Origin of the sequence: Enterobacter sp. BIDMC 27, from assembly GCF_000534415.1 — a bacterium.
Classification (GTDB): Bacteria; Pseudomonadota; Gammaproteobacteria; order Enterobacterales; family Enterobacteriaceae; genus Enterobacter; species Enterobacter hormaechei_C.
This window is the reverse complement of record NZ_KI973178.1, coordinates 2,371,798-2,487,140: the sequence shown is the minus strand read 5'-3', so window position 1 is coordinate 2,487,140 and position 115,343 is coordinate 2,371,798. Positions and strand designations below refer to the sequence as shown.

The window sequence follows — 115,343 nt, the reverse complement described above, 5'->3', positions numbered from 1 at the left end:
CCACCGGGCCATGCCAGCCCGGTGTCATACAGAATGGCCTTGCCGTGACGCTCAATGACCATCGCCAGCCCCTGCCCTACATCCAGCATATGCAGGGACCAGCTGTCTGTTTTAACCCTGTGCCAGAGGGGAAAGGCCAGCACCACGCTGCCTGCCAGACAGACTGCGGGTGCTGCGCTGAAGGCCCTGAATCGCCAGCCAATGACCAGCAGCCACGGCAGTAACGTCAGGTATTGCCAGCGTTCATCAACGTCCTGCCAGCCATTCGGTAAACGCATCAATAGCCAGAAAAGCCCTGCCAGAGATTTATCAGTAGCCAGCCAGACAATACTTTCCAGCGCAGCGACCGGAAACAGATGCAGAAACATGCCGAGCAGGATCAGCGGAACTGAGATAAACGTGACCAGAGGAACGGCAAACAGGTTCGCCACCAGCGAGGAGAGGCTGAAACCATGGAAAATCAGGACCTGAAGCGGCAACAGAAGCAGCAGCATTCCAACCTGCAAATACAACAGCGTAACCAGCGGCCGCAGGCACCGGCCACGTTGCCAGTGCGGGAGAGGCAACCACTGATACCAAAAAATAAGCGCGGCGACCGCAAACGCTGACAACGCCAGGCTTTGTGACAGTACCGCCAGTGGGTCGAAAATCAGGATCGCCGCCACGCAGGTAAGCCATACCTGCCAGGGCGACCACTGGTGACCGCTCATTTTTAATGCAGCCAGTACCACAAGCGCGATAACCGTGCGCAGCGCGGGCGGCTGCAAGCCCGTTAGCCATGCGTAAAACGCGGCAAAAATCAGCCCTGCCAGCAAGGGGATTTGCCAGATAATCCAGCGGCCCGGCAGGAAGAACTGGATGCCCCGCGCCAGAAACCAGATGACAGAAGCGGCCAGCGCAATATGTAATCCCGAGATTGCCATCAGATGCATCGTTCCGGTATCACGCATCAGGTTTTTTATCTCCCGCGAGACCGACAGCCGCTCCCCCATCCCCAGCCCCAGGATCACGGGTCCCCACTGATATGCTGAAAGAGTATTCTGTAGTGATGTCAGGTATTGCGCACGCAGACTACAGCCTTCGTCAACGAGCGCCGCATGGGTAAACCGTCCACTCAGCGTCTGGTGTCGGGCAAAGGCATTTTTCTGTGAATCATAGCCGCCATCGTTGAGTTCTCCGTGTACCGCCCTGAGCCGCAGGGTCATTGCCCAGCGTTGACCCACGCAGACGTTTTGCGGCAAATAGTTGCCATACAGCGCCACGCCCATGGCAGCCCACACGCGTTCTCCATTGAGGCTGACAATCCTTCCCTGATGCATCGTTGCGCCGTCCGTTGCGGTAATGACCACCTCGGTCTGCTGCGGTGCTTGCGTTAAATAGTTCATCTGCCACACGCTTTCCTGAGCGGCCAGGATCCCCCAGCACATAAAAAGCAATGCGAGGCCTGAAAACCTGAGCCATTTTCTCTGCTGTACGGATAACGCAATTCCTGCGGCAATCAGCAACCAGACAATATGCAAATCTGGCAAAACGGGTAACCAATAGAGCGGGATTATGGCCAGAATGGCGCACATACTGATAACGTGGATCCCCATCTTCACCTCCATGTTTCAGGTGATTATGCGGCGGGATTGATGCGTCGTCAGACAGAAAAAACGTGATTTACAGCGGGCGCTGCAACGTTTTTAAGCGTTTACAGCAAAGAGAAAATTTAAATGCGGCGCGTATTCAGAAATGCAGGGGCGGGATACAAAAAAAGCACCCTAAGGTGCTTTCTTTAAACTCAGTTTAACCCTGATGATTAAACTCAGTTACCGTAAATATTGGCGCGATCGCGCAGTTCTTTACCCGGCTTAAAGTGCGGAACATACTTTCCTTCCAGCTCCACTTTATCACCAGTCTTCGGGTTACGCCCGGTACGTGGTGCACGATAGTGCAGAGAAAAACTACCGAAACCGCGGATTTCAATGCGCTCGCCCTGGGCAAGAGTGGTAGCCATATGCTCCAGCATCTCTTTAACGGCATCTTCCACAGCCTTGGCAGGGATATGCGGTTGCTGACTGGCAAGTCTTTCAATCAATTCTGACTTGGTCATGATTCCTCCGGTTCCTTTCAAACCCATTAGCTGAACAGCTTATTAAACAAGGGCGGCCGTAGCCGCCCTTTGTTATTGATTACAGGACGAATCCTGCAATCTGTCAAGTCTGCTCTCCATCCTTCGCGCTGTAAATGCGTTACAGCTCAAATGATGGTGCGAACCTGAACTTACTCGCCTTTAGCTGCTTTGAAAGCTTCAGCCATTGCGTTGTTAGAGAAGTTTGCATCTTCCTGTTTGTTCACAGTTGCGATTGCATCTTTCTCATCAGCTTCGTCTTTAGCACGAACAGACAGGCTGATTGCACGGTTCTTACGGTCAACACCGGTGAACTTAGCTTCAACGTCGTCACCAACGCTCAGAACCAGAGTTGCATCTTCAACGCGGTCACGTGAAGCTTCGGAAGCGCGCAGGTAACCTTCAACGCCGTCAGCCAGTTCTACGGTTGCGCCTTTAGCGTCAACAGCAGTCACTTTACCGTTTACGATTGCGCCTTTCTTGTTCAGTGCAACCCAGTTGTTGAACGGATCTTCTGCGAGCTGTTTAACACCCAGGGAGATACGCTCACGCTCTGCGTCAACTTGCAGAACAACTGCTGCGATTTCGTCGCCTTTTTTGTATTCACGAACTGCTTCTTCGCCTGCAACGTTCCAGGAGATGTCAGACAGGTGAACCAGGCCATCGATGCCGCCGTCCAGGCCGATGAAGATACCGAAGTCAGTGATAGACTTGATTTTACCTTCAACACGGTCGCCCTTGTTGTGGGTTTCCGCGAACTGCTGCCATGGGTTGTTTTTGCATTGCTTCAGGCCCAGGGAGATACGACGACGTTCTTCGTCGATATCCAGAACCATCACTTCCACTACATCACCAACGTTAACAACTTTGGATGGGTGGATGTTTTTGTTGGTCCAGTCCATTTCGGAAACGTGCACCAGACCTTCAACGCCTTCTTCGATTTCAACGAAGCAGCCGTAGTCAGTCAGGTTGGTAACGCGACCAGTCAGTTTAGTACCTTCTGGGTAACGCTTAGCGATAGCTACCCATGGATCTTCGCCCAGCTGTTTCAGGCCGAGGGATACACGAGTACGCTCGCGGTCGAACTTCAGCACTTTAACAGTGATTTCGTCGCCCACGTTCACGATTTCGCTTGGGTGCTTAACGCGTTTCCACGCCATGTCGGTGATGTGCAGCAGGCCATCAACGCCGCCCAGGTCAACGAATGCGCCGTAGTCAGTGAGGTTCTTAACGATACCTTTGACTTCCATGCCTTCCTGCAGGTTTTCCAGCAGCTGATCGCGTTCTGCGCTGTTTTCGGATTCGATAACGGCACGACGGGAAACAACAACGTTGTTACGCTTCTGGTCCAGCTTGATTACTTTGAACTCAAGCTCTTTGCCTTCGAGGTGCAGGGTGTCACGGACTGGACGAACGTCTACCAGAGAACCTGGCAGGAACGCACGAATACCATTCAGCTCAACAGTGAAGCCACCTTTAACTTTGCCGTTGATAACACCGACCACAGTTTCAGCTTCTTCGTAAGCTTTTTCCAGCGTGATCCATGCTTCGTGACGTTTAGCTTTCTCACGAGACAGCAGGGTTTCGCCGAAGCCGTCTTCTACTGCGTCCAGAGCAACGTCAACTTCGTCACCAACCTGGATTTCCAGCTCGCCCTGGGCGTTTTTGAACTGCTCAGCCGGGATGGCAGACTCAGATTTCAGACCGGCGTCAACCAGTACAACGTCTTTGTCGATAGCAACAACAACGCCACGAACGATGGAACCCGGACGGGTTTCGATTTCTTTTAAGGATTCTTCAAACAGTTGAGCAAAAGATTCAGTCATGTTTAATCTTCAGGTTAATATTAACGTCCACCTGGCTCCGTGCCGGATGGGGTTGTTTCACATACCCGCCGTCAATCCATTGCAGCGGGGGTACTGCTAAATCGGTCGCGATTACGCGAGTGCCAGTTTTTGGCGCGCATATTGTAGCGCTTTTTCAATCACTTGCTCAATAGTTAAACTGGTTGAATCCAGCACTAATGCGTCTTGCGCGGGAACAAGTGGTGCGACGGCGCGGTTACGATCGCGGTCATCGCGCTCTTTTATCTCGGATAAAAGGCGATCAAAGTTAACACTAAACCCCTTTTCCTGCAACTGAAGCATGCGGCGTTGAGCACGTTCTTCTGAAGAGGCGTCAAGGAAAATTTTCACTGGCGCATCGGGGAATACCACGGTTCCCATGTCGCGGCCGTCGGCGATCAGCCCCGGCGCTTCACGGAAACCGCGCTGGCGACGTAACAGCGCTTCACGAACGCGTGGGAAAGCCGCCACCTGAGAGGCCGCATTGGCCACTTCTTGCGTACGGATTTCACCGCTGACATCTTCCCCTTCAAGGATCACTTCAAGGTTGCCATCGGTCGAGCCAAAGCGCACATCCAGATGCGCAGCCAGCGGTACCAGAGCTTCTTCAGACGCAACATCCACATGATGATGCAGCGCAGCCAGCGCCAGCACGCGATAGATTGCTCCCGAATCTAAAAGATGCCATTGCAATGCTTCCGCCATCGCTTTGCACAGAGTACCTTTCCCTGCGCCACTTGGCCCATCAATGGTGATTACCGGGGCAATTGCCGTCATCTTTTTCTCCTTAATTAAGGCATACCGTTTACATGAACGCCGCGCATTATACGCGCCAACGTGCGCAACTGTTACCTTTGCGTGCAAATTACGGAATGATTGAAGCAGAGTGTAGAAGAAATGAAAGAGGATGAGTGTCAGAAAGCGTAAGGAAATGCCGCATCAGGTGATGCGGCATACGATAATCAGGCCAGGGTGCTAATGCGCGCCAGCTGTTCGAAGTAGTCCGGGAACGTTTTTGCCGTACACTTCGGATCAAGGATAGTGACTGGCGTATCTGACAACGCCACCAGCGAGAAACACATCGCCATGCGGTGATCGTTGTAGGTGCCAATTTCTGCAAATTGCAGTTTTGCCGGCGGCGTGACGCGAATGTAGTCTTCGCCCTCTTCTACCTCGGCCCCCACTTTACGCAGCTCGGTTGCCATCGCGAACAGGCGGTCCGTCTCTTTCACACGCCAGTTGTAAATGTTTCGCAGCGTGGTGGTGCCTTTCGCAAACAGCGCAGCGGTGGCAATGGTCATCGCCGCATCCGGAATATGGTTCATATCCATATCGATGGCGTTCAGCTCACCGTGGGTGCAGGAGATGAAGTCATCGCCCCAGGTCACCACCGCGCCCATTTTTTCCAGCACGTCAGCAAAACGGATATCGCCCTGCACGCTGTTGCGGCCAATGCCCGTCACTTTAACCGTACCGCCTTTAATCGCGCCTGCGGCAAGGAAATAGGAGGCGGATGAAGCATCGCCTTCAACCAGGTAGTGGCCCGGCGACTGGTACTGCTGCCCACCGCGAACCACGAAACGCTGATAAGACTGGTTTTCCACCTCAACACCAAAGGTGTTCATTAGGTGCAGGGTGATATCAATGTACGGCTTAGAAACCAGGTCGCCTTTAATGCTGATGACGGTGTCCTGTGGTGCCAGCGGTGCGGTCATCAGCAGCGCGGTCAGGAACTGGCTGGAAACGCTACCGTCAACCTCAACATTGCCGCCAGTGAATCCCCCGCGCAGACGCAGGGGCGGGTAATTTTCCTGCTCAAGATAATCAATCTGCGCGCCGCCCTGACGCAGGGCATCCACCAGATGGCCGATCGGACGCTCTTTCATTCGCGGCTCACCGGTCAGCACAATATCGTTACTCCCCAGACACAGCGCTGCGGCCAGAGGACGCATCGCGGTACCGGCGTTACCCAGGAAAAGCTCCAGCGCTTCAGCAGAATGTAACGCGCCGCCGTTACCGGTGACTTCACAACGGGTACGATCGTCAGACAGCGCGTACTGAACGCCCAACGCTTTCAGTGCATTGAGCATATGGCGCACGTCATCGCTGTCCAGCAGATTAGTGAGGACGGTGGTGCCGTTTGCCAGAGCTGCCAGCAGCAGAGCGCGGTTCGAGACACTTTTTGAACCAGGCAGATTAATGGTGCCATCTACCCGCGCGATAGGTTGTAACGTCAGGGATTCCATGAAACTCAACTCTCAACTCAACATAATAAAAACCCCGCAGGAACGCTGCGGGGGTGAAAAACAGCCAATTAACCGTGACGACGTTCGAAGTCGATCATGAAATCAGTCAGGGCTTTAACGCCCTCCAGCGGCATGGCGTTATAGATAGAGGCGCGCATTCCGCCTACCACACGGTGGCCTTTCAGCGCATGCAGACCCGCCGCGAAGGACTCTTCCAGGAACACGTTATCCAGGTTGCTGTCCGCAAGCTGGAACGGCACGTTCATGCGCGAACGGTTAGTTTTGGCGACATCGTTACGGTAGAAATCGCTCTTGTCGATCACGCCGTACAGCAGTTCAGCCTTTTGCTGATTGATCTTATCCATCTGCGCCACACCGCCTTTTTGCTTCAGCCATTTGAAGACCAGGCCGGAGAGATACCAGGCAAACGTTGGTGGGGTGTTGAACATGGAATCGTTGTCGTTCAGGACGGTGTAATCCAGAATTGACGGGCAAGACTTATGGGCTTTCCCCAGCAGGTCTTCACGCACAATAACGATAGTCAGACCCGCAGGACCGATGTTTTTCTGGGCACCCGCGTAGATGACGCCGTAGCGGCTGACATCCAGCGGGGTGGACAGAATGGTTGAAGAGAGATCCGCCGTCACAATGACATTTTCGCCAAAGTCTGGCTCTTCGTGAATGGCAATACCGTCGATGGTTTCGTTTGGGCAGTAGTGAAGATACGCGGCGTTGTCAGAAAGCTGCCACTCACTCATCGGCTTCACGGCGCGCAGACCGTCAACGGTCACTTTGGCATCGATGACATTCGGCGTGCAATATTTGTGCGCTTCTTTTACCGCACTGGCCGCCCAGTAGCCGGCATCAACGTAATCAGCGGTGGTTTTGTCGCCCAGTAGATTGAGCGGGATACCCGCAAACTGGCCGCGTCCACCGCCGTGACAGAACAATACTTTGTAGTTCGAGGGAATGTTCAGCAGATCGCGAAAATCCTTTTCTGCTTCTTCCGCCACCTGAATAAACGCTTTACCCCGGTGGCTGACTTCCATCACCGACGTACCCAGACCGTTCCAGTCACACAGCTCCTGTTGAGCCTGTTTGAGCACGTCTGCCGGTAACATTGCCGGACCTGAACTGAAATTAAAGACTTGAGCCATTTCCCCTCACCACGCTAAAAGCCATAAGTTATAACTGTGGATATCGGTTTTATCATTCAGTGACACGCGCCGCAATGTCTAAAACTGATGGCCGAAGAAATGTGCCCCTCGTCACACAATACAATCTGCCGTACCGTTGTCACAAAACCGACAAAATCGCTGTCAGGTGATGCGTTTAGCCCGGCTAACCTTCGTCCATTCTGGATTCGTACAGCGGGGGCATAATTGATGTTCGCCCGCCTGCATAACCACGACATGACTACATTTTATGCAGGCGTACTCGCCCGCTTCAGGTACAGTTTTGTATCGCTCGATGAGCATATCCGGCAGGATGCACAGGCCGGGCTTCACCTCATCGTCGGAATAGTAATAGACGCTGATTTGACCATTCGTTTCCATAATCGCCAGACGCACCTGCCCCAGTTGCTCAACGCTGCTCAAACGGAGTTCCATAAAGAACTCAAACTCCGTCATATTGGCGCTTTGCACATTCTCCCAGGCCAGTTGACCATCTTCGACAATCACCACCGGCTTCCCTTCGAGCAGATCTTCCAGTTTCTCACTTTTCGACATCAGCCACATGACCAGCCGGTACAGCAGTGCAAGCGTCACGAAGACGATAAAGACCGGCACCATCGGCACATCGTCATAAAAGGCAACGTCCCCTGCCGCCGACCCCAGCGTCAGGATGATCAGCACTTCAAACAGCGACATCTGCCGCACGCCGCGACGTCCGGTGATTTTCAGAAACAGGAAAACGAGTACAAAGGTGTACAGGCTGCGCAGCGCTACTTCGCCTAAAAACTCAGGAGGGACTTTATCAAACGCCATCCGCTGGAGATCGAAAGCTTTCATTTTTCTATGCCTTAACAGTAGGTTACTGCTTATAAGCATAGTCCAGCCATTTATTTTCGCCGGAGATAGCACCCGTCACGCAAAACCCGTATCATTGCGCGCTTTACGTACGATAAAAGTGAACGCCATGACTCAAACGTTTATCCCCGGCAAAGACGCCGCTCTGGAAGATTCCATCGCTCGCTTCCAGCAGAAACTGACCGACCTGGGCTTTAATATCGAAGAAGCCTCCTGGCTGAATCCGGTGCCTCACGTCTGGTCCGTGCATATTCGCGACAAAGACTGTGCGCTGTGCTTTACCAACGGTAAAGGCGCGACCAAAAAAGCGGCGCTGGCCTCTGCACTGGGTGAGTATTTTGAGCGTCTGTCCACCAACTACTTCTTCGCCGACTTCTGGCTGGGCGAAACTATTGCCAACGGTCCGTTCGTTCACTATCCGAACGAAAAATGGTTCCCGCTGACCGAAAACGATGAACTGCCGGAAGGCATTCTCGATGCCCGCCTGCGCGCGTTCTACGATCCGGAAAACGAACTGACCGGCAGCATGTTGATCGACCTGCAATCCGGCAATGAGGATCGTGGGATCTGCGCCCTGCCGTTCACCCGTCAGTCTGACGAGCAGACCGTTTATATCCCGATGAACATCGTCGGCAACCTGTATGTGTCTAACGGCATGTCTGCCGGTAATACCCGCAACGAAGCGCGCGTGCAGGGATTGTCTGAAGTTTTCGAGCGTCATATCAAAAACCGCATTATTGCTGAATCCATCAGCCTGCCGGAGATCCCGGCTGACGTGCTGGCGCGCTACCCGGGCGTGGTGGAATCCATCGCCAAACTGGAAGCAGAAGGTTTCCCAATCTTTGCTTATGACGGCTCTCTGGGCGGCAAATATCCGGTTATCTGCGTGGTACTGTTCAACCCGGCAAATGGCACCTGCTTCGCCTCCTTCGGCGCGCACCCGGACTTCGGCGTGGCGCTGGAGCGTACCGTAACCGAACTGCTGCAAGGTCGTAGCCTGAAAGATCTCGATGTCTTTAGTCCGCCAACCTTTGATGACGAAGAAGTCGCCGAGCACACCAACCTCGAAACACACTTCATCGACTCCAGCGGTTTGATCTCCTGGGATATGTTCAAACAGGACGCGGACTATCCGTTCGTGGACTGGAGCTTTGCCGGTACGACGGAAGAAGAATTCGCCACCCTGATGGCGATCTTCAACGCGGAAGATCAGGAAGTTTACATTGCCGACTATGAACACCTCGGTGTTTACGCGTGCCGTATTATTGTGCCAGGTATGTCGGACATTTATCCGGCAGAAGATCTGTGGCTGGCGAACAACAGCATGGGCGCGCATCTGCGTGAAACCCTGCTGGCCCTGCCAGGCAGCGAGTGGGATAAAGAAGATTATCTGAACCTGATCGCCCAGCTGGACGAAGAAGGACACGATGATTTCACCCGCGTGCGCGAACTGCTGGGTCTGGCGACCGGAAAAGATAACGGCTGGTACACCCTGCGCATCGGCGAGCTGAAAGCGATGCTGGCGCTGGCGGGCGGCGATCTGGATCAGGCTTTGGCCTGGACCGAGTGGACGATGGAGTTTAACCAGTCCGTCTTCTCCGCCGAGCGCACAAACTATTACCGTTGCCTGCAAACGCTGCTCCTGCTTTCTCAGGAAGACGACCGCGAGCCATTGCAGTATCTGAACGCATTTGTACGTATGTACGGTGCGGATGCCGTTGAAGCTGCCAGCGCGGCGCTGAGCGGTGAAGAACCATTCTACGGCCTGCAAGCGGTTGACAGCGATCTGAAAGCCTTCCCGGCGCATCAGTCACTGCTGAATGCGTATGAAAAATTGCAGAAGGCAAAAGCCGCTTACTGGTCAAAATAAGCGCATATAACATTAATGGCTGTAGGCGTATTCAATCGCCTGAGCTATATTACGGGGCAATTTCATTGCCCCTTTTTTTTATTTTTCCGCAATGACGTTTAATTGTAATAATTAAGTTAACCACGGGTAAATATAAAAACGCTTACCTGAGCTTTACTGTTACTAATTATAATAAATACTCCATTTTAATTAACTGTTCCACGGGAGGCTGAAGGAAAAAATTCAACTCTTTTCATAACTTTTAAAATTTATTTTTACACGGATAATCAAATACTTACTCCGCTTTTGCTGTAAAACCATACACACTGCGGGCCTATAAGCCAGGCGAGATATGATCTATATCAATTTCTCTTCTATAATGCTTTGTTAGTATCTCGTCGCCGACTTAATAAAGAGAGAGTTAGTGTGAAAGCTGACAACCCTTTTGATCTATTACTCCCCGCTGCGATGGCGAAAGTTGCCGAAGAAGCGGGTGTCTACAAAGCCACGAAACATCCGATGACGACGTTCTTTCTGGCCATTACGGCTGGGGTGTTCATCTCCATCGCTTTCGTCTTCTATATCACAGCCACCACCGGCACTGCCGGGATGCCTTTCGGCATAGCGAAACTGATTGGTGGTATTTGCTTCTCACTGGGCCTGATTCTCTGCGTCATCTGCGGCGCCGACCTCTTCACCTCAACGGTGCTGATTGTGGTGGCAAAAGCCAGCGGAAGAATTACCTGGGGTCAACTGGGGCGCAACTGGCTCAACGTTTACGTTGGCAACCTGATTGGCTGTCTGCTCTTTGTTCTGTTGATGTGGCTCTCTGGCGAGTATATGACCGCCAACGGCGGCTGGGGGCTTAACGTCCTGCAAACCGCCGACCACAAAATGCACCATACATTTATCGAAGCTGTTGCTCTCGGCATCCTCGCAAACCTGATGGTCTGCCTGGCGGTCTGGATGAGCTACTCTGGTCGTAGCCTGATGGATAAAGCCATGATTATGGTTCTGCCGGTTGCGATGTTTGTTGCCAGCGGCTTTGAGCACAGTATTGCGAATATGTTCATGATCCCGATGGGTATTGTTATCCGCAACTTTGCAAGCCCGGAGTTCTGGACTGCTGTAGGTTCAACCCCGGAAAGTTTTTCACACCTGACTATTATGAACTTCATTACTGATAACCTGATCCCCGTCACTATCGGGAACATTATCGGTGGGGGTCTGTTAGTTGGGTTGACATACTGGGTCATTTACCTGCGTGGCGGCGATCATCATTAATGGTTGTCTCAGGCAGTAAATAAAAAATCCACTTAAGAAGGTAGGTGTTACATGTCCGAGCTTAATGAAAAGTTAGCCACAGCCTGGGAAGGTTTTACGAAAGGTGACTGGCAGAATGAAGTCAACGTCCGTGACTTCATTCAGAAAAACTATACCCCGTATGAAGGTGACGAATCCTTCCTGGCTGGTGCGACTGACGCAACCACCAAGCTGTGGGACAGCGTGATGGAAGGCGTTAAACTGGAAAACCGCACTCACGCGCCAGTTGATTTTGACACCTCCGTTGCTTCTACCATCACTTCTCACGATGCTGGCTACATCAACAAAGCCCTTGAGAAAATCGTCGGTCTGCAAACTGAAGCACCACTGAAACGCGCAATCATCCCGTTCGGTGGTATCAAAATGGTTGAAGGTTCCTGCAAAGCGTATAACCGCGAGCTGGACCCAATGCTGAAAAAAATCTTCACCGAATACCGCAAAACCCATAACCAGGGCGTATTCGATGTTTACACCAAAGACATTCTGAACTGCCGTAAATCTGGCGTTCTGACCGGTCTGCCAGATGCCTATGGCCGTGGCCGTATCATCGGTGACTACCGTCGCGTTGCGCTGTACGGTATCGACTTCCTGATGAAAGACAAATACGCGCAGTTCGTCTCTCTCCAGTCTGACCTGGAAAACGGCGTAAACCTGGAAGCGACTATCCGTCTGCGTGAAGAGATCGCTGAACAGCACCGTGCGCTGGGTCAGATCAAAGAGATGGCGGCTAAATACGGCTGCGATATCTCTGGTCCTGCTACCAACGCTCAGGAAGCTATCCAGTGGACCTACTTCGGCTACCTGGCCGCTGTTAAGTCTCAGAACGGTGCAGCAATGTCCTTCGGCCGCGTATCCACCTTCCTGGATGCGTACATCGAACGTGACCTGAAAGCAGGCAAAATCACTGAACAAGACGCTCAGGAAATGATTGACCACCTGGTCATGAAACTGCGTATGGTTCGCTTCCTGCGTACCCCAGAATATGATGAGCTGTTCTCTGGTGACCCAATCTGGGCAACCGAATCTATCGGCGGTATGGGCGTAGATGGTCGTACTCTGGTAACCAAAAACAGCTTCCGCTTCCTGAACACCCTGTACACCATGGGTCCTTCTCCGGAGCCGAACATCACCGTTCTGTGGTCTGAAAAACTGCCTCTGAACTTCAAGAAATTCGCCGCTAAAGTGTCCATCGACACCTCTTCTCTGCAATATGAGAACGATGACCTGATGCGTCCTGACTTCAACAACGATGACTACGCTATCGCTTGCTGCGTAAGTCCAATGGTTGTTGGTAAGCAAATGCAGTTCTTCGGTGCGCGTGCAAACCTGGCGAAAACCATGCTGTACGCAATCAACGGCGGCGTTGATGAAAAACTGAAAATGCAGGTTGGTCCTAAGTCTGAACCGATCAAAGGCGACGTGCTGAACTATGACGAAGTCATGGACCGCATGGACCACTTCATGGACTGGCTGGCTAAACAGTACGTGACCGCGCTGAACGTTATCCACTACATGCACGACAAGTACAGCTACGAAGCCTCTCTGATGGCGCTGCACGACCGTGACGTCGTTCGCACCATGGCGTGTGGTATCGCAGGTCTGTCCGTTGCGGCTGACTCCCTGTCTGCAATCAAATATGCGAAAGTTAAACCAATTCGTGACGAAGATGGTCTGGCTATCGACTTCGAAATCGAAGGCGAATATCCGCAGTTTGGTAACAACGACGCTCGCGTTGATGACATGGCGGTTGACCTGGTAGAACGTTTCATGAAGAAAATTCAGAAACTCACTACCTATCGTAACGCTATCCCGACTCAGTCTGTTCTGACCATCACCTCTAACGTTGTGTATGGTAAGAAAACCGGTAACACCCCAGACGGTCGTCGTGCTGGCGCGCCATTCGGCCCAGGTGCTAACCCAATGCACGGTCGTGACCAGAAAGGTGCGGTTGCCTCTCTGACCTCCGTTGCTAAACTGCCGTTTGCTTACGCGAAAGATGGTATCTCTTACACCTTCTCTATCGTGCCAAACGCGCTGGGTAAAGACGACGAAGTGCGTAAAACTAACCTGGCGGGTCTGATGGATGGTTACTTCCACCACGAAGCGTCCATCGAAGGTGGTCAGCACCTGAACGTGAACGTGATGAACCGTGAAATGCTGCTCGACGCGATGGAACATCCTGAGAAATATCCTCAGCTGACCATCCGCGTATCTGGCTACGCAGTACGTTTTAACTCCCTGACGAAAGAACAGCAGCAGGACGTTATTACCCGTACTTTCACTCAGTCCATGTAAGTGGAATTGACTGAAATCACGCGTTAAAAAGCGTACAATAAAGGCTCCACGCAAGTGGGGCCTTTTTAACACCCTCGCTTCATCAGTCTCTTTTGTCCGCTATCTATACTTAATGGATAACAGCCAAAACAGACTCGACATAGCCTTTGAGCTGTGCATCTACATAGGCCCCCGGATGGGCCAAATTCGGAGATATCACCGCAATGTCAATTATTGGTCGCATTCACTCCTTTGAATCCTGTGGCACCGTCGATGGCCCGGGGATCCGCTTTATCACTTTCTTCCAGGGCTGCCTGATGCGCTGCCTGTACTGCCATAACCGTGACACCTGGGACACCCATGGCGGTAAAGAAGTCACCGTTGAAGATCTGATGAAAGAGGTGGTGACCTATCGCCACTTCATGAACGCGTCCGGCGGTGGCGTGACGGCATCCGGCGGTGAAGCCATTCTTCAGGCTGAGTTTGTGCGCGACTGGTTCCGCGCCTGCCACAAAGAAGGCATTCATACCTGCCTCGACACCAACGGCTTTGTGCGCCGTTACGATCCGGTTATTGATGAACTGCTTGAAGTGACCGATCTGGTCATGCTCGATCTCAAGCAGATGAACGATGAGATCCACCAGAATCTGGTTGGCGTTTCAAACCACCGTACCCTGGAATTTGCCAAATACATTGCCAACAAAGGCGTCAAGACCTGGATCCGCTACGTGGTGGTGCCGGGCTGGTCAGATGATGATGACTCTGCACATCGTCTGGGTGAATTTACCCGGGATATGGGTAACGTGGAGAAAATTGAACTCCTGCCCTATCACGAGCTGGGTAAACATAAATGGGTGGCGATGGGTGAAGAGTACAAACTCGATGGCGTGAAGCCGCCGAAAAAAGAGACGATGGAGCGCGTCAAAGGTATTCTTGAGCAGTATGGCCACAAGGTCATGTATTAACGAAAAGGCCCGGTGAAAACCGGGCCTTTTTATATTCTATTTAAAGACGCCATTAATAACGGAAGACACAATCGCCGTACTCAGCGCAATTAAGACCAGGTCGTCACCTACTACGCGCCATTCATAGCCCGGATAGGAAGGAAGCTGACCCAGCATATCGGCTGGCACGGTTTTCTTCGCAATGCCCGGAGGCAGTGGCTTACCGCGCGCCAGGTTTTTCGCAATTCCCGGAGGCAGAGAGTCGTAGCCCGTTAAGCCGTAATTCAGTGCCAGATGGCGGGCATGATCGAAGCTCACGCGAGCATCCACATCATTACCGACATCTTTGCTGTTTTTAAAGCTCTTATCCGATTTCCCAGGGTTATCCTGACCGTTATTGTGTTTATTACCATGGTTACCAGCGTTCCCGTTACCATGATTGCCGCTATTACCTTGTCCGCCACCGTTTCCGTGACCACCACCATTCCCGTTTCCAGGATTAGCCATGGCCGGAGCCGTTGCAAACGTTAAAGCCAACACTACGGCAAGTGCGGTAGTGGAAAAACGACGAGTAGACATGATTGCTGCCTTTTAGTGGTAAACTCATTTGAATTATCGCCAGGCAGTAAAAACTCACAATAAGTAAAAGTCTTATATGTGACAGGGACAAAAAAGCCTGTCATCGACAGGCTTTTAATAAGTCATGCATGGGCCACTGGCGTTGGATGTTCGCCCACTTTGCGCAGCAGCATTAACAGATAAATAAACGACACGCTGGCGATCATAATAAACAGCAGATTGTCAGAATAATTTTGCATGAGCATAGCGGTAAACGTCGGACCCAGTAAACTGCCGATGGTGTAACTCAGCAACAAAGCCTGGTTCATTGCAACCAGCTGGTGATGCTCAACTTTCTCACAGGCCCAGGCCATCGCGACCGGATAGAGCGTAAAGCCCGCAGCTCCCAGAATGAACAGCGCAGGCGCCATTGCGGCGTTGCTGAGCATGGCGAGACAGCCCATGATGACCACGAAAACCTGGACGCGCAGCACCAGCAGACGACCAAAGCGGTCCGCCAGGCGGCCAATCGGCCACTGGCCGACAATCCCCGCGCTGACCATCACCGCCATCCAGAAACCGATCCCGGAATCACTGACGCCCTGATGGTTAAGATAGAGCGGCATCAGGCCATAGAGCGAGCCCAGCACAATCCCGGAAATAATGCAGCCGTTAACCCCCAGACGCGCCTGGCGCAGTCTCAGCATCGGCCAGACGTGGGTAGCTTCCTGATGCTCGCTGTTTTGATTCACAATGCGGGTAAAGAGCAGCGGCAGGATCGCCGCCAGAACCATGCCCGTCACCCACGGCAGCACGCTCATCAGGTCTGTTGGCAGTTTGCTGACCATCAGCTGTCCCAGAACGGTACCGACGTAGTAAACCATCATATAGGCCGCCAGAAGACGCCCGCGATTACGGGACGTTCCGCTGCACATTAGCGCACTTTCAACCACCACCCAGATCATGGCGCAGCCGACGCCCGCAATAAAGCGCCAGACCATCCAGCTCCAGAAGCCGACCATGAGGCCTAAACCGGCGCAGCCGACGGCAAAGATCAGCGACGCCAGATAATAACTGCGGTTAAAACCAAAGCGCTTAATAAGGCTGCCCGTTAATAAGGTGCCCAGCAGATTGCCCGTAAAAAAGGACGAGCTAACCATACCCACCTGCCAGGTCGGTAAGTTTTCATGGGCGAGCCATAGCGGGACGAGTGTGTTTAACACCGCGATCGCCAGGGTCAGCAAAAGCAGGCCACAGAGCAACAAAAGCACCGGGCGGGTATAGGTGGTCATGGATTAAAAACCGTGAGGAAGTTCAGATTTCGTGCGCATCATGCCACTGGCAAAAACAAAGTCAATCCACCGGTTCAGGCGTCACGCACGTTATGCGCCTTGTCGATTTAAAAAACTCATCCTGCTAATGCAAAGCCTGCTACTGATATTAATTATCTATTTGTTTTTATTTATTTCCGGGAATTTTTACAACGAAACATCAGTCGAAAAATTTCATGAATGAAAAAAGAAAAGCCGGGCGCTATGTCCCGGCTTTTTATAACAAAATCTAAAAATTAGCTGGCGATAGCCATACCGACCGTCATATGCAGACCGTAAAATACGCCGCGACCAATTAACTCCCCTGCCAGCACCAGCACAAAGGCCAGGGACAGTAACGGCAGCGCAGGCGAGTAACCTTTAAGCTGAGGGGCAATCCAGCACACCAGCGCCGCCGTCAGCAGCACCACACGCCAGGCCATCAGCGAACCGTAATCCGGCACCAACGCCGAAGCCTGCTGGATAGAGCTGTGAATGGTCGCCAGCTCCGCTCCCTGCATGAGCGCGACAACGGTACTGATTACCAGCGCCAGCAGCGAGACCGCGGGCAGCAGGCGCATCGCCCAACCATTAATGCCAGCCACACGCAGCAGCAGATAACCCAGCAGCGGCCCGCCAATAAACATGGTCAGGAAGAAGCTCATCGGCGTCCAGACGCTGTACCAGGTCGGAACGGTATCGATGGTGTTGTACACCCGGACCATCATCCAGACGAAGACAACGCCCAGTACCATGGTGACGATGAGCCACAACGCGCGTAACCCTGACGGCAGCTTTTTCACCGCTGCCAGTAACCACCCCAGCCCGCCAACGGCAAAGAAGATTGCCCCGCTGGCAATCTCGTTACTCAGCGAAGAGGCACCTACGCGGTTCAGGGAGTTGAACGCGCGCATCGGTGAGCCCAGGTGCAGCGTAGAGGCGATAAACCCAATGCCCATCAACACCCACAGGCCAAACATGCTTAACACCAAACGCTGCTGCTGTTCAGCATTGAGGTTCCCTTTTAACAGCGCCAGCGCAAGGACGATAAACCCGCCCGCCACGCACTGCCCAAAGACCGTGAAGATCATTAGCGGCCATTCATGCCATCCACTTCCCATCTCACACCTCCTTCGGGTTTGCCAGGTAGCCGGTGGTGTCACCCGTCGGACGGCTGTTGGCGTTAGGTTTAATCACAATACTCGGCTTCGTGAAGTGCGCAGACGGCAGCGGCGCGACGGCAGCAAGCTGACCGTGTTTTTTGCGCAGCTCTTCAATCGGGCCAAAGTCCAGCGCGCGCAGCGGGCAGGATTCGACGCAGATGGGCTTTTTGCCGTCCGCCACGCGGCTATGGCAGCCGTCGCACTTGGTCATGTGGCCTTTGGCGGCATTGTACTGCGGCGCGCCGTACGGGCAGGCCATGTGGCAGTAGCGACAGCCGATGCAGACATCCTCGTCCACCACCACAAAACCGTCGTCGCGCTTGTGCATTGCCCCGCTCGGGCAGACCTTGGTGCAGGCCGGATCTTCGCAGTGGTTGCAGGCAATCGACAGGTAATAGGCGAAGACATCCTGATGCCAGACGCCGTTGTCCTCCTGCCAGTCGCCGCCCGCGTATTCATAAATACGACGGAAGCTAACGTCCGGGGTCAGATCTTTGTAATCCTTGCAGGCCAGCTCGCAGGTTTTGCACCCGGTGCAGCGGCTGGAATCAATAAAAAATCCATACTGGGTTGTCATCGGTTACTCCTTACGCCTTTTCAACCTGAACGAGGTTTGTGTGGGATGGGTTGCCCTTCGCCAGCGGCGACGGACGCTGCGTAGTGAGAACGTTGATGCAGCCCGCCTGATCGATACGGTTCGCATCCGGGTTATACCAGGCCCCTTCCCCCAGCGCGACAACGCCAGGCATCATACGCGGAGTCACTTTAGCTTCGATATGCACTTCGCCACGTCCGTTGAAGATACGTACGCGATCGCCATTACTGATGCCGCGCGCTTTCGCATCCATCGGGTTGATCCACATCTCCTGTCGGCAGGCCGCTTTCAGTACGTCAACGTTGCCGTAGGTGGAGTGAACACGCGCTTTGTAGTGGAAACCGGTCAACTGAAGCGGGAATTTCGCCGTCAGCGGATCGTTGTAGTTTTCGAAGCCTGGCGTATAAATCGGCAGCGGATCGATAACATCCCCTTCCGGCAATTCCCACGTTGCAGCAATTTTTGCCAGCTCTTCGGAGTAGATCTCGATTTTGCCCGACGGCGTGGTCAGCGGATTGGCCTGCGGATCGTCGCGGAAGGCTTTATATGCCACGTGATGCCCTTCGGGATCGCGCTGCTTGTACATGCCCTGCTTGCGGAAGGTATCGAAGTCCGGCAGGTCAGGAATGGCTTTGCGTGAGAGCTCGTGCAGATGGCGCATCCACCCTTCCTGAGTACGTCCTTCAGTGAACTGCTGCTCAACGCCAAGACGTTTCGCCAGCTCGGAAGTCATCTCATAAATGGTTTTGCACTCGAAGCGCGGTTTGATGGCCTGGTCAGTGAAGATCACATAGGACATGTTGCCGCAGGAGGCGTCCAGCGCGAAATCCATCTGCTCAGACGCGGTGCAGTCTGGAAGCAGAATATCGGCATACTTCGCCGATGAGGTCATGTGGCAGTCGATCACCACAATCATTTCGCACTTCTTGTCGTCCTGCAAAATTTCATGGGTGCGGTTGATTTCAGAGTGCTGGTTGATCAGGCAGTTACCGGCGTAGTTCCAGATCATTTTGATCGGCACGTCCAGCTTATCTTTGCCCCGAACACCGTCACGCAGCGCGGTCATTTCCGGGCCGCGCTCGATCGCGTCCGTCCACATAAACATGGAGATGCTGGTCTGAACCGGGTTATCCAGCGTTGGCATACGTTCAAACGGGACTTCATACGAGCCTTCACGCGCCCCGCTATTACCGCCGTGAATACCAACGTTGCCAGTCAGAATCGAGAGCATAGAAATAGCGCGGGTGGCAATTTCGCCGTTCGCGTGACGCTGTGGTCCCCATCCCTGGCTGATATAAGCCGGTTTTGCTGAACCAATTTCACGGGCCAGCTGAACAATACGCTCGACTGGAATGCCGGTAATGGTGGATGCCCACTCAGGGGTTTTCGCTACCCCGTCGCTGCCCTGACCAAGAATGTACGCTTTGTAATGCCCGTTAGCCGGTGCGCTGGCTGGCAGGGTCTTCTCGTCATAACCAACGCAGTATTTATCAAGGAACGGCTGATCGACGAGGTTTTCAGTGATCATCACATACGCCAGCGCATTGACCAGCGCCGCATCGGTACCAGGGCGAATAGGGATCCACTCGTCTTCACGTCCCGCGCCGGTATCGGTATAGCGCGGATCGACGATGATCATACGTGCGTTGGATTTGGCGCGCGCCTGCTCAAGATAATAGGTTACCCCACCGCCGCTCATCCGGGTTTCGCCTGGGTTGTTACCGAACAACACCACCAGTTTACTGTTTTCGATATCCGACGGGCTGTTACCGTCTGCCCAGCCGCCGTAGGTGTAGTTCAGACCCGCAGCAATCTGTGCGGAAGAGTAGTCGCCGTAATGATTGAGATAGCCGCCGCAGCAGTTCATCAGGCGCGCCACCAGCGTTTTACCCGGCGGCCAGGAGCGGGTCATGGTACCGCCCAGCGTCCCGGTGCCGTAGTTGAGGTAGATGGATTCGTTGCCATACTCTTTGATCAGGCGCTGCATGTTAGTCGCGATAATATCGTAGGCTTCGTCCCAGCTAATACGCTCGAACTTCCCTTCCCCACGCTTACCGACGCGCTTCATTGGGTATTTCAGACGATCCGGGTTATAAACGCGACGGCGCATTGAACGGCCACGCAGACAGGCACGAACCTGATGTAACCCTTCGTAGTTATCATCGCCGGTATTGTCTGTTTCGACATATTTGATTTCACCGTCCACAACATGCATACGCAGAGGACAACGGCTACCACAGTTAACGGTACAGGCACTCCACACCACTTTTTCCGGGGCTGAAGCGGGAGACAGAGCCTCCGCCGCCGACGCCAGACGGGTAAAAGGGAGCGTAAAGGCGCTGCTGGCAACCGCCAGACCGCCTATTGCCGTGGTTTTCATCAACCCACGGCGAGTGACCTCGGCAGCCATTAACGCTTCAGGCGCTTTGATTTTCATAAAGACTCACTTTGGTTGCTCACAAAGAAATAAAGGGCGGCATACACCGCTATATAGTTTTATGTATAACGATATTTTTGGTTATCAGTGTTTTATGCTGACTTTCGTTCGGAGGAGTATTACTACTTTAGAGGGAGGGGTTATTGCTTCGTATCAAATCAGAGGCATAAAAAAAGCGCCCTGAGGCGCTTTTTTGTCTTAGAGCAAATAATTAGCCGATGAACTGCTGGCCTTTCATGTAAGGGCGCAGCACTTCCGGGATCTCAATGCGTCCGTCAGCCTGCTGGTAGTTTTCCAGCACAGCAACCAGCGTACGGCCTACTGCCAGACCGGAACCGTTCAGGGTATGAACCAGACGGGTTTTCTTGTCAGATTTGCTGCGGCAACGCGCCTGCATACGACGCGCCTGGAAATCCCAGACGTTGGAGCAGGAGGAGATTTCACGGTAGGTGTTCTGCGCAGGCACCCAGACTTCAAGGTCGAAGGTTTTGCAGGCACCGAAGCCCATGTCGCCGGTGCACAGCGCCATACGGCGGTACGGCAGGCCCAGCAGCTCCAGCACTTTCTCAGCATGACCGGTCATCTCTTCCAGCGCGTCCATAGACTCTTCCGGACGAACGATCTGCACCATCTCAACTTTATCGAACTGGTGCATACGGATCAGACCGCGCGTATCGCGACCGTAAGAACCGGCTTCAGAACGGAAACATGGAGAGTGCGCGGTCAGTTTGATTGGCAGATCGTCTTCGTCGATGATCTCATCACGCACGAGGTTGGTCAGCGGCACTTCCGCGGTTGGGATCAGCGCGTAGTTGCTGCTGTCTGCTTCCTCGTCCAGCGGACGGGTGTGGAACAGATCGCCGGCAAATTTCGGCAGCTGGCCTGTACCGTACAGCGTATCGTGGTTAACCAGATACGGAACGTAGGTTTCGCTGTAGCCGTGCTGCTCGGTGTGCAGATCCAGCATGAACTGCGCCAGAGCGCGATGCAGATGGGCAATTTGACCTTTCATGACCACAAAGCGAGAACCCGTCAGCTTAACCGCAGCCGCAAAGTCCAGGCCCGCGTGCATTTCGCCCAGCGTGACGTGATCGCGCACCTCGAAGTCAAACTCGCGAGGCGTGCCCCAGCGTTTCACTTCAACGTTGTCGTTTTCGTCTTTGCCGACAGGCACGCTGTCGTCAGGAATGTTCGGGATCGCCAGAGCGATATCACGAATTTCAGCCTGAAGAACATCCAGTTCAGCTTTCGCCTGATCCAGCTCTTCACCCAGTTTGTTCACTTCCAGGCGTAATGGCTCAATATCTTCCCCGCGCGCTTTCGCCTGGCCAATGGATTTCGATCGAGAATTACGCTCTGCTTGCAGATTTTCAGTTTGTACCTGCAAAACTTTACGACGCTCTTCAAGAGCGCGCAGCTTATCTACATCCAGCTTAAAGCCCCGGCGTGCCAGTTTTTCAGCGACTGCGTCTGGCTCATTACGCAGCAGATTGGGATCGAGCATGCTTATCCTGTGCTTATCGAATTAAAAAAGGAAAAAGTGACCACAGCCTGCGGCCACAGAGATATATTGCCAACATTACCGCAACGATTGAACTAACGGTAGCGTTTTATAGGGCTATTTTGATCCTGTCCGGCAAGCCAGGCGAGCTTTTCGCCAATCTTACCCTCAAGACCTCTGTTTGTGGGATGATAATAGCGGGTTTGTGCCATCTCCTGCGGGAAATACTCTTCCCCGGCGGCGTAGGCATTGGGTTCATCATGGGCGTAGCGATACTCCTGCCCGTAACCCATCTCTTTCATCAATTTGGTTGGCGCATTGCGCAGATGAACCGGCACATCGTAGTCCGGACGTTCACGTGCATCTGACATCGCCGCTTTGAAGGCGGTATACACCGCGTTACTTTTCGGCGCGCAGGCCAGATAGACAATTGCCTGCGCAATGGCACGCTCACCTTCCGCGGGTCCGACGCGGGTAAAGCAGTCCCAGGCGGAAATAGCGACCTGCATGGCGCGTGGATCGGCATTACCGACATCTTCTGACGCGATGGCCAGGCAGCGACGCGCGACATATAACGGATCGCCACCGGCGGTAATGATACGCGCGTACCAGTAGAGCGCCGCATCCGGGGCGCTGCCGCGCACGGACTTATGTAATGCCGAGATCAGGTCGTAAAAACGATCGCCTTTATTATCGAAGCGTGCGCTGCGTTCACCGGCTATTTCGGTGAGCAATTCAGGTTTCAGTACGCGCTTGCCGGCATCATCCACTTCGGCCATATCGGCCATCATTTCCAGCGTATTCAGCGCCCGACGCGCATCGCCGTTGACCAGTTCAGCGATCGCACGACGCGTGTCGTCCGGCAGAACGATATCCTGTCCGCCGTAACCCCGCGCTTTGTCCTCCATCGCCTGGGTCAGAACCTTTTCGATATCCTCTGTAGTCAGGGATTTAAGCAGGTAAACGCGGGCGCGGGAAAGGAGCGCAGAGTTCAGCTCAAACGACGGGTTTTCCGTGGTTGCGCCGATGAAGAAAATCGTGCCGTCTTCAATGTGCGGCAGAAACGCATCCTGTTGGCTCTTGTTGAAGCGGTGGACTTCATCGACAAACAGAATGGTGCGGCGCCCGGCATTACGGTTTTGCCGCGCGCGCTCGATCGCCTCACGAATCTCCTTCACGCCGGAGGTAACCGCCGAGATGCGCTCAACGTCCGCGTTAGCATAGCGGGCGATCACTTCAGCGAGGGTTGTTTTGCCGGTGCCGGGTGGCCCCCAGAGGATCATGGAGTGCAGATGCCCCGCCTCTATGGCGCGCGGCAAGGGTTTCCCCGCAGCCAGCAGGTGTTGCTGGCCGATGTACTGCGCTAAATTTTCTGGCCGCATACGGGCGGCCAGAGGTTGAAACGCATTATCTGAAAAATCGAGCGACAGGTTGCTCACTCATGCCTCTTACTTATTACGTTGGTCGTCCACCGTTACGCCCTGCGGTGGGGTAAAGGTGAATTTCGAAGCATCTACGGCGCCGTTTTGCTGAGACTTGAGCTGATAGCTACTGCGCTGATCGTCCTGCTCAACCGCACCGAACTGATTAATGGTACCGTTGCTGCTCACGTTAATGGTGAACTGCTTCAGGTTACCGTTGCTGCCTTTTGGTGTCAGGACGAACTCATCACCGTTTTGTTTAATGTTGTACTGCTGCCAGTCGCTGGACTGGTTACGGGCAATGAGCATAAACGGCGTATTGCTGGTCGCGTCTTTCAACCAGGTGGCGGTCGCCTGCTCAACAAACGGGTTGTAGAACCATAAGGTTTTCCCGTCGGACACCAGCACGCTTTCATCCGGCTGGGTCATGTGCCAGTTGAAGAGATTCGGGCGTTTCACCCACAAATCCCCCTGACCTTCCTGCACCGCGTTGCCACTGCCGTCAGTCACTTTTTGCGTGAAGCTGGCGTGGAAGCTGCTCACTTTATCCAGTCGGCTTTTAAGGTCGCTGGCTGCATCAGCCCAGACGCTGCTGGCAACAAAACTGGAGAGTAATGCACAGACGATGGCGATTTTTTTCATTGTTATTCCTTAAAATACGTCTTCCCGATATGGGGTTCCGTTTCTATTCTGGACCTGCCCGAAGGCAGGCGACAGAAGAATATGCTTAATTTTTGCTGATTTACCCTTCTTTGCAATCGCTGAAGGTTAATCAAACGGCGGTGGCGCCAGCACCTCACGGTTACCGTTATGCCCCTGTTCGCTCACAATACCCTGGGCTTCCATCTGCTCGATAATACGCGCCGCGCGGTTGTAGCCAATACGGAACTGGCGCTGGACGCCGGAGATGGACGCCTTACGTTTTTCGGTAACGAAATTAACCGCCTGGTCAAATAACGGATCCAGCTCTTCGCCGCCGTCAAAACCACCGCCGCCACCTTCGCTTTCACTGTCGGAGGTGATGCCGTCAACGTATTGCGGCCGACCGCGCGCTTTCCAGTCCTGCACCACCGCGTGCACTTCCTGGTCGCGAACAAATGCACCGTGGACACGCACCGGCGAGGTGGAGTTCGGGCCGGAATAGAGCATATCACCCATCCCCAGCAGCGACTCTGCACCACCCTGGTCCAGGATAGTACGCGAGTCAATTTTACTCGACACGGTAAACGCGATACGGGTCGGGATGTTTGCCTTAATAAGTCCGGTGATAACGTCTACGGACGGACGCTGCGTTGCAAGCACCAGGTGGATGCCCGCCGCACGCGCTTTCTGTGCCAGACGCGCAATCAGCTCTTCCACTTTCTTGCCAACGGTCATCATCAGGTCGGCGAATTCATCCACCAGCACCACGATGTAAGGCAGTTTTTCCAGCACCGGATGCTGGGCATCCATGCTGTCACCCGGCTTCCAGTATGGGTCCGGAATCGGACGGCCCATACGTGCCGCCTCAGCGATTTTCTCGTTATAACCGGCCAGGTTACGCACGCCCAGCGCAGACATCAGCTTATAGCGACGCTCCATTTCATTGACGCTCCAGCGCAATGCGTTGGCGGCGTCCTTCATGTCGGTCACCACTTCCGTTAACAGGTGCGGAATGCCTTCGTAGACGGACAGTTCAAGCATTTTCGGGTCGATCATGATGAAACGCACATCTTCAGGCTGCGCTTTGTAGAGCATACTGAGGATCATGGCGTTCACCCCGACCGATTTACCGGAGCCGGTGGTACCCGCAACCAGCAGGTGCGGCATCTTCGCGAGATCGGCAACCACCGGATCGCCAGCGATATCTTTACCCAGCACCACGGTCAGCGGGGACGGGTTGTCGCGGAATTTGGTGTTATCCAGAACTTCACGCAGATAAACGGTCTGGCGTTTCTTGTTTGGCAGCTCAAGGCCAACGTAAGGCTTACCTGGGATCACTTCCACCACGCGAACCGCCACGGTCGACAGAGAACGCGCCAGGTCACGGGACAGGTTAGAAATACGCGCCGCTTTTACGCCTGGCGCCAGGTTCAGTTCGAAACGGGTGATCACCGGGCCAGGGGAGTAGTTCACCACGTCCGCTTTAATACGGAAGTCAGCCAGACGCGCTTCCACCAGACGGGCCATCTGCTCAAGAGCAAAAGTATCCACCGGTTCGACTTCCGCTGGCGGCGGCGTTAACAGATCCAGCGACGGCAACGGCGTACTTGGTCGTTGCAGCGGACGGCTGTCTCCGTTACGCATCAACAGCGGGTGAATCAGGCTTTCCTGCGGCTGTGGTGCTGGCTGCTGGAACTGCGGCTGCGGCGGTTGGGCCGGCGGTGTATGCGGCTGCGCATAAGCCTGCGGCACTGGCTGTTGTGGTTGCGCATTAACCTGCGGCGCTGGCGCCTGACGCACCGGTTCCGCTTCTGGCATCACGCTCGGCGTGAACAGCGGTTCGCTCGGACCGTCATCCACCAGATCTTTCATCGGTGAAAATTCAAAATCCGAGAGCGAGAACGGGTTTGCCCCCGAAGGCTGCTCACCGGAATAACGTTGCTGCTGCGTGGCCGCAAACTGACGCGCTAATTCCGCTTCGGCAGCATCATCTTCATCCTGCTGAGAATGAACATCGTGTTGGTACTCATTCCCGTAGCGTTGAGTCTGCTGGGCGGCAAACTGACGCGCCAGCTCATCCTGATGCAGTTCGTCGGCATCATCTTCGTAGTCGGACTCACGGGCTTTTTCTTCCGCCATACGCTGGGAAGGCAGTTTAATGCCATAAGAGGCCAGCTCCCGGCGCGTCGGTACGCGCACGCGATTAGGACGCGGCAATTGTGGACCAATGCCCTCTTTTACCTGAGGACGCGGCGCACCATCGGTTGCCGGGCTGAATAGCGGAGCGGACGCGGCAGCGGCTGCCGTTGCCTGCTTCACGGTTTCCGCTCCTGACGCAACGGCTGGCGCTGGATCTACAGGTGCAACGCTTGCAGAAGGCGCTTTTACAACAGGCTCCTGCACCGGCTCAGGCACGGGCTGATACCAGGCGGCAAGCTGCTCGCGCTCTCGGGCACGGCGCTCTTCCACCTCTTCAAAATAGTACAATGGCGGACGGGATGGCTTCGCTTCCTCCACCACTTCGGGTTCAGACACCGGCGCAACGTATGGCTGTTCAGGTTCAGCAGGTTCGGGCGTATAAGCCTGATACGGCTGTTGCGGCTCGCTGGCAGGCTCAGGCGGCTGATACGGTTGCTGCCACTGTTCCTGCTGCACAGGAATATAGCTTTCAGGCTCCGGCGCAATGGTCGGTTCAGGCGTATGGACACCTGGCGCAGTCTGCCAGTCCACCTGCGGTTGCTGGATCGCGGACTCCGGTGCCGGAACAGGCGAGGACGGCATCACGGCTTCAACAGGCGCAACATGGGCCTGCGCAGCCGTCGTTGCGGCAGCAGCAGCGGCTACCGGTTCAGTCACGGAATGACCATACAACAGCGGATCGTATTCATCATACTCACCCGGCGTAGCTCGATGACCAGAGAACAACACATCATCAGGATCGACGGCCGCGCCGCGATACTCAATCTGCTCCTCTTCATCCATACGTTTGCCGGAGAAAAGCGCGGCATCCGTTTTACGGCCTAACGGGTTAGCAAATTTTTCAGCAACGCGCTGGCGGCGTGCCAGAGCACCGCGCAGAATACGGGCACGGCGGGATTCACGACGCTGCACGGGTGCCTCGTCTTCCTCTTCGTACTCATCTTCATATTCGTCTTCATCGACCCACGTATCATCACGACGGGTGCGATTGCTGGCAAACGTCAGCAGAGTCAGAATAAAGCTGCCGATTTTTTCGGCAATGCTCACCCAGGACCAGCCGGTAAACAGCGTCAGGCCCGCTGCCCAGATACAAAGCAGCGCCAGCGTGCCGCCGCTGCTGTGAAGCATCGGTTGCAGCGCGGAGCTCAACAGGCTGCCAATCACCCCGCCGGAGGCGAAGTACCAGATGTCATCGGCGTTGATCGCCGCCAGTCCGCAGGAGGTGAGGATCAGCGCCAGGGCGCCAATCAGGCGCAGCGAAACGGCAAAATAATCGATGTAGTCGTCGTTCTGTCGATGACGCCAGGCAAACCAGCATCCGCCAATAATGATGACGGGAAGGGTATAGGCCATCACACCGAAAATGAAGAAGAGTGTGTCCGCAAGCCAGGCGCCGGGAACGCCACCTAAATTATGGATAGGCTCATGCCATGCGGTTTGCGACCAGCTGGGGTCTGAGGGGTTGAAACTGAGTAAGGCAGCCATCAGCCAGACGGCAAAAAGGGCAATAACAATCAGTAACGCCTCAAGGAGACGACGTCCGCTGCTTAGCTTAGATAATGTGACTTCTTTGTCTTCAGTGTATTCCTGGCTCAAGAAAGGCTCTCCAGGTATCAGGCATGTCCTGCCTGTGTGCTAAAACGGACAACAGCGCCGGGACTCCCCGGCACTGTTGCTGTATGGATTAACAGGAGTGTAATCAAACTACACTGATTTTGCACCTGTTCCGTGTTAGCGCGTCTTAATAACCAGACGATTGCTCTGTTTGACCTCTTCCATCACCACATAAGTACGGGTGTCGTTCACGCCTGGCAGACGCAGCAGGGTTTCACCCAGCAGCTTACGGTAGGCGGACATATCAGGCACACGGGTTTTCAACAGGTAGTCAAAATCACCGGAAACCAGATGACACTCTTGAATTTCTTCAAGTTTTTGCACAGCGGCGTTAAATTGCTCAAACACATCTGGTGCACCACGATTCAGAGTAATCTCAACAAATACCAGAAGTGAGGCATCCAGATAATGCGGGTTCAGCAGAGCCGTATAGCCCTGAATAAAACCCTGTCTTTCCAGTCGACGCACACGCTCAAGGCACGGCGTCGGGGAAAGTCCCACACGTTTTGAAAGCTCGACGTTGGAAATACGCCCATCCTTTTGCAATTCATTAAGAATGTTACGATCGATACGGTCGAGATCTTTGCCAGGGCGCTTCTTGCTATCTACCATTATTATTGTCTCTCTGTATTCCTTCCCTACTCCTGCCTGGACCCTGTGCACATCACTGTTCAGAGCCTGGACCCGTTATTCATCACATCGCCTGGTTATGTATTAGACGCGATGTAGATTCGGGTTCTGCGGTAAGAAGACCGTTGCCCGAAAGCAGTCACAGACATCACGTATGGCGTCTGTCCACACCATGCGTAGATTTCACTGACCCGGTAAAAATGGCATTTCCGTGCATGTCTATGCGGCATGCAGTTCGTGCGTCTTTTTTTCTTCCTTGAATGTTTTCGCAAAAGCGCAGGGGATTGTCAAAGCAAAACATCGATTTTTAGTACAACATGCCGGATATTCATTACGGAGGGGTATTAATCCTCATTTTATTGCCTTATAAACGCGCGGTTTTCAGTAGCAGAAGTGATGTGACCGCCTCTGACCCATAGGGCGCGTCTATTGCATATATCGGAAGCAAAACTCTCCTGCTCTTTTTTTACGGCAACAAATTCCCTACAATCCAGCCCATTGCCTGCCAACAACAATGGGGATCTCATGGGCACGACCAAACACAGTAAGCTGCTAATCCTTGGTTCTGGACCTGCGGGATATACCGCAGCGGTCTATGCTGCACGCGCTAACCTGCAACCGGTACTGATCACCGGGATGGAAAAAGGCGGTCAGCTGACCACCACCACGGAAGTGGAAAACTGGCCTGGCGACTCGAACGACCTGACCGGGCCGCTGCTGATGGAGCGCATGCACGAGCATGCCGCCAAATTCGAAACCGAAATCCTGTTCGACCACATCAATAAAGTGGATTTGCAGAACCGTCCGTTCCGCCTGACGGGTGACAGCGGCGAATACACCTGCGATGCGCTGATCATCGCCACCGGCGCCTCTGCCCGTTACCTTGGTCTGCCATCTGAAGAAGCGTTCAAAGGCCGAGGCGTATCTGCCTGCGCTACCTGCGACGGTTTCTTCTATCGCAATCAGAAAGTCGCCGTGATCGGCGGCGGTAACACCGCAGTGGAAGAAGCGCTCTACCTGGCAAACATCGCCTCTGAAGTACACCTGATTCACCGTCGCGACACCTTCCGCGCGGAGAAGATCCTGATTAAACGCCTGATGGACAAAGTGGCGAGCGGCAACATTGTGCTGCATACCAACCGTACGCTGGAAGAAGTGACTGGCGATCAGATGGGCGTGGCGGGACTGCGTATCCGTGATACCCAGAACACCGATAACGTCGAAACGCTGGAAGTGGCAGGCCTGTTTGTGGCAATCGGTCACAGCCCGAACACGGCTATCTTTGAAGGCCAGCTGGAGCTGGAGAACGGCTACATCAAAGTGCAGTCTGGCATTCACGGCAACGCCACCCAGACCAGCGTTCCGGGTGTCTTCGCAGCTGGCGACGTGATGGACCATATTTATCGTCAGGCGATCACTTCTGCGGGCACCGGTTGTATGGCCGCGCTGGACGCAGAACGCTACCTGGACGGGCTGGCTGAACAAGGCAAATAATCTTTACAAGTCAGTAACAAACGTAAATAAAGGCGGCCACTGGTCGCCTTTATTTTTGCTCGCGTGTAACATGCAGAGGTCTAATTTCTTATAACGTCACCTGCAAAGTACGCAATGGAAAAAACCCGTCAACAAGAGTTAACCCGCTGGCTGAAACAGCAAAGCGTTCTGTCCCGCCGCTGGCTTATGATTTCCCGCGTTCTGGGATTCATCAGCGGTCTGTTGATTGTTGCCCAGGCATGGCTGCTGGCCCGCATTCTCAATCATATGATCATGGAGAACATTCCGCGCGAAGCGCTGCTGTTGCCGTTTATCGTTCTGGTGCTGGTTTTCGTTCTGCGTGCGTGGGTGGTCTGGCTGCGCGAGCGGGTTGGGTTCCACGCCGGGCAGCACATCCGCTATGAGATTCGCCGCAAGGTACTCGATCGGCTTTCGGAAGCCGGACCTGCGTGGATCCAGGGTAAGCCAGCCGGCAGCTGGGCGACGCTGATCCTTGAGCAAATCGACGATATGCACGATTACTACGCGCGTTATCTTCCCCAGATGGCGCTGGCGGTGTTTGTGCCCCTGATGATTGTTATCGCCATCTTCCCTGTTAACTGGGTGGCGGCGTTGATCCTGCTAGGCACCGCCCCGCTCATCCCGCTGTTTATGGCGATGGTCGGCATGGGCGCGGCAGATGCTAACCGTCGTAACTTCCTGGCGCTGGGTCGGTTGAGCGGTCATTTCCTGGACCGTCTGCGCGGAATGGAAACCCTGCGGATCTTCGGTCGTGGTGAAGCGGAAACCGAAAACATTCGCCTGGCGTCGCAGGATTTCCGTCAGCGCACCATGGAAGTGTTGCGCATGGCCTTTCTCTCATCTGGTGTGCTCGAATTTTTCACCTCCCTGTCGATTGCGCTGGTGGCGGTTTACTTTGGCTTCTCCTACCTCGGCGCGCTGGACTTTGGCCACTACGGTACGGCGGTCACGCTTTCCGCCGGGTTCCTGGCGCTGATCCTGGCCCCGGAATTTTTCCAGCCGCTTCGCGATCTCGGCACCTTTTACCATGCCAAAGCGCAGGCGGTGGGTGCTGCCGACAGCCTGAAAACCTTCATGGAAACGCCGCTGGCGAATCCGGAGCGTGGTGAGGTAACGCTGAATACGAACGATCCGGTGACCATTGAAGCACAGGATTTTTCTGTTCTGTCGCCTGAAGGCAAAGTGCTGGCCGGTCCGCTGAACTTTACCCTGCCTGCCGGGCAACGTGTGGTGCTGGTGGGTACCAGCGGCTCAGGTAAAAGCTCATTGTTGAATGCGCTGTCAGGTTTTATGGCGTACACCGGATCGCTGCGTATCAATAAAACGGAGCTGCGCGAGCTCGATCCTGATGCCTGGCGTAAACAGCTGAGTTGGGTGGGGCAAAACCCTCAGCTGCCAGCTCCGACGCTACGCGAGAATGTGCTGCTGGCACGGCCGGATGCGCGTGAAGATGAGCTGCAATCGGTCCTCGACCGCGCCTGGGTCAGCGAGTTTCTGCCGCTGCTTGCGCAGGGTGTCGATACCGTCATTGGCGATCAGTCTGCCGGGCTGTCAGTAGGCCAGGCACAGCGCGTCGCGGTTGCCCGTGCGCTGCTGAATCCCTCTTCGCTAATGCTGCTGGACGAACCCGCCGCCAGCCTGGACGCTCACAGCGAGCAGCGCGTGATGGATGCGCTTAACGCAGCCTCACGCCAGCAAACCACCCTGATGGTGACCCACCAGCTGGAAGGTATTGCCGACTGGGATCAGATTTGGGTGATGGAAAACGGACACATTGTTGAGCAAGGCGATTACGCCGCGCTTGTTGCCGCGCAGGGGCCGTTTGCGACCCTGCTGGCGAACCGTCAGGAGGATATCTGATGCGCGCCCTGCTTCCGTATCTTGCACTGTATAAACGCCACAAATGGATGCTGACGCTCGGGATCGTGCTGGCGATCGTTACTCTGCTGGCCAGCATCGGTCTGCTTACGCTTTCCGGCTGGTTCCTCTCCGCGTCTGCGGCCGCAGGCTTTGCCGGACTGTACAGCTTTAACTACATGCTGCCTGCCGCCGGGGTGCGCGGCACGGCCATTACGCGAACTGCCGGGCGCTACTTTGAACGTCTGGTCAGCCACGACGCGACCTTCCGCGTGCTGCAACACCTGCGTATTTACACCTTCAGCAAACTGCTGCCCCTCTCCCCTGCCGGGCTGGCACGTTTTCGACAGGGCGAATTACTCAACCGCGTGGTCGCAGATGTGGATACGCTGGATCACCTCTATCTGCGCGTCATTTCACCTATGGTGGGCGCGTTTGTAGTGATTGTCGTGGTCACGCTGGGGTTGAGTTTCCTGGATGTTCCCATCGCACTGACGCTCGGCGGCATCATGCTGATGACGCTGATTATTCTGCCGCCCCTGTTTTATCGTGCAGGTAAAACCACCGGGGAAAACCTGACGCGCCTGCGTGGAGAATATCGCCAGCAGCTCACCGCCTGGTTGCAGGGACAGGCCGAGCTCACCCTTTTTGGTGCCAGCAAGCGCTACCGCGCCCGCATGGAAAATACGGAGCTGAACTGGCATGAAGCCCAGCGTCGCCAGTCTGAACTGACCGCGTTCTCCCAGGCGCTGATGATGTTAATTGGTGGGATTGCCGTTATCGCCATGCTCTGGATGGCCTCCGGTGGCGTGGGCGGTAACGCGCAGCCTGGCCCGCTGATTGCGCTGTTTGTTTTCTGTGCCCTGGCAGCCTTTGAAGCCTTAGCCCCGGTCACGGGCGCCTTTCAGCATCTCGGCCAGGTGATTGCCTCTGCGCTGCGCATTACGGATATTGCCGAGCAGGAGCCGGAAGTGAAGTTCAGCGCGGGTCAAACCGCTGTGCCAGAGCAGGTCGCGCTGACGCTCAGCAATGTCACTTTCGCCTACGACAAGCAGGCGCAAAACGCGCTGGAAGACATCACCCTTTCTGTTGATGCCGGGCAGCGCATTGCGATCCTTGGCCGTACGGGATGTGGGAAATCGACACTTCTGCAACTTCTCACGCGCGCGTGGGACCCACAGCAGGGCGAGATTCGGTTTAACGACGTTCCGCTGTCTGGTTTTAGCGAAGCGGCCTTGCGTAAAACGGTCAGCGTCGTGCCCCAGCGGGTGCATCTGTTCAGCGCTACGCTGCGCGATAATCTTCTTCTGGCGGCACCAGACGCCTCCGACGATACGCTGCGGGCAATGCTGGAGCAGGTTGGGCTGCACAAGCTGCTTGAAGACGACGGGTTGAACAGCTGGCTGGGTGAAGGGGGTCGACAGCTTTCCGGCGGCGAACTGCGTCGTCTGGCCATTGCGCGTGCGCTGCTGCACGATGCGCCGCTGATGCTGCTGGATGAACCGACAGAAGGACTGGATGCCACGACAGAGAGCCAAATCCTTGATTTACTGGCGAATGTGATGAAAGGTAAAACCGTGGTGATGGTCACGCACCGTCTGCGCGGGCTGGTGAATTTCGATCAGATAATTGTGATGGACAACGGACACATAATTGAGCAAGGTAGTCACGCAGAGCTGCTGGCAAAACAGGGTCGCTACTACCAGTTTAAACAGCGCCTGTAGACTATATTTGTAGCGTCCTCTCTCGCGTACTGGAGTTCTGTTGTCATGCGCCTGGTGCAGCTTTCTCGCCATAATATTGCGTTCCCTTCACCGGAGGGGGCGCTGCGTGAACCTAACGGCTTGCTGGCTCTGGGCGGCGATCTCAGCCCGGCACGGCTCTTAATGGCTTACCAGCGCGGCATCTTCCCGTGGTTTTCTCCCGGCGACCCGATCTTATGGTGGTCTCCCGACCCGCGAGCCGTGCTGTGGCCTGGACAGTTTCACCTGAGCCGCAGCATGAAGCGTTTTCATGCAAAATCCCCCTTTCGCGTCACGCTCAATCACGCCTTCGGCCAGGTTATCGAAGGCTGCGCTGAAGATCGTCATGAAGGCACCTGGATAACCCGCGATATCATTATCGCCTACCACCAGCTTCATGAGCTGGGCTACGCGCACTCTATTGAAGTATGGAAAGAGGATAACCTCGTCGGCGGAATGTACGGCGTGGCGCAGGGCACGCTGTTCTGCGGCGAGTCGATGTTCTCCCGCGCCACGAATGCGTCGAAAACCGCGCTGCTGGTGTTTAGCGAGGAATTTGCCCGACGCGGCGGACGGCTGATGGATTGCCAGGTGCTGAATGAGCACACCGCCTCGCTCGGCGCCGTTGAAATCTCCCGCCGACACTATATCGAACACCTGGAACAGTGCCGAAAGAAGACCCTACCACGCGATTTTTGGGTTCCCAGAACGCTCTTTATACCCAATGCCTAAATGTTTTCCGCATATTTTTTATGAGGGTGTTATAATTACGCCGCAGAGTAGCTTCTGCCTGTTGCCCCGCCGCCGTTTGGGACCCTCGCTTCAGATAACGTCCTTACGTTTATCCTGTCGTCTCCCCTTTACGAATGCGCTTTCCGTTCGGTTGTACCGTGACGCTTGGGCAATACGCTGAGACTGTTTTGCTGCGTTTTAAACGCGCAATTCTTTACTTAATTGAGGAATTTCGGCATTATCTTGCCGGTTCAAAACTTGGTAGTGATACCCCAGAGGATTAGATGGCCAAAGAAGACAATATTGAAATGCAGGGTACCGTACTTGATACGTTGCCTAATACCATGTTTCGCGTAGAACTGGAAAACGGTCACGTGGTAACTGCGCACATCTCCGGTAAAATGCGCAAAAACTATATCCGCATTTTGACGGGCGACAAAGTGACTGTTGAGCTGACCCCGTACGACCTGAGCAAAGGCCGCATTGTCTTCCGTAGTCGCTAATTGTTTTCGCCTGTAATGGCAGATGAATATTAAATAAGGCCGGGATATTCCCGGCCTTTTTTATTTATGGCTTTAGTGTGGCTGTTCAGGAAGAGGTATTTTAGTGCGGTCTGATGCCCTCACGCTGACCCTCTCCCACAGGGAGAGGGAGAAAAGCGGACACAAAAAAGCCGGGTTAAAAACCCGGCTTTTACACTAAAGAAAATCAGTGAGCCGCTTCCGGCTTGTGCTTCGCCGCACTCTGGAAATCGTACGTCAGTTCGTTCTTCGCCTGATCCAGCCCCACCGTTACCTGGCCGCCGTCCACCAGCGAGCCAAACAGCAGCTCGTTCGCCAGCGGTTTCTTCAGGTTGTCCTGAATCACGCGCGCCATCGGACGGGCGCCCATCGCACGATCGTAGCCTTTCTCAGCCAGCCAGTTGCGGGCCTCCTGGCTCACTTCCAGCGACACACCTTTCTGATCCAGCTGAACCTGCAACTCGACGATGAACTTGTCCACCACCTGATGAATCACCTCGGTAGACAGATGATCGAACCAGATAATGTTGTCCAGACGGTTACGGAACTCCGGCGTGAAGATCTTCTTGATCTCTTCCATCGCATCGGTGCTGTTATCCTGGTGGATCAGGCCGATGGATTTACGCTCGGTTTCCCGCACGCCCGCGTTGGTGGTCATCACCAGCACCACGTTGCGGAAATCGGCTTTGCGCCCGTTGTTATCGGTCAGCGTCCCGTTGTCCATCACCTGCAACAGGATGTTGAACACGTCCGGATGCGCTTTCTCGATTTCATCGAGCAGCAGTACCGCGTGCGGATGCTTGATAACCGCGTCCGTAAGCAGGCCGCCCTGGTCAAAGCCCACGTATCCCGGAGGCGCACCAATCAAACGGCTGACGGTATGACGCTCCATATACTCGGACATATCAAAGCGCAGCAGCTCAATGCCCAGCGCTTTGGAGAGCTGAACCGTCACCTCGGTTTTACCCACCCCGGTCGGGCCGGCGAACAGGAAGGAACCGACAGGCTTGTGGTCATGCCCAAGGCCAGCACGGGCCATCTTGATCGCTTCGGTTAAGGCCTCAATGGCTTTATCCTGACCAAAGACCAGCATTTTCAGGCGATTGCCGAGGGTGCGCAGCGTATCACGGTCGCTCTGAGAAACGCTCTTCTCAGGAATACGCGCGATGCGGGCCACCACGGACTCGATATCCGCCACGTTCACAGTTTTCTTACGCTTGCTGGCTGGCATCAGGCGCGCACGCGCACCCGCCTCATCAATCACGTCAATCGCTTTATCCGGCAGATGACGATCGTTGATGTATTTCACCGCCAGCTCCACCGCCGCACGTACCGCTTTCGCGGTGTAACGCACGTCGTGGTGTGCTTCGTACTTGGTTTTCAGGCCATTGATGATCTGCACCGTTTCGTCAACCGACGGCTCGGTCACGTCGATTTTCTGGAAACGACGCGCCAGCGCACGATCCTTCTCAAAGATGTTGCTGAACTCCTGGTACGTCGTGGAGCCCATCACGCGGATCTTGCCGCTGGAGAGCAGCGGTTTGATCAGGTTAGCGGCATCCACCTGGCCACCGGAGGCCGCACCTGCGCCGATGATGGTGTGGATCTCATCGATAAACAGAATGCTGTTGGTGTCCTGCTCCAGCTGTTTTAACAGCGCTTTGAAACGTTTTTCGAAATCACCGCGGTATTTGGTGCCCGCCAGCAGCGAGCCAATATCCAGCGAGTAGATGGTGCAGTCGGCAATCACTTCCGGCACGTCGCCCTGCACAATGCGCCAGGCCAGCCCTTCGGCAATCGCGGTTTTACCCACGCCAGATTCCCCCACCAGCAGCGGGTTGTTCTTACGGCGACGGCACAGCACCTGGATGGCACGCTCCAGCTCTTTATCGCGGCCAATCAGCGGGTCGATACCGCCAACGCGAGCAAGCTGGTTAAGGTTGGTGGTGAAGTTTTCCATACGATCCTCCCCGCCTGCTTGCTCTTCATTGCTGTTGATCTGTCCGCTGGGATCCGATGCCTGGTTAGGCTCGTCTTTTCGCGTTCCGTGAGAGATGAAGTTGACCACGTCGAGCCGGCTGACTTCGTGTTTACGCAGCAGGTAGGCCGCCTGGGACTCCTGCTCGCTGAAGATGGCGACCAGGACATTGGCGCCAGTCACTTCGCTACGTCCGGAAGACTGGACGTGGAAAACCGCGCGCTGCAACACGCGCTGGAAGCTGAGCGTCGGCTGCGTGTCGCGCTCTTCTTCACTGGCTGGCAGCACCGGTGTAGTTTGTTCGATGAAGGCTTCGAGTTCCTGACGTAGCGCCACCAGATCCACGGAGCAGGCTTCCAGCGCTTCGCGGGCAGATGGGTTGCTAAGCAGTGCGAGCAGCAGGTGCTCGACGGTCATAAACTCATGTCGGTGCTCACGCGCTCTGGCGAAAGCCATGTTTAAACTGAGTTCCAGTTCTTGATTGAGCATAGGCACCTCCCCCAATTTTATGCCTTATCAGGCCTTTTCCAGCGTACACAGCAACGGATGCTCGTTCTCCCTTGCATAGTCGTTCACCATCGCTACTTTGGTTTCCGCAACCTCGGCAGTAAAGATGCCGCAGATCGCTTTGCCACGATAATGAACGGTAAGCATCAGTTGCGTTGCACGTTCAACATCATAAGAAAAGAACTTTTGTAGCACGTCAATAACAAATTCCATCGGCGTGTAATCATCGTTCATTAACATAACTTTATACATAGATGGCGGTTTTAGCGCGTCGCGCACTTTATCTTCCGCCAGCTGGTCAAAATCCAGCCAATCGTTGGTCTTACCCATTATGCATAACCACTTTGAATCTACCTCAGATGTTAGATAACAATCATCTATTACTGTCATCCGCGATGTCTGTCACAAACTGTTGCAATAGCGTTAACTGCCTCAAATTTTGGTTGATTATTGTCCCAACTCCAGCGCCAAACGCTTGACGGCTTCTTCCGTTTCTCTAAATTGTACAAGCGTGAGTTGGCGAGGTTTTGAACAGCCCCCACTCCACCACCGGTTCATTCCATCTTAATTTATAAGATTTACGAAGGATGTCGAAGCATGGAAATGGGTACTGTTAAGTGGTTCAACAACGCCAAGGGGTTTGGCTTCATTTGCCCCGAAGGCGGCGGCGAGGATATCTTCGCTCACTATTCCACCATTCAGATGGATGGTTACAGGACGCTCAAAGCCGGGCAGTCCGTCCGGTTCGATGTACACCAGGGGCCAAAAGGCAATCACGCCAGTCTTATCGTGCCCGTTGAAGCAGAAACGGTTGCATAGCTCTCTGATTCATTGTGTACACCCCGCAGGCAAAATGCCAGCCCGATCGGCTGGCATTTTTATTTTCGGGTTATTCCCGCGCCAGCGCATCCACCGGATCCAGCCGCGCCGCGTTTCGTGCCGGCAGCCAGCCAAACAAAATGCCGGTAAAGGTGGAGCACAAAAACGCGGTGAGGATCGCCATCGGTGAGAAGCCAATCTCCCACCCCGGTAAAAAGAGCTGGAGCGCGAAGGCGATCATCATCGAGAGCGCAATTCCCATCGCGCCTCCCACCAGACACACCAGCACCGCTTCAATCAAAAATTGCTGGAGCACATCGCTGGCTCTGGCCCCGACCGCCATGCGAATGCCGATCTCGCGCGTACGTTCGGTCACCGACACCAGCATAATGTTCATCACCCCTATCCCGCCGACGACCAGCGAAATCACCGCCACCAGCGTCAGGAACAGCTGAAGAGTACGTGTGGTCTTTTCGGCCGTTTTCAAGAGGCCGTCCATGTTCCAGGTGAAGAAATCCTTTTTCCCGTGGCGCAACGTTAACAGCCGCTCGAGCTGCTGTTCCGCCAGCGCGCTGTCGTAGCCCTCTTTCACTCGCACGGTAATGGAGTTGAGCCAGGACTGTCCCATAATGCGCCCGGAAATGGTGCTGTACGGCAGCCAGACGCGCAGGATCTTGCTGCTGCCAAACATGGACTGTTTCTCTTCCGCCACACCAATCACCGTGGCGGGCATGTTACCCACCAGGATCACTTCCCCCACCACACGGGTTTTATTGGGGAAAAGCTGTCTGCGCGAGTTAGCGTCTAACACCACCACCTGCGCCCTGCCCGCCAGCTGTTCCGCGTTGAAGGTCGCCCCTTCGCTGAAGGTCATGCCGTAGACGTTGAAGTAATCTCCGCTGACGCCGTTAGCGCTGGCCGCCACGTCGATGTTGCCGTAGCGCAGACGCAGGTTTTGCGACACGGCAGGCGTGGCGGAGTTCACCCACGGCTGCTTCTGAATAGCCGCCAGATCGTCGTATTTCAGCGCCTGCTGATACTGCGGCTCGTCGTCGCCAAAATCTTTGCCGGGGTAAACGTCGATGGTGTTAGTCCCGATGGCGCGAATATCCGCCAGCACCAGCTGTTTCGCCGCATCGCCCACCACCACAATCGACACCACCGAGGCAATACCGATAATGATGCCGAGCATGGTCAGCAGAGTGCGCATTTTGTTGGCCGCCATCGCCAGCCAGGCCATGGTCAGCGCCTCGCGGAAACCGCTGGAAAACTGTCCCCAGCCGGTGGACGCAGGCAAGGCTTCTTTCGCTGCCGCCGCTCTGGACTGACGCGACGGCGGGTTGCTGACCAGCTCGCCGTCGTGGATCTCGATGATGCGTTCCGCCTGCGCTGCCACCTGCGGATCGTGGGTGACAATAATCACCGTATGCCCCTGATCGCGCAGCTGATGCAGGATCGCCATCACCTCTTCACCGGAATGGCTGTCGAGCGCACCGGTTGGCTCATCAGCGAGGATCACCTGTCCGCCGTTCATCAGCGCACGGGCAATACTCACGCGCTGCTGCTGACCGCCGGAAAGCTGCGAAGGCTGATAATCAACACGCTCCGCCAGCCCAAGACGCGTTAACAGCGCCTTCGCGCGTTCAAGGCGTTTTTTGCGCTCGACGCCCGCATACACCGCCGGCACCTCCACGTTCTGCGCCGCGCTCAGGTGTGAAAGCAGATGGTAACGCTGAAAAATAAAGCCAAAATGCTCGCGACGCAGCTTCGCCAGCGCGTCGCCGTCCAGGGTGGAAACATCCGTCCCGGCCACGCGATAGGTGCCGCTGGTGGGCTTATCCAGACAGCCGAGAATGTTCATCAGCGTTGATTTACCCGAGCCCGACGCCCCGACAATCGCCACCATTTCACCGGCTTCAACGCGCAGGGAGATGCCCTTCAGCACCTCCACCGGCCCGTCGCCGGACGGATAGCTGCGACGAATGTCATTCAGCTCAAGCAGCGCCGTCATTGCGCGGCTCCGGGCAGGGTTTCGCTGGTGACCACTTCCTCACCCTCTTCCAGCCCTTTTACCACCACCACATCGGTGTCGTTACGTGCGCCAATCACCACTTCCCGCTCGCGGGTTTCGCCGTTGCGCAGCACTTTCACCTTGTAGCGATTGTCCCCGGCGGATTCGCCCAGCGCGGAGAGCGGAACCGTCAGCACGTTTTTCACGCCGGTCAGCTGGATATGCACCTGGGCGGTCATGTCCAGACGCAGCACGCCCTGCGGGTTTGGCACCTCAAAACGCGCATAGTAGAAGATGGCGTCGTTGACCTTCTCCGGCGTCGGCAGGATATCTTTCAGCACCCCTTCATAGCGGGTTTGCGGATCGCCCAGCACCGTAAACCAGGCTTTCTGCCCCGGCTTAAGGTGAATGACGTCCGCTTCGGATACCTGGGCTTTCACCAGCATGGTGCTCATATCCGCCAGGGTCAGGATGTTCGGCGCCTGCTGCGCGGCGATGACCGTCTGGCCTTGCAGGGTGGTTATCTGCGTCACTTCCCCGGCCATTGGCGCAACGATTTGCGTGTAATCGAGGTTGGTTTTCGCCGTATCCAGCGAGGCCTGATTCCGTTTGATTTGCGCATCGATGGTGCCAATCTGCGCCTGCTTCACCGCCAGCTCCGTGGCGGCTGTGTCCAGATCCTGTTTCGAGATAGCCTGCGTTTTCGCCAGCGCCTGCTGGCGCGTCAGGGTGACCTGAGCGAGATTACGCTCCGCCTGAGCCTGCGCGCGCTGCGCGCGCAGCTCCATCAGCGTCGCTTCCACTTCGCGGATTTGGTTTTGCGCCTGCTCAGGATCGATCACGCCCAGCAGCTGGCCTTTTTTAACCTTATCGCCAATCTCAACTGACAGGGTTTTAAGCTGACCGCTGACCTGCGCGCCCACGTCAACCTTACGCAGGGCATCCAGTTTCCCCGTCGCCAGCACGTTTTGTTGCAGCTCGCCCGGACGAACAATCAGCGTTTGATACTGTGGTACCGGCGCGTTCAGTACCTTCCATAACCAGAATCCGCCCGCTAACACCACTACCGCCAGCAGCAGAAACAGCTTTCTGCGTTTTCCCTTCAGGTTCATAAATATTCCAAATAATTGTTCTGGCTATCATCACCGTTGATTTTATCTAAACCACTCCTCAACGAAACCCCCGATCCCCGTAATCGTCGGGAATTATTTACCCGATGTTGATAAAGCGCCTGCTGAAATAGCGATATTCCACCAGAAGCAGGATCTAACATGTCTTCCATCGTCGATACACCCTATTCAACGCTGCCCCAGCCTAAATCGGGCTGGCAACTGTTTAAAAGCCTGGCATCGGGTTCCCTCACGCCGGGGCTGGCGTGGCAAAATCCGGCCTATCGACGTAAGTTTATGTTGCGCTCGCTGGCAACGCCGTTCACCACTGCGCGCCTGCTCGAAAACCTTGTAAAACAGCCCCGTCTGATGCAGATCCTGCGCGTGCAGCCCGGCCTGCCGTGCCGCCTGCACCGGCCGTGGCTGACCGTCAATATGGACCGTCAGACTACGCTGGACGCATTGAACGATCACTATGAGATGATGAGCCGCCATCTTCCGGCGTCGCTGCTGAATGGCTACCTCTCCAGCCAGGGCATCACGCTGGTGACGTTAACGGGCAAAGAGGAGCAGCAGTTTAGCGTTCGCCTGAGCGCGGATGCGTTTCTGGACAAAGAAGGGGAAGCGACCCTCACTTTTTGCGACCACCAGAACACGGTGCTGGCCGAGCTGACCTTTACGCTGTGCACATACCAGGGCAAGCCAACACTCTTCATCGGCGGAATGCAGGGGGCGAAAGCGCATGTCCCGCACGAGCACATTCAGCTGGCGACCAAAGCCTGTCACGGACTGTTCCCAAAACGTCTGCTGGTTGAAGCGGTCATGACGCTGGCAGGCGCCTTCCCGGTCGAGCAGATCCTCGCGGTGAGTAACGCCACCCACATCTACCGCAGCTGGCGCTATCGCAAGAAAAAAGAGGGAAAATTGCTGGCTGACTATGACAGCTTCTGGCGCTCCCTTGGCGGACAGCAGCAGGATAACGGCAACTTTGCCCTGCCACTGACCATGCCACGCAAACCGATGGAAGAAATTGCGAGTAAAAAACGGTCCGAATACCGCCGCCGCTATGCCCTGCTTGATAGCCTGATCCAACAGGTTTCGCAGGCGACTGCCCGTTAATCGGCCCTCCCGCGAGCCAGCCAGAGGACGCGGGAGAACATTTTACGCAGCAGCGTGGGCACCGACTCCACGCCTCGCCTGCCCGCTTCCGTCGCAACTTCAATGGCCAAATCCGGTTTTGACGACCGATGGATAGCTTTGGCAATCACCCGGCGCATATTCATGGGCACATCTACTGGGATCATCGCCACGCGGTGAAAGACGTCGTCAAATCCCTGGCGGTACATAAAGTGCTCCATGTCCATCGCAGGCAGCGCGGTCAGATGTTCCCGCTCCTCTTCACGATCGTTATTGAGCAGGCTGCGCACGGTCGCCGCATATTTTTTACCCGCCTCATCGCCATCCACCAGTACGTGCCACTCTATCCCCATCCGGCGCGCAAATTTGATCAGCGGTTTTAAGCCAGACTGAGCAAATTCGATCACTTTGATCCCTTCGGCGTCAAAGTGGTGTCCGCACTGGCGAGCCAGCTCGTTTATCACCCAGGTTTCCGTTTCCCCTTCCACCAGCAACCAGCAGCGGGCAAACAGGGAAGAGGCACGGTTAAAACGGATATGAAACGCAATTCGTCGGCCATCTTCGGCATTTAACCCGCCGGGCCCGAGCCGGTAAGCGGTGACCCGCGAGGATTCACGCACCAGGCGGCAGACATACTCCACCGGCGTCAGAGAGAGCAGCTCTCCGGAATTCGTGGTGGTGACTCGCTGCAACGGCAGCAAATTAAGAAGATGCCACGCCACGGAAAGCATAATCGGGTGCAGCCGCGTTTCCGGATCTTCCACCAGCAGCAGCGGGCGCGCGTCCCGATCCAGGCGCACCGTCCCTTTCGCCTGTAAAAGCGTGGAGAATAATCCCAGCAGGATCACCCGATGCGTGCGCCCGCCGGGGCGGTCGATCATGCGGTTGATAATATCGAGATAGCGCCAGCTTCGTTGTTCATCGTGCGAGCGGCGACGCATCAGACGGTGGCGCGCCTGCCCCGTTCCCTGCTCGGAGAAATAGTGCTCCAGCAGTTGCACCATGGCAGACAGTCCCTGACGGATCTGGCCGTCGGTGAGGTTCTGCGGCCGTGAGACCAGTTCACGGGCGAGGAAATCCAGTTCGCGGGCGGTCACCTCCACCTCGGGCATATTCGGCACGGTGCCGTTACGGATCCGCCGCATAAAGCGCGCGTCTCGTAAGCGCAGCACGGGGGAGAGGCGGATAAGATGGCGGGCAAGCTCGTCAATATTATCGAGCGGGATCGGATTTCCCTTCTCATCAAGAAATTCACGCAGGGTTAACACCCCGTCGTTTTGCGCCATTTCGCCCTCAAGGCGATAGAAAATACGCTGGAAACCATCTTCACAGGGCACCCAGCAGGGCGACATAGGGCGAAAACGACGCACGCGATGGCGACCGGGCTCGGATTCGCGGAAGGTCAGAATGATATGCAGGTGTTTCTCGCGTCCGTTGACATCCCCTGGCGGAAACCAGAAGTCATCATGAACGAAGTGGTACAAGTTCTCTTCGGGCGAAAGCAGCAGCGTCAGGGCATCCAGCAGGCTGGATTTACCCCAGGCATTTTCGCCTATCAGGACGTTGTTCTGTTCCAGTTGCAGCGACAGGCGGTTAATCCCGCGAAACCCGACAATCTCCACACGTTCGAGTAGCATACATCCCCCGCAATTCGGCCACTTTTTCCTTCAAGTTATCAGCAGTATAGCGGCAGGCTGTGGGTCACGACAGCAGAATATACGCCCCTTAATTATTGGGCTATGCTCTTATTACCTCCGATCTGAACAAGGATTGACATCACATTGCCTTAAATCAAATTTAGTGAATTTATTTGAGTGGCGAAGGGATGTTGATGGTTTCAAAATACTGGCTCTTTGAGTCGTCATCCCTTTATGGCGATATAACCCGCGCGCAGGAATGGGCGCGGACGTTTATTATTGAGGTGGTTATGTTCAGAAAATTAGCGGCAGAATGCTTTGGTACATTCTGGCTGGTGTTTGGTGGCTGCGGTAGCGCAGTACTGGCAGCCGCATTTCCGGAATTAGGTATTGGCTTTGTCGGCGTCGCGCTGGCATTCGGTTTAACTGTATTAACCATGGCATTCGCCGTGGGGCATATTTCCGGCGGTCATTTCAACCCGGCCGTCACATTAGGATTATGGGCGGGCGGACGTTTCCCGGCGAAAGATATTATTGGCTATATTATTGCCCAGGTTATTGGCGGTATTATTGCCGCGGCGGTGCTGTACGTAATTGCCAGCGGAAAAGCCGGGTTTGACGCCGCGGCCAGCGGATTTGCGTCGAACGGCTTCGGCGAACACTCTCCAGGCGGCTACTCGATGCTGTCTGCCATCGTGATTGAAATTGTGCTCACCGCAGGCTTTCTGTTGGTGATCCACGGCGCAACGGACAAATACGCGCCTGCGGGCTTTGCCCCCATCGCTATTGGTCTGGCGTTGACGCTGATCCACCTCATCTCCATTCCGGTGACCAACACCTCCGTTAACCCGGCGCGCAGCACCGCGGTGGCTATTTTCCAGGGCGGCTGGGCGCTTGAACAGCTGTGGCTGTTCTGGGTGATGCCTATTATCGGCGGTATTCTGGGCGGCGTGCTGTATCGCACCCTGCTGGAAAAACACGATTAATGGTTTTCCCCCTCTCCCTGTGGGAGAGGGCCGGGGTGAGGGCATCAGGCCGCACCACCCCAAATAGACAAGCCGGGTAAGGCGTAGCCGCCACCCGGCTTTTTTTGTAGCTTTACCTCACAGCCTTTATTGGGTAGTGTCTCTGGCGCTTAACGAAAACTCAAAAGGACCGGCTGTTCATGTTCTCAGGACTCCTCATCATTCTTCTGCCCCTGATTATGGGCTACCTTATTCCGCTGCGTCATGAATCGGCCTTAAAGCTTATTAATCGTTTTCTCAGCTGGATTGTTTACGTCATTCTGTTCTTTATGGGGATCAGCCTGGCCTTCCTGGATAATCTGGCGACGAACTTGCTTTCCATCCTGCATTATTCTGCGGTTACGGTAGTGGTTATTCTGCTGTGCAATATTGCTGCGCTGTTCTGGCTGGAACGCACTATTCCCTGGAAAAATCACCACCATCAGGAAAAGCTTCCCTCCCGTATTGCGATGGCGCTGGAATCATTAAAACTGTGCGGCGTGGTGGTACTCGGTTTTTTACTGGGTCTGACCGGCTGGGCATTTTTACAGCACGCAACGGAAGCCAGCGAATATACGCTTATTTTCCTGCTCTTCCTGATTGGTATTCAGCTGCGAAATAATGGCATGACGCTGAAACAGATTGTCCTTAACCGCCGGGGCATGATGGTTGCCGTTATCGTTGTGGCCAGCTCACTGGCGGGGGGAGTGATTAACGCCTTTATTCTCGATCTGCCGCTGAAAACCAGCCTGGCGATGGCGTCCGGTTTCGGCTGGTATTCGCTCTCCGGTATTCTGCTGACCGAATCGTTTGGTCCGGTGATCGGCAGCGCCGCCTTCTTTAACGATCTGGCGCGCGAGCTGATAGCCATCATGCTGATCCCCGGCCTGGTACGCCGCAGCCGCTCTACCGCGCTGGGCCTGTGCGGGGCCACCTCAATGGACTTTACCCTGCCGGTGTTACAGCGCTCGGGAGGACTGGAGATGGTTCCTGCCGCCATCGTACACGGCTTTATTCTGAGCCTGCTGGTCCCCATTCTGATGGCGTTCTTCTCAGCCTGATACTGCTTTGGCGGTAGTGAACCTGCCGCCAAAATTGCGCTAAATCAATAACCCTCCACTTAGTATAAGAAAGCACTTTTCTCCGTTGTGGCACAGGCATAACCTTAAACATGTATATCAAATATAACTTTAACAGGTGTGATTATGTTTTGTGTGCAATGTGAACAAACCATCCGTACCCCAGCAGGCAACGGCTGCTCTTACGCGCAGGGTATGTGCGGCAAAACCGCAGAAACGTCCGATCTCCAGGATCTGCTGATTGCGGCGCTGCAAGGCTTGTCCGCCTGGGCCTTCAAAGCCCGTGAATATGGCATTGTTGATCACTATGTCGACAGCTTTGCGCCGCGCGCATTTTTCTCCACGCTGACCAACGTTAACTTCGATTCTCCACGCATTGTGGGCTATGCCCGCGAAGCGATTGCCCTGCGTGAAGCCCTGAAAGCGCAGTGCCTGAATGCCGACGCCAGCGCCCGCGTGGACAACCCGATGGCGGAGCTACAGCTGGTGAGCGACGACCTGGGCGAGCTACAGCGTCAGGCCGCAGAATTTACTCCCAATAAAGACAAAGCGGCGATTGGCGAAAACATCCTCGGCCTGCGCCTGCTGTGCCTGTACGGTCTGAAAGGTGCTGCGGCCTATATGGAACACGCGCACGTACTCGGCCAGTACGACAACGCTATTTACGCCCAGTACCACAAAATCATGGCCTGGCTGGGCACCTGGCCTTCCGATATGAACGCCCTGCTGGAATGCTCGATGGAAATCGGCCAGATGAACTTCAAAGTGATGAGCATTCTGGATGCCGGTGAAACCAGCACCTACGGCCACCCAACGCCAACGCAGGTCAACGTCAAAGCGACCGAAGGCAAATGCATCCTGATCTCCGGTCATGACCTGAAAGATCTCTACAACCTGCTGAAGCAGACCGAAGGCACCGGCGTTAACGTTTATACCCACGGCGAAATGCTGCCCGCGCACGGCTACCCGGAGCTGCGTAAATTTAAGCATCTGATCGGTAACTACGGCAGCGGCTGGCAGAACCAGCAGGTGGAGTTTGCCCGCTTCCCTGGCCCAATCGTCATGACCTCTAACTGCATCATCGACCCGACCGTCGGCGCGTATGACGACCGTATCTGGACCCGCAGCATCGTCGGCTGGCCGGGCGTGAGCCACCTTGAAGGCGACGATTTCGGTCCGGTTATCGCTCAGGCGCAGCAGATGGCAGGCTTCCCGTACAGCGAAATTCCGCACCTCATCACCGTCGGTTTTGGTCGTGAAACCCTGCTGGGTGCGGCGGATTCCCTGATTGACCTCGTCAGCCGTGAAAAACTGCGTCACATCTTCCTGATCGGCGGCTGTGACGGCGCGCGCGGGGAACGTAACTACTTCACCGATTTCGCCACCCGCGTACCGGAAGACTGTCTGATCCTGACCCTGGCCTGCGGTAAGTACCGTTTCAACAAGCTGGACTTCGGCAACATCGAAGGTCTGCCGCGCCTGGTGGATGCGGGTCAGTGTAACGATGCATATTCAGCCATCATTCTGGCGGTCACGTTGGCAGAGAAACTGGGCTGCGGCGTGAACGATCTGCCGCTGTCGCTGGTGCTCTCCTGGTTCGAGCAGAAAGCGATCGTTATCCTGTTGACCCTGCTCTCTCTCGGCGTGACCAACATCGTCACCGGGCCGACCGCGCCAGGCTTCCTGACGCCGGACCTGCTGGCCATCCTGAACGAGAAATTTGGTCTGCGTTCTGTGACCAACGTTGAAGATGATATGAAGCAACTGCTGAGCGCGTAAGGAGTAACTCATGACCATGCCAACCTCACAATGTCCGTGGCGGATGCAGGTTCATCACATCCATCAGGAGACGCCGGATGTGTGGACGCTGTCGCTGCTGTGCCATGACTATTATCCGTACCGCGCGGGCCAGTATGCGCTGGTGAGCGTGCGTAATTCGGCGGATACTCTGCGCGCCTACACGATCTCCTCCACGCCGGGCGTGAGCGAGTACATTACGCTCACCGTTCGTCGTATTGATGACGGCGCAGGATCCGAGTGGCTGACCCGGGACGTGAAGCGCGGGGATTACATCTGGCTGTCTGACGCGCAGGGCGAGTTTACCTGTGACGACAAGACGGAAGATAAATTCCTGCTGCTGGCGGCGGGTTGTGGCGTGACGCCGATTATGTCGATGCGTCGCTGGCTGGCGAAATACCGACCTCAGGCCGACGTGCAGGTGATTTTCAGCGTTCGTTCCCCGGAAGATGTGATTTTTGCCGAAGAATGGCGCAACTATCCGGTGACGCTGGTGGCCGAGCACAACGCGACGCACGGTTTTGTCGCGGGGCGCCTGAGCCGCGAGCTGCTGCAAAGCGTGCCGGATATTGCGAACCGCATCGTGATGACCTGCGGCCCGGCGACGTACATGGAGATCGTGGAGAAAGAAGTGAAAGCGCTCGGCGTGACCCGCTTCTTCAAAGAGCAGTTCTTCACGCCTGTAGCTGAAGCGGCGACCAGCGGGATGAAGTTCACGAAGCTGCAACCGGCGCAGACCTTCTTTGGCCGCGTGGGCACCACGCTGCTTGAAGCGCTGGAAAGCAACAACGTACCGGTGGCAGCGGCCTGTCGCGCCGGGGTGTGCGGTTGCTGTAAGACCAAAGTGGTTTCCGGTGAGTACACGGTCACCAGCACCATGACGCTGACCGACGCGGAAATCGCGGAGGGCTATGTGCTGGCATGTTCGTGCCATCCGCAGGGCGATCTTGTCCTCGCATAATCTGTCGTGGTTCACCTGTAGGCCCGGTAAGCATCAGCGCCACCGGGCTTTTTTGTCCGTGCAGGCCAGCTCATTTGCCTTTGTAACTCCTGTAGGCCCGGTAAGCGTCAGCGCCACCGGGCTTTTTGCCGGGCGGCACTACGTTTACCCGGCCTACATTGTGCCTACTGCCTGTACGGCAGCCCGTTATTTTTTTTGACTTTGCCAGGCGCGTCGCGCAGAAAAACCACCTGTACTTAAGGAATACTGAGCAGGCAATACAGCGACTTTCTTCTAAGCTTGTAAGCGATATCACATAAAGGAGACGGACAACCATGAAACAAACTGTGGCTGCATACATAGCGAAAACCCTTGAGCAGGCTGGCGTAAAGCGTATCTGGGGCGTCACTGGCGATTCTCTGAACGGACTCAGCGATAGCCTTAACAAGATGAAAACTATTGAGTGGATGCCCACCCGCCATGAAGAAGTCGCCGCCTTTGCCGCCGGTGCCGAAGCGCAGCTTACGGGTGAACTCGCCGTCTGTGCAGGTTCCTGCGGACCGGGAAACCTGCACCTCATCAACGGTCTGTTCGACTGTCACCGCAACCATGTTCCGGTGCTGGCGATTGCGGCTCACATTCCATCATCTGAAATCGGTAGCGGCTATTTTCAGGAGACGCATCCGCAGGAGCTGTTCCGTGAATGCAGCCACTATTGCGAGCTGGTCTCATCGCCGGAGCAGATCCCACAGGTGCTGGCGATAGCCATGCGTAAGGCGATCCTGAATCGCGGGGTTTCGGTGGTTGTGCTGCCGGGGGACGTGGCGCTGAAGGCCGCACCTGAAACCGCCACCACCCACTGGTACTCTGCGCCCCAGCCAACCATTACCCCTGCCGAAGAAGAGCTGAAAAAGCTGGCACAGCTGCTGCGATACTCCAGCAATATCGCCCTGATGTGCGGCAGCGGCTGCGCCGGCGCGCATAAAGAGCTGGTGGAATTTGCCGGCAAGCTGAAGGCGCCAGTTGTGCACGCCCTGCGCGGGAAAGAGCACGTTGAATACGATAACCCGTACGATGTCGGCATGACCGGGCTGATCGGTTTTTCCAGCGGCTTCCACACCATGATGAACGCCGACACGCTGATCCTGCTCGGCACCCAGTTCCCGTACCGCGCGTTCTACCCGACGGATGCCAAAATTATCCAGATCGACATTAATCCCGGCAGCATCGGCGCGCACAGCAAGGTGGATATGGCGCTTATCGGCGATATCAAATCCACTCTCGCCGCCCTGCTGCCGCTGCTGGAAGAAAAAACGGACCGCAAATTCCTCGATAAAGCCCTGAGCGATTATCGCGATGCGCGCAAGGGGCTGGACGATCTCGCCAAACCGAGCGAAAAAGCGATCCACCCGCAGTATCTGGCGCAGCAGATCAGCCACTTCGCCGACGACGATGCCATCTTCACCTGCGACGTAGGAACGCCCACCGTCTGGGCCGCGCGCTATCTGAAAATGAACGGCAAACGTCGCCTGCTTGGGTCGTTCAACCATGGCTCAATGGCCAACGCTATGCCGCAGGCGCTGGGCGCAAAGGCGACGGCACCGGAACGTCAGGTGGTGGCGATGTGCGGCGACGGCGGGTTCAGCATGCTGATGGGGGATTTCCTGTCGGTGGCGCAGATGAAGCTTCCGCTAAAAATCGTGGTCTTTAACAACAGCGTGCTGGGCTTCGTGGCGATGGAGATGAAGGCCGGAGGCTACCTCACGGACGGCACCGAACTGCACGACACCAACTTCGCCCGCATCGCCGAAGCCTGCGGTATCACCGGTATTCGGGTGGAGAAAGCCTCAGAGGTGGACGACGCCCTGCAACGCGCCTTCACCATCGACGGCCCGGTGCTGGTGGATGTGGTGGTCGCCAAAGAAGAGCTGGCGATCCCGCCTCAAATCAAGCTGGAACAGGCCAAAGGTTTTAGCCTCTACATGCTGCGCGCCATCATCAGCGGGCGCGGTGACGAAGTGATCGAACTGGCAAAAACCAACTGGCTCAGGTAAAACATTTCACAAGACCTCTTAAATTAAAGGGATGTGAAATGATTGATTTACGTAGTGATACCGTTACCCGTCCGGGCCGCGCCATGCTCGAAGAGATGATGGCTGCCCCGGTCGGGGACGACGTCTACGGCGATGACCCGACGGTCAACGAACTCCAGCGCTATGCGGCAGAGCTGAGCGGTAAAGAGGCTGCCCTGTTCCTGCCCACCGGCACGCAGGCTAACCTGGTGGCGCTGCTCAGCCACTGCGAGCGCGGCGAGGAGTATATCGTCGGCCAGGGGGCGCATAACTACCTGTACGAAGCCGGCGGTGCGGCGGTGCTTGGCAGCATCCAGCCGCAGCCGATCGATGCCGCACCGGACGGTACGCTGCCGCTGGACAAGGTCGCGGCGAAAATCAAAGCCGATGATATTCACTTCGCCCGCACTAAACTGCTGAGCCTTGAAAACACCCATAACGGTAAAGTCCTGCCGCGCGAATACCTGAAAGCGGCATGGGACTTTACCCGCGAGCGTAAGCTCGGCCTGCACGTTGACGGCGCACGTATCTTCAACGCCGTGGTGGAGTACGGCTGCGAGCTGAAAGCGATCACCCAATATTGCGACTCGTTCACCATTTGCCTCTCTAAAGGGCTGGGTACGCCGGTAGGTTCCCTGCTGGTTGGCAGCGCGGACTACATCAGGCGCGCCAACCGCTGGCGCAAAATGACCGGCGGCGGGATGCGTCAGGCGGGTATTCTGGCGGCTGCCGGACTGTACGCCCTGAAAAATAACGTGTCACGCCTGAAAGACGATCACGACAATGCGGCGTGGATGGCAGCGCAGCTGCGTGAAATCGGCGCTGATGTCATGCGTCACGACACTAACATGCTGTTTGTCCGCGTCGGCGATGAGCATGCTGCCGCGCTGGGCGACTTTATGAAAGCCCGAGGCGTGCTGATTAACGCCTCCCCGGTCGTACGGCTGGTGATGCACCTTGACGTTAACCGCGAGCAGCTGACCGAGGTGGTGAAACACTGGCAGGCTTTTTTACAGCGTTAAGGAGCATACCGTGCCGCAACGTATTCTGGTGCTCGGCGCCAGCGGGTATATCGGTCAGCATCTGACCACTGCGTTAAGCCAGCAGGGGCACCAGGTGCTGGCAGCGGCACGCAACACGGAACGCCTGCAAAAGCTAAATTTGCCTGGCGTGACGTGTCACAACGTTGACCTTAGCTGGCCGAAAGCGCTTCCTGCGCTACTGGAAGGGGTCGATACGCTTTACTACCTTGTCCACAGCATGGGCGAAGGCGGCGATTTTATCGCCCACGAGCGTCAGGTGGCGATGAACGTTCGTGATGCGCTGCTGCAAACGCCGGTGAAGCAGGTGATTTTTTTAAGCTCGCTCCAGGCGCCTGAGCACGAGCAGTCGGACCATCTACGCGCCCGACAGCTGACGGCAGAAACGCTGCGGAGCGCCCGTATCCCCGTTACCGAACTGCGGGCAGGGATCATCGTCGGCGCGGGTTCCGCCGCGTTCGAAGTGATGCGCGATATGGTCTACAACCTGCCCGTGCTGACGCCGCCGCGCTGGGTACGCTCGCGCACCACGCCCATTGCGCTGGAGAATTTACTCCATTATCTGGTGGCATTGCTGGATCACCCGGCGGAGCAGCATCGCGTGCTGGAGGCGGCAGGCCCGGAAGTGCTGAGCTATCAGGCGCAGTTCGAACATTTTATGCGGGTGAGTGGCCGCCACCGCTGGCTGATCCCCATCCCCTTCCCGACCCGCTGGATATCGGTGTGGTTTTTGAATGTGATCACCTCCGTGCCGCCGACGACCGCCAAAGCGCTTATCCAGGGGTTGAAGCACGATCTGCTGGCGGACGATCGCGCGCTGCGCGCCTTAATTCCCCAGGAACTCATCCGCTTTGACGACGCGGTGCGCAACACGCTGAAAGAGGAAGAGAAGCTGGTGAACTCCAGCGACTGGGGTTATGACGCGCAGGCGTTTGCCCGCTGGCGGCCCGAGTACGGCTATTATCCGAAACAGGCGGGCTGTACGGTAAAAACCACGGCCAGCCTGGCAGCGCTGTGGGAAGTTGTGAACCAGATCGGCGGCAAAGAGCGCTATTTCTTCGGCAATATTCTGTGGCAAACGCGCGGCGCGCTGGATCTGCTGGTCGGTCACCGGCTGGCAAAAGGCCGCCCTGCCCATCCCTGGCTGAAGGTGGGCGATACCGTCGACAGCTGGAAAGTGATTATTGTTGAGCCGGAAAAACAGCTGGCGCTGCTGTTTGGCATGAAGGCGCCGGGGCTGGGGCGGCTCTGCTTCACCCTCAAGGACAACGGCGACCATCGTGAACTGGACGTTCGGGCATGGTGGCATCCGCACGGAATGCCGGGTCTGTTTTACTGGTTGCTGATGATCCCGGCACACCTGTTTATCTTCCGCGGAATGGCGAAACGGATTGCGCAACTGGCAGAAGAAAAGCGGGAAAATAACTAAATAAAACTCTTAATCTTTCACCTTTCCCATTGCAACACATCGTAATTCACGAAAGAATGCGCACGAAATTCTTTTCAACACAGTGGATTGTTATGAAGGTACTGGTTACCGGGGCGACCAGCGGCTTAGGCCGAAATGCGGTCGAGTTTCTGCGCAACAAAGGCATCAGCGTGAGGGCCACCGGTCGCAATGAGGCGATGGGTAAGCTCCTGCAAAAAATGGGCGCTGAATTTGTCCATGCCGATCTGACGGAACTGGTCTCCTCTCAGGCCAAGGTGATGCTCGCCGGTATCGATACGCTGTGGCACTGCTCCAGTTTTACCTCTCCGTGGGGTACCCAGGAAGCCTTTGATCTCGCCAACGTGCGCGCCACGCGTCGTCTGGGCGAATGGGCCGTCGCCTGGGGCGTGCGTAACTTTATTCATATCTCCTCCCCGTCGCTCTATTTCGACTATCACCACCATCGTGATATTCAGGAAGATTTCCGCCCGGCGCGCTTCGCCTGCGAGTTTGCCCGCAGTAAAGCGGCGGGCGAAGAGGTGATCGACCTGCTGGCCCAGTCAAACCCGCACACCCGCTTTACCGTGCTGCGTCCGCAGAGCCTGTTTGGGCCGCACGACAAAGTCTTTATCCCGCGACTGGCCCAGATGATGCACCACTACGGCAGCGTGCTGTTACCGCGCGGCGGCGATGCGCTGGTGGACATGACCTATTACGAAAATGCCGTTCACGCCATGTGGCTGGCGAGCCAGCCGGAATGCGATAAGCTGGTGTCGGGCCGCGCGTACAACATCACCAACGGCGAACCCTGTACCCTGCGCAGCATTGTGCAAAGGCTGATTGACGAGTTAAAAATCGACTGCCGGATCCGTTCTGTTCCTTACCCGATGCTGGACATGATTGCCCGCAGCATGGAGCGCTTTGGCAGTAAATCGGCGAAAGAGCCTGCGCTGACGCATTACGGTGTATCGAAGCTCAACTTTGATTTTACGCTGGATATTTCGCGGGCGGAGAACGAGCTGGGATATAAACCGATTGTATCGCTGGATGAAGGGATAGTGCGTACGGCGGCGTGGTTACGGGATCACGGGAAGTTGCACCGGTAAGCGTTCCAGCCTCATGTAGGCCGGGTAAGCGCAGCGCCACCCGGCAAAAAACAGAGAGTGCGGACTGATGCCTTCACCCCGGCCCTCTCCCACAGGGAGAGGGTGCAGACACTAAAACGGCAACCCTGGGGGTTGCCGTTTGCTGTTTATAATGCCGTCCAGGCTTCAGCCCATGCCAGACCTGCGCCAGGTTCATAGTACGTCGGCGCATTGTTACACCAGCCGCTGTACGGGAACGGTTTGCACTGGAACAGTTTACCGTGGTTGTTCACGATATCACCGGCGTTGTACTTGCTGTTCGCGCTCCATGCCGGGTAAGACGTATCTTCTCCGGATGGCGTTGCCGCTTTCGCTTTCACGTTCAGCAGGTAAGACGTGGTGCTGCTCAGTTCGCCATCGCTGACGGTCAGGCTCACTTCATACTGCTGCGCCGTCGCAGACTCTGGCGCTGTAAAGGTCACAACCGCTTTGTCCTGACCGGTAACAGTCTGACCATCCTGGGAACGCCAGGTATACGTCAGCGTGTTACCATCTGGATCGGTAGAGCCTTCGGCGCTCAGAGAAACCTGCGCACCCGCTTCCACTGCACCGATCGGACCGGCAATCTGCGCAACCGGCGCGTGGTTCACCACAACCGGCGTTTCATCCGGCGCTGGGGTTGGTGCCGGCGTTTCATCGTCGGATGGCGTCGGTGTTGGCGTGACCGGCGTTTCGTCCGGGGTCTCGGAAGAACCCTCGTCGTTAACAATTTTCACGTTAAAGAAGTGCTGCACGCACTTGCTGTAGTCACCGTCTTTAAATGCGCTGAACGGGGTCTGGTAACCCACCAGCTGGCAAGAGTAGGTTTTGCCGTCCGGAGTATCCGCGCTCCATCCCCAGTCCTGTTCCCAGTAAATCTTCAGGGCGCCTGCGCCACCTTCGTCGAACTGCTTCATGTTAGCGCAACCCAACACTTCGTTCGCCGGAACAGGCACTTTCAGGTAGTTCGCGAACTCTTTGTAATACTTGATACGGTTTTGAGACTGCGCAATTTCAGTCGGGCCGCCGCACTCAACGCCGCCGTTGATGATTTGGGTGGTCACACCAAAGCCCGGAACCAGACCGTTGGCTTTATCGTGATCGTTCGGCTGCCATGTACCGTCGATCACCTGCAACATGCTTGGTTTTGGCGGCTGCGGATAGGCGAAGAAGAAGATCGCACTCGCCAGGTTCAGCCAGGTGTCCGCCACCAGCTCAGGTTTGTCGAGCAGCGTACGCACGTCGCCGTACATCGCTTCAGAGAATGGACCGTAGTTGTAATTGTAGGACAACTGTTTCGCACCACGACCGAAGTAGCTCAGGAAATCGCCGTCTTTATCTTTACCGCAAGGCCAGGTCTGCCCCTGCCAGACGTCCGGGTTACATTCGCCGTTATAACCGCCCTTCTGCCCTTCGCTCCAGCCCATTTCACGTACGTGGACCAGCGCCTGACGCCATTCGGCTTCCGGACGCCAGCTTTCGTGGCCGCCGGTCTCTTGGGCAAAGTGGGCAAACATGGTGGCCAGCTCTTTGCGGCAGATGGCGTCGCTGTCACGACCGTCATTGTAGGTCTTACACAGCGCCGGGAATTTACCCACGGCTTTCAGGAAGTTGCTGTAGGTATAGGCCTGCGCGCGCAGCGGGAAGAGATATTCCCAGTCGCTGGCTTTCACAATCCCTTCAACGCGTTTAACGTTGTCCGGGTTCGCCGCCCGGCCTGGCTCAATCAGTTCAACCTGCGCGTTATCCAGCGTCTGGATGGTCTCTTTAACCGAAGCCATCAGCGGGAAGTCCGTCAGTTCCTTCTCTTTCTTCGCCAGATCGCTGGCTTTGATGGTGTACGGCTCACTGCTGGTCTCCTTCAGGTTAGCAGCCTGAGCCATGAGTGGCGCCACGCAGGCTCCCGCAATGAGTACACTCAGTAACGTCCTTTTGTTCATTTCAGTTTTCCTGTTCGTTTAAAATTAAATGTTAAAATCCCGGCTTAGGTATTACTCCGTTAATACATAAACCACATTCAGCTGTTTTCACTTTTCGAAGAACACCTTCAGGAATTCTTCAAAAATAAAAAACGTTAATAACGTGCTGCTAATTTCAGTTGCTGATATTTGGCCCAGACCTTATGGGCATATTTCATCCTCTGCGGATAATTTTCTTTTTTCAGTCCGGCGTTATACGCGCCAACGGCTTCCCAGTTATAGCCATACACCCTGATCATCCCGGCAAGGATAGAAGCCCCGACCATGATCGAGGTACACGGCTCCGTGATTAACCGGTATTCGTCGATTCCTCTGCTTTCCAGCGCTGTAAAATGCGAACTGTTGATTTGCATCAGCCCGACATCCCGCGTGCCATCGCGGTTTTGCCCAACCGCATACGGGTTCATTCCGGATTCCACATTCGCTATCGCGTACAGTAAATAAGGGTCGACATGATAATAATGCGCCGCTTTATTCCAACAGTTTGCCAGAGCGCTTTGGCTTATTATCAATAACAACAAAATCAACTTTTTCATTTTTACCTGCTGACAGTTTCGGTTATTTCTCCTTACCAACATCCTGTAAAATGAATTTTGAATCACTCCCCCTCTAAAAGGGGGAGTCATTAATGGGTTAGATTATTTGCAGTCTGTTGATGCGCCTTCTTTTACCCATACGTCGCTGTTGGCTGGATTATCACCACGGGTCCACCATTTCGCACGGTAAACGTTTCCTTCATAGGTGGTGGTGTCGCCGCCGTTGTAGACCAGGTCAGAACGCCAGTTCATCTTCACGTTGCTTACCAGCTCCCATGCATCCACACCGAAGCCAGGCTGATTGCCCTGAGTCCAGTACTTCGCTTTCCACACCAGATGGTCGAAGCTTACGGTATCGCCACCGTTGTAGATTTTGCTGGATTCCCACGCCGCATATTTGCTGGCGTTAGCATCCACAGGTGCATCGCAGCTCCCTTTGTCAGACGGTGGAGTCACATCATCAGCCGGAGGGGTAACGTCATCCGCCGGGTTATCGTCTTCGTCAGCAGGTACCGGTGCAGGCGCCGCTTTCGGATTCACGGTAACCTGGACGTTAGACTGCACGCTGGTCTTACCGTCGCTCACCACCACGCTCAGGGTGTAGGTAGACGTCGAGCTCACTTCCGGCGCCGTGATGTTCACGTTCGCGGAGTCAGTCCCGGTAGCGTGCATATCTGCTGGTACACTCCAGGCGTAGGTCAGCGTATCACCGTCTGGATCCGCAGCCTGGGCATGCAGCGCATAGGTTTCACCTGATTCAAGCGTGATCGCTTCCATTGGGTTTAAAACCGGTGCCTGGTTAGCTTTCGGCGCCTTGTTCACCACCTGGACATCAATCGCGTTGCTCAGGCCTTTTGCATCGGTCACCGTCAGGCGGAACACCATGGTCTGGTCGGACGTCGCGGCGGCAACGTTAAAGGTCGCTTTCGCTTTGGTGCTGTTGGTGATGGTGACCGACGGACCAGAGACCTGAGTCCATTTGTAGGTAATCGCATCGCCATCAGGATCGCTGGATGCAGAGCCATCGAGCGTGACGGTTGCCGGGCCAGACACGTTCTGATCGGCAGAGGACGCAATTGGCGCGTGGTTGGTGACCACCGGATCAACCGGAGTCGAGTCGCCGCCCAGCAGGCTTTCGTTCATCGCATTCAGAATGTCGCCGGTATCAGAGTCGATAGACCACGCGAACAGACCGCCCAGTTTATTGGCCAGAACATACTTGCCTTTCGCCGTGGTTGAACGCGCATCTTCATACGTGATCAGGTCGCCGGTGGATTTGTTGAAGATGTAAGGGGCTTCAGCGGTCGTGTCGTAGCCGTATTCCCAGCCTGGTTTGCCTTTGTATTCGTTCACGATCTGACGATAGTCAACCACGCCCGGTTCCCAGGTGCCTTTCACCATGCCGGTTGCCGTACCGGTGAATGGATTGTTACCGGTGTAGCCATGCACGCCGGTCCAGCCGCGGCCATACATTCCCGCACCCACCACGATCTTGCCTGGCTGTACGCCCTGGGAAAGCAGCGCGTTAACGCCATTTTCAGTGGTGTAGTCAGTGTCCGGACGCCATGCTGGCGCGCGCAGCGCCGCCTGGTGGCCGAGAACGGTGTTGCTCCAGCCGCCGTAGAAGTCATAGCTCATCAGGAAGATGTGGTCGAGGTACTGCTGAGCGGCAGTGTAATCCACGTCTTCGATCTTATCGCGGCCTGCACCGATGGCGCTGGTCAGTTCATAGGTACGGCCCGTCTGTGCAGACAGCTCGTTCAGCATGGTGCGCAGGTCATGCATCAGCGCGGTATAGGTCGCTTTATCCTGCTGCGGATTGCCCAGGTTTTCGCTCACACCGCCGCCGCCAGGGAATTCCCAGTCGATATCCACGCCGTCAAAGAATTTCCAGGTCTGGAGGAACTCTTTCACAGAAGAGACAAAGCGTGCGCGGATAGCCGGGTCACCCATGTGGAAGAAGGGATCGGAGAGCGTCCAGCCGCCGATAGATGGCAGCACTTTCAGGTCCGGATGCGCTTTTTTCAGCGCCATCAGCTGGCCAAAGTTACCTTTATACGGGTCGTCCCAGCCGGAGACGCCAGCCTGTGGTTTTTGCAGCGCAGCCCATGGGTCGTGGATCGCCACGGTATAGTCAGGTCGGCCCTTACAGTCGTTCTGGAGCACGCGGAAGCTGTTGCCGCCTTCAATGGTTTTCAGGCCGTCGTTGATGCCGTCACCGCCACAGATTGGAATGAAGCCGTAAAGAATGTGGTTGAGGTTTGCCGCAGGGATCTTATCAACCGGGAAGTTACGGTCATAAACGCCCCACTCCGGGAAGTAGGCCGCAACCACTTTATCGGTATGCTTCGCAAACGCTTTGTTATTCTCTTTGAGAGACGTATTCAGCGGCAGCAGGTGGCTACCGTCGGTGTCTGCCACAATAATCAGCTTGCTGGCGCTTTTCGCACAGCCGCTGGCGTTACAGACTTCAACCTGTTCCTGATAACGCCCGCCTTTTTTCACTTTAAACGTTGCAGAGCCCGTCGCGCCGGCTGCGCCGGTCCATACGGTTTGTCCGTCCAGCAGAACTTTCGCTGAAGTTGGCGCATCACCACTCCAGACGTTCCACTCAACTTTTACATCCACGCCATCGTTATGCACTTTGACAAGATTGTTATAATCCTGGGCTGCCTGATCCACTTCCACCAGGGCAAATTTGTCATTGCCATAGCCGATCGTCGGTGCCCCTGGCGCTGCTGCAAATGCGGAGCTGGTTGCCGCCGCAATAAAGAGCGCCAGATATTTTGGCTTCATAAATTTCATTTTTATTTCCTGATAAATTTATTCGTAACGTAATAACCCATGTCTTCCGTGAGATCATGGATGCGTTTCGCGTAATGCGTATTTAACCAACGTGAGTGCCGTGAACAAAAAATTGTTGCTGCGTTGTATTCCTCCATTAAAAGATACAAGCTGAAATTCCGTGTAGCTTATATCTCTTACGATACACTGAGCGTAAAGGGTCGTCCTTCCCTTCCTCCATCAAAAAGATTTATAAAAAATCTTGACCTGTATATTTAAAATGTGAAAGCAAATTGCTGGCTCATAAACACCACTATTCCAGCAAAGGCGAGATAAGGACCAAAAGAAATAGTGAGGTTATTTTTATTTAAATTATTTACGGCGAAATAACCGACAATACCGCTTAACGCTGCCGCCAGTTCAATGGAGGGCAACACCTGCCAGCCGCACCAGGCGCCCAGCGCCGCCAGTAGCTTAAAATCCCCGTAACCCAGACCTTCTCGTCCCGTGATCAGACGAAAAGCCCAGTAGAGCAGCCAGAGCGACAGATAGCCCGCCACCGCGCCGAACAGCGCATCGCGTAGCGGCAACGTGTGGTCAAACGCATGGAGCACTAACCCCGCCCACAGCAGCGGCTGGGTCAGGCAGTCCGGAAGCAGCTGATGCTGCCAGTCGATCATGGCCAGCGGCAGTAAAAAAGCCGCCAGTAACCACAAAGAGAACAGCGCCTGAACGTCCGGCATGCACCAGGCCGTGATGCCAAAAAACAAGGCGGAGATCAGTTCGACCAGAAAGAGTCGCAGCGGGATCGCGCTGCCGCACTGGTGGCAGCGTCCCCGTAATAACAGCCAGCTGAGCAGCGGGATGTTTTCCCACGCGGCAAGTGCGTGCTGGCACACCGGACAGTTCGAGGCCGGAAAGAGCAGATTGCCACTCCCCTCCTCATCCATCACCATCCCCGGTACGCGTTCGGCGACAACGCCAAGAAAACTGCCCACAATGCCGCCCAGGATCGCACTCATTATCGGGAACCCTACCGGAAAGGCGTCCCGCATCAGCGAAAAGGTATTCATGCGTTTTTTGACCAGGTGAGCTGCACCTGCGCTTTCACGTCGCTGAGGTGGTCCACCGGCGTGAGGTTTATTTTTTGCAGTCTCACGCCGGAGGTCTGATTAATTTCACGCAGCCAGCTTCTTAATTCATACACATTCACCCGATTCAACACGAACGATAAAGTTTGCCCCTCCTGGCGCATATCCGTCAGTGAAAGGTTAATTTCATGGGCGCTGTTCTCGACCACCGTACGCGGATTATTCGTTTTGACTATCTGGACCTGAAGATGATTTTTATCAATTTCACTGCGCATCCAGTTAAGGGTTTCTTTTTGTCTTTTAAGCGTCGACTTACTATTTTGAATCATATTATCCAGGGGGATCACTCCCGTGTAATACACCACTGCCCCCACAATGGCAACGGCACATATTTTTAAAATAATTTTTTCCCGGGTGCTATAATTCTGATAGCGTGACTTCAGCTGCGCGATTCGCTCTTTCATTTATGTTTCCCTGCGATCATGGCGGTATACGGTTCGGTTGTTGAAACAGGCTGTAAGGTAAAATCAAAATTCTCACTGGTCTGGTTAACAAACGCCTGCAACGCGGGCTGGTTTTGCGCGCTGACGCTCAGCGTCAGGGTGTTTTGCTGCGCATCGTATTCCAGCAGCTCGATCTCCATCGCAGGGACTGACTGCCGGGCGTTCTCCAGCTCATCAAGCTGAAGAAAGAATCCCTTGCTCTGTTTTTTCAGGCTTTGACCAAAGTGATATTTGATATTGGTCTGCTGGCGCATGCTGGGGAAATGGTGCTGATAAACCTGGACGATCTCCTCCTGCACCCGATTTTCCTGCTGCACCAGCATCCAGGCCATTGCAATGCGTGGCCCCAGCAGCAGAGCAACAGACAGCACACCCGCCGCCACCATCGCGGCTTTCATACTTTTCGCCGCCCGCCCATTACCGGCCTTAAGGCTGAATTCACCGTGAAGCAGGTTAACGCGGCAGGTTTGCCACTGCGGCTGAATCAGTGCCAGCGGATGCTGCCAGGCATGCTGCACGTCAACGTGCACCTTCGCAGGCGCATCGCCGTAACACCACACTTCCCCGACCCCGGCTTTCTGCATTAACAGCGGCAGCAGGGTTGCCTCCATTTCACCCGCCACATGGGGCGATAAACGCAGCCAGTAGCTATCATCCTGTGCGACCAGCGTGCTGCCCCCTGTCGTCACGGGCAGCAGCCAGGCATCAGGCAGGGCCTGAATCACGTTTAATCCGGCCTCCTGACAGCGGGTTAATGCCGCGCGCAGGCGGTCGGCGTCAATGGCCACGGCGTCGACGTCGGCGCCTTTTTTGTGGAGTACCGTCCAGTGGAGGTTGTCCACGTCGCCAATCAGCGTCTCTTCCGCCATCCACGAGAAGGCCATCGCCTGAGAAGCCACCTTTTTCGGCAGCGTAAAATGGCGGAAAATCATGTCGCTGGCGGGCAACAGGAGACAAACGCGCGTAGCCAGGGGGTGTTCGGCCAGCATCTCCAGGCTGTCGACCACCTCAACGCGCTCGCTGCCGGACTCACACCACATTATTTTCCCGCCCTCGCGGCTGTCGGGACGAACAAAAAGTACCTGTTTCATAACGTTCTACTTTTCTTATTCAATCATTCGGTAACGACGCTGCCACGTCACGATCTCACCGGCTTCGTTATTCACCTGAAGCTGGCTGACCACGCGAAGCGTTAATTCATCGGTATTGCCGGTGTAATTCACGCGGAAGTACCGGCTGTTTATAGAAAATTGATCCGCCACCTGCGGGAGATCGTCTTTTAACTGCGGGAAGGCCTGCTCCAGCGCTTTGCTGAACGCTTCCATATTTTCCCAGCCCGATTCCGGACGCGCATCCAACAGGCGAACGGCGTCATCCCGCGTCAGTTTTCCCGGGAACATGGCCGCCAGCACGGCGGCCTGTTCCGGTTGCAGAGTGTTGACATCGACCTTGCTGACAGTGTCCGGCAGCGCGCATAGCAGCTTGCTCACCTTCGGATACGCCGTAACAGGGAACGCCGGCAGCAGTTTGATTTCTGCGATGCTGCGCATCATCTGATTTGCCGGTTGCCGCGCGGGCACGACGCCAGCCCACGCATCGCTTTCGGCCCCCTCCTTCGCCGTGGTGCTGTCACCATCGAGATAATCCACCAGCTGGAAATAGACCGCCTCCGCCGTGCCCGGGCTGAGGCCGCTTTCCGTCAGGAGTTGTTCAACAATCCGCTCTTTACGCGATTTTTCCGCCACCCCGGGAGCGCTTTGCCCCTGGGGTGCGATGTCGGCGGTCAACAGGTTATTGACGTTAAAGCAGTCCTGCGCATCTTCCACCTGGCTCACGACCGTATAGTCCTCACCCTGCGTCTCCAGCGGCTGATGCCAGTCGCCGTCCAGGGCCAGCGGCTTGCTCTCGCCGCTGGCGTCGGTCTGTAACCGGTCCTTCACCACTTTTTCCTGGGTTTGCATCGCCCAGCGCAGCTGCTGCTGGCTTACCTGATAATGCGTTTTCTGCAAATTACGGCAGAACTGCTGGCTGATTTTGGCGGCCAGCGCCGACATCATCACCAGCAAAATCAGCACCACCAGCAGGGCGACGCCCTGTTGTTGACGGATCCGTTTCATGGTCTGGTCTCCGGCGAAGGCGCTGGCGCTGCGGCAGCGGCCACCTCCGGCATATCACCCGGTGTAGTGAACACCCAGCGCCAGGTATCCCCGTTTTCCATCGTCAACGTAACCTCCACGCCGTCCGGCAGATGGGCGGCGTCGTGCCAGGCGGTCAGCCAGCCCTGACGATAAAACCGCCACTGCAATGATTTTACGCCGCTGACAATCGGCACCTCGTCAGGCTTAACGTCCGCCGGGCCGTCAATGACCGGCCAGACGTCGCGATGCAAACGCCCCTCTTCCAGCCGCCAGCGCACGCGCTCCAGCTGGACCGTTCCGCTCACGCCATTCAGGGTGGTCAGTTCAAGAGCATCGCCCTCCTGACGAAACAGCTCCGGCTCATTACGCGGGGCGCGCGCCTGAAGCTGGAAAAAATCACGCTCCATCAGACTCCAGGCGCGCTGAAGCTGGTTGAGCTTTGCGGCGCTGGCATCGGTGGCCGAGCTGGTACGCATCGCGCCGTCCAGAATTTGCCAGGCCAGGGTGCTGATCACCGCGAAGATAGTCAGCGCAATCATGATCTCCAGCAGGGTAAATCCGCGCTGGCGTCGCGTTTTCTTCACTTGCTCTCTCCCGGCGGAATGATGCGCAGGGAGATAACCGGCTGGCTCTCATCGCTTTCCGCATACACGCGTAGGGTATTCGCCCAGACGTTGTCGGCGGTTTTCACCCGCTGCTTACGCCAGTTCCAGCTGCGCCCGCCCATGATTTCCGTCCCCTGCTGTTCAGCATCCGGGAAGTCGGTTCGGGTGAGCTGTGCTTCCGCCAGCTGATTTTCCGCCACCCAACTGGCCTGCAAGGTATCGGCCAGGCCATGGGTAAAACGCACGTTCAGGGAGACCGAGTTCATCAGTGCCAGCGCGGCGGTGGAGAAAATCACCAGAGCGACCATCACCTCCAGCAGCGTCATCCCCTTTTGCTTTTTGTTGCCGTTAGCCATCGTTTTCTACCGATACCGGCGCCGCACCGTGCGACACCACGCGGAAATGGTGCTGTTTGTCGTAACTTTGCAGCGTCAGCGTAAAGCGGCTGATTTCACCGTCCGGTAAAAAGATCACCTGCGGCTCGGAGGTCACCGTCGCGTCCAGACGCTGCGGCGAAAGCGACACATGCATCTCTTCCGGAAAATCACCTTTGGTGTTAATGCGTCCGGCAGATAATGGCATCCAGTGCCGCTCGCCATTTTTATCGGCGATCGTCACCAGCTGATATTTATCGGTGGCGATCACCAGCCCGACAATATTTCCGTCCATCACCGCACGGTCTGAACCATAATCAACGAGCGCTTTTAATTGCTGGCCAAATATATCCGCGCCGCTGCGCGAAGGAATGGTGGACACCACCATCATGGCGCAGCTGGCAAATATCACCAGCGCCAGAATAATTTCCAGCAACGTAAAGCCGCGTTGATTTTTCATTATTTCTCTTTCTTATCCAGAGACCAGTTTGTAATGTCATCGGCGGTATTGGCTTCGCCGTCCGGACCGGCTGAGAAGACGTCCACCGCGCCGTGTTCACCCGGGCTCACCAGAAGATAATCATTGCCCCAGGGGTCCTGCGGCAGGCGACGGATATAGCCGTCCGTGCGGTAGCCGTTCGGGATTGGCGCGATTTCAGGTTTGGTCACCAGCGCCTGCAAACCCTGCTCTGTGGTCGGGTAGCGGTGGTTATCCAGCTTGTACATATCCAGCGAGCCTTCGAGCGCGACAATATCGCTGGTTGCTTTTTGCGTATCGGCTTTTTCCTTATTGCCCATTAAATTTGGCACCACCATACTCGCCAGTACGCCGAGAATAACAATGACCACCATTAATTCGAGCAATGTAAAGCCCGCCTGGCGAGCCAGGTTTTTACGTTTTAAAGCCATGATTTAACCTACCATATTATTAAGTTGCAGAAGCGGTTGTAATATTGACAGAACGATGAATAAAACAATCGTCGCCATGGATACCACCAGCGCCGGTTCAAAGACCGACAGCGTTAATGTAATTCGATGTTGTAAGGCCGATTCCTGATTTTCCGCCGCGCGATCCATTAAATTACCTAATTCCCCGCTCTCTTCACCGGAGGCAATCATATACAGCATGGTGGGCGGGAATAATTTCGCCTGTTCCAGCGCCGCATACAGCGACGCCCCCTGGCGCACGGTGTCGGCGGCCTGCTCCAGCACCTGCCGGGCATAGCGGTTTTCAATACCGTCCATCGCGATATACATTCCCTCCAGCAGCGGCACGCTACTGGCCTGCAAAATGCTCAGGGTACGGATATAGCGGGCACTGTTGATGGCGCAGACCAGCTTTTTAATCGGCGAGCCGTTCACCAGCCAGCTGTGCCAGCGAAAACGGTTTTTGGCATTCCTCAGCCAGGTTTTGAAGCCGATAAAGCCGCCCCCCAGAATGCCCACAATATAAATGCCCCAGGCTTGCAGGAAATCACTGACCGCAATCAGCGTCCGGGTGGTGATCGGCAGCTGCTGCTTCATGTGGGTAAACTGCTCGATCACCTGCGGCACCACCGCCACCAGCAGGATGCTGATGACCGCGATGGCGACCACGGTGAGGGTTATCGGGTAGACCATTGCCTGCGTCAGCTTGCTTTTCATCTTCTGGCGCTGCTCGTTGTACTCCGCCAGCTTTTCCAGCACGTCGCCCAGGTGACCGGTTTTCTCCCCGGCCATCACCAGCGTGCAGTAAAGCTTGTCGAAGGTGCGCGGAAACTGGCTGAAGGCATCGAACAGGGTGTGGCCTTCCACCACCTTCTCGCGGATCTCCACCACCATCGCCGCCAGCTTTTTGTCTTCCGTCTGCTTCGAGATCGCTTTCAGCGCGCTCTCCAGCGGCAGCGCGGCGTTGACCAGCGTCGAAAGCTGACGGGTAAACATCGACAGCACCGGAGTGGAGAGCTTCACCCCGGTTTTCGCTTTCCCGCCAGCCGCCGTTTCGCGGGTTTCGGTGATGCTGACGGGCATCAGCTTTTGCTCGCGAAGCCACTGGCGAACCTGCTTCTGCCCCTCGGCCTGTAACGTCCCGCGCTGTGTTTTCCCCGCGGCATCCGTTGCCGTCCAGGCGTAGAAAGCCATTACGCATCCCCTCCACGTTCGGCGGTGACGCGCATGACCTCTTCCAGAGACGTCACGCCGCCGATCACCTTCAGCAGCCCGTTTTCACGCAGGCTGTAGGCATGCTTAAAAAGCTGCGTTTCGAGGGACATTTCGTCCTTATCTTCATGGATGGCGCGGCGCATGGCGCTGTCCACCACCAGGAATTCATGGATACCGGCGCGGCCCTGATAGCCGCTCTGACGGCAGTGTTCGCACCCCACCGCGCGGTAAATCGCGTCTGGCGGCGCGGCCATAAAGCTGAACAGCGCTTTTTCATTGGCGTCCAGCGGACTGGTGGTCCGGCAGTGCGTACACAGCCGACGCACCAGACGCTGGGCAATGACACCGAGCAGCGATGAACCGATTAAGAAGGACTCCAGCCCCATATCCCGCAGACGGGTTATCGCCCCTGCGGCACTGTTGGTGTGTAGCGTCGACATCACCAGGTGACCGGTCAGCGACGCCTGCACCGCAATCTGGGCGGTCTCACCGTCGCGAATTTCCCCGATCATCACCACGTCCGGGTCCTGACGCAGAATGGCGCGCAGCCCGCGGGCAAAGGTCATGTCCACGCGCGGGTTAACCTGCGTCTGCCCCACCCCTTCCAGCTCGTACTCAATCGGATCTTCCACGGTCAGAATGTTGCGTTCGTGGCCGTTCAGCGCCGAAAGAATGGCGTACAGCGTGGTACTTTTACCGGAACCCGTCGGGCCGGTAACGAGGATGATCCCGTGCGGGCGGTCGATCAGCCCTTTCAGCTTCTCCAGCTCTTCATCAATCAGCCCCAGCTTGTTGATGTCGGGCTTGAGATTGCTTTTATCGAGCAGGCGCATCACCACGCGCTCGCCGTACTGGGACGGAATGGTCGAGACGCGCACGTCGATAGCCTTGCGACCGATGCGCAGGGAGATACGGCCATCCTGCGGGAGGCGTTTCTCGGCGATGTCGAGTTTCGACATCACCTTGATACGCGACACCAGCAGCGGGGCGAGCTTACGCGCCGGTTGCAGCACCGGGCGCAGCACGCCGTCAACGCGAAAGCGTATGTTCAGGGTGCGCTCGAAGGTTTCGATATGAATATCCGACGCGCCGTCCTTCACCGCCTCGCCGAGAATGGCGTTGATCAGGCGGATCACCGGCGAGTTTTCGTCGTTATCGAGCAGATCTTCGTTATCCGGGATCTCCTCGGTTAACGCCATCAGATCGATATCCGCGTCCATGTCGTCCACCAGCTGCTGCGACACGCCGCTGCTCTGCTGCCAGATTTTGGCCAGCATCTCGTCAAACGCTTCCGGCGCCAGGGTAACCGGGACAAACGCGCGTCCCAGCACCCGGCGCACCTCCAGCAGCGCTAACGCCGGGGTGTCCTCACGGATATAGACGTCATTGTTGTAAAGCAGAACGCCGTTTTCTTTTGCGTAGTTGCTGCTACACAGGGTTTTAGTCAGTTCGTCCACGTTTCCCCCCGCCTTACTCTTTAAACGGATTGCGTGCCGCGTGGGTTTTCACGGGTGCAGTGCTGGCGGCAGGAAACGCTGGCAGTACGGCGTTGTCGCTCGGCTCGACAATACCGAGCTTTTTCTCTTCCACGCGCTGCATCTGGCGCACCCGGATCTGATCATATTTCTCTTTCGAGGCTGCGCTGTAGTTGTCGTCGTCACGCAGGACGGTGGTATGAATAAACACCATCAGGTTGCGTTTGGAAGTATCCTGCGAGGTGTAGCGGAACAGCTGCCCGACCAGCGGGATATCGCCGAGCAGCGGCACTTTGGAGACCGACTGTTTGGTCACATTTTCCATCAGGCCGCCGAGCACCACCGTCTGGCCACTGTGGACCATCACTTCGTTATTGATCGTGCGCGTGTTGAAGGTTGGGCCGAGGCTGGAATCTTCCGTTGCGCTGTTGTCGACGCTGGATACTTCCTGCTCAATCTTCAGGTGGATCATGTCGCCATCGTTGATTTGCGGCACAATCTTCAGCTTGGTCCCCACGGTTTTACGCTCAACCGAGTTAAAGACGTTGTCGCCGCTGGTGGTTTGCGAACCGGAAAGCACCGGCACATCCTGACCGACGTTGAACGACGCTTCTTTATTATCCAGCGTGACCACGCTTGGCGTGGAGAGGATGTCGTTTTTACCGTCGGTGGAGAGCGCGGTCACCAGCGCACCGAAATCACCGTTAAAGAAGCCGGTCGCAAGGCCCGTGAAGCTCGCCCCTTTCATGGTGCCATTTTTAATCTGGCTGATTGGCAGGCCGGTAGCGCCAAACTGCACGCCGCCGTGCTTGCTGGTCCACTGCACGCCAAGATCCAGGCCGTTGCCGTCCTGCACTTCGGCAATGATCGCTTCCACCAGCACCTGCGGACGGCGAATATCCAGCTTGTCGATCACCTTCTCCAGGGAGTTCATCACGTTAGGCTGCGCGGTGATCACCAGGGAGTTGGTCGACTCGTCGGCGGTAATATTCAGGTCGGTTGAGGCGCTCGCGGTTTTCGCTTTGGCCGCGCCCGGCTTGTCTTTCAGCTGCTCGCCAATCCCCGTCAGCACCGGTACCACTTTGGTGGCGCTGGCATATTTGAGGTAGAAGACGCGGGTGTTCCCCTCGTTATTCTGCTCGCGATCCAGCTGATGGATAAGGGAACGGGTACGCGCGCGCGCATCTTCCGAGCCGCTGATCACCAGGCTATTGGTTTCGTCATCCGCCACCACCTTGGTCGCCAGCTGCGGCGCATTCTGCCCCTTCTGCTCTTCGTTGTTGAGGTTATTCAACATATCCGAAAGCTCTTTGGCAGAGGCAAAGCGCAGCGGGATGATTTCGCGGCGCTGAATACCGTCTTTATCGACGCGCTGAACCAGATCCACCAGGCGGTTCACCACCGAGGCTTTACCGGTTAACAGCAGGACGTTGGACGGCTCAAAGTGGACCACATTCCCGATGCCGGTGGCATCGTTGAGCTGACGCAGCAGCGGGGCCAGCTCGCGAACGGGTACGTTTTCCATACGCACCACGCGGGTGATAATCTCGTCACCTTTGCCCGGGTTCTTGCTGTCTGCCAGCGGCGCACCGGCGGTACGCGCTACGCTTGAGCGCACCACTTTGACCATGCCGTTGTCCATCGGGATCACCGACAGGCCGTAGAGATCCAGCACGCTCAGGAAGAACTGGTAATACTCATCCTCCGTCAGCACGTTGTAGGTTCTGACCGAGACGGTTCCCTGGACGGACGGATCGACCAGAATAGTTTTGTTGAGATTGCGACCTACCGTATCGATAAACTCGCGAATATCAGTATTTTTAAAACTTGCGCTAAAGTTAGCTGCAAGCAGCGAACTGGAATATAACGACAATGCGGTCAGCGCCACGCACGCCCAGGGAAATTTTTTCATGTCTGCACACTTATTAATTGTTTAGAACATTAACCCGAATATTTTCAAGGTGAGCGTGACGTCGTACGATGACCTCCGCTTCTTTCATTTTCGACCAGTTGGCAATAATGCTTTTCGCTTTTGCTTCATCGGTCATATCGACAGAGTTAACCTGAATCGCCACATCGCCTTTTTCCAGACCTGACTGACTGTAAAAGGCGGAGGCATTCCTTGGGTTTATCCTGTAGCCTTCCAGTCGGCCTTTTTCAATGATGGTTTTAACACCAGATAATCATCAAGATGCACACTCTCTGCGCCAGCATCTTTCGTCGATTTTGTAACCGGGCCGCTCTCCACGCCCCCCTTAAAATAGTCCGGTTTATTTAACGCCAGTACCTGCGTAGCACCTTCATAATTAACCACCACATTATCTTTGTTTATTTCCTGAATAAATGCGTCGTTAAACCCGGCGAGCGGTTCACCCTCGCGGTAGCTTCGCTGGCCGCCCGGGGTTTTGATGACAGCGAAGGAGAGCCAGGCGTCATCACTGCGCACAATGCCTTCAATCTCCGCCGCCAGCGGGGGTTTTGCCGCAGCCGATAAATTCTCCTGACGGACGGCAGCCGTAAAAAGCGTGAAGGGTTTGTCTTCGCGCGTTTTTTTCAGCGGCTGTAGGTCAGAATTAGCAAACTTATTCATAACTTTTTTATAATCTTTAAAGGTGAGATAGCCTTGCTGGCCACAAAAAATGAGCAGCAAAAACATAATACAAGGCGTTATCCACCGTGACAGAAATGAGAACCTCATTTTTTATCCGGCCTATAGCAAAGCAAAAATAAGCAGCGTCATACTGCGCCAATATGGAGGAAAATAGTAATAAGCTGTTGCAAACGCGACCACTGACTTCGCCACCAACTTTCATAAAGAAAAATATTGACCGTATAAATTCCAGATGTTAGGCGCAGCCGGCTGGATATTTTTACTCTGTCTGCAAATTGACCGCTCAGGGGCATTACCTTACTTTCTGCTGCTGTTGCTATTCCTAATCAGAGACGGTAAGTCGTTATGTATCAGAGCCACTTTAATTTTAAAAATCCGCCATTCAGGACAATCACCCGTTTATCCGGTGATTTTCTGGTGCCTTATCATCAGGACGTGTTCAACCTGCTGAAAGAGAAAACCCAGCTGGCGGGAATTATCGGGCTTTTTTGCGACGACGCTCCGCTTCTGGGTCTGTTCATCGACGCGCTGAAAGCCAGCAACCATACCGTTCTTGCCATCAACGCGTTTCCCAAACTGAGTGCCAGTAGCCTGCTGTACAAACTCAACCCGGGAACGAAAGCGATTAAAGATCGCATGCAGGCGGTGGATGCCGTCCTGCGCCAGTGGCAGGAGGGGAAAGCGAAATCCAGAGTAGTGACGATCGCCCATGCCGAAGCCATGAAGGAGAGCTGCCGTGAAGTCCTGGGAACGCTGCTCACGCGCGCCCAGGAGCTGAACTTCCGGCTCGCCGTGGTACTGACGGGCAATGCGGATCAGGAGATCCTGCTAAAGCAACCTGAACTGCGCGAATATACGCACACGCATCATGCCCTGCGCCCCCTGACCTGCCGCGAATACCTGAGCTATGTACAGGCCCAGTGCGAAGAACACGGCTGCGAAAACTCGCCGTTGCCGCCTGCCCGCGTGCGCAAAATGCACACGCTAACCAAAGGCAACATCAGCAAACTGAACGCGCTGGCGCACCTGTCAATGCTCGCCGCCTGGACGGAACGCGCGGCCCAGGTCAGCCCACGTCATTTACGTCTGGCGGCGGGAGAGATCCTGCCCGCCCAAAAACACGGTAAGCGCCTGGCGACCGTGGGGCTGTTTGCGTCCGTGCTGTTTGCCGCCTGCGGCTGGTATTTGACCTCATCGATCGGTGCACGCCTGCCGATCCAGCTGCCGGTGCCCGTCAGCTGGAAACAGCAATCGCTAAAAGTCGAAGCGCCCGTAGTGCCGGTTATCGACAACGAAATAGTTAATCAGCCGGATGCGATGCATCAGCTGTATCTCATGTGGGGGTATGACGCCTCGGCCGAAGATGCGCTGTGCCAGAACGCCGCCAAAGTGAACCTGATGTGTAAACAGGGGAACGCGTCGCCGGAGACGCTGGCGCAGGAAGGGTATCCGTGGGTCAGTGAACTGAAAACCAGCGGCCATCTTAACTATGCGGTGATCGCCAGGGTCGGGAACACGTCCATTGACCTGTTAATGAATAACCGGACCTGGCAGGTGAGCCGCAGCTGGTTTAACCGGCACGCGACCGGCAACTTCACCCAGCTGCACCGCCTGACACCGGAAGGTAAAGACGCGATCGGCGCGGCCAGCGACAGCAAAGATATGGCCTGGCTGGATCAGCAATTAAGCCTGGCGCTGAGCCAGCCCGAAACGCATGCCCGGATCTGGACCACAGAGATGATGAAACGCACCCGCGAGTTCCAGCAAAAAATGCATCTGCACGTGGATGGCATCCCCGGCGAAGATACGCTGATGCAGCTGATGCGCGTGACCAACAGCACGCCGGGCGTACTGATTCAGACCACCCGCACCACCCCGGACGCGAAAATGCAGGAGAAGAAAGCCTAATGTCGACCATCTGCCTTGCGGCCCAGCGCAGCTATACAACCGGGGAAGCGGTCTGGTTTTCGTACCGTCTCCCCAGCCTGAAAAACGTATTCGGCAAAACAGCGTTATGGCTGGTCGGGATTTGCGTCATGCTGGTTGTCGGCCTGTATATGCACGTCTACTGGAACCTGCACCACCCGGCGCCTGAACCGGTCAACGCCAGCGTTGCGAAACCGGAAACGCAGCTTTCGGATATGCATTACGTGTACGTGAGTAAACCGTTCCCGCATCCGCAACCTAAAGCTGCGCCAGTGCCAGTTGATGTTCCATCGATGCAGGATCTGCCGATCAACAGTGATGATGGCGACTGGCAGCAAGCGCCCGACGGCGCAGTGCCACACGACGCCTCGCGGGATACCTTACCCGGGACCGAAGCGCATGAGCACGATAACGCTCCCGCCAGCACGGGCAGTGAAGAGTCATCATTAACGGAATTATTTAAGCAGGCGCTAAAAGAGCAGGAGCAGGATTATTCTCAAGGAAAAATTCCCGCGCCGCCGGTTGACGAAACGCAGGATAATTCACAAGCCAGTGTAAAAAACAGTGGAAATAGCCGTTCTCCTTTCAGTGAAAAAGGAGACGGCGGGAGCAGGTATTAATATTTTTCAGGCAGTGCGGTAAGGTTAAGCAGTCGACCTTTTTCCACCACAATATATTGACCCTTTTTCAGATCGGAGAGGATTTTAATAATAGTGCTACGTGCCAGGTTAGTGTATTCCTGAATGTAATCATAAACGTTAATATCACGCTGTTGTTGAACAATCAGGTCGTTAATCTCATATAAAAATTCGCGGACAACGGAATACGCACTGCGGGCAACCAGAACATCATCACGTTTGCTCAGCATGCAGATGTACCAGGAAAGGACTTTGGTCAGTTCTGGCCACAGATTTTTTTCGGTCATCAGCTGGGCGAAGACCTCTTTCTTGATCGAGCGAACAACCGTATTCGTCCGAACAAGGCCGTACATATGGGTGGCGCTGTAATACATTGACGACAGGCCGAAAATGCATTGCCCGGTGACGGTGAACATGCACAGTTCGTCAGATTCACGTCGAAATTCGACTTCACCGCTGACGATAATATGAATATAGTCGGAATCAGAAGTGGAAATTTTCTGCCATTTTTTTAACGTTCTTTCTTCAACGCCTGAGGTTGCAGAAATGATCTTTTCCATTTCATGTTGCGGACGTAATTTTTTTCCATAGATGCTTAACATTGTTATACCCGATTTAAGATGTGATTTTTAAAAAGCATGGCCACGGTGTTGTTACCGAGCCATAAATATTTTTCCTGATGAAAACGTCAAGAATAAACAAAACAAGAGTGAAACTTTTTATTAATTCGCCAAATTACTTAGCGCGCTATGTGTCCATCTTAAATCGGGATAATTTTAAGTCAATTAACTAAAAATGAAATGAGTTTGTACTTAAGATTAATCTGATAGAAACTTGCTAAAATATACTCATTCGGGGGTAATCCGAAGGTTTACCCCTGTCCGTATTTCTCTAAAAGTGCTTCGGCAATCGCCATGGTTTCCACATCCGCTACGCCATTCCATAACTGCGGACGGAAATGCATCTGGAAAACCATGATGATGCGTTTTTGCTGTTCGGGCGTACTGTTTTCTGGCACCTCGTAACCGTAGCGCGCCAGCAAATCGAGCAGTGCTGCGGTATCAACCTGCTGATAATGTGGTCGCCCGTTGATATAAAAATTCACGCGCCCCGGATCGGGCCAGGCTCCGATACCCTGCTGCGCCAGTTCGCGCCAAGGAAACAGTGGCCCAGGATCGTCTTTACGCTGCGGGGCGATATCCGAGTGTGCCACCACGTTCTGCGGTTTAATGTCGTAGCGGGCGATGATGTCTCTGGCAAGCGGGATCAGCGCCGCAATTTGCCCCGGTTCGAAGGGGGTAAAGGTTTTCACGTCACCGGTTTTCCGCCAGCCGCGGTTTTCCAGCTCAATGCCGACGGAGGTATCATTTATGCGGTTGGTGCCACGCCAGAAGCTGATGCCCGCATGCCAGGCCAGTTCGCTCTCCGGGACCAGCTGCCAGATACGCGGTTTGCCCTGCGGAGCTGGCGGCTTTGCGGGGATGAGATAGTGAGAGCTGACGTTTTTATCGGTCAGGGTCGCAAGCGAGGTGTCGAAATCATCGGCGGTGTAGTGAATAACCAGCACCTTTATACGCGGGTAGGCCGCCTGCGCCTGATGGCGCGTATCCAGCTCGTACGCGCCTTTATCAACAATGCCCTCTTCCGAGGCGCATCCTGCCAGCAACATCGCCAGCAGGAGGGTTGAGAGCGAACGCTTCATCGACGGGTTTTCACCGCCGTACCGCTTACGCTCACCATCAGCATGCTGGCATCTTTCCCGACCGTTTCGTAGTCGATATCAATGCCCACCACCGCATCCGCGCCCAGCGCTTTGGCCTGCTCGCCCAGCTCCTTAAACGCAATCTCGCGCGCTTTACGCAGCTCTTTCTCGTACGCGCCGGAGCGTCCGCCGACGATATCCCGAATGCCGGCAAAAAAGTCGCGGAAAATGTTGGCGCCCAGAATCGCCTCACCGGTGACCACGCCGCAGTACTCGGTAATCGGTTGACCTTCCAGGGTTGGCGTTGTTGAAAATTGCATACTTTCTCTCCTTCTTTAGCGTTCAATGCGTTAGCGACAGCATTATCGGTTCGTTACGCTATGATTGAAAGGATAGTTAATAAATAAGGAAATCAACATGCGCTACTCTGCTTTAACGCTTTTAGTGCCATGCGCGCTGGTGCTCAGCGCCTGCACAACGCCGGTCACGCCAGCCTTTAAGGATATCGGAACCCGCAGCGGCCCTTGTATTGAGGGTGGCCCGGATGCCGTGGCGCAACAATTTTATGATTACCGTATTCAGCATCGCGGTAATGACCTGACCGCCCTGCGCCCGTACCTGAGCGATAATCTGGCGAAACTGCTCACCGACGCTTCGCGCGATCCGCAGCACAACGCCCTGCTGTCATCCGATCCGTTCTCCAGCCGCGCCACGCTGCCGGACAGCGCCGACGTCGCCAGCGCGTCCACCATACCGAATACCGACGCACGCAATATTCCCCTGCGCGTGAAGCTCACCCAGGGGACGCAAACCTGGCAGGATGAGGTGCTGATGATCCGTGAAGGCCAGTGCTGGGCAATAGACGATGTGCGCTACATTGGCGGCAGCGTTCATGCCCCGGCGGGCACCCTTCGCCAGTCGATCGAGAACCGCTAACGCCTCCGTTCAATAAACGTTAACCCCGTAAAATGTCCGGCATTTCCTGCGGAATGCCGACATTTATACTCGCCCCCCTTTCCCGTCGCTATTTTGTGCTATGTTTAAGAGGAAACACGGGTTATATTTAACTTTTAACGCAGAAATATTGCATAACTATTCTGTCAACGGTACTATCTGCGGCCTCAATTGCTATAGATTGCCTGGATGAGTAAAGACTGCCCCGATGAGTATTAAACTAAACGGCATTAACTGCTTCTACGGCGCACACCAGGCGCTGTTCGACATTACGCTGAGTTGCCCGGAGGGCGAAACGCTGGTTTTGCTCGGCCCAAGCGGCGCGGGAAAAAGCTCCCTTCTGCGTGTTCTTAATCTGCTTGAAATGCCCCGTTCGGGGACGCTGGCCATCGCCGGTAACCATTTTGACTTCGCGAAAACCCCGTCTGATAAAGCGATTCGTGAACTGCGTCAAAACGTGGGCATGGTTTTCCAGCAATACAATCTCTGGCCGCATCTGACGGTGGTGCAAAACCTGATTGAAGCCCCGTGCCGCGTGCTTGGCTTAAGCAAAGACCAGGCGATGGCGCGTGCGGAAAAGCTGCTGGAACGTCTGCGTCTGAAACCGTACAGCGACCGGTATCCTTTACACCTCTCTGGTGGTCAGCAACAGCGTGTGGCGATCGCCCGTGCGCTGATGATGGAGCCGGCAGTGCTGCTGTTTGACGAGCCAACCGCGGCGCTGGACCCGGAAATTACCGCCCAGATCGTGAGCATTATTCGTGAGCTGGCGGAAACCAACATTACCCAGGTCATCGTGACCCACGAGGTAGAAGTGGCGCGCAAAACCGCCAGCCGCGTGGTCTATATGGAAAACGGGTATATCGTTGAGCAGGGTGACGCGAGCTGCTTCACTAACCCGCAAACCGATGCCTTCAAAAACTATTTATCTCACTGATGTGTTAGGGAAATTATAATGAAAAAAGTATTGATTGCCGCGCTGCTTGCTAGCGTCAGCCTTTCCGCTACCGCAGCCCAGACCATCCGTTTCGCCACTGAAGCGTCCTACCCTCCGTTTGAATCCATTGATGCGAACAACAAGATTGTTGGCTTCGACGTGGACCTGGCAAACGCCCTGTGTAAAGAGATCGACGCGACCTGTACCTTCAGCAACCAGGCGTTCGACAGCCTGATCCCAAGCCTGAAGTTCCGCCGTATCGACGCCGTAATGGCCGGAATGGACATCACTCCGGAGCGTGAAAAGCAGGTTCTGTTCACCACCCCTTATTATGACAACTCGGCCCTGTTCATCGGTCAGAAAGGTAAATACGCCTCCGTTGACCTGCTGAAAGGCAAGAAAGTCGGCGTGCAGAACGGCACCACGCACCAGAAATTCATCATGGATAAGCATCCGGAAATCACCACCGTGCCGTATGACAGCTACCAGAATGCGAAGCTGGACCTGCAAAACGGTCGTATCGATGCGGTGTTCGGGGACACGGCTGTTGTGACTGAATGGCTGAAAGCGAACGACAAGCTGGCCGCCGTGGGTGACAAGGTGACCGATAAAGACTATTTCGGTACAGGTCTGGGTATTGCCGTACGTCAGGGCAATACCGAGTTGCAGCAGAAATTCAACGCTGCGCTGGAAAAAGTGAAGAAAGACGGCACCTACGAAACCATCTACAAAAAATGGTTCCAGAAGTAATTCCTGATGAATGAAATTTTTCCTTTAGCAAGCGCCGCCGGGATGACCGTCGGCCTTGCCGTTTGTGCACTGATTATCGGCCTCGTACTGGCGATGTTCTTTGCGGTGTGGGAGTCCGTTAAGTGGCGCCCTGTCGCATGGCTCGGTTCAGCGCTGGTGACTGTGCTGCGTGGACTGCCGGAAATTCTGGTGGTCCTGTTTATCTATTTCGGCTCCTCACAGCTGCTGTTAACGCTGTCGGACGGCTTCACGATTAATCTCGGCTTTGCGCAGATCCCGGTGCAGATGCAGATTGAGAACTTCGACGTCAGCCCGTTCCTGTGCGGCGTGATTGCGCTCTCCCTGCTCTATTCGGCCTATGCGTCACAAACGCTGCGCGGCGCGCTGAAAGCGGTACCGCAGGGTCAATGGGAATCCGGCCAGGCGCTGGGTCTGTCGAAAGCGGCGATCTTCTTCCGCCTGGTGATGCCGCAGATGTGGCGTCATGCCCTGCCAGGGCTGGGTAACCAGTGGCTGGTACTGCTGAAAGATACCGCGCTGGTGAGCCTGATCAGCGTGAACGATTTGATGTTGCAAACCAAAAGTATCGCCACCCGTACGCAGGAGCCGTTTACCTGGTACATCGTCGCGGCGGCTATCTACCTGGTGATCACGTTGCTGAGCCAGTACGTTCTGAAGCGTATTGATCTGCGCGCAACGCGTTTTGAACGGAGACCAGGCTGATGCTGGATTATTTACCCGAACTGATGAAAGGGCTGCACACCAGCCTGACGCTGACCGTCGCGTCTATCATCGTGGCGCTGATCCTGGCGCTGATCTTCACCATCGTCCTGACGCTGAAAACGCCGGTGCTGGTGTGGATTGTACGTGGCTACATTACGCTCTTCACCGGAACGCCGCTGCTGGTGCAGATCTTCCTGATTTACTACGGCCCGGGCCAGTTCCCGTCGTTACAGGAATATCCGGTTATCTGGCATCTGCTCTCTGAGCCATGGCTCTGCGCCCTGATTGCCCTCTCCCTGAACAGCGCGGCCTATACCACGCAGCTGTTCTACGGCGCCATTCGCGCGATCCCGGAAGGCCAGTGGCAGTCCTGCGGGGCGCTGGGCATGAGCAAGAAGGATACGCTGGCGATCCTGCTGCCCTATGCCTTTAAGCGCGCCCTCTCTTCCTATTCCAACGAAGTCGTGCTGGTGTTCAAAAGTACCTCTCTGGCCTACACCATCACCCTGATGGAAGTGATGGGCCACGGACAGCTGCTGTACGGACGCACCTACGACGTGATGGTGTTCGGTGCGGCGGGTCTTGTCTATCTGGTGGTCAACGGTCTGCTGACCCTGATGATGCGTCTTATCGAGCGTAAGGCGCTGGCGTTTGAGCGCAGAAATTAATCGACTTAATGCATAAAGCTGATTTCGTAGTGCGGGTAACCTGATGGGTTACCCGCATTTTTTTATGCATTAAATAATATTTAATCATATTTATTGCATATAAATTCATTGAGTGGCATTGTACATCCATGCCGCAGACACGGCGCATAATGACAAGATTGACAGACGGGAGCATTACAATGAAAAAGTTAGTTCTGGCCGCATTACTCGCAACCTTCGCCGCTGGCGCATCCGCCGCCGATAAAATCAATTTCGGCGTTTCTGCCACCTATCCGCCGTTTGAATCGCTGGATGCCAGCAACCAGATCGTCGGCTTCGACATCGACCTGGCGAAAGCGCTGTGCAAGCAGATGCAGGCCGACTGCACCTTTACTAACCACGCATTTGACAGCCTGATCCCGTCCCTGAAATTTAAAAAGTACGACGCGGTGATCTCCGGCATGGACATCACGCCAGAGCGCAGCAAGCAGGTCGCGTTCACCGACCCGTACTACGCGAACTCTGCGGTGGTGATTGCGAAGAAAGGGGCTTATAAATCTTTCGACGAGCTGAAAGGCAAGCGCATCGGCATGGAGAACGGCACCACGCACCAGAAATACCTCCAGGACAAGCATCCTGAAGTGAAAACCGTGGCCTACGACAGCTACCAGAACGCCATTATCGACCTGAAAAATGGCCGTATTGATGGCGTATTTGGCGACACCGCGGTCGTGAATGAGTGGCTGAAAACCAACCCGCAGCTGGGTACAGCGACGGAGAAAGTGACCGATCCGCAGTATTTCGGCACTGGCCTCGGTATTGCCGTGCGTCCGGATAACAAGGCTCTGCTTGAGAAACTGAACGGCGCGCTGAAAGCGATCAAAGCTGACGGCACATACCAGAAAATCAGCGAGCAGTGGTTCCCGCAATAACCTTTTTTGCCGGGTGACCAGGCCTACGGGGGTGGTCTGTAGGCCGGGTAAGGCGAAGCCGCCACCCGGCAATTTCTTAAAGCGGCACAAAGAACCTGAACCGTGCCCCGCTCACGGACTCCATCAGCCTGATCCCCCCGCCGTGCAGCTCCAGCATTCTTTTCACGATTAACAGCCCTAACCCGCCCCGGTGCTCCCGCGAGGCCTGTGGATTTAACGCTGACGGACGCTGGAACAGATCGTCCCGTAATGCGGCATCAACACCCGTTCCGCTGTCGGCCACTTCAACCTGTAACCGGTCGTTCTCCTGCCACACCGCCAGACGAATGTCTCCACCTGCTGGGGTATGGCGTATCGCATTATCCAGCAGATTCGTCACCACCCGTTCAATCATGGAAACATCGGCCAACACCTGCGGCAGCGGACCCGGGACGTCAATGTGCAGATTTAACTCACGCGTGCGGGCAGCGAGTTCAAACTTTTGCGCCACGTCGGAAATCAGTTCAGCCATGGCAAAACGCTCGCGCTGGGGCTTGATGCCGCCGTGCTCAAGACGCGCCAGCTCGAACAGCTGCTGCGACAGATGGCGTACCTTTTGCCCCTGACGCAGCGCGGTAGCGAGGTACTGCTGATGCTCCTGCGGCGACAGCGTTGCGGATTTCAGCGACAGCGTTTCCAGATAACCCAGCAGCGACGTCAGCGGGGTGCGTAAGTCGTGCGAAATGTTGGCGATAAACTCCCGGCGCTGGCGGTCGCTGTCGGCCAGCCGATCCCACTGAGAGGTGATTTTGCGCGCCAGCTCGATAAAGGTATTGCGCAGGATCGCCACTTCATCCTGGCCGGCAGGCTCAAGCGGCTGGGCCGCCAGCTGCTTAATCGCGCTGATGCTGTCCTGCTCCAGCCCAGCCACGTCCAGCGTGAGCTCTTTAACCGGGCGCGTCACCCAGTACCAGAGCAGCAACCCCGCCAGCAGACCAAACAGCGCCACCAGCAGCATCGACCACAGCGCCGTACTCCAGAGCGCTTTGTGCCAGGCCATCTCCGCCAGCGCGTTGGACTCCTCCCCCTGCAAAATAATGTACAGATACCCCTTCAGCTCACCGTCCTGCCGCAGCGGGGTGGCGCTGAAGACTTTCTTATTCTGGCTTCGGGGATCGTCGCCAAACACCGGCATCACCGTCCCGCTGAGGAAATTCTGTATCGGCGCGAGGTCAATTTTTTGCCGCTGAATGTGCCCCGGCGGGGCGGCATCGGCCAGGATATCGCCATCTGGCGAGACAACATACAGCTCGACGCTCGGATTAAAGGTCATCAGCCGGTCGAACAGCGGTTTTAAGGCGCTGCGATCCACCCTGCCCTGCGCATCCAGAATCGCTTCCCGCTGCACAATCTGCTGCGCCAGCCCGCCGGAGAGCCGCTGCACCATCGCATTGCCGTACTGCATGCTACTGTAGAGCTGCACCGCACAGGCGACGGTGGCGCAGAGCAGCAGTAACGCCGTAAACAGCAGCGTCAGGCGCTGGCTCAGGCTAAAGCGACGCATCATGATTCTGCTCCGCAAATTTGTAGCCTTTGCCCCAGACGGTGCGAACGATCTCCGGCTCGGCGGCATCTTTCTCTATTTTAATGCGCAGGCGGTTAATGTGGGTATTGACGGTGTGTTCGTAGCCTTCGTGCTGATACCCCCATACCTGCTCCAGCAGTGCCAGCCGCGAAAAGACCTCTCCGGGATGGCGGGCAAAGAAATAGAGCAGTTCAAATTCGCGCGGGGTGAGATCGACGTGTTGACCGTTAAGGCGCACGGTGCGCGCCAGCGGATCGATAGTCAGTCCGTGCGCCTGAATAATGCCGTCCGTCTGCGCCTGGCCCATCGCCTGCTGACGGCGAAACAGCGCCTTAATGCGGGCAATCAGCTCCTGCACCGAGAAAGGTTTTGCCAGATAATCATCCGCCCCTGTTTCCAGGCCAGTAATACGGTCAGTTTCACTGCTGCGGGCGCTAATGATGATAATGGGCAGGTAGCGGGTCATCTGGCGGATACGGCGGCAAATCTCCAGACCATCAACATTCGGCAGCATCAGATCGAGGATCACCGCGTCCCACGGCTGTGTTTCAAGACGCTCTAAGGCGTTGCCCCCGTCGGGCTCGTGGGTAATGGCGTAGCCTTCATCTTCCAGATTAAGACGCAGGAGTGCTGCGATATCGTGGTCGTCTTCTACCAGCAGGATCTGCTTCATGGGTAAGCCTTCAATCATTTGTTATGACGTAAGCTTACCTGATTTCGAGCGGGGGAAGAGTTCACATTTTGTTGAACATTGTGCGGGGTTTATGTCGGGTGGCGGCTTCGCCTTACCCGGCCTGCGCTTTGGTTAACAACGTCAACACTTCATAATGGGCGGTATGGGGGAACATATCGAAAAGCTGAACGCGCGCAATGCGGTAGCCCGGCAGGCTGGCGATATCCTTCGCCATGGTCTGCGCGTTACAGCTGGAGTAGACAATGTACTCCGGCGCCATCTGGCTCAGGTAGTCGCAGAGCGCCTGGCCGATACCCCGGCGCGGCGGGTTCACCAGCACCAGCTCCGGCACGTTGCCCTGTCCGGTGGCGAACCGGGTCGAGTCCAGCGCCTGGAAGTGCAGATTCGTCAGCCCCAGCTCTGCGGCGGACTGCTTCGCGCAGGCAATCGCTTCGGCGGAGATCTCAATTCCGGTGAGCTGCATGTCTGGCGTGGCACAGTGCAGGCCAAAGCCGCCGACGCCGCAGAACAGATCCCACATGTGATGAACCTGTAACGCACGCACCCAGTCGCGCGCGGTGGCATACAGCGCGCTGGCGACGGTGGGGTTAGTCTGAAAGAAGCTTTGCGGACGGATCCACAGCGGCACGCCGTTAAAGCTCTCCGCCAGCGCATGCTGTTCGGTGAAGAAAATCTCTTTCTCCCCTTCCATGATCGCCATATGCACCGGCTGAATATTCGCGGTGATAACCTTGAGCTGCGGAAGCTGTTCCTGCAACCCCGGAAGCGCCGCGCGCAGCTGCTCCAGCTTGTTTTCCGAACGCAGCACAAAGCGCAGCATCATCCCGCCGTCGATCTGGCATTCGGTCAGCAAAAGGTATTTCAGCTCGCCGCGCCTGCGGGCAACGTTATAGGGCGTTAACCCCGCCCGGGCGATAAACGGTTTCAGCGCGCTAAACACCGGCTCAAACGAGGCGGGATACAGCGGGCAGTCGGTTAAATCTTCCGGGGTGCCGTCGCGGTGCAGCATCCCCAGCAGCGGCTTTTCAACGCTGCCGCTGACCACCATTTTGGCTTTATTGCGAAAGCCCTGTTCCGGGCCACTGACGGGTGCGCACCACTCGCCCACCGCATGTGCTGTCAGCAGCTGTTGCAGGTCGGCCATTTTGGCGGTGAGTTGTTGAGAGACCGGCTGTTCTATCCACTGACAGGAGCGGCAGCGTCCGGCGTCATAGAGTGCGCACTGCATATGAAAACCTTAAGAAACACGAGGGCTGCGATTATACACATTATTGCAGGCGGAAGAACCGCCGACTGGAAGCCGGGAGATAAAGCAGGCAGAGCACCAGCATATCCGGCAGTTTTTGCATCACCAGTGAATGGAAAATCTCGCGTCGCGACTCACCGGGTATGCTGAACAGCTCCGGATAGCCATAGCCCAGCGAGGCGGCCCACAGGTAGCCTGCGGCGGTGATCTGCGTAAGCAGATACACCCAGCGCGCCCAGTTACGTCCTTTCACCAGCGAGAACGCACAGTAGATCTCAATAAACACCAGCATCAGGCTGCTGAGAAACACCAGCGTCAGATTCCACGTCTGCGCGCTGCGGTGAATAAATTCCCCCATTCCGCGCGGACCCAGCGTGTTCATTATCATCAGCACATCCAGGCAGCGGATCATAATAATGGCGAGCGCCGCCACCTGCACCAGTGCAGGGACGTTCGGACGAGCGTGCGAATGACGTGTTTTTTGTAAGAATCCCAATGTTTTTACTTCCCTGAAAAACAGTGCCGCGTCATACGCGGCACATCACTGGAAATAGTAATTCCTTCAGCCGCGTCTTGCACGCTGGATATCGCGCACACGCTGTTTTTCCGCGCGCGCCATCAAATACCAGGCGATAAATCCGACAATTCCGACCACGCCAAGGATGATGGACGCCAGGGCGTTGATCTCCGGATTCACCCCCATCCGCACGCTGGAGAAGACCAGCATCGGCAGCGTCGTCGCGCCCGGCCCCGACACAAAGCTGGCGATAACTAGATCGTCGAGCGAGAGCGTGAACGCCAGCAGCCAGCCGGAGATCACCGCCGGCATAATCATCGGCAGCGTGATGATGAAAAAGACCTTCAGCGGCGTTGCGCCGAGATCCATCGCCGCCTCTTCAATGGAGCGATCCAGCTCGCGCAGCCGCGAGGAGATCACCACCGCCACATACGCCGTACAGAAGGTGACATGTGCCAGCCAGATGGTGAGCATCCCGCGATCCGCTGGCCAGCCGATGGCGTGCGCCAGCGCGACAAACAGCAGCAGCAGCGACAGGCCGGTGATGACGTCCGGCATAACCAGCGGGGCGGTGATCATAAACGCGAAACCATTCGCCCCGCGGAAACGGCCAAAGCGCACCATCACCAGCGCGGCAATCGTGCCCAGCACGCAGGCCATCGTCGCCGCCAGCGCCGCAATGGTCAGGCTCAGCCCCACCGCGCTCATCATCGCATCATCGTGGAACAGCTCGCTGTACCAGCGCGTGGACCAGCCCGCCCAGACGGTGACCAGCTTAGAGCTGTTGAACGAGTAGATCACCAGCATCAGCATTGGCGCATACAGGAAGGTAAAGCCGATAATCAGGATCGCAATTCGCCACGGGGAGCGTACTACCGGTAAGTTGTTCATCCGTGGTCTCCCATCTGTTTCTGCTGATGTTTGTGGAACCACATGATCGGCACGATCAGCAGCAGTAACATGACGATCGCCACCGCCGAGGCCACCGGCCAGTCGCGGTTATTGAAGAACTCCTGCCACAGCACGCGGCCAATCATGATGCTGTCCGGGCCGCCGAGCAGTTCCGGGATCACAAACTCCCCGACCGCCGGGATAAACACCAGCATCGATCCGGCGATGATCCCGCCTTTGGTGAGCGGCACAATGACGCTGAAGAAAGTCTTCAACGGGCGTGCGCCGAGATCCAGCGAGGCTTCCACCAGCGAGTAATCGATTCGCGTCAGCGCCGTATAGATCGGCAGCACCATAAACGGCAGATAGGCATAGACAATCCCGATATACACCGCAAGGTTGGTGTGCAGGATCGTCAGCGGCTGGTCGATGACCCCAAGCCACAGCAGGAAATTATTCAATATGCCGTTATTCTTCAGGATCCCCATCCACGCGTACACGCGGATCAGGAACGACGTCCACGACGGTAAAATAACCAACAGCAGTAAAATATTTCGCGTCGACGGCTTGCTGTGCGCCACTGCCCACGCCAGCGGGTAGCCCATCAACAAACAGCAGATCGTTGAAATAGCCGCCACCTGTAACGACTGCAAATAGGCTTCGAAATAGAGCGGATCGTCGGTCAGTTGCAGGAAATTACCGAGGTTTACGGTCAGCGTCAGCTGGCCGTCGGCCCACTCCCACAGATCGGTATACGGTGGGATCGCCCGCGCCATCTCCGCCAGGCTGATCTTAAAGACGATCAGGAACGGCAGCAGAAACAGCAGGATCAGCCAGATATAGGGCATGGCGATGACCAGCTTGCGGCCATGCGCCATCTGCATGCGCGCCAGCCAGAGCGCGAAACCGCCCGGTTTTTTGACGCGGGCTGGAGGTTCAAGTGTGCTCATGACCGCTCCTTATACCGTCAGGACTACGCAACTGTCCGCATCCCAGCAGAGGCTCACTTCGTCGCCCCAGGTTGGCTGTCCCTTGCGATACCGGTGTTCGTTCTGTAACTGGGCGCTGAGCATCTGGCCGCTTTTCAGGCGCACATGGTAAATCGACAGATCGCCGAGATAGGCAATGTGTACCACTTCGCCCACGGCAAAGTTATAGCCATCGGCGGGCGGCTCATCGCAAAGCATGATTTTTTCCGGGCGCAGGGCAACGTAAACCGGCACGTTGTCCACTACGGAGTTATCAGAATCAACCTTCAGCGGGTGCACCAGCCCCGGCGATTCAATCACCAGACCGTCTTCCTGGCGTTCCTTCAGTAGCCCTTCGAAGACGTTTACCGAGCCGATGAACTCCGCGCTGTAGCGGGTTGTCGGGTGTTCATAGATCTCTTCCGGCTCGCCGATCTGCACGAACTTACCGCGATTCATGATCGCAATGCGCCCGGCCATGGTCATCGCCTCTTCCTGGTCATGAGTCACCATCACGCAGGTCACCCCCACGCGCTCGAGGATATCCACCACTTCCAGCTGCATCCGGTCGCGCAGCTTTTTATCCAGCGCGCCCATCGGCTCGTCGAGCAGTAATAATTTTGGACGCTTCGCCAGACTTCTTGCCAGCGCCACGCGCTGACGCTGGCCGCCGGAAAGCTGATGCGGCTTACGCTTCGCAAACTCCTGCATATGCACCAGGCTCAGCATCTCTGCCACGCGCGCGGTGATTTCGGCTTTCGGCAGTTTGTCCTGCTTCAGACCGAAGGCGATGTTCTGCTCAACGGTCATGTGCGGGAACAGGGCATAGGACTGGAACATCATGTTTATGGGCCGCTGGTACGGCGGCACGCTGGAGAGGTCTACCCCATCCAGCACGATCTGCCCGGCGGTAGGCTGTTCAAAGCCTGCCAGCATACGCAGCAGTGTTGATTTGCCGCAGCCCGATGCGCCGAGCAAAGCAAAAATTTCACCTTTGTAGATCGTCAGGCTGACATCGTCCACGGCATGCTGGCCGTCGAAGGATTTGGTGAGGTTACGAATTTCAAGAAGCGGGGTCAGCGCTTTACGGACTTTCGCCTGCGGGCGGGGGATAGCGTCATTCACGGGGTGCTCTCCGGCATAGATCAACACTGGTGCAAACGCACCGTCAGGGTGCGCATCGCCGGGCGGCGCTAACGCTTGCCCGGCCTACGGGATCTGTCGGCCCGGTAAGCGACAGCGCCACCGGGCAACGATATCAAACGCCGTTACTTACCGCTTTTCACCTTGGTCCACGCGCGGGTACGCACACGGTCAATTTTCGGTTCCTGCACTTTCAGGGTGAAGAGCTTGGCAAACACATCGGCTGGCGGATAGATCGCCGGATTATTGCGGATTTCTTCGCTCACCAGCGGCACGGAGGCCTTGTTACCGTTGGCGTAGTAGACATGGTCGCTGATGTGGGCAATCACCTCCGGACGCATCAGGTAGTTGAGGAATTGATACGCTTCCTCTTTATTTTTCGCATCAGCCGGCATCGCGAAGACGTCGAAGAACGCCAGCGCCCCCTCCTTCGGAATGAAGTAGGAAACATTCACGCCGTTTTTGGCCTCTTTCGCGCGGTTCGCCGCCTGCCAGACATCGCCCGCCCAGCCGATGGCCACGCAGATATCCCCGTTAGCCAGGTCGTTGATGTACTGAGAGGAGTGGAAGTAGCGAATATTCGGACGCAGCTTCAGTAGCAGGTCGGTCGCCGGACCGGTGTAGTCGTCGGCCTTGCTGCTGTTTGGATCTTTGCCGAGATAGTTAAGCACGGTGGCGAAAATCTCTTCCGGCGCATCGAGGAAAGAGACGCCGCAGCTTTTCAGCTTCTCGAGGTTTTCCGGCTTCAGCACCACGTCCCAGCTGTCCAGCTTGACGTCCGGGCCCAGCGCCGCTTTGACTTTATCCACGTTATAGCCAATACCGGTTGTCGCCCACAGGTAAGGCATCGCGTATTTATTCTCCGGATCGTGCTTCGCCACCAGCTTCAGCACGTCCGGATCGAGGTTCTTCCAGTTCGGTAATTTGCTCTTGTCCAGCGGCTGGAAGACACCGGCGGTCAGCTGACGCTCCAGGAAGCTTGCCGACGGCACCACCAGATCGAAACCGGTGCTGCCCGCCATCAGTTTGCCTTCCAGCACTTCGTTGGAATCGAATACGTCGTAGACAACCTTAATGCCGGTCTCTTTTTCAAAATTCGCGACGGTGTCCGGCGCAATATAGTCAGACCAGTTATAGACGTGCAGCGTTTTTTGTTCCGCAGCGAGCGTGCCGGCAGAGACGGCCATCAGTGCACCCGCAACCAGACCCGATAACCATTTTTTATTCAAGGCGATCATATTGTTATTCCTTCTGAAAGTTCGTTAACAAACGAACCAAAACTGTGCAGCCTGAAGATATGCAATAATCATGCATAGTTTGTCGCTCTGCCCGAAATAAAATACCCCCCTCTTCCCGGCAGGTTCCGCTCGCTTTTTTAAGCACCGCAAGAATAACTGTAGCCCGTGTCTCCGGCTATAGCCCAGACGAAAAAACGCCTTTTATCAATTTTTTATGCAGATTATGTCTACGTGATAAGCCGAAACGGCCGGAGAGGAGGTGAAAAACTCTTTAAAGAAAGGTTAAAAGCAGCAGAAAAAACGGTGTTATGCAGCCGCTCTGGCAGCGACTGCGCAAAAGTCAGACAGGCTTAGTGGAGAAAATTGGGAGATGCATCATTATTCTCGGCATCATCTTCCGCGCTATACAGCAGGTGATGTGCGTTGGCTTCCATCATTACCATTGAAATTTGCTCTTCGCTCAGGCGCATAAACCAGGCGAATTGCTTGAAGGAGAGCCCCGCGCCGGAGAATAAAGACTGGCAAACCACCAGCTTTGGCAGATTATCATCCTGTATGTCGAGAAACGCTTTCACCGTCAAAGAACTGGCGTTGATCGCTGACAGATCAGACGCCAGCGCCAGCAGCGCAGAAGGCTTTACTTCAGCCAGCGCCGAGAACAGGATCACGTCGTTAATCAGATCGATTTTGGCATCGAAAATGCCATCGAAATTTTGCATGTGAGGCAGATGCAGCGCCTGGCAGGAGTCGCATTCGAAGAAAGTAATACCGGCATCATCGAGCCATTGACGTAACGTATCCAGTGTAGGTACGACCTGTAAATCCATCGCTGTGCAGCCTCTTAAATAAAAACGTTGTCCAGATTACGCAAAAAGTGCGCGCCGATCCATTTAACCGCCCGTTTTCAGGCAAAATCCCGGCGTCGCATGGCGTTCAATCCATGCGATCATTTTACCTGCAATATCGACGCCTGTGGTTTTTTCCACCCCTTCCAGCCCCGGCGAGGCGTTGACTTCCATCACCAGCGGCCCGCGCCCGGCACGCAGCAGATCGACCCCCGCCACGTCCAGGCCCAGCGTCTGCGCTGCTTTCACAGCAATCTCGCGCTCGCGCTCGCTAATAAGGGCCACCCGCGCGATACCGCCGCGGTGCAGGTTAGAGCGGAAGTCGCCCTCTTTTGCCTGCCGCTCTATGGCGGCCACCACTTCATCGCCCACCACAAAGCAGCGGATGTCGCACCCGTTGGCCTCTTTAATATACTCCTGCACCAGAATATGGGCATTCAGACCGCGAAACGCGTCGATCACGCTTTCCGCCGCCTGACGCGTCTCCGCCAGTACCACCCCAATACCCTGCGTACCTTCCACCAGCTTAATAACCAGCGGCGCACCGCCCACCATGTCGATTAAATCGCTGGTGTCGTCCGGGGAGTGGGCAATCCCGGTGACGGGCAGATCGATCCCCTGGCGCGCCAGCAGTTGCAGCGAGCGCAGCTTATCGCGGGCGCGTGAGATCGCCACGGACTCGTTGAGCGGATAGCTTCCCAGCATTTCAAACTGGCGCAGCGCAGCCGTACCGTAATAGGTGATCTGGGAGCCAATGCGGGGGATCACCGCATCAAAATGCGGGAGTTTGCGGCCTTTGTAATGAATCGACGATGCCGCAGGGTCGATGTTCATATAGCAGGACATCGGATCGAGGATCTCAATCTGATGTCCGCGTTTCGCCGCCGCTTCTCGCAGGCGTTTACATGAATAGAGCGTTCCATCCCGGGACAATATGGCAATTTTCACCCTGCACCTCTCTAAAGACATGGTAAAAGCCTGCCTATCATACACGAGGCGCAGGAGGAATGGACTACCGCGTTGCCCAGCCCTGTTTGTGCAGGTAATCAAGAATGAACGGGCGGTTCTCCTTGATGATGGTGCGACGAATATGGTCGCTCCAGGTGTCGCGGCGGTTGTTGCTGTCGCGCGTCAGATAGTAGTTCGCCAGCTCTTCATCGTATTGATGCAGAACGTCCTGGTCGACCGGCTGGTAGTGGTTTTCATGCACCAGCATCGCAGCAGGAATGCGCGGCTTCAGATCCGGGTTATCTGCCGGCCAGCCGAGGCACAGACCAAACAGCGGCAGCACGTGTTTCGGCAGCTTCAGCAGTTCCGTCACGCTTTCGATGTTGTTACGCAGCCCGCCAATATAGACGCCGCCAAGCCCCAGCGATTCCGCCGCCGTGAACGCGTTTTGCGCCATCAGCGCCGTATCCACCACGCCCAGCAGCAGCTGTTCCGCCAGCCCCAGCTCGGCCTCGGGGCAGATTTGCAGATGACGGTTAAAATCGGCGCAGAACACCCAGAACTCAGCCGCCTGGGCAACGTGCTTTTGTCCGCCCGTCAGCGTTACCAGCTGCTCACGCATCGCCGGATCGGTGATGCGGATAATGGAGCTGCACTGCAAAAAGCTGGAACTGGAGGTGCCTCTTGCGCTGTCGATGATTGCTTCCCGCTGCGCCTGGGTAATCGGCTCATCGGTGAAATGGCGAATGGAACGGTGGGAACGAAGCAGGTCAATGGTTGGCGTCATTTTGTCTCTCTTTGTGTTGCGTAAAACGTATGGCAGCCAGTATAGGCAATGATCCACCTGATGTAATTGGCGAAACATAGCCTGACTGTATCAAAGTGACAGGTGAAACCTTCTTTCCATGACGGCAGGTTATCGTGCACTATAGGCGCCATTCGCCGTCAGGCTTGTTTTTTGAGGAGAGAGAAATGTTTGCAGTAATTTTTGGTCGTCCAGGATGCCCTTACTGTGTACGCGCGAAAGAGCTGGCAGAGAAACTGACTGAAGAACGTGATGATTTCAACTTCCGTTACGTGGATATCCACGCGGAAGGCATCACTAAAGCCGATCTGGAAAAAACCGTGGGTAAACCGGTTGAAACCGTGCCGCAGATCTTCCTCGATCAGAAACACATCGGCGGCTGCACCGATTTTGAGGCCTACGCCAAAGAACACCTGGGCCTGTTTGCGGCTCAGTAATGCGAAGACGCCCTCACCCTGAGGGCGTTTTTATTTACGGTGCTTCCGCTGTTGCAGCAGGCTGCGCGTAAATAAGAAACAGAGCGCGCCCAGCGCACACCAGAAAACGCCACTCAGTAGCCACGCCACTTCCTGCCAGACGCTTCTCGACGAGAGAAACAGCACGCGCATCAGAAGCAGGCAGAGCGGGGCCGCAAGCATTGCCCCAATAAGCGGCATCACCACCTCGCCTTTACGCGAGAGAAAACCGGCGACTACCCCCGGCAGGATGAAGAACAACAGGCCCAGCTCGGGATGACCGGACGCTCTGAAGGCGCCTTTCACGTTAAAAGCGAGCGACATGCAAACGACCGTAAACAGCAAAAAACAGCTGATTACGCCAGCCCAGTTTCGTTTAAAGTTCAAACTATCCTCCTGACTTATCTCTATCAAATACAAAAATCGTCCGGTGGACGCCCAGTCAGATAAAGCAATGCGGCAATCCTTGCCAAAGCACGCACAAAAGTCGTGCGATAATAGGTGGCTGTCGGTAGCTATTACGATTAAACTAACCGACTGCTAGTGTTTAGGGTATTTATCAGGAAGCAGGGAGATGCAAAGTGATTCCCTGACTCTGAAAACAGTAGCCCAAATAGTCCTTTCATTCAACAACTTACTGGTAAACAAGAAGTTAGCCTCCGTGAATATAAACGTCGCAGACTTGTTAAATGGGAATTACATCCTGTTATTATTTGTGGTACTGGCGCTGGGCCTTTGTCTGGGTAAATTACGCCTGGGTTCAGTTCAACTTGGTAATTCCATTGGCGTTTTAGTCGTCTCCCTGTTATTAGGTCAACAACATTTCAGTATTAACACGGACGCGCTTAACTTAGGTTTCATGCTGTTTATTTTTTGCGTAGGCGTGGAAGCCGGTCCGAACTTTTTTTCCATTTTCTTCCGAGACGGCAAAAATTACCTGATGCTGGCGCTGGTGATGGTCGGCAGCGCCCTGCTGATTGCGTTAGGGCTGGGCAAACTGTTTGGCTGGGACATCGGCTTAACGGCCGGTATGCTGGCAGGCTCGATGACCTCCACGCCGGTGCTTGTTGGCGCGGGGGATACGCTTCGTCATTCTGGCATGGCAGGCACGCAGCTTTCCTCCGCGCTGGACAACCTGAGTCTGGGCTATGCCCTGACCTATCTGATTGGTCTGGTGAGCCTAATTGTTGGCGCGCGCTATCTGCCAAAACTTCAGCATCAGGATCTCCAGACCAGCGCCCAGACCATCGCCCGCGAGCGCGGCCTGGACACGGACTCCAAACGTAAAGTTTACCTGCCGGTGATCCGCGCCTACCGCGTCGGGCCGGAGCTGGTTGCCTGGACCGACGGGAAAAACCTGCGCGAGCTGGGGATCTACCGTCAGACCGGCTGCTACATCGAACGTATCCGTCGTAACGGCATTCTGGCAAACCCGGACGGTGACGCGGTGCTCCAGATGGGCGATGACATCGCCCTTGTTGGCTACCCGGACGCCCACGCGCGTCTCGATCCGAGCTTCCGCAACGGGAAAGAGGTGTTTGACCGCGACCTGCTGGACATGCGTATCGTCACCGAAGAGATTGTGGTGAAAAACCACAACGCCGTGGGCCGCCGTCTGGCACAGCTGAAGCTGACCGACCACGGTTGTTTCCTCAACCGCGTGATCCGCAGCCAGATTGAAATGCCTATCGACGATAACGTGGTGCTCAATAAAGGCGATGTGTTGCAGGTCAGCGGCGATGCCCGACGGGTTAAAACCGTTGCCGACCGTATCGGCTTTATCTCGATCCACAGCCAGGTGACGGACCTGTTAGCCTTCTGCGCCTTCTTCATTGTCGGCCTGATGATCGGGATGATCACTTTCCAGTTCAGCAACTTTAGCTTCGGCATTGGTAACGCAGCCGGTCTGCTGTTCGCCGGGATCATGCTGGGCTTCCTGCGAGCGAACCATCCCACCTTCGGCTATATCCCTCAGGGGGCGCTGAATATGGTGAAAGAGTTCGGTCTGATGGTCTTTATGGCGGGTGTCGGCTTAAGCGCCGGGAGCGGCATTGGCAACGGCCTGGGCGCGGTCGGCTGGCAAATGTTGGTTTCCGGACTTATCGTCAGCCTGGTACCGGTGGTGATCTGTTTCCTGTTCGGCGCCTACGTGCTGCGCATGAACCGCGCCCTGCTCTTCGGCGCGATGATGGGCGCGCGCACCTGCGCACCGGCGATGGAGATCATCAGCGACACCGCGCGCAGCAATATCCCGGCGCTGGGCTATGCAGGCACGTACGCAATCGCCAACGTGCTGCTGACGCTGGCGGGTACGCTGATCATCATTATCTGGCCAGGACTCGGATAAATCTCAAGTTTGCGTGTGGCTGAAAAAATTTTCGTTACGCGCAGAACTTTTTACGCAGGGTGCAGTCATAACTAGTGCCACTGCTTTTCTTTGATGTCCCCAATTTGTGGAGCCCATCAACCCCGCCGTTTTGGTTCAAGGTTGATGGGTTTTTTGTTGCCTGAATTTTATTAACATTAAAATCAATAGGTTATATTGCATCATCAAGCCCAGTGGCGGCAAAATGGCGACTAAAAAATACATGTATCACCATCTTTCGTTATCCCACCTCTTAACATGCTCAGTGGACGCTTTACAAAAACCATCAAGATCAGGAAATAAGGTTAACTGTCGCACATCAAATGTTTCTGAAAGGATGCGCAAGAACATCAGTTTCATTTCAACCGTTATTGCTAATGGCTAATAAAATCGTCCTGGCAGTGTGGGAACTTTCGTAAGTCATTTCTATTACTTGGTTAAAATTTACTTGGTCAATTTCCTAAAAACAGATTCATTGGGTTTAACATGATCAGGTTTGAATTTTCATCTCATCTGCGGGCATATGCTACGGCGAATAAATGTAAATGATGGAATTAACAGAGATGGACTTTTCAGCAGCAGTATTTGGATTAAAGATGACGACCATGCCGAAGATAAAATCCAACGGTGACAAGAAGGGTTGGTATGTATGGCTATAAATGGAACAATGACGCTAAATGGTGCTGACTACGCCCCATTTAATTTATATGGGGTTGGCATCTTTATGGCGCATTCCGGTCAGGGAACTTACCGTAATCAAGGAACTTGTGGCGCAATACAAGGTGCAGGCCCAATTCCCCCAGGTAAATATTGGATTGTTGATCGAGGCTCAGGAGGTTTCTTATCCTCATTAAAAGCTCATGTTCAGGACCAATGGAACAAAATAAGATCCGGTGCGGAATTTGGCCGTGATGAGTGGTTTGCTTTATATAAGGATGATTGGGGAATCGACGATGGAGCATGGGTTGATCACGTCTATCGCGGGCTGTTCAGACTCCATCCCGGTACAGTGTCAGAAGGGTGTATAACAATCGCTCATAACTCCGATTATGCATTAATCCGTAACGCTCTTATGAACACAGAGCTTATTCAGGTTCCATGTATGCGTTCACTTATGGCTCGCGGCTGTATTGAGGTTGTTGACGGTGGATATAGCTACACTTGCCCGTAAATGGGGATCAAGACTGCTTAAGGCCGTCTGGTTTGTGTTAATTAGCTTTCCGCTAGGACGCACGCTGGGTCCTTCAACAGATTATATTAATCATAATGTTGCAACTGCTATTTGCGGCTTCATCTATGGTGATGTGAATGCGGAAACAATGTACGAAACATATATAAACACCGATATTTTAATCCTGTTTACTCTCACAACGGTTTTCTATCTCTTAACAATGAAGTTATTCAATAAAATAAGGAAAAAATAATATGCCAATCCCTCCCTATATGTGGCTCAAAGACGACGGCGGCGCAGATATCAAAGGCTCAGTAGATGTTCAGGACCGCGAAGGAAGCATTGAGATAATCGGTTTAAGTCACGGTATCAATCTTCCGGTTAACAGCGCAAATGGAGCGATTACCGGTACACGACAGCACTCTTCTATGAGGATCGAAAAGGAGGTGGATAGTTCTACCCCATATCTTTATAAAGCTGCCGCCACTGGCCAGGCGCTAAAAAGCGCAGAAATTAAGTTCTATCATATTAACGATGCCGGTCAGGAAGTGTGCTATTACACAGTCTTCATGGAGAACGTGAAGGTGACTGGGGTTAACTGTAGCGTACCTAATGTGAAAATCGCGGCCAACGATAAAATTAACCACGTCGAAAGCGTCAGCTTGCAGTATGAGAAGATCACCTGGCGCATTGTTGATGGGAACATCCAGCACAGTGACGCCTGGAACGAACGCACTACGGCGTAAAATAAAAGTACTTCTTTAAGGGCATTTATTTGCCCTTATTGCCCTTCCCTCACTCGCCACAAACATATATGATTTAATGCATATGACAAAAACCACGCAGGATCGCCAGATGCTTCACCCCGTTCAGCTCTTCAAAACCCTCTCCGACGAAACGCGCCTCTCCATCGTCATGCTTCTGCGTGAAGCGGGCGAGCTGTGCGTCTGCGATCTCTGCTCCGCTACCAACGAGCCGCAGCCGAAAGTCTCCCGCCACATGGCCTTACTGCGCGAGGCCGGGCTGGCCATCGACCGTCGCGAGGGTAAGTGGATCTACTACCGTCTCTCTCCCAACATGCCTGCATGGGCGGCAACCGTTATCGACACCAGCTGGAACTGCCTGCGGGAAGAGACGCGTATGAAGCTGAAAAACCGACTTCCGGGCTCGTGCTGACCAAAACATATTCACAATAACAGATATAATGGAGTAAAAGATGTTTCTGGCAGGAGCGATTTTTTTATTCACACTGGTGCTGGTCATCTGGCAACCCAGAGGGCTCAGCATCGGCTGGAGCGCGACCATTGGCGCCGCGCTGGCGCTGATGAGCGGCGTTATCCACATTAACGATATCCCTGTGGTGTGGAATATCGTCTGGAATGCGACGGCAACGTTTATCGCGGTTATCGTTATCAGCCTGCTGCTGGATGAGTCCGGCTTTTTCGAGTGGGCCGCGCTGCACGTTGCCCGCTGGGGAAACGGTCGCGGGCGATTGCTGTTTACCTGGATCGTGCTGCTGGGCGCAGCCGTGGCGGCGCTGTTTGCCAATGACGGCGCGGCGCTGATCCTCACCCCTATCGTCATCGCTATGCTGCTGGCGCTGGGGTTCAGCAAGCAGGCTACGCTGGCGTTCGTGATGGCGGCGGGATTTATCGCCGATACCGCCAGCCTGCCGCTGATTGTCTCCAACCTGGTCAACATTGTGTCGGCGGACTTCTTTAAGCTGGGCTTCAGCGAATACGCCTCGGTGATGATCCCGGTTGATATCGCTGCGATTGCCGCAACGCTGGTGATGCTGCATCTGTTCTTCCGAAAAGAAATTCCCCCCGAATATGACCAGGCAAAACTCCGCGAGCCCGCACGGGCCATTCACGACCTGCCAACGTTCAGAACGGGCTGGATCGTGCTGCTGCTACTGCTTGTCGGTTTCTTTGTGCTTGAACCTCTGGGTATCCCGGTCAGCGCTATCGCAACAACTGGCGCGCTGATTTTGTTTGCCGTTGCTAAACGCGGGCACGCCATTAACACTGGAAAAGTGCTGCGCGGCGCGCCGTGGCAAATTGTTATCTTCTCGCTGGGGATGTATCTGGTGGTGTATGGCCTGCGCAACGCCGGGCTGACGGAGTCTCTTTCAGGCGTTCTTGATCACTTAGCCGGATACGGACTCTGGGTCACCACGCTGGGAACCGGATTTATCACCGCCTTCCTGTCATCCATAATGAACAATATGCCAACGGTGCTGATTGGCGCGCTCTCCATTGAGGGTAGTGCTGCAACAGGGTTGGTTAAAGAGGCGATGATTTACGCTAACGTGATTGGCTGCGATTTGGGGCCGAAAATTACCCCCATAGGAAGTCTGGCTACCCTGCTCTGGCTCCATGTGCTGGCACAGAAAAACATGACTGTTACCTGGGGCTACTACTTCAGGACGGGCATCATAATGACCCTGCCGGTTCTCTTTGTGACGCTCGCCGCACTCGCGCTACGTCTCTCCTTCACACCATAATGAGTCACTGATATGAGCCACATCACCATTTATCACAACCCTGCCTGCGGCACGTCGCGCAATACGCTGGAGATGATCCGCAACAGCGGTACGGAACCAGAGATTGTCCTCTATCTGGAAAACCCGCCGTCACGCGATCAACTGACCAGGCTGATTGCAGACATGGGGATTTCCGTGTGCGATCTGCTGCGCAAAAACGTCGAGCCTTATGAGCAACTGGGCCTTGCCGGGGGAAATTTCACCGATGACCAGCTTATCGATTTCATGCTGCAATACCCCATCCTGATTAACCGTCCGATTGTGGTGACACCGCTGGGCACCCGTCTGTGCCGTCCTTCTGAAGTCGTTCTCGACATCCTTCCGGACGCGCAAAAAGGGGCATTTACAAAGGAAGATGGCGAAGTCGTCGTTGACGCCAGCGGGAAAAAAATCTCCCGACAATAAGCGTAGCCGGGGCGAGTGCTATCAGACGGTATCCTCGCCTGCAATCCGCCCCACCATTACCCGGATCTCCTCCCGGGTTAACGGCGACCGATCGGTCACAAAATGCAGCGTCATCCCCTCGATAAACGCATCCAGCGCGCGGGCGGTGGCCGGATCAAACCACTGCTCCAGCGTAGCCTGGCTCATCTTCATCCAGTCCTGCATCACCGTTTTCAGCGCGGCGCTGCGGTGCATAAACGCGTACAGCTGATACATCAGCGCCATATTGTGTGGCGTGGTCACGGCTGAACTGTGGATCAGCGTGGTAATGGCCTCGCACGCCCTCTCGCGCCCCGTAACCCCCGCGAAGAAATCCCGGTACTGCTGAGACATCTGCTGCGTAAACCACGTGAATGCCTCCTCCAGAAGCGACTCCATCCCGTCGAAATAGTAGGTCATCGACCCCAGCGGCACGCCTGCGCAGGTGGCAATTTTGCGGTGCGTGACGGCATGAATACCGTGCTCAGCAATGGTGTCCAGCGTCGCCTGGAGTATCTTCTCGCGGCGGTTAGGGTCGTTCGGTGGTCTGCTCATAAAATCCTCATCCGGTTTATGTACAAATGTACACAAAGTTGCTAGTGTTGTCGCTATTGTTGTACTTCTGGTGCTGATCCCAATGACGCTAACTTCTCCTCGCAAAGCCCTGCATCTGCGCATGTGGGCGCTATTTATGTTCTTCTTCATCCCCGGGCTGCTGATGGCTTCCTGGGCAACGCGCACCCCGGCAATCCGCGATACGCTATCCGTTTCGACGGCGGAGATGGGGATCGTGCTGTTTGGCCTGTCGATTGGCTCGATGAGCGGCATCCTCTGCTCGGCCTGGCTGGTGAAACGCTTTGGCACGCGCGCGGTGATCCGCACCACCATGTGCTGCGCCGTGGTGGGAATGCTCGGTCTGAGCGTGGCGCTGTGGTTCGCCTCGCCGCTGATGTTTGCCCTTGGGCTGATGGTATTTGGCGGCAGCTTTGGTGCGGCGGAAGTGGCCATTAACGTCGAGGGGGCCGCCGTTGAACAGGCGATGAACAAAACGGTGCTGCCGATGATGCATGGCTTTTACAGCCTCGGCACGCTGGCGGGCGCGGGCATAGGGATGGCGCTGACGGCGCTGGGCATTGCGGCCAATGTGCACATTTTACTCGCGGCGCTGGTCTGTATTATCCCGATCCTCACCGGCATCAGGGCTATTCCCGCTGGCACAGGACAAAATGCCTCGGACGAACAGAAGTCTGCGGCAAAAGGGTTGCCCTTCTATCGCGATTTCCAGCTGATGCTGATTGGCGTGGTGGTACTGGCGATGGCGTTTGCTGAAGGCTCCGCCAACGACTGGCTACCGTTGCTGATGGTAGACGGGCACGGATTTAGCCCCACCTCCGGCTCGCTGATTTACGCCGGGTTCACGCTCGGCATGACCGTCGGACGCTTTACCGGGGGCTGGTTTATCGACCGTTACAGCCGCGTGGCTGTCGTCCGTGCCAGCGCCCTGCTGGGTGGGCTGGGCATCGCGATGATTATCTTTGTGGATGTGGACTGGATTGCCGGCGTGTCGGTGATCCTGTGGGGACTGGGCGCCTCCCTTGGCTTCCCGCTGACCATTTCCGCTGCCAGCGATACCGGCCCCGACGCGCCGACGCGCGTGAGCGTCGTGGCGACCACGGGCTACCTCGCTTTCCTGGTGGGCCCGCCGCTGCTTGGATTCCTCGGTGAGCACTACGGGTTACGCAGCGCGATGCTGGTGGTATTAGGGTTAGTCATTATTGCCGCCCTGGTGGCGCGAGCGGTGGCAAAACCGGAAGCAGAAACAACGTCAATGGAGAAGGGATATGAGCGTTAAACTGATTGCAGTCGACATGGATGGCTCCTTCCTGAGCGATGCGAAAACCTATAACCGCGCGCGTTTTCTGGCGCAGTACGCGCGCATGAAAGCGCAAGGCATCCGTTTTGTGGTCGCCAGCGGAAACCAGTACTACCAGCTGATCTCATTTTTCCCGGAGATCGCCCATGAAATTGCCTTCGTTGCCGAAAACGGCGGCTGGGTGGTGGATGCGGGCGAAGACGTGTTTAACGGCGAACTGTCGAAAGAGCATTTTCTGACCGTCGCCACCCTGTTAAACGACGTGCCCGGCATTGAGATAATTGCCTGCGGAAAAAACAGCGCCTACACGCTGAAAACGTATAACGACCTCTTCAAAGAGATTGCTGCGAAATACTATCACCGCCTTGAAAGCGTCAGCAGCTTTGACAACCTCAACGATATTTTCTTCAAATTCGGGCTAAACGTCTCTGACGACGAAATTCCGCGCATTCAGGCGCTGCTGCATGAGAAGCTTGGCGACATCATGGTGCCGGTGACCACGGGACACGGCAGTATCGACCTGATTATCCCCGGCGTACACAAAGCTAACGGCCTGCGGATCCTGCAAGCGCGCTGGGGCATTGAGGACAGTGAAGTGGTGGCCTTTGGCGACAGCGGTAACGACGTGGAGATGTTGCGCCAGGCTGGGTTTGGCTTCGCGATGGCCAATGCCAGACCGCATATTAAAGCGGTGGCCCGCTATGAAGCGCCGAACAATAATGACGAAGGGGTGCTGGACGTAATTGATAGGGTGCTGGATGGGAGGGCGCCGTTTAATTGATTCCGTGCGCTCTGGTGCCCTCACCCTAACCCTCTCCCACAGGGAGAGGGGACTGTCCCGAGCTCGCCCACGGGGGAGAGGGAATAAGGATTACGGTTGCAGGGCGTTTCCGACGCGTTTGTCCTTCAGGAACACCACCATCAGCCCTACCCACAGCACACCGTTTGCGAGATTGAACAGGCTGAACAGTCCGTTACCGCCGAAAGCATAGGCATGCTTGCTCACCTCAATACCGACGGTGAAAATCAGCATTTGCAGCATCCCCATCGCGGCAGACACCGTGCCTTTACTCATTTCACTGGCGAACAGCGTCAGGCGCACAAGGCCGGCATTCGCCACGCCAATACCAAACGCATAAACGCTCAGCCCCGCCGTCATCCACAGGTACGCATGAGACGAGACTATGGTCGCCACCGCCGCGATAATCAGCCCTGCCGCTATGGGCCAGCCACCCATAATAATCAGCGAACGCACGGTACGGCGCGACGTCAGACGCGCCAGCACCAGGTTACCGATAATCAGCGCACCAAAAATCGGCACCTGTAACAGGCCATACTCATAGCTGCTAAGCTGTTCGCCGCTGATGATAATGACCGGCGACTGGGCAATCCACGCCAGCAGCGGCAGGCTGACAAAGCCCGTCGCCAGCGCGCCCGCGACAAAACGGCCGTTTTGCAGCACCGCCTTATAGTCACGCCCCAGCTCTTTAAGCGAGAGCTTTTCGCCCAGGCGGGTGGCGGTCTCCGGCATCGCACGGTGCAGCCCAAAGAAAGAGATGGCCGCAAGCGCGGCAAAGAGGACGAACATCCCTTCCCACGGCGCAACGTGGACCCATGCGGCTCCCACCAGCGGCCCCAGAAGCGGCGCAATCAGCGCCACGTTCGCCATCAGCGCGGTTATTTTGATACATACCGCCTCCTCAAACGACTCCTGAATAGCGGCGTAGCCCACGGCGCCAATAAAGCAAAGGCTCACGCCCTGAAGGAAACGCAGCAGCGTGAATTGCTCAATGTTCTGCGCCAGCAGCGTGGCGAGACAGGTGACGATAAACCACACCACGCCCGTCAGCATCACCGGGCGGCGGCCAATACGATCCGACAGCGGCCCTAAAAGCCACTGTAAAAACATGCCGCCCGCCAGATAGGCGGTCATGGATGTAGGTACCCACTCAATACCTGCGTTGTACTGCTCAACCACAGCCAGCATGCCTGGCTGGATCATGTCGTTGCCGATGTAGGTAGAGAATTCGTAAAGCACCAGACATAGAGGAAAAAGTAACGCCTGACGACCGAGACGATTACCGGAAGAAGAACGGTTTATCATGCAATCTCTTTAGTATGAAAAAATCGCGATGAGTGTAATGAATTGCCGCTGTCTGAGATAGCATAATCACGTGAAAACACAGAAATAAAGCACTTATCGTTGTTGTTTAAGGTTTCCTTAAGTTGCCCTCCCTATGATAGTGCTATTTCACGTTATTGACCGAAACTATGACACACGCCGTCAGCCCTTCAGAATTATCTAAGTTACCGACAAATAAGACAAAACGCCTTTACCGTTTGCCTGCCCGCTTTTATGGTTATCAGCTTTTCGGGCTGATCGTCCTTGCGCTGCTTTTTACCTGGCTTTCGCGCGATGAATCGCTTGACCGATGGATAACCGGCTTCTGGTATGACGCGGCGACGCACCATTTCCCGCTACAGCAAAACCCGCTGCTGGATCTGCTGAACCATCGGCTGGCGAAATATGTGGCCATTGCGCTGGCTGCCGCATCGCTGATTTACGGCGCTTACAAACGCAATGCCCGGCTGGTGACGGCCGCGCTTCTGATGGGGCTGGGGGCGCTGGTAGTTGGGGTGCTGAAAAGCATAAGCCACCACAGCTGTCCGTGGGATCTGGTTGAGTATGGCGGCAAAGCCGTCTCGTATCCCCTGTTCAGCGCCGTTCCGGCAGACAGCGGACCAGGACGCTGCTTTCCCGGCGGCCACGCCTCAAGCGGGTTTATGGTGATGGGGTTGTTTTTTGCCTTCTGGCGTGAACGTCCGCGCCTGGCCTGGACCTTTATCGCGTTAGGCGTTGTTATGGGGCTGCTGATGGGATTCGGGCAGGTCATGCGCGGCGCGCATTTTTTCTCTCACAACCTGTGGGCCGGGTGGTGGGTCTGGTTTTCCCAGGTGCTGGTTTACGGGCTGGTTTCCACCTGGTTTGCTAAAGAGTAACGAGATTATGTTAGAAAATCTGAACTACGAACTGTTTTACCTGCTCAACGCCACGCCAGCATCACCGGAATGGATGATCGATCTCGCCACCTTCATTGCGAAAGATGTGATCAGCATTGTACCGGCGCTGGCGGTGATCCTCTGGTTATGGGGACCTCGTACACAGGTCACCGCCCAGCGCCATCTGGTGATCAAAATGGCGATGGCGATCGGCGTGAGCGTGCTGGCAAGCTACGTGCTGGGCCACGCCTTCCCGCACGATCGTCCGTTTGTCGAGCACGTCGGCTACAACTTCCTGCACCATGCGCCGGATGACTCGTTCCCGAGCGATCACGGCACGGTGATCTTCACCTTTGCGCTGGCCTTCCTGTTCTGGCATCGCCTGTGGTCCGGCATGGTGCTGATGGGCGTGGCGGTCGCTATCGCCTGGTCCCGCGTCTACCTGGGCGTACATTGGCCGCTGGATATGGTCGGCGGTTTCCTGGTGGGGCTGATGGGCTGCGTCAGCGCAGCCATCCTGTGGAGCCTCTTTGGTCCGGCGCTTTATCGTGGATTATCACAGGCCTATCGCGTTCTGTTTGCCCTTCCGATCCGCAAAGGCTGGATACGTGACTAACCCCGGTCCGTCAGGTTACACTTGAGCCCCCGCCCTGCGGGGGCTCACTTTTTTAGCCCGAGGATCTATGGAAACACGTCGCGATGACCGCATTGCTCAGCTGCTTCAGGCGCTGAAGCGCAGCGATAAGCTGCATCTTAAGGAAGCCGCTACCCTGCTTGGCGTGTCTGAAATGACCATTCGTCGCGATCTGAACAGCGACAGCGCCCCCGTTGTGCTGCTTGGCGGGTATATTGTTCTGGAGCCGCGTAGCGCCAGCCATTATCTGTTAAGCGATCAAAAAACACGCCTGGTGGAAGAGAAGCGCAAAGCCGCACGGCTCGCCGCCTCGCTGGTGCAGCCGCATCAAACGCTGTTTTTTGACTGCGGTACGACAACCCCGTGGATCATCGAGGCCATCGACAGCACCGTTCCCTTTACCGCCGTCTGTTATTCGCTAAACACCTTCCTGGCCTTGCAGGAGAAACCGGCGTGCCGGGTGATTTTGTGCGGCGGCGAGTTTCATGCCAGCAACGCCATCTTCAAACCGCTGAATATTCAGGACACGCTGAGCAATGTATGTCCGGATATCGCCTTTTACTCTGCGGCGGGTGTGAATGTGAAACAGGGGGCAACCTGTTTTAATCTTGAAGAGTTACCGGTGAAACAGTGGGCGCTCAACGCCGCACAGCAGCATGTGCTGGTGGTTGATCACAGTAAATTTGGCAAGGTTCGTCCGGCAAGGATGGGGGAACTGTCGCGCTTTGACGCCATCGTCAGTGATTGCCGCCCGGATGACGAGCTGGTGTCGTATGCAAAGGCGCAGCAGGTGAAGTTGATGTATTGAGGTTGTGCCGGGTGGCGGCTTCGCCTTACCCGGCCTACAACGGCTCAAACGAAGGCCGGGTAAGCGCAGCGCCACCCGGCAAAAACCTAGCTAAACCAGCTGCCAAACCAGCCGTGGAACTTCATTAACACAAAGTCCCACATCCGGCTGAAGAAGCCGCCCTCTTCCACCGCTTCCATCACCACCAGCGGACGCTGCTCAATGGATTTGCCGTTAAGCTGGAAATCTATCGTCCCGACCACCTGGCCTTTTTTCAACGGCGCGGTCAGCTGTGGCTCGGTCAGGGTATAGCTGGCTTTCAGGTTTTTCAGCTGACCGCGTGGAATGGTGACGGACCCCGCTTCACCTGCCCCCAGGTTCACTTCACTTTTATCCCCAAACCAGACGCGCTGGCTGACGAAGGTGGCGTCCGGCTTAATCGGCGTGACGGTTTCAAAGAAGCGGAAACCCCAGGTCAGCAGTTTTTCGGATTCATTAAAACGAATGCGGTCGGTTTTCGTCCCCAGCACCACCGAGATCAGGCGCATGTCGCCCTGCGTCGCAGAAGCCACCAGGTTGTATCCGGCCCCGGCGGTCGTCCCCGTTTTCATGCCGTCCACGTTAACGTTACTGCTCCAGAGCAGACGATTACGGTTAGGCTGGCGGATATTGTTGAAGGTAAACTCTTTCTCTTTATGGATGGCGTACTCATCCGGCACGTCATGGATCAGCGCTTTGCCCAGCAGCGCCATATCGCGCGCGGTACTGAACTGACCGGGCGCATCCAGGCCGTGAACGGTTTTAAAGGTGGTGTTGGTCAGACCCAGTTTTTGCGCGTAGCCATTCATCAACCCAATGAATGAGTCCTGACTGCCTGCGACGTAATCGGCCAGCGCAATACAGGCATCATTTCCCGACTGAATAATGACCCCTTTATTCAGATCGGAAACGGAGACCTGATCGCCGGGCTTCAGGAACATGACGGACGAGCCGCGCAGCGCCGGGTTACCCGTCGCCCAGGCATCTTTGCCGACGGTGACCATGTCATCCAGCTTGATCTTGCCCGCTTTCAACGCCTGACCGACCACATAGCTGGTCATAATTTTCGTCAGGCTCGCCGGATCGAGTTTTTCGTCGGCGTTACCTTCCGCCAGCACTTTCCCGCTGGCGTAATCCATCAGGATCCAGGCGCGCGCATCGACAGGCGGCGCTTCGGGCGCCGTCTGTTCCGCCGCATGGAGCGTTGGGGCAAAAAGGAAAAGCAGCGCCGAGCCTGCCGCCAGGCTGCGCAGAGAAGAAGTTTTTTGCGTCATAAATGCCACCCGAGTGTCCATTCTAAAAATCACGTCACAATCACCGTGTCGCAAGAAGCGATGAGTAATAGCGCACTACAGCGTTCAAAGAAACCTGTTCCAGGTAAAGTTTTTAAAGTTTATGCAATAACATTCAGATACGCTTTGATTGCGGCGTTTTTTTTAGCATCTGTTGCGTAATTGTTAGGTTTATCTCACCATGGCGAAAAGCTGACTCGGATTCACATCTCATCGGGAGTAAATATGATTACGCTGTGGGGCAGGAACAATTCGACCAACGTGAAGAAAGTGCTCTGGACGCTGGAGGAGCTGGATTTACCGTTCAATCAAATCATGGCTGGCATGGCGTTCGGGGTGAATAAAGACGCCGACTATCTGGCGATGAACCCAAACGGACTGGTGCCGTTGCTGCGCGATGACGAGACAGACGCCACGCTGTGGGAGTCCAACACCATCGTGCGTTATCTCGCCGCGCAGTACGGCCAGGGTCGCCTGTGGGTGGAAAATCCGGCCCGGCGCGCGCAGGGCGAAAAATGGATGGACTGGGCAAACCAGACGCTTTCCCCCACGCACCGGGTGATCCTGATGGGGCTGATCCGCACGCCGGAAGCCGAACGTGATTATCCCGCCATTCATGCCGCCCAGGACGCCTGCGAATCCCTGTTCGCGATGATGGACGACGAACTGGCGAAGCACGCCTGGTTCTCCGGCGACACCTTCGGCGTGGGCGATATCGCCGTCGCCCCCTTCGTCTGGAACCTCACTAACATGGGTCTTAGCTGGAGCCCGCGCCCTCACCTGGAGCGCTGGATCCAGCAGCTTAGCGAGCGCCCGGCGTATCGCAACGTGGTGATGATCCCGGTGACCTGATTACGACCTGGACGGGCTGACTTTCAGCAGTTGCCCGTCCGTCTCGTCAGTCAGCACGTACAGATAGCCATCCGGCCCGACGCGCACATCGCGAATACGCTGATCTTTATCGCCCAGAATGCGTCCGTCCTCCGTCACGCTATTGCCCTTCACGCTCAGCACGATGACGTCTTTCTCCTTCAGCGCGCCGATAAACAGCTTGTTTTTCCACTGTGGGAAGACGTCGCTGTTGTAGAACGCCATGCCGCTGACGGCGGGCGATACTTTCCAGACAAACAACGGCTTTTCGGTGCCCTCAACGTGCTCGCCTTTCGCTTCCGGGATTTTCAGGCCGCTGTAATTGATCCCGTGCGTCGCCAGGGGCCAGCCGTAGTTTTTGCCCTTCTCAGGAATGTTAATCTCATCCCCACCGCGTGGTCCGTGTTCGTTGAGCCACAGCGTGTCACTCCACGGATTCATCGCCATCCCCTGCGGGTTGCGAATGCCATAGGACCAGATTTCCGGGCGCGCACCGGCGGTGTTCACAAACGGATTATCCGGCGGCACTTTTCCGTCCTCCGTCAGGCGCACCACCTTGCCCTGAAGCTTGTCCAGCTCCTGCGCCGTCGGGCGCTGGTTGTTTTCACCCAGGCCAATAAAGAGATAGCCTTTGCCGTCGAACACCAGCCGTCCGCCAAAGTGGTTGCCGGTAGAGAGCTTCGGCATCTGTCGGAACACCACCTGGAAGCCCTCAATGCGCGAAAGGTCATCGCTCAACCGCCCGTAGCCCACGGCGGTACCCGCTTTGCCATCATTACCTGCCTCGGCGAAGCTGAGCCAGACCCGCCGTGACTGTGCAAAATCCGGGGCCAGCGCGACGTCCAGCAGTCCGCCCTGGCCGCTCGCCCACACTTTCGGCACGCCGACAATCGGATCGGAGAGCCCTTTTCCTGCCTGCCAGTGCTTAAGCTGCCCGTCTTTGAGCGTGATGAGCAGCCCCTTGTTATCTGGCAAAAACGCCAGCGACCAGGGGTGATCCAGTTTTGTCTGTAGCACGTCGACCTTAACCGTCTCAGGTGCTGCAAGCAGTGAAAGCGGGAATAACAAGACTGGAAGGAAAATCAGCGAGGATCGAGGCATAACGCACTCCTTTGTCGACATATGGCTTAAAGATTAGCCACTGTTCCCGGGTGCGTTACCACTTTTACAAAAGCTTAATCAGAAGGGGGAGTTGCCTCCCCCGGGTTCAGTGCCGGGCAAGCGTTTCCGGCTTGTTCAGACACATGATGCAAAGCGCGAGCGTGGTCAGGCAGTTTTCAAGCTTCTCCGCGTTAACGGCAATAAAATTCGGGCAGTCGTGACGTCCGTTCATCAAACAGACCCCGGCGATGGAGAGCACCTCGGCGGCGCGGCGCAACGCCACTAATTCGCTTTCAGCGTAGTGCGCTTTCAGGATGGGTGCTTTTTCGCGCATGAAATTGCAAAGTTCAAAGAAGTTATCACGCAGATTTTCGCTTTCGCTGACTGACATATACCCTTTCGCCTTGCGGAGTTGCAGATATGCGGCCAGGTCGATTCGGGCGTTGATCAGCTTGTTAAGCAGATCGCGTTTCAGTCTGTCAACGGACATGCGATTTCCTCCCCTGTCAGCCATGTTACCTTATTAAGGATAAGGTCATTTTTTGTACAATGTAATGCCTGAGATCAATAAACGATAACTGATTAACATTCTTTACAATGTTACAACGATTGCCCGCCTCAACTGCGCCATCAAGAGTGTATAAATCCCCCGCGATACGCTGTAAAATCCCGCCCTGATAACTCCATAATTGATGAATTTTTAACCTATGAGCAATGTTACGCACCCGCCGAAAATCGGCTTTGTCTCCCTCGGCTGCCCGAAGAACCTGGTGGACTCCGAACGCATCCTGACTGAACTTCGCACTGAAGGCTATGACGTGGTGCCAAGCTACGACAACGCCGACATGGTGATCGTCAACACCTGCGGGTTCATCGACAGCGCGGTCCAGGAGTCACTGGAAGCCATTGGTGAAGCCCTGACGGAAAACGGCAAAGTGATTGTCACCGGCTGCCTGGGCGCGAAGGTGGATCAGATCCGCGAAGTGCACCCGAAAGTGCTTGAGATCACAGGCCCGCACAGCTACGAGCAGGTGCTGGAACATGTTCATCACTACGTCCCCAAACCAAAGCACAACCCGTTCCTGAGCCTGGTGCCGGAACAGGGCGTGAAGCTGACGCCGCGCCACTACGCCTACCTGAAAATTTCCGAAGGCTGCAACCACCGCTGTACCTTCTGCATCATCCCGTCGATGCGTGGCGATCTGGTGAGCCGTCCGATTGGCGAGGTGCTGGCAGAAGCCAAACGCCTGGCCGACGCGGGCGTGAAGGAGCTGCTGGTCATCTCCCAGGACACCTCCGCCTACGGTGTGGACGTCAAACACCGCTCCGGTTTCCACAACGGCGAGCCGGTGAAAACCAGCATGGTCGGCCTGTGCGAGCAGCTGGCTAAGCTCGGGATCTGGACGCGCCTGCACTACGTCTACCCTTATCCGCACGTTGACGATGTGATCCCGCTGATGGCGGAAGGCAAAATCCTGCCGTATCTGGATATCCCGCTACAGCACGCCAGCCCGCGCATTCTGAAGCTGATGAAACGTCCTGGCTCCGTGGATCGCCAACTGGCGCGCATCAAGCAGTGGCGTGAGATCTGCCCGGATCTGACCCTGCGCTCCACCTTTATTGTCGGCTTCCCGGGTGAAACCGAAGAAGATTTCCAGATGCTGCTCGACTTCCTGAAAGAGGCGCGTCTGGATCGCGTCGGCTGCTTCAAGTACAGCCCGGTTGAAGGCGCAACGGCCAACGAGCTGGCGGACCAGGTACCGGAAGAGGTAAAAGAGGAGCGCTGGAACCGCTTTATGCAGCTGCAACAGCAGATCTCTGCTGAACGCTTGCAGGAGAAAGTGGGCCGCGAAATTCTGGTGATTATCGACGAAGTGGACGAAGAAGGCGCGATTGGCCGCAGCATGGCGGATGCACCGGAAATCGATGGCGCGGTGTACCTGAACGGCGAAACACAGGTTAAGCCGGGTGATATTATTCGCGTGAAGGTTGAAAACGCGGATGAGTATGACCTGTGGGGTAGCCGGGTTTAAACACCCTGCTTCCCTTTTGTAGGCCGGGTAAGGCGTAGCCGCCACCCGGCACATTCCACAGCACTACCCTTTTATCCGCGGATCCAGCGCGTCGCGCAGCCCATCCCCCAGCAGGTTAAACGCCAGCACGGTCAGGAAAATCGCCAGGCTCGGGAAGATCGCCACGTGTGGCGCAATCACCATATCCGCCCGCGCCTCGTTCAGCATCGCGCCCCACTCCGGCGTCGGCGGCTGTGCCCCTAACCCCAGAAACGACAGGCTGGCCGCCGAGATAATCGACACGCCTATGCGCATGGTGAAATAGACCACGATAGACGAGACCGTTCCCGGCAGAATATGGCTGAACAGGATGGTGGCATCGCTGGCTCCCATGCTGCGCGCCGACTCGATAAAGGTCTGCTGCTTCAGCACCAGCGTGTTGCCACGTACCAGACGCGCGAAAGCGGGAATCGAGAATACCGCCACGGCGATAATGACGTTCGCCATGCCGCTGCCCATCACCGCCACCACGGCAATCGCCAGCAGAATACCGGGAAAGGCAAACAGCACGTCGCAGATACGCATGATGATGCGGTCCCACCAGCCTTCGTAGTACCCGGCCACCAGCCCCAGCACGGTGCCAATTGCTGCGCCCATCAGCACCGCGAAGACCCCGGCCGCCAGTGAGATCTGCGCCCCTACCAGCACGCGGCTAAAAATATCGCGCCCGAGCGAGTCCACGCCAAACCAGTGCATCATCGACGGACCATCGTTCAGCCGGTCGTAGTCGAAGTAGTTTTCCGCATCAAACGGGGCTATCCAGGGGGCGATAATCGCCACCAGGATCAGCAGTAACACAAACAACCCGGCGACCATAGCGACGGGCTGACGACGGAATCGACGCCAGAACTCAACCCACGGGGGGCGAATATGGTCCGGCCTGATCCCCGGCATAGCGTTTAAAATGGCCTGGCGACGCCAGTTCAGTAATCGCATCTTACTTATACCTGATGGCCGGGTTAATGGCGGCGTAAAGCACATCCACCACTAAGTTGATAAGAATAAACTCCAGCGAGAAAAGCAGGACTTCAGCCTGAATAACCGGATAGTCACGCATATCGACCGAGTCGACCAGCAGGCGCCCCAGCCCCGGCCAGTTAAAGACCTTCTCAACCACGATAGAGCCCCCCAGCAGGAAGCCGAACTGTAGCCCCATCATCGTGACCACCGGGATCATCGCATTACGAAAACCATGCTTCAGAATGACCCATTTCTCACTCACCCCTTTTGCCCGCGCGGTGCGAATGTAATCTTCGCTCAGCACGTCGACAAACGAGGCGCGGGTAAACCGGGCCATAACCGCCGCAACGGCCGCGCCTAGCGTCATAGAGGGCAGAATGTAGTGCTTCCAGGTGTCGGCCCCGACGGTCGGCAACCAGCCCAGCTCGACGGAGAAAATCTGCATCAGCAGCATGCCCAGCGCAAACGCCGGGAAAGAGATGCCGGTGACCGCCAGCGCCATACCGAGCTTATCCGGCCAGCGGTTGCGCCAGACGGCGGCGACAATCCCCGCGCCCAGGCCAAAGACAACCGCCCAGCTCATACTGGCAATCGTTAACCAGAAGGTAGGCATAAAGCGGCTGGCAATCTCCTCCGACACCGGACGACGCGACACCATTGAGATGCCGAAATCGCCCTGAAGGACATTGCCAATGTAACGCAGAAATTGCCTGTACAGCGGCTGGTCAAGACCGAGCTGTTTACGCACCAGTTCAATAACCGTCGCATCCGCTTCCGGTCCGGCAATCAAACGCGCCGGATCGCCGGGCAGCATATGAACAAACAAAAACACCAGCACGGCCACAATCAGCAGCGTCGGGATAAGCCCCAGCAGGCGTTTACACACATAATTCAGCATGAGTTTTATTTCAAATCCGCGTCATCAAAGCTAAAGCCCGTATCCGGCATGATGTAAAAACCGGTCAGCGCTTTGTTGTGGGCTGAGACCAGTTTTTCCACCACCAGCGGCACCCACGGCGACTCTTTCCAGATAATGTCCTGCGCCTCTTTGTACAGGCGTGCTTTCTCTTCCGGTTTGGTGGTTTTCAGGGCATCGGCCAGATCTTTATCCACCTTCGGATTACTGTAGAACGCGGTATTGAACAGCGTTGGCGGCCAGTTCTGGGAAGCAAACAGCGGCGACAGGGACCAGTCCGCTTCTCCGGTTGAAGCCGTCCAGCCGGTGTAGAACATCCGCACGCCGCTCTCTTTCTGTCCTTTGCCTTCCACTTCCGCCGCTCGCTGTCCGGCATCCATCGCCGTAACCCTGGCTTTAATACCCACCTGCGCCAGCTGCTGCTGGGTAAATTGCAGCACCTTCTGCGCGGTACTGTGGTTATGCGACGACCACAGCGTAGTGCTAAAGCCGTTCGGATAGCCCGCCTCTTTCAGCAGTTCCCGCGCTTTCGCCGGATCGTAAGGCCACGGCTGATAGCTTTGCGCGTACTCAATGGTTGGCGGCATCACGCCCGTCGCCGGGGTGGCGTAGCCGGCAAAGGCCACCTTCACCAGCGCCTGGCGGTTAATGGCGTAGTTGATGGCTTCACGCACCTTCGGGTTATCAAACGGTTTCTGCGTAACGTTCATACTGATGTAGCGCTGCATGATCGACGGGCTGGCCACCAGTTCCAGCTTGCTGTTTTTCGCCAGCAGCGCAGCCTGTTCGTACGGGATCGGGAAGGCAAACTGCGCTTCGCCGGTTTGCAGCATTGCAGCGCGGGTGTTGTTGTCCACTACCGGCCGCCAGGTGATGGTATCCAGCTTCGGCAGCCCCTGCTGCCAGTATCCGGCGAATTTTTTCACCTTCACAAAATCGGTCTGGTTCCAGGTGAGCAGTTCGTACGGTCCGGTCCCCACCGGGTGGAAGCCAATCTCTTTGCCATATTTTTTCAGGGCGGCGGGCGAAATCATCGCCGTCGCGGGATGCGCCAGGATATTGATAAACGCCGAGAACGGCTCTTTAAGGGTGATCTTCACCGTTGCCGGATCAACCACCTCGGTTTGGGCGATATTTTTATACAGGTTGTAGCGTTTAAGACCGTTTTCCGGATTGCTGGCACGATCCAGGTTGACCTTAACCGCCTCGGCGTTGAAGTCGGTGCCATCCTGGAACTTCACGCCGGTACGGAGCTTAACGGTATAGACCAGCCCGTCGTCCGACACGGTATAGCCTTCCGCCAGCACGTTTTTCAGCTTCATTTCGCGGTCCAGGCCGAACAGCCCCTGGTAGAAGGATTTTGCCACCGCCTGAGAAAGAGTGTCGTTGGCATCATACGGATCCAGGGTCGTGAAGTTAGACCCCACAGCCACCACCACATCTTTCGCCGCGAACGCGGGGGCGGCGGCCAGCGCAGCCGTCACGCTCGCGGCCAGCAGCCATTTACGAGCAACAAAAGGAACCATTGTGTTCTCCTGCCTGTTGTAAGTTATAACCGCGAGAATGCATTGCCCTGACGCGGTGGTGCGACAAAATGACCGGGTCCCACCTCACGCAGCGCCACGCGCTCCAGGGTTTCGCCCCGTTTACGAATATTGCTCGGCATTTCGTCCTGCAACAGCACGCGCTGGGCGTGACGATGCTCAGGATCGGCAACCGGTACGGCAGCCATCAGCTTGCGGGTGTAAGGGTGCTGCGGGTTTTCAAACACCGCCCGACGGGGGCCGATTTCAACAATTTGCCCCATGTACATCACCGCCACGCGATGGCTGATCCGCTCCACCACCGCCATATCGTGGGAGATAAACAGAAACGCAATGCCCAAATCCCGCTGTAAATCGAGCAGGAGATTGATGATTTGCGCGCGGATAGAGACATCCAGCGCTGACACGGACTCATCCGCAATCACCACTTTCGGATTGAGGGCCAATGCCCTCGCAATGCAGATACGCTGGCGCTGACCGCCAGAAAATTCGTGCGGATAACGCCAGGCATGCTCCGGCTTCAGGCCCACGCGCTCCAGCAGCCATGCGACGCGGCGCTGCGCGGCTTCACCGTCGAGCAGGTTATGCACCCGCAGCGGCTCCATAATCGAGTACCCCACCGTATGGCGCGGATCGAGCGACGCATAAGGATCCTGGAATATAAACTGAATATCCCGGCGCACCGCCTGCAATTTACTGTTAGGGAGCGTGTCGATGCGCTCACCGTTGAAGGTGATGCTCCCCTCCTGCGACGCCACCAGCCTGAGCAGCGCCCGCCCGGTGGTGGATTTACCGCAGCCGGACTCCCCCACCAGCGCCAGCGTTTCGCCCGGCCAGAGATCAAAACTGACGTTTTCAACCGCATGCACTTCGCGCTTCACGCGATTGAGGATCCCGCTACGCAGCGGGAAACGGGTCACCAGGTCACGCACTTCGAGGATTGGCCTGCCAGGAACCACCGTATCCTGCTCGGTTTCGTCTTCCTGCTGGCCCTGTTCGATCTGTGAGAACAGCGGAAAACGGCGCGGAAAATCACTGCCATTCATGGCCCCCAGACGCGGGACCGCCGCCAGTAGCGCTTTGGTATAAGGATGCACCGGCGCATGAAAGACCTGCTCCACCGTGCCGGTTTCCACGGCATTGCCCTGATGCATAACCAGCACCCGATCGGCAATATCCGCCACCACCCCCATATCATGGGTGATGAAAATCACCCCCATCTCCATCTCCTGCTGCAACACCTTAATCAGTTGCAGGATCTGGGCCTGAATGGTGACATCCAGCGCCGTGGTGGGTTCGTCCGCAATGAGCACCGCCGGACGGCACGACAGCGCCATCGCAATCATCACCCGCTGGCGCATGCCGCCGGAAAGCTGATGCGGATAGCGGGACAAAATCGCGTGCGCCTCAGGGATACGCACCAGCTCCAGCATCCGTTTTGCTTCGTTGAGCGCCTCATCACCGCTCAGTCCCTGATGCAGGCGGATAGATTCGGCAATCTGCTCGCCCACCGGAAAAACCGGGTTCAGGGAGGTCATCGGCTCCTGAAAAATCATCGCAATATCTGCCCCGCGCACCCCCTGCATCTGGGACGCACTGAGCTCGTTGAGATCGATAACCTGACGGTTGCGACGGCGCAACAGCATCCGCTCGCTGGTGACCTGCCCGCCCGTCTGCTCAAGCAGACGCATCAGCGCCAGCGCGGTAACGGATTTACCGGAACCTGATTCGCCAACAATCGCCAGCGTCTCGCCGCGCCTGAGCGAAAACGATAAATTCTGTACTGCGGGGATGAACTGCCGCTCTTCCTGAAACGCAATATTCAGTTGGTGGACAGCCAGCACTTCGCAGTTGTCCAGCTCTTCACGGTGCGGCACGCAATGCCCCCTTATTCACGATAAATGCCTGTGCTGGGCGCATCGCCGGCATACCCCCACGCCCGGTACATCCCTTCACTGTTGAACGGCAGAGCCACGTTGCCCTCCCGATCCACCGCAATTAAGCCGCCAATCCCGCCCAGCGCCGGCAGTTTCTCCATCACTACCCGCTCGCAGGCCTCACTCAGGCTTAATCCGCCGTAATCCATTAGCGCGGTAATGTCGTAGGCCGCCAGCGCGCGGATAAACACTTCGCCGGTGCCGGTGCATGACACCGCCGCGGTGGCGTTATTGGCGTAACACCCGGCCCCCGGCAGCGGGCTGTCGCCGACGCGACCGGGAAGTTTGTTGGTCATACCGCCTGTCGACG

General features: G+C 55.7%; 102 protein-coding genes and 1 pseudogene (2 of these 103 only partly in view). 41 read left to right on the top strand and 62 right to left on the bottom strand.

Annotation, left to right across the window (positions count from 1 at the left end; translation table 11 throughout):
- The 7 genes from L463_RS10960 to L463_RS10990 all read right to left on the bottom strand — a co-directional run.
- A protein-coding gene (locus tag L463_RS10960) for a ComEC family protein (protein ID WP_032103949.1) crosses the window boundary here: on the bottom strand, positions 1–1,595 show its 5' portion. The gene continues 670 nt to the left of window position 1, outside the view; 1,595 of the gene's 2,265 nt are visible here — the first part of the coding sequence; it begins with the start codon at positions 1,593–1,595; the stop codon falls past the left edge of the window.
- Between the two features lie 212 nt (positions 1,596–1,807).
- The gene (ihfB, locus tag L463_RS10965; RefSeq protein ID WP_003858233.1) at positions 1,808–2,095 is read right to left on the bottom strand and encodes an integration host factor subunit beta; all 288 of its coding nucleotides are present in this window, start codon (positions 2,093–2,095) and stop codon (positions 1,808–1,810) included.
- Between the two features lie 170 nt (positions 2,096–2,265).
- On the bottom strand, positions 2,266–3,939 hold the full coding sequence (rpsA, locus tag L463_RS10970; protein WP_003858235.1) for a 30S ribosomal protein S1: 1,674 nt from the start codon (positions 3,937–3,939) through the stop codon (positions 2,266–2,268).
- A gap of 111 nt (positions 3,940–4,050) precedes the next feature.
- Entirely contained in the window at positions 4,051–4,734 is a 684-nt protein-coding gene (cmk, locus tag L463_RS10975; RefSeq protein ID WP_032673174.1) for a (d)CMP kinase, read from the bottom strand.
- Between the two features lie 185 nt (positions 4,735–4,919).
- The gene (gene aroA, locus L463_RS10980; RefSeq protein WP_032103946.1) at positions 4,920–6,203 is read right to left on the bottom strand and encodes a 3-phosphoshikimate 1-carboxyvinyltransferase; all 1,284 of its coding nucleotides are present in this window, start codon (positions 6,201–6,203) and stop codon (positions 4,920–4,922) included.
- Between the two features lie 68 nt (positions 6,204–6,271).
- Positions 6,272–7,360 carry a 3-phosphoserine/phosphohydroxythreonine transaminase gene (serC, locus tag L463_RS10985; RefSeq protein WP_017384829.1) on the bottom strand — a complete coding sequence of 363 codons (1,089 nt, stop codon included), beginning with the start codon at positions 7,358–7,360 and terminating at the stop codon, positions 6,272–6,274.
- Positions 7,361–7,522: 162 nt separating this feature from the next.
- A complete protein-coding gene (locus tag L463_RS10990; protein WP_023303389.1) occupies positions 7,523–8,215 on the bottom strand; it encodes a DUF421 domain-containing protein in 693 nt (230 codons plus the stop codon).
- Positions 8,216–8,342: 127 nt separating this feature from the next.
- On the opposite strand from L463_RS10990, the gene ycaO reads away from it, so the two are divergent.
- From ycaO to pflA, 4 genes are all read left to right on the top strand, one after another.
- Complete coding sequence (ycaO, locus tag L463_RS10995; protein WP_032103957.1) at positions 8,343–10,103, top strand: 30S ribosomal protein S12 methylthiotransferase accessory factor YcaO; 1,761 nt, start codon at positions 8,343–8,345, stop codon at positions 10,101–10,103.
- A gap of 405 nt (positions 10,104–10,508) precedes the next feature.
- Entirely contained in the window at positions 10,509–11,366 is an 858-nt protein-coding gene (gene focA / locus L463_RS24270; protein ID WP_017384832.1) for a formate transporter FocA, read from the top strand.
- Between the two features lie 51 nt (positions 11,367–11,417).
- Complete coding sequence (pflB, locus tag L463_RS11005; RefSeq protein ID WP_003858247.1) at positions 11,418–13,700, top strand: formate C-acetyltransferase; 2,283 nt, start codon at positions 11,418–11,420, stop codon at positions 13,698–13,700.
- 203 nt (positions 13,701–13,903) lie between these two features.
- Entirely contained in the window at positions 13,904–14,644 is a 741-nt protein-coding gene (pflA, locus tag L463_RS11010) for a pyruvate formate lyase 1-activating protein (RefSeq protein WP_003858250.1), read from the top strand.
- Positions 14,645–14,680: 36 nt separating this feature from the next.
- Here the strand turns inward: pflA and L463_RS11015 are convergent, their stop codons facing one another.
- The 10 genes from L463_RS11015 to lrp form a co-directional block, all read right to left on the bottom strand.
- On the bottom strand, positions 14,681–15,202 hold the full coding sequence (locus L463_RS11015; RefSeq protein WP_023296221.1) for an anti-virulence regulator CigR family protein: 522 nt from the start codon (positions 15,200–15,202) through the stop codon (positions 14,681–14,683).
- A 122-nt stretch (positions 15,203–15,324) separates the two neighbouring features.
- Positions 15,325–16,473 carry an MFS transporter gene (locus tag L463_RS11020; RefSeq protein ID WP_003858254.1) on the bottom strand — a complete coding sequence of 383 codons (1,149 nt, stop codon included), beginning with the start codon at positions 16,471–16,473 and terminating at the stop codon, positions 15,325–15,327.
- 275 nt (positions 16,474–16,748) lie between these two features.
- Complete coding sequence (locus L463_RS11025) at positions 16,749–17,612, bottom strand: dimethyl sulfoxide reductase anchor subunit family protein (RefSeq protein WP_017693703.1); 864 nt, start codon at positions 17,610–17,612, stop codon at positions 16,749–16,751.
- 1 nt (position 17,613) lies between these two features.
- Entirely contained in the window at positions 17,614–18,231 is a 618-nt protein-coding gene (locus L463_RS11030) for a DMSO/selenate family reductase complex B subunit (RefSeq protein ID WP_017384835.1), read from the bottom strand.
- Between the two features lie 10 nt (positions 18,232–18,241).
- On the bottom strand, positions 18,242–20,686 hold the full coding sequence (gene dmsA / locus L463_RS11035) for a dimethylsulfoxide reductase subunit A (RefSeq protein WP_015570977.1): 2,445 nt from the start codon (positions 20,684–20,686) through the stop codon (positions 18,242–18,244).
- A 211-nt stretch (positions 20,687–20,897) separates the two neighbouring features.
- The gene (gene serS / locus L463_RS11040) at positions 20,898–22,190 is read right to left on the bottom strand and encodes a serine--tRNA ligase (protein ID WP_003858266.1); all 1,293 of its coding nucleotides are present in this window, start codon (positions 22,188–22,190) and stop codon (positions 20,898–20,900) included.
- A 92-nt stretch (positions 22,191–22,282) separates the two neighbouring features.
- Complete coding sequence (gene rarA / locus L463_RS11045) at positions 22,283–23,626, bottom strand: replication-associated recombination protein RarA (protein ID WP_023296220.1); 1,344 nt, start codon at positions 23,624–23,626, stop codon at positions 22,283–22,285.
- 9 nt (positions 23,627–23,635) lie between these two features.
- Positions 23,636–24,250: an outer membrane lipoprotein periplasmic chaperone LolA gene (gene lolA, locus L463_RS11050; RefSeq protein ID WP_017384837.1), complete on the bottom strand. Its 615-nt coding sequence runs from the start codon at positions 24,248–24,250 to the stop codon at positions 23,636–23,638.
- Between the two features lie 126 nt (positions 24,251–24,376).
- On the bottom strand, positions 24,377–28,045 hold the full coding sequence (locus L463_RS11055; protein WP_032103400.1) for a DNA translocase FtsK 4TM domain-containing protein: 3,669 nt from the start codon (positions 28,043–28,045) through the stop codon (positions 24,377–24,379).
- A 135-nt stretch (positions 28,046–28,180) separates the two neighbouring features.
- Positions 28,181–28,675 (bottom strand): leucine-responsive transcriptional regulator Lrp, encoded by a 495-nt coding sequence (gene lrp / locus L463_RS11060; protein ID WP_000228469.1) that lies wholly within the window; start codon positions 28,673–28,675, stop codon positions 28,181–28,183.
- 543 nt (positions 28,676–29,218) lie between these two features.
- On the opposite strand from lrp, the gene trxB reads away from it, so the two are divergent.
- The 5 genes from trxB to infA all read left to right on the top strand — a co-directional run bounded on the left by trxB (position 29,219) and on the right by infA (position 35,042).
- The gene (gene trxB, locus L463_RS11065; protein ID WP_032103401.1) at positions 29,219–30,187 is read left to right on the top strand and encodes a thioredoxin-disulfide reductase; all 969 of its coding nucleotides are present in this window, start codon (positions 29,219–29,221) and stop codon (positions 30,185–30,187) included.
- Between the two features lie 114 nt (positions 30,188–30,301).
- Entirely contained in the window at positions 30,302–32,068 is a 1,767-nt protein-coding gene (cydD, locus tag L463_RS11070) for a heme ABC transporter permease/ATP-binding protein CydD (RefSeq protein WP_015570980.1), read from the top strand.
- A complete protein-coding gene (gene cydC, locus L463_RS11075) occupies positions 32,068–33,789 on the top strand; it encodes a heme ABC transporter ATP-binding protein/permease CydC (RefSeq protein WP_032103402.1) in 1,722 nt (573 codons plus the stop codon). Before cydD ends, cydC begins: the two co-directional genes overlap by 1 nt.
- Positions 33,790–33,834: 45 nt before the next feature.
- Complete coding sequence (gene aat, locus L463_RS11080) at positions 33,835–34,539, top strand: leucyl/phenylalanyl-tRNA--protein transferase (RefSeq protein ID WP_032103403.1); 705 nt, start codon at positions 33,835–33,837, stop codon at positions 34,537–34,539.
- A 284-nt stretch (positions 34,540–34,823) separates the two neighbouring features.
- Positions 34,824–35,042 carry a translation initiation factor IF-1 gene (gene infA, locus L463_RS11085; protein WP_002211347.1) on the top strand — a complete coding sequence of 73 codons (219 nt, stop codon included), beginning with the start codon at positions 34,824–34,826 and terminating at the stop codon, positions 35,040–35,042.
- A 205-nt stretch (positions 35,043–35,247) separates the two neighbouring features.
- On the opposite strand, the gene clpA is transcribed toward infA, so the two are convergent.
- The gene (clpA, locus tag L463_RS11090) at positions 35,248–37,527 is read right to left on the bottom strand and encodes an ATP-dependent Clp protease ATP-binding subunit ClpA (RefSeq protein WP_006809407.1); all 2,280 of its coding nucleotides are present in this window, start codon (positions 37,525–37,527) and stop codon (positions 35,248–35,250) included.
- Positions 37,528–37,554: 27 nt separating this feature from the next.
- Positions 37,555–37,875 carry an ATP-dependent Clp protease adapter ClpS gene (gene clpS / locus L463_RS11095; protein ID WP_006174393.1) on the bottom strand — a complete coding sequence of 107 codons (321 nt, stop codon included), beginning with the start codon at positions 37,873–37,875 and terminating at the stop codon, positions 37,555–37,557.
- Between the two features lie 267 nt (positions 37,876–38,142).
- Between clpS and cspD the strand changes: the two genes are divergently transcribed.
- Positions 38,143–38,364 (top strand): cold shock-like protein CspD, encoded by a 222-nt coding sequence (gene cspD / locus L463_RS11100; protein ID WP_006809408.1) that lies wholly within the window; start codon positions 38,143–38,145, stop codon positions 38,362–38,364.
- A gap of 70 nt (positions 38,365–38,434) precedes the next feature.
- On the opposite strand, the gene macB is transcribed toward cspD, so the two are convergent.
- On the bottom strand, positions 38,435–40,375 hold the full coding sequence (gene macB / locus L463_RS11105) for a macrolide ABC transporter ATP-binding protein/permease MacB (protein WP_032103405.1): 1,941 nt from the start codon (positions 40,373–40,375) through the stop codon (positions 38,435–38,437).
- Positions 40,372–41,487, bottom strand: coding sequence for a macrolide transporter subunit MacA (gene macA, locus L463_RS11110; protein WP_017384842.1), 1,116 nt, complete (start codon positions 41,485–41,487; stop codon positions 40,372–40,374). Before macA ends, macB begins: the two co-directional genes overlap by 4 nt.
- Positions 41,488–41,646: 159 nt before the next feature.
- Between macA and L463_RS11115 the strand changes: the two genes are divergently transcribed.
- The gene (locus tag L463_RS11115; protein WP_032103407.1) at positions 41,647–42,603 is read left to right on the top strand and encodes a VirK/YbjX family protein; all 957 of its coding nucleotides are present in this window, start codon (positions 41,647–41,649) and stop codon (positions 42,601–42,603) included.
- Here the strand turns inward: L463_RS11115 and L463_RS11120 are convergent.
- Entirely contained in the window at positions 42,600–44,258 is a 1,659-nt protein-coding gene (locus tag L463_RS11120) for an ATP-dependent endonuclease (protein ID WP_017693708.1), read from the bottom strand. The two genes, L463_RS11115 and L463_RS11120, sit on opposite strands and share 4 nt — an antisense overlap.
- Positions 44,259–44,548: 290 nt before the next feature.
- Between L463_RS11120 and aqpZ the strand changes: the two genes are divergently transcribed.
- The 8 genes from aqpZ (at position 44,549) to L463_RS11160 (ending at position 54,725) form a co-directional block, all read left to right on the top strand.
- Complete coding sequence (aqpZ, locus tag L463_RS11125; protein ID WP_032103428.1) at positions 44,549–45,244, top strand: aquaporin Z; 696 nt, start codon at positions 44,549–44,551, stop codon at positions 45,242–45,244.
- A 179-nt stretch (positions 45,245–45,423) separates the two neighbouring features.
- Positions 45,424–46,323, top strand: a complete 900-nt coding sequence (locus tag L463_RS11130) for a LysO family transporter (RefSeq protein WP_017384846.1) — start codon at positions 45,424–45,426, stop codon at positions 46,321–46,323.
- A gap of 144 nt (positions 46,324–46,467) precedes the next feature.
- Positions 46,468–48,120, top strand: coding sequence for a hydroxylamine reductase (hcp, locus tag L463_RS11135; protein WP_017384847.1), 1,653 nt, complete (start codon positions 46,468–46,470; stop codon positions 48,118–48,120).
- A 10-nt stretch (positions 48,121–48,130) separates the two neighbouring features.
- On the top strand, positions 48,131–49,099 hold the full coding sequence (hcr, locus tag L463_RS11140; RefSeq protein ID WP_023296209.1) for an NADH oxidoreductase: 969 nt from the start codon (positions 48,131–48,133) through the stop codon (positions 49,097–49,099).
- Positions 49,100–49,413: 314 nt separating this feature from the next.
- A complete protein-coding gene (gene poxB / locus L463_RS11145) occupies positions 49,414–51,132 on the top strand; it encodes a ubiquinone-dependent pyruvate dehydrogenase (RefSeq protein WP_017384850.1) in 1,719 nt (572 codons plus the stop codon).
- A 38-nt stretch (positions 51,133–51,170) separates the two neighbouring features.
- Complete coding sequence (ltaE, locus tag L463_RS11150) at positions 51,171–52,172, top strand: low-specificity L-threonine aldolase (RefSeq protein WP_015570991.1); 1,002 nt, start codon at positions 51,171–51,173, stop codon at positions 52,170–52,172.
- A 10-nt stretch (positions 52,173–52,182) separates the two neighbouring features.
- A complete protein-coding gene (locus tag L463_RS11155) occupies positions 52,183–53,619 on the top strand; it encodes an SDR family oxidoreductase (protein WP_032103409.1) in 1,437 nt (478 codons plus the stop codon).
- Between the two features lie 92 nt (positions 53,620–53,711).
- Positions 53,712–54,725: an NAD-dependent epimerase/dehydratase family protein gene (locus tag L463_RS11160; protein ID WP_017384852.1), complete on the top strand. Its 1,014-nt coding sequence runs from the start codon at positions 53,712–53,714 to the stop codon at positions 54,723–54,725.
- 146 nt (positions 54,726–54,871) lie between these two features.
- Here the strand turns inward: L463_RS11160 and L463_RS11165 are convergent, their stop codons facing one another.
- The 15 genes and pseudogenes from L463_RS11165 to gspC all read right to left on the bottom strand — a co-directional run bounded on the left by L463_RS11165 (position 54,872) and on the right by gspC (position 71,026).
- Complete coding sequence (locus L463_RS11165; RefSeq protein WP_032103410.1) at positions 54,872–56,683, bottom strand: glycoside hydrolase family 19 protein; 1,812 nt, start codon at positions 56,681–56,683, stop codon at positions 54,872–54,874.
- A gap of 134 nt (positions 56,684–56,817) precedes the next feature.
- Positions 56,818–57,258: a type III secretion system invasion protein IagB gene (gene iagB / locus L463_RS11170; RefSeq protein ID WP_017384854.1), complete on the bottom strand. Its 441-nt coding sequence runs from the start codon at positions 57,256–57,258 to the stop codon at positions 56,818–56,820.
- Positions 57,259–57,360: 102 nt separating this feature from the next.
- Positions 57,361–60,063: a glycosyl hydrolase family 18 protein gene (locus L463_RS11175; RefSeq protein WP_032103412.1), complete on the bottom strand. Its 2,703-nt coding sequence runs from the start codon at positions 60,061–60,063 to the stop codon at positions 57,361–57,363.
- A 254-nt stretch (positions 60,064–60,317) separates the two neighbouring features.
- Complete coding sequence (locus L463_RS11180; RefSeq protein WP_023303380.1) at positions 60,318–61,115, bottom strand: prepilin peptidase; 798 nt, start codon at positions 61,113–61,115, stop codon at positions 60,318–60,320.
- The gene (gene gspM / locus L463_RS11185) at positions 61,112–61,597 is read right to left on the bottom strand and encodes a type II secretion system protein GspM (protein WP_017384857.1); all 486 of its coding nucleotides are present in this window, start codon (positions 61,595–61,597) and stop codon (positions 61,112–61,114) included. The genes L463_RS11180 and gspM overlap by 4 nt, the downstream gene beginning before the upstream one ends.
- Entirely contained in the window at positions 61,594–62,727 is a 1,134-nt protein-coding gene (gspL, locus tag L463_RS11190; RefSeq protein ID WP_032103415.1) for a type II secretion system protein GspL, read from the bottom strand. Before gspL ends, gspM begins: the two co-directional genes overlap by 4 nt.
- A gap of 15 nt (positions 62,728–62,742) precedes the next feature.
- Positions 62,743–63,753: a type II secretion system minor pseudopilin GspK gene (gspK, locus tag L463_RS11195; RefSeq protein ID WP_032103417.1), complete on the bottom strand. Its 1,011-nt coding sequence runs from the start codon at positions 63,751–63,753 to the stop codon at positions 62,743–62,745.
- Positions 63,750–64,358, bottom strand: coding sequence for a type II secretion system minor pseudopilin GspJ (gspJ, locus tag L463_RS11200; RefSeq protein ID WP_032103418.1), 609 nt, complete (start codon positions 64,356–64,358; stop codon positions 63,750–63,752). Before gspJ ends, gspK begins: the two co-directional genes overlap by 4 nt.
- Complete coding sequence (gene gspI / locus L463_RS11205) at positions 64,355–64,735, bottom strand: type II secretion system minor pseudopilin GspI (RefSeq protein ID WP_015571001.1); 381 nt, start codon at positions 64,733–64,735, stop codon at positions 64,355–64,357. The genes gspJ and gspI overlap by 4 nt, the downstream gene beginning before the upstream one ends.
- Positions 64,728–65,213: a type II secretion system minor pseudopilin GspH gene (gspH, locus tag L463_RS11210; protein WP_032103420.1), complete on the bottom strand. Its 486-nt coding sequence runs from the start codon at positions 65,211–65,213 to the stop codon at positions 64,728–64,730. The genes gspI and gspH overlap by 8 nt, the downstream gene beginning before the upstream one ends.
- Positions 65,213–65,662 carry a type II secretion system major pseudopilin GspG gene (gspG, locus tag L463_RS11215; protein ID WP_003858352.1) on the bottom strand — a complete coding sequence of 150 codons (450 nt, stop codon included), beginning with the start codon at positions 65,660–65,662 and terminating at the stop codon, positions 65,213–65,215. The genes gspH and gspG overlap by 1 nt, the downstream gene beginning before the upstream one ends.
- A gap of 3 nt (positions 65,663–65,665) precedes the next feature.
- Positions 65,666–66,874 (bottom strand): type II secretion system inner membrane protein GspF, encoded by a 1,209-nt coding sequence (gspF, locus tag L463_RS11220; RefSeq protein ID WP_017384864.1) that lies wholly within the window; start codon positions 66,872–66,874, stop codon positions 65,666–65,668.
- Positions 66,874–68,352, bottom strand: a complete 1,479-nt coding sequence (gene gspE / locus L463_RS11225) for a type II secretion system ATPase GspE (protein ID WP_032103422.1) — start codon at positions 68,350–68,352, stop codon at positions 66,874–66,876. The genes gspF and gspE overlap by 1 nt, the downstream gene beginning before the upstream one ends.
- Before the next feature lie 13 nt (positions 68,353–68,365).
- Positions 68,366–70,282 carry a type II secretion system secretin GspD gene (gene gspD, locus L463_RS11230; protein WP_015571003.1) on the bottom strand — a complete coding sequence of 639 codons (1,917 nt, stop codon included), beginning with the start codon at positions 70,280–70,282 and terminating at the stop codon, positions 68,366–68,368.
- Positions 70,283–70,295: 13 nt separating this feature from the next.
- Positions 70,296–71,026, bottom strand: a pseudogene (gene gspC / locus L463_RS0122705) (type II secretion system protein GspC).
- 300 nt (positions 71,027–71,326) lie between these two features.
- Between gspC and L463_RS11235 the strand changes: the two are divergent.
- Positions 71,327–72,889 (top strand): ExeA family protein, encoded by a 1,563-nt coding sequence (locus tag L463_RS11235; RefSeq protein WP_032103424.1) that lies wholly within the window; start codon positions 71,327–71,329, stop codon positions 72,887–72,889.
- Positions 72,889–73,527 (top strand): hypothetical protein, encoded by a 639-nt coding sequence (locus tag L463_RS11240; protein ID WP_015571004.1) that lies wholly within the window; start codon positions 72,889–72,891, stop codon positions 73,525–73,527. Before L463_RS11235 ends, L463_RS11240 begins: the two co-directional genes overlap by 1 nt.
- Here the strand turns inward: L463_RS11240 and L463_RS11245 are convergent.
- The 3 genes from L463_RS11245 to L463_RS11255 all read right to left on the bottom strand — a co-directional run bounded on the left by L463_RS11245 (position 73,524) and on the right by L463_RS11255 (position 75,567).
- The gene (locus tag L463_RS11245; RefSeq protein WP_015571005.1) at positions 73,524–74,147 is read right to left on the bottom strand and encodes a helix-turn-helix domain-containing protein; all 624 of its coding nucleotides are present in this window, start codon (positions 74,145–74,147) and stop codon (positions 73,524–73,526) included. The genes L463_RS11240 and L463_RS11245 overlap by 4 nt on opposite strands.
- A 269-nt stretch (positions 74,148–74,416) precedes the next feature.
- The gene (locus L463_RS11250) at positions 74,417–75,247 is read right to left on the bottom strand and encodes an N-acetylmuramoyl-L-alanine amidase (RefSeq protein WP_023296195.1); all 831 of its coding nucleotides are present in this window, start codon (positions 75,245–75,247) and stop codon (positions 74,417–74,419) included.
- The gene (locus L463_RS11255; RefSeq protein WP_006174327.1) at positions 75,244–75,567 is read right to left on the bottom strand and encodes a heavy metal-binding domain-containing protein; all 324 of its coding nucleotides are present in this window, start codon (positions 75,565–75,567) and stop codon (positions 75,244–75,246) included. The genes L463_RS11250 and L463_RS11255 overlap by 4 nt, the downstream gene beginning before the upstream one ends.
- Positions 75,568–75,664: 97 nt before the next feature.
- Between L463_RS11255 and L463_RS11260 the strand changes: the two genes are divergently transcribed.
- The 6 genes from L463_RS11260 to artJ all read left to right on the top strand — a co-directional run bounded on the left by L463_RS11260 (position 75,665) and on the right by artJ (position 80,190).
- Positions 75,665–76,183, top strand: a complete 519-nt coding sequence (locus L463_RS11260; RefSeq protein ID WP_015571007.1) for a lipoprotein — start codon at positions 75,665–75,667, stop codon at positions 76,181–76,183.
- A 226-nt stretch (positions 76,184–76,409) separates the two neighbouring features.
- Positions 76,410–77,138 carry an arginine ABC transporter ATP-binding protein ArtP gene (gene artP, locus L463_RS11265; RefSeq protein ID WP_006809439.1) on the top strand — a complete coding sequence of 243 codons (729 nt, stop codon included), beginning with the start codon at positions 76,410–76,412 and terminating at the stop codon, positions 77,136–77,138.
- 18 nt (positions 77,139–77,156) lie between these two features.
- Positions 77,157–77,888, top strand: coding sequence for an arginine ABC transporter substrate-binding protein ArtI (artI, locus tag L463_RS11270; RefSeq protein ID WP_006174322.1), 732 nt, complete (start codon positions 77,157–77,159; stop codon positions 77,886–77,888).
- 6 nt (positions 77,889–77,894) lie between these two features.
- Positions 77,895–78,611, top strand: a complete 717-nt coding sequence (gene artQ, locus L463_RS11275) for an arginine ABC transporter permease ArtQ (RefSeq protein ID WP_003858367.1) — start codon at positions 77,895–77,897, stop codon at positions 78,609–78,611.
- Positions 78,611–79,279 (top strand): arginine ABC transporter permease ArtM, encoded by a 669-nt coding sequence (gene artM, locus L463_RS11280; protein ID WP_003858369.1) that lies wholly within the window; start codon positions 78,611–78,613, stop codon positions 79,277–79,279. The genes artQ and artM overlap by 1 nt, the downstream gene beginning before the upstream one ends.
- Before the next feature lie 179 nt (positions 79,280–79,458).
- Complete coding sequence (gene artJ / locus L463_RS11285) at positions 79,459–80,190, top strand: arginine ABC transporter substrate-binding protein ArtJ (RefSeq protein ID WP_015571008.1); 732 nt, start codon at positions 79,459–79,461, stop codon at positions 80,188–80,190.
- A 76-nt stretch (positions 80,191–80,266) separates the two neighbouring features.
- Here the strand turns inward: artJ and L463_RS11290 are convergent, their stop codons facing one another.
- The 11 genes from L463_RS11290 to nfsA form a co-directional block, all read right to left on the bottom strand.
- Complete coding sequence (locus tag L463_RS11290) at positions 80,267–81,736, bottom strand: sensor histidine kinase (protein WP_023296194.1); 1,470 nt, start codon at positions 81,734–81,736, stop codon at positions 80,267–80,269.
- Positions 81,720–82,427 carry a response regulator transcription factor gene (locus L463_RS11295; protein ID WP_032103429.1) on the bottom strand — a complete coding sequence of 236 codons (708 nt, stop codon included), beginning with the start codon at positions 82,425–82,427 and terminating at the stop codon, positions 81,720–81,722. The genes L463_RS11290 and L463_RS11295 overlap by 17 nt, the downstream gene beginning before the upstream one ends.
- A gap of 112 nt (positions 82,428–82,539) precedes the next feature.
- Complete coding sequence (rlmC, locus tag L463_RS11300; RefSeq protein WP_023296193.1) at positions 82,540–83,676, bottom strand: 23S rRNA (uracil(747)-C(5))-methyltransferase RlmC; 1,137 nt, start codon at positions 83,674–83,676, stop codon at positions 82,540–82,542.
- Positions 83,677–83,716: 40 nt separating this feature from the next.
- Positions 83,717–84,214, bottom strand: a complete 498-nt coding sequence (locus L463_RS11305; protein ID WP_085929694.1) for a YbjO family protein — start codon at positions 84,212–84,214, stop codon at positions 83,717–83,719.
- 42 nt (positions 84,215–84,256) lie between these two features.
- Positions 84,257–85,102: a putrescine ABC transporter permease PotI gene (gene potI, locus L463_RS11310; RefSeq protein ID WP_003858378.1), complete on the bottom strand. Its 846-nt coding sequence runs from the start codon at positions 85,100–85,102 to the stop codon at positions 84,257–84,259.
- On the bottom strand, positions 85,099–86,052 hold the full coding sequence (gene potH, locus L463_RS11315; protein ID WP_017384875.1) for a putrescine ABC transporter permease PotH: 954 nt from the start codon (positions 86,050–86,052) through the stop codon (positions 85,099–85,101). The genes potI and potH overlap by 4 nt, the downstream gene beginning before the upstream one ends.
- 9 nt (positions 86,053–86,061) lie before the next feature.
- Positions 86,062–87,195, bottom strand: a complete 1,134-nt coding sequence (gene potG / locus L463_RS11320; RefSeq protein WP_006809449.1) for a putrescine ABC transporter ATP-binding subunit PotG — start codon at positions 87,193–87,195, stop codon at positions 86,062–86,064.
- Positions 87,196–87,338: 143 nt separating this feature from the next.
- Positions 87,339–88,451, bottom strand: coding sequence for a spermidine/putrescine ABC transporter substrate-binding protein PotF (gene potF, locus L463_RS11325; protein WP_015571013.1), 1,113 nt, complete (start codon positions 88,449–88,451; stop codon positions 87,339–87,341).
- Positions 88,452–88,801: 350 nt separating this feature from the next.
- Entirely contained in the window at positions 88,802–89,278 is a 477-nt protein-coding gene (locus L463_RS11330) for a YbjN domain-containing protein (protein ID WP_003858385.1), read from the bottom strand.
- Positions 89,279–89,341: 63 nt separating this feature from the next.
- On the bottom strand, positions 89,342–90,244 hold the full coding sequence (gene rimK, locus L463_RS11335) for a 30S ribosomal protein S6--L-glutamate ligase (RefSeq protein ID WP_017693733.1): 903 nt from the start codon (positions 90,242–90,244) through the stop codon (positions 89,342–89,344).
- Between the two features lie 64 nt (positions 90,245–90,308).
- Entirely contained in the window at positions 90,309–91,031 is a 723-nt protein-coding gene (gene nfsA / locus L463_RS11340; protein ID WP_015571015.1) for a nitroreductase NfsA, read from the bottom strand.
- Positions 91,032–91,216: 185 nt separating this feature from the next.
- Here nfsA and L463_RS11345 point away from each other — a divergent pair, with 185 nt between their 5' ends.
- Positions 91,217–91,486 (top strand): GrxA family glutaredoxin, encoded by a 270-nt coding sequence (locus tag L463_RS11345; RefSeq protein WP_006809455.1) that lies wholly within the window; start codon positions 91,217–91,219, stop codon positions 91,484–91,486.
- A 30-nt stretch (positions 91,487–91,516) separates the two neighbouring features.
- On the opposite strand, the gene L463_RS11350 is transcribed toward L463_RS11345, so the two are convergent.
- Positions 91,517–91,891, bottom strand: a complete 375-nt coding sequence (locus tag L463_RS11350; RefSeq protein ID WP_017384878.1) for an inner membrane protein YbjM — start codon at positions 91,889–91,891, stop codon at positions 91,517–91,519.
- Between the two features lie 274 nt (positions 91,892–92,165).
- Between L463_RS11350 and L463_RS11355 the strand changes: the two genes are divergently transcribed.
- The 6 genes from L463_RS11355 (at position 92,166) to arsC (ending at position 97,990) form a co-directional block, all read left to right on the top strand.
- Entirely contained in the window at positions 92,166–93,851 is a 1,686-nt protein-coding gene (locus L463_RS11355; protein WP_026080732.1) for an aspartate:alanine antiporter, read from the top strand.
- A 667-nt stretch (positions 93,852–94,518) separates the two neighbouring features.
- Positions 94,519–95,040: a DUF2778 domain-containing protein gene (locus L463_RS23515; RefSeq protein ID WP_023296191.1), complete on the top strand. Its 522-nt coding sequence runs from the start codon at positions 94,519–94,521 to the stop codon at positions 95,038–95,040.
- A gap of 254 nt (positions 95,041–95,294) precedes the next feature.
- Positions 95,295–95,786 (top strand): Hcp family type VI secretion system effector, encoded by a 492-nt coding sequence (locus L463_RS11365; RefSeq protein ID WP_017384881.1) that lies wholly within the window; start codon positions 95,295–95,297, stop codon positions 95,784–95,786.
- 109 nt (positions 95,787–95,895) lie between these two features.
- On the top strand, positions 95,896–96,216 hold the full coding sequence (locus tag L463_RS11370; RefSeq protein ID WP_015571018.1) for a metalloregulator ArsR/SmtB family transcription factor: 321 nt from the start codon (positions 95,896–95,898) through the stop codon (positions 96,214–96,216).
- Positions 96,217–96,256: 40 nt separating this feature from the next.
- Positions 96,257–97,546 carry an arsenic transporter gene (locus tag L463_RS11375; RefSeq protein ID WP_023296189.1) on the top strand — a complete coding sequence of 430 codons (1,290 nt, stop codon included), beginning with the start codon at positions 96,257–96,259 and terminating at the stop codon, positions 97,544–97,546.
- Between the two features lie 12 nt (positions 97,547–97,558).
- The gene (gene arsC, locus L463_RS11380) at positions 97,559–97,990 is read left to right on the top strand and encodes a glutaredoxin-dependent arsenate reductase (RefSeq protein ID WP_023296188.1); all 432 of its coding nucleotides are present in this window, start codon (positions 97,559–97,561) and stop codon (positions 97,988–97,990) included.
- 21 nt (positions 97,991–98,011) lie between these two features.
- Here the strand turns inward: arsC and L463_RS11385 are convergent, their stop codons facing one another.
- The gene (locus tag L463_RS11385; protein ID WP_015571021.1) at positions 98,012–98,563 is read right to left on the bottom strand and encodes a TetR/AcrR family transcriptional regulator; all 552 of its coding nucleotides are present in this window, start codon (positions 98,561–98,563) and stop codon (positions 98,012–98,014) included.
- 82 nt (positions 98,564–98,645) lie between these two features.
- Between L463_RS11385 and L463_RS11390 the strand changes: the two genes are divergently transcribed.
- Positions 98,646–99,860: an MFS transporter gene (locus L463_RS11390; protein WP_017384883.1), complete on the top strand. Its 1,215-nt coding sequence runs from the start codon at positions 98,646–98,648 to the stop codon at positions 99,858–99,860.
- Positions 99,850–100,662, top strand: a complete 813-nt coding sequence (locus tag L463_RS11395; RefSeq protein WP_015571023.1) for a Cof-type HAD-IIB family hydrolase — start codon at positions 99,850–99,852, stop codon at positions 100,660–100,662. Before L463_RS11390 ends, L463_RS11395 begins: the two co-directional genes overlap by 11 nt.
- Before the next feature lie 90 nt (positions 100,663–100,752).
- On the opposite strand, the gene L463_RS11400 is transcribed toward L463_RS11395, so the two are convergent.
- Positions 100,753–101,985 carry an MFS transporter gene (locus L463_RS11400; protein WP_023296187.1) on the bottom strand — a complete coding sequence of 411 codons (1,233 nt, stop codon included), beginning with the start codon at positions 101,983–101,985 and terminating at the stop codon, positions 100,753–100,755.
- A 167-nt stretch (positions 101,986–102,152) separates the two neighbouring features.
- Here L463_RS11400 and L463_RS11405 point away from each other — a divergent pair, with 167 nt between their 5' ends.
- The 3 genes from L463_RS11405 to deoR all read left to right on the top strand — a co-directional run bounded on the left by L463_RS11405 (position 102,153) and on the right by deoR (position 104,323).
- Positions 102,153–102,881 (top strand): phosphatase PAP2 family protein, encoded by a 729-nt coding sequence (locus L463_RS11405; RefSeq protein ID WP_023296186.1) that lies wholly within the window; start codon positions 102,153–102,155, stop codon positions 102,879–102,881.
- Between the two features lie 7 nt (positions 102,882–102,888).
- Positions 102,889–103,497: an undecaprenyl-diphosphate phosphatase gene (gene ybjG, locus L463_RS11410; protein ID WP_023296185.1), complete on the top strand. Its 609-nt coding sequence runs from the start codon at positions 102,889–102,891 to the stop codon at positions 103,495–103,497.
- Between the two features lie 67 nt (positions 103,498–103,564).
- Complete coding sequence (deoR, locus tag L463_RS11415) at positions 103,565–104,323, top strand: DNA-binding transcriptional repressor DeoR (RefSeq protein WP_017384886.1); 759 nt, start codon at positions 103,565–103,567, stop codon at positions 104,321–104,323.
- Positions 104,324–104,409: 86 nt separating this feature from the next.
- Here the strand turns inward: deoR and dacC are convergent, their stop codons facing one another.
- Positions 104,410–105,615 carry a serine-type D-Ala-D-Ala carboxypeptidase gene (gene dacC, locus L463_RS11420; protein WP_023296184.1) on the bottom strand — a complete coding sequence of 402 codons (1,206 nt, stop codon included), beginning with the start codon at positions 105,613–105,615 and terminating at the stop codon, positions 104,410–104,412.
- Positions 105,616–105,858: 243 nt separating this feature from the next.
- On the opposite strand from dacC, the gene L463_RS11425 reads away from it, so the two are divergent.
- Positions 105,859–106,485, top strand: a complete 627-nt coding sequence (locus L463_RS11425) for a glutathione S-transferase family protein (RefSeq protein WP_023296183.1) — start codon at positions 105,859–105,861, stop codon at positions 106,483–106,485.
- Here L463_RS11425 and L463_RS11430 read toward each other — a convergent pair whose 3' ends face one another.
- Together L463_RS11430 and bssR are read right to left on the bottom strand one after the other, a co-directional pair.
- Complete coding sequence (locus L463_RS11430; RefSeq protein ID WP_017384889.1) at positions 106,486–107,604, bottom strand: PQQ-dependent sugar dehydrogenase; 1,119 nt, start codon at positions 107,602–107,604, stop codon at positions 106,486–106,488.
- Positions 107,605–107,710: 106 nt separating this feature from the next.
- Positions 107,711–108,094: a biofilm formation regulator BssR gene (bssR, locus tag L463_RS11435; protein ID WP_003858412.1), complete on the bottom strand. Its 384-nt coding sequence runs from the start codon at positions 108,092–108,094 to the stop codon at positions 107,711–107,713.
- A 217-nt stretch (positions 108,095–108,311) separates the two neighbouring features.
- On the opposite strand from bssR, the gene rimO reads away from it, so the two are divergent.
- Positions 108,312–109,637: a 30S ribosomal protein S12 methylthiotransferase RimO gene (rimO, locus tag L463_RS11440; protein ID WP_017693743.1), complete on the top strand. Its 1,326-nt coding sequence runs from the start codon at positions 108,312–108,314 to the stop codon at positions 109,635–109,637.
- 63 nt (positions 109,638–109,700) lie between these two features.
- Here the strand turns inward: rimO and gsiD are convergent, their stop codons facing one another.
- The 5 genes in view from gsiD to iaaA are tightly spaced (at most 23 nt apart) and all read right to left on the bottom strand, a layout consistent with a single transcriptional unit that may run on beyond the window.
- Positions 109,701–110,612, bottom strand: a complete 912-nt coding sequence (gsiD, locus tag L463_RS11445; protein ID WP_032102681.1) for a glutathione ABC transporter permease GsiD — start codon at positions 110,610–110,612, stop codon at positions 109,701–109,703.
- Position 110,613: 1 nt separating this feature from the next.
- Positions 110,614–111,534: a glutathione ABC transporter permease GsiC gene (gene gsiC / locus L463_RS11450; RefSeq protein WP_006809475.1), complete on the bottom strand. Its 921-nt coding sequence runs from the start codon at positions 111,532–111,534 to the stop codon at positions 110,614–110,616.
- A gap of 5 nt (positions 111,535–111,539) precedes the next feature.
- Positions 111,540–113,078, bottom strand: coding sequence for a glutathione ABC transporter substrate-binding protein GsiB (gene gsiB, locus L463_RS11455; RefSeq protein ID WP_032102679.1), 1,539 nt, complete (start codon positions 113,076–113,078; stop codon positions 111,540–111,542).
- A 23-nt stretch (positions 113,079–113,101) separates the two neighbouring features.
- The gene (gene gsiA / locus L463_RS11460; protein WP_032102678.1) at positions 113,102–114,973 is read right to left on the bottom strand and encodes a glutathione ABC transporter ATP-binding protein GsiA; all 1,872 of its coding nucleotides are present in this window, start codon (positions 114,971–114,973) and stop codon (positions 113,102–113,104) included.
- 11 nt (positions 114,974–114,984) lie between these two features.
- Positions 114,985–115,343, bottom strand: the 3' portion of a protein-coding gene (iaaA, locus tag L463_RS11465; RefSeq protein ID WP_017384893.1) for a beta-aspartyl-peptidase. It continues 580 nt past the right edge of the window; only the last 359 of its 939 coding nucleotides appear in the window; its start codon lies off the right edge, out of view; its stop codon occupies positions 114,985–114,987.

Coding starts and splice junctions, on each gene's coding strand:
- gsiC (WP_006809475.1), bottom strand. CDS start 111,534: ATGCTGAATTATGTGTGTAAACGCCTGCTGGGGCTTATCCCGACGCTG.
- L463_RS11290 (WP_023296194.1), bottom strand. CDS start 81,736: ATGATGCGTCGCTTTAGCCTGAGCCAGCGCCTGACGCTGCTGTTTACG.
- ltaE (WP_015570991.1), top strand. CDS start 51,171: ATGATTGATTTACGTAGTGATACCGTTACCCGTCCGGGCCGCGCCATG.
- gspK (WP_032103417.1), bottom strand. CDS start 63,753: ATGAAACGGATCCGTCAACAACAGGGCGTCGCCCTGCTGGTGGTGCTG.
- gspM (WP_017384857.1), bottom strand. CDS start 61,597: ATGAAAGAGCGAATCGCGCAGCTGAAGTCACGCTATCAGAATTATAGC.
- L463_RS11260 (WP_015571007.1), top strand. CDS start 75,665: ATGCGCTACTCTGCTTTAACGCTTTTAGTGCCATGCGCGCTGGTGCTC.
- infA (WP_002211347.1), top strand. CDS start 34,824: ATGGCCAAAGAAGACAATATTGAAATGCAGGGTACCGTACTTGATACG.
- L463_RS11120 (WP_017693708.1), bottom strand. CDS start 44,258: ATGCTACTCGAACGTGTGGAGATTGTCGGGTTTCGCGGGATTAACCGC.
- L463_RS11165 (WP_032103410.1), bottom strand. CDS start 56,683: ATGAACAAAAGGACGTTACTGAGTGTACTCATTGCGGGAGCCTGCGTG.
- rlmC (WP_023296193.1), bottom strand. CDS start 83,676: ATGCAGTGCGCACTCTATGACGCCGGACGCTGCCGCTCCTGTCAGTGG.
- lrp (WP_000228469.1), bottom strand. CDS start 28,675: ATGGTAGATAGCAAGAAGCGCCCTGGCAAAGATCTCGACCGTATCGAT.
- L463_RS11330 (WP_003858385.1), bottom strand. CDS start 89,278: ATGGATTTACAGGTCGTACCTACACTGGATACGTTACGTCAATGGCTC.
- pflB (WP_003858247.1), top strand. CDS start 11,418: ATGTCCGAGCTTAATGAAAAGTTAGCCACAGCCTGGGAAGGTTTTACG.
- ycaO (WP_032103957.1), top strand. CDS start 8,343: ATGACTCAAACGTTTATCCCCGGCAAAGACGCCGCTCTGGAAGATTCC.
- L463_RS11425 (WP_023296183.1), top strand. CDS start 105,859: ATGATTACGCTGTGGGGCAGGAACAATTCGACCAACGTGAAGAAAGTG.
- L463_RS11015 (WP_023296221.1), bottom strand. CDS start 15,202: ATGTCTACTCGTCGTTTTTCCACTACCGCACTTGCCGTAGTGTTGGCT.
- gspI (WP_015571001.1), bottom strand. CDS start 64,735: ATGGCTAACGGCAACAAAAAGCAAAAGGGGATGACGCTGCTGGAGGTG.
- L463_RS11240 (WP_015571004.1), top strand. CDS start 72,889: ATGTCGACCATCTGCCTTGCGGCCCAGCGCAGCTATACAACCGGGGAA.
- L463_RS11245 (WP_015571005.1), bottom strand. CDS start 74,147: ATGTTAAGCATCTATGGAAAAAAATTACGTCCGCAACATGAAATGGAA.
- cydC (WP_032103402.1), top strand. CDS start 32,068: ATGCGCGCCCTGCTTCCGTATCTTGCACTGTATAAACGCCACAAATGG.
- rpsA (WP_003858235.1), bottom strand. CDS start 3,939: ATGACTGAATCTTTTGCTCAACTGTTTGAAGAATCCTTAAAAGAAATC.
- L463_RS11430 (WP_017384889.1), bottom strand. CDS start 107,604: ATGCCTCGATCCTCGCTGATTTTCCTTCCAGTCTTGTTATTCCCGCTT.
- potI (WP_003858378.1), bottom strand. CDS start 85,102: ATGAACAACTTACCGGTAGTACGCTCCCCGTGGCGAATTGCGATCCTG.
- dacC (WP_023296184.1), bottom strand. CDS start 105,615: ATGACGCAAAAAACTTCTTCTCTGCGCAGCCTGGCGGCAGGCTCGGCG.
- L463_RS11375 (WP_023296189.1), top strand. CDS start 96,257: ATGTTTCTGGCAGGAGCGATTTTTTTATTCACACTGGTGCTGGTCATC.
- artI (WP_006174322.1), top strand. CDS start 77,157: ATGAAAAAAGTATTGATTGCCGCGCTGCTTGCTAGCGTCAGCCTTTCC.
- cspD (WP_006809408.1), top strand. CDS start 38,143: ATGGAAATGGGTACTGTTAAGTGGTTCAACAACGCCAAGGGGTTTGGC.
- L463_RS11295 (WP_032103429.1), bottom strand. CDS start 82,427: ATGAAGCAGATCCTGCTGGTAGAAGACGACCACGATATCGCAGCACTC.
- ybjG (WP_023296185.1), top strand. CDS start 102,889: ATGTTAGAAAATCTGAACTACGAACTGTTTTACCTGCTCAACGCCACG.
- arsC (WP_023296188.1), top strand. CDS start 97,559: ATGAGCCACATCACCATTTATCACAACCCTGCCTGCGGCACGTCGCGC.
- ihfB (WP_003858233.1), bottom strand. CDS start 2,095: ATGACCAAGTCAGAATTGATTGAAAGACTTGCCAGTCAGCAACCGCAT.
- deoR (WP_017384886.1), top strand. CDS start 103,565: ATGGAAACACGTCGCGATGACCGCATTGCTCAGCTGCTTCAGGCGCTG.
- L463_RS11400 (WP_023296187.1), bottom strand. CDS start 101,985: ATGATAAACCGTTCTTCTTCCGGTAATCGTCTCGGTCGTCAGGCGTTA.
- gspG (WP_003858352.1), bottom strand. CDS start 65,662: ATGGCTTTAAAACGTAAAAACCTGGCTCGCCAGGCGGGCTTTACATTG.
- L463_RS11365 (WP_017384881.1), top strand. CDS start 95,295: ATGCCAATCCCTCCCTATATGTGGCTCAAAGACGACGGCGGCGCAGAT.
- aroA (WP_032103946.1), bottom strand. CDS start 6,203: ATGGAATCCCTGACGTTACAACCTATCGCGCGGGTAGATGGCACCATT.
- L463_RS11025 (WP_017693703.1), bottom strand. CDS start 17,612: ATGGGAAGTGGATGGCATGAATGGCCGCTAATGATCTTCACGGTCTTT.
- bssR (WP_003858412.1), bottom strand. CDS start 108,094: ATGTCCGTTGACAGACTGAAACGCGATCTGCTTAACAAGCTGATCAAC.
- poxB (WP_017384850.1), top strand. CDS start 49,414: ATGAAACAAACTGTGGCTGCATACATAGCGAAAACCCTTGAGCAGGCT.
- L463_RS11395 (WP_015571023.1), top strand. CDS start 99,850: ATGAGCGTTAAACTGATTGCAGTCGACATGGATGGCTCCTTCCTGAGC.
- artM (WP_003858369.1), top strand. CDS start 78,611: ATGCTGGATTATTTACCCGAACTGATGAAAGGGCTGCACACCAGCCTG.
- serC (WP_017384829.1), bottom strand. CDS start 7,360: ATGGCTCAAGTCTTTAATTTCAGTTCAGGTCCGGCAATGTTACCGGCA.
- gsiD (WP_032102681.1), bottom strand. CDS start 110,612: ATGCGATTACTGAACTGGCGTCGCCAGGCCATTTTAAACGCTATGCCG.
- L463_RS11180 (WP_023303380.1), bottom strand. CDS start 61,115: ATGAATACCTTTTCGCTGATGCGGGACGCCTTTCCGGTAGGGTTCCCG.
- L463_RS11345 (WP_006809455.1), top strand. CDS start 91,217: ATGTTTGCAGTAATTTTTGGTCGTCCAGGATGCCCTTACTGTGTACGC.
- L463_RS11160 (WP_017384852.1), top strand. CDS start 53,712: ATGAAGGTACTGGTTACCGGGGCGACCAGCGGCTTAGGCCGAAATGCG.
- L463_RS11385 (WP_015571021.1), bottom strand. CDS start 98,563: ATGAGCAGACCACCGAACGACCCTAACCGCCGCGAGAAGATACTCCAG.
- L463_RS11115 (WP_032103407.1), top strand. CDS start 41,647: ATGTCTTCCATCGTCGATACACCCTATTCAACGCTGCCCCAGCCTAAA.
- L463_RS10990 (WP_023303389.1), bottom strand. CDS start 8,215: ATGAAAGCTTTCGATCTCCAGCGGATGGCGTTTGATAAAGTCCCTCCT.
- gspF (WP_017384864.1), bottom strand. CDS start 66,874: ATGGCTTTCTACGCCTGGACGGCAACGGATGCCGCGGGGAAAACACAG.
- dmsA (WP_015570977.1), bottom strand. CDS start 20,686: ATGAAAATCAAAGCGCCTGAAGCGTTAATGGCTGCCGAGGTCACTCGC.
- macA (WP_017384842.1), bottom strand. CDS start 41,487: ATGAACCTGAAGGGAAAACGCAGAAAGCTGTTTCTGCTGCTGGCGGTA.
- iagB (WP_017384854.1), bottom strand. CDS start 57,258: ATGAAAAAGTTGATTTTGTTGTTATTGATAATAAGCCAAAGCGCTCTG.
- artJ (WP_015571008.1), top strand. CDS start 79,459: ATGAAAAAGTTAGTTCTGGCCGCATTACTCGCAACCTTCGCCGCTGGC.
- L463_RS11370 (WP_015571018.1), top strand. CDS start 95,896: ATGCTTCACCCCGTTCAGCTCTTCAAAACCCTCTCCGACGAAACGCGC.
- potH (WP_017384875.1), bottom strand. CDS start 86,052: ATGAGCACACTTGAACCTCCAGCCCGCGTCAAAAAACCGGGCGGTTTC.
- hcp (WP_017384847.1), top strand. CDS start 46,468: ATGTTTTGTGTGCAATGTGAACAAACCATCCGTACCCCAGCAGGCAAC.
- L463_RS11255 (WP_006174327.1), bottom strand. CDS start 75,567: ATGCAATTTTCAACAACGCCAACCCTGGAAGGTCAACCGATTACCGAG.
- aqpZ (WP_032103428.1), top strand. CDS start 44,549: ATGTTCAGAAAATTAGCGGCAGAATGCTTTGGTACATTCTGGCTGGTG.
- aat (WP_032103403.1), top strand. CDS start 33,835: ATGCGCCTGGTGCAGCTTTCTCGCCATAATATTGCGTTCCCTTCACCG.
- cydD (WP_015570980.1), top strand. CDS start 30,302: ATGGAAAAAACCCGTCAACAAGAGTTAACCCGCTGGCTGAAACAGCAA.
- L463_RS11235 (WP_032103424.1), top strand. CDS start 71,327: ATGTATCAGAGCCACTTTAATTTTAAAAATCCGCCATTCAGGACAATC.
- cmk (WP_032673174.1), bottom strand. CDS start 4,734: ATGACGGCAATTGCCCCGGTAATCACCATTGATGGGCCAAGTGGCGCA.
- L463_RS11030 (WP_017384835.1), bottom strand. CDS start 18,231: ATGACAACCCAGTATGGATTTTTTATTGATTCCAGCCGCTGCACCGGG.
- lolA (WP_017384837.1), bottom strand. CDS start 24,250: ATGAAAAAAATCGCCATCGTCTGTGCATTACTCTCCAGTTTTGTTGCC.
- gspL (WP_032103415.1), bottom strand. CDS start 62,727: ATGAAACAGGTACTTTTTGTTCGTCCCGACAGCCGCGAGGGCGGGAAA.
- serS (WP_003858266.1), bottom strand. CDS start 22,190: ATGCTCGATCCCAATCTGCTGCGTAATGAGCCAGACGCAGTCGCTGAA.
- clpS (WP_006174393.1), bottom strand. CDS start 37,875: ATGGGTAAGACCAACGATTGGCTGGATTTTGACCAGCTGGCGGAAGAT.
- gspH (WP_032103420.1), bottom strand. CDS start 65,213: ATGAAAAATCAACGCGGCTTTACGTTGCTGGAAATTATTCTGGCGCTG.
- macB (WP_032103405.1), bottom strand. CDS start 40,375: ATGACGGCGCTGCTTGAGCTGAATGACATTCGTCGCAGCTATCCGTCC.
- clpA (WP_006809407.1), bottom strand. CDS start 37,527: ATGCTCAATCAAGAACTGGAACTCAGTTTAAACATGGCTTTCGCCAGA.
- L463_RS11020 (WP_003858254.1), bottom strand. CDS start 16,473: ATGACCACCTATACCCGCCCGGTGCTTTTGTTGCTCTGTGGCCTGCTT.
- L463_RS11390 (WP_017384883.1), top strand. CDS start 98,646: ATGACGCTAACTTCTCCTCGCAAAGCCCTGCATCTGCGCATGTGGGCG.
- pflA (WP_003858250.1), top strand. CDS start 13,904: ATGTCAATTATTGGTCGCATTCACTCCTTTGAATCCTGTGGCACCGTC.
- L463_RS11405 (WP_023296186.1), top strand. CDS start 102,153: ATGACACACGCCGTCAGCCCTTCAGAATTATCTAAGTTACCGACAAAT.
- nfsA (WP_015571015.1), bottom strand. CDS start 91,031: ATGACGCCAACCATTGACCTGCTTCGTTCCCACCGTTCCATTCGCCAT.
- trxB (WP_032103401.1), top strand. CDS start 29,219: ATGGGCACGACCAAACACAGTAAGCTGCTAATCCTTGGTTCTGGACCT.
- artQ (WP_003858367.1), top strand. CDS start 77,895: ATGAATGAAATTTTTCCTTTAGCAAGCGCCGCCGGGATGACCGTCGGC.
- L463_RS23515 (WP_023296191.1), top strand. CDS start 94,519: ATGGCTATAAATGGAACAATGACGCTAAATGGTGCTGACTACGCCCCA.
- L463_RS11130 (WP_017384846.1), top strand. CDS start 45,424: ATGTTCTCAGGACTCCTCATCATTCTTCTGCCCCTGATTATGGGCTAC.
- L463_RS11250 (WP_023296195.1), bottom strand. CDS start 75,247: ATGAAGCGTTCGCTCTCAACCCTCCTGCTGGCGATGTTGCTGGCAGGA.
- hcr (WP_023296209.1), top strand. CDS start 48,131: ATGACCATGCCAACCTCACAATGTCCGTGGCGGATGCAGGTTCATCAC.
- L463_RS11175 (WP_032103412.1), bottom strand. CDS start 60,063: ATGAAATTTATGAAGCCAAAATATCTGGCGCTCTTTATTGCGGCGGCA.
- rimO (WP_017693743.1), top strand. CDS start 108,312: ATGAGCAATGTTACGCACCCGCCGAAAATCGGCTTTGTCTCCCTCGGC.
- gspD (WP_015571003.1), bottom strand. CDS start 70,282: ATGAAAAAATTTCCCTGGGCGTGCGTGGCGCTGACCGCATTGTCGTTA.
- potF (WP_015571013.1), bottom strand. CDS start 88,451: ATGATCGCCTTGAATAAAAAATGGTTATCGGGTCTGGTTGCGGGTGCA.
- gsiB (WP_032102679.1), bottom strand. CDS start 113,078: ATGGTTCCTTTTGTTGCTCGTAAATGGCTGCTGGCCGCGAGCGTGACG.
- artP (WP_006809439.1), top strand. CDS start 76,410: ATGAGTATTAAACTAAACGGCATTAACTGCTTCTACGGCGCACACCAG.